The following is a 111,714-nucleotide window of genomic DNA, read 5'->3' as shown; positions in this document are numbered from 1 at the left end:
ATCGGCGCATTCAATGTCGGGGTCCGCACCCAGCGCATCTCGACCGATCCCAAGCTGATCATCGGGATGCTGCTGAACGCGACCGACCGTGTCACGCATTGGGCGTTCGACATGCAGCCGGCCGATGTGCTGGTGATTCCGCCGTCGGTCGAGCATGACGGGGTCTTTCACAGCGCTTCGTCCTACGCGGCCATCCGCTTCGACCTCGCCGATCTGCCCGACATATTCGGCGGCGAGCCGCGGCTCGCCGACGCCGAAACCTGGCAGGCGAAGAACCACTTTCGCGCCGACCCCACGATCGGCATGGGCGCGGCGGACAAACTGCCACGGATCGTCGCGCACCTTGCGCGCTATCCGGACGCCTTGACGGACGCGTCGGCCGCCTTCTGGAAGCGCGCGATCATCGACTGCGTGACCGCGACCGTCGTGACCTCGCTGCCGCCCGACGGAACGAGCTATCTGCCGTCGGCGATGCGCCTGGTGCGCCATGTCGAGGACTATCTGCACGCCGCGGGCACGCGCCCGGTCCATGTCTCGGAAATCTGCACCGAGCTTCGGCTGTCGCGACGCAGCCTGCACCGCGCCTTCCACGAGGTGTTCGGGGTCGGCCCGGTAACATTCCTGCGCTACAAGCGGCTCTGCATGATCCGTTCGATCTTGCGCGAAAGCACCCCGGACCAGACCACCGTCTCCAAGGTTGCGATCGAACAGGGCTTCATCGAGCTCGGGCGCTTCTCGCAATATTACCGCACGATGTTCGGGGAATATCCGTCGCAGACGCTTGGCTACGCCGGGTAGAGCGTTTTCGAGCGAAGTGGATACCGGTTCGCGTGAAGAAAACGCGTCAAAATGAGAATCTAGAGCCCCGTTCCGATTCAATCGGAACGGAAAGGGCTCTAGCGCGATCCAGCCGCTGCGCGCGCAAGCTCATTTCGATCGCCCCGGATCGCCATTGCCCGACAGCACCTGCGCGGCGCCGCCGATGCCGCGGCGGAAGGCTTCATCGAAGGTGACGCCGCGAAACTGCCATTTGTAATCCTTGCCGTGCCAGGCCATCCGCCATTGCGTGGCCCAGCCGAGATCCTTGTCGTCCCAGACCAGCCGACCGAGCAGGGTGGCCTCGCCGCCTTGCGGCGCGACGATCGAACTCAGCTTCGCCGGCGGCGTCTTCAACAGTTCGGCAGCGGTGAGGTTGGCGCTCGTCAAGTCGGTTGTCTCAGGCAGCACGAAGCGCATGCCGCGCTTGCCGGCCGCAGCCGCAAGCGCGTCGCGTTGCAGGTCGGACTGCGTCCCGTCGGATGTGACAATGTAATCCTTCGGGCCGTGCTGCATCTCGGCGAAGACGCCGAGCACCGGTCGCTGCGACCGCCACGGCTTGAGACCGAGCCTGGCGAGAATGCCGTCGATCTTCTTCTCGTCGAAATTCACCGTCAGGTCGTAGGGCCGGTCGCGGGTGCCCTGCTCGTCATGATGCGGCTTGCCGGCATATTGATCGTGATAGTCGAAACTGCTGACGAACGCCTTGGCCTTCGATTTGTACGCGGCAAGCCGGTGGTCGCCTGCCAGCATTGGCTGACCGGAAACCTTGATCAGGACGTCCTCCAGACACGCCCCGAAGCCAATGATGCGGTTCGGCTCGCCCTGGCCGGTGACGACGGTCTGCGCGCGATAGAGGCTGTCGTCTGCCGCGGCCATCGCACCACCGCAAGCGATCCATGCAGCGGCAAGCAGCACGCGAACCGCGCCGCGTGCGAGCGTGGCGAGCAGATCGCGCTTCGTCTCAAGCAAGGCAGCCATGGTCACCTCCGCTCGGTCACTTCATTGACGGCTCAGATTGGCGGTATTTCCCGGTCGCGCGCCAGCGCGTTCGGGCATGGGCGCCATTCCATCAACCCCACTGCGCGCTATGGCCACGCGCGGCAGGCCTGACATATGCTCAGCGCATGCGTGGCAGCGCCGCGAGCGCAGCCCAAGACAAGAGCACCGAGCAGGAGACGTTCCGTGAAATGCTATGAGTTGCAAGGCCCCGGCGGCGTCGACGCGCTGGCGCTGGTCGACAAGCCGGTTCCGCAAGCCGGCCCGGGCGAGGTCCTGGTGCGGCTGAAGGCGGCGACGCTGAACTATCGCGACCTGCTCACGGTCAAGGGCGGTTACGGCTCGCGCCAGAAATTTCCGCTGGTGCCGGTCTCCGACGGCGCCGGCGTGGTCGAGGCGGTCGGCGCCGGCGTCAGGACCTTCGCACCCGGCGATCGCGTGATCGGCAGCTTCTTCGAAAGCTGGCTCGCCGGCGAGCCGAGCGAGGCGCGGATGCGCGCGGCGCTCGGCGGCAGCGTCGACGGTGTGCTGACCGAGTACCGGGTCTTCCCCGCGCATGCGCTGGTGCGCACGCCGGATCATCTGAACGATATCGAGGCCGCGGCACTGCCATGCGCCGGCCTCACGGCGTGGAGCGCGGTGGTCAAGCTCGGCGACCTCAAGCCGGGGCAGACGGTGCTGACCCAGGGCACCGGCGGCGTCTCGCTGTTCGCGCTGCAATTCGCCAAGATGTGCGGCGCCCGCGTCATCGCGACATCCTCCAGCGACGCCAAAATCGCGCGGCTGAAGCAGCTCGGCGCCGATGTCACGCTTAACTACAAGTCCACGCCCGATTGGGGCAAGAAGGCGCGCGAACTCACCGGACGCGGTGTCGATCTCGTCGTCGAGGTCGGCGGCGTCGGCACGCTGAACGAGTCGATCCGCGCCACCAGGATCGGCGGCACCATCGCCTTTATCGGCGTGCTCGCGGGTCCCGCCTCCTCCGACACGCGGCTGCCGCTGATGGTGATGCAGCAGCAGCGGTTGCAAGGCGTCACCGTCGGCTCGATCGAGGATCTGCAGGCGCTGTGCGACGGCATCAGCCTGCACGGCGTCAAGCCTGTCATCGACAAGGTGTTCGCGTTTGACCAGGCCAAGGCAGCGTTCGCCCACATGGCGAGTGGCGCGCATTTCGGCAAGATCGCGATTGCGATCGGCTAGCACGCGCACGATCAAGGCCTGGAGCATCCTGAGATTGCGCCGAACAGCGACGGCGCTGCGCTCCCTCGCCCCGTTCTTACGGGGAGAGGGTTGGGGTGAGGGGCTGCCTCCGCATATGTCTGGTGATAGCTGTATTCGCGGAGACTCCCCCTCACCCGGAACGCATCGAACGATGCGTTCCGACCTCTCCCCGCACGCGGGGCGAGGTGAAGCGGAGCCGCCGCTCGATTTAGGTAAGCTCATCCCGCTCTAGCGTCCCGTGAACTGAGCCTTGCGTTTCTCGACGAAGGCCTGGCGGCCTTCCTTCGCGTCGGCGCTCTCGCGGATCACCTGCTGGAGCTCGATCTCGCGGCGAAACTGATCGGCGTAGCTGGCGTGCTCGCTCTCCTCGAGGAGCTGCCGCGTCGCGACCAGCGCGCGCGTCGGTCCGTCCGCAAGGCGGCCGGCAAGCGCCTTCGCCTCGTCGAGCAGCCTTGCATCATCGACCACGTCACGCACCAACCCCCACTCCTTGGCCCGCTCGGCCGGCAGCGGCTCGTTCAGCAGCATCAGGTCGAGCGCGCGTTGGCGGCCGATCAGGCGCGGCAACAGCCAGGTCGAGCCGAGATCGGGCACCAGGCCGATCCGGCTGAACACCTGGATGAAGCTCGCCGAGCGCGCCGCCAGGATGATGTCGCCGGACATCGCGAGGCTGAAGCCGCCGCCGGCCGCGACGCCGTTGACCGCGACCACCACCGGCACGCGGCATTCGCGCAAGGCCTGCATCGCCGGCCAATAATGCCTCATCACGCCGGTGTAGATATTGTCGCCGAGCGACTGGAACGCCTTGAGGTTCTGCCCGGAGCAGAAGCCGCGTCCCTCCCCGGTCAGGACCAGCGCGCGGATGTCCGGGTCGAGGCTCATCTCGCCGACGGCGCGCGCGAGATCGCCGAGCAGTTCCGGCGTCATGGCGTTCAGGCTCGCGGGATCGTTGAGCGTCAGGATGCCGACCTTGCCGTCCCGTTCACGCTTCACACCAGTCATTTTCCGCTCCCTGAAATTGGTTCTTGTTGTTGCACTGACAGTGCCATGCTTGGCATGCTACGCCAACGTGTCCCACCCGCAACAAGAACAGCGAAAGCAACGCCATGTCCGACCAGTTCTCCAACTCGCAAGTGATCCGCAAGCCGGCCGTCAGCGCCAAGGGCGGCATCGTCGCCGCACAGTCGCGCCGGGCGGCCGAGGTCGGCGCGGAGGTATTGGCTGATGGCGGCGATTGCGTCGACGCCGTGATCGCAACCACCTTCGCGCTTGGCGTCGTGGAGCCGTGGATGAGCGGCGCCGGCGGCGGCGGCGCGATGGTGCTCTATCGCGCCAAGGAGAACCGCGTCGAGGTGATCGACTACGGCATGCGCGCACCCGACGGCCTGCGCATCGAGGATTATCCGCTGACTGGCGGTGCGGCCTCCGACCTGTTCCCCTGGGCGCGGGTCAAGGACGACCGCAACCTGCACGGCCCCGGCTCGATCGCTGTGCCCGGCGTCGTTGCCGGCATGGAGGAAGCGCATCGCCGCCACGCCAAAATGGCGTGGAAGGATCTGCTGGCACCGAGCGTCAAGCTCGCCGGCGACGGCCTTTTGGTCGATTGGTGGACCACCGCGATGATCGCAAGCTCCGCGGCCGATCTGCGGCGCTATCCCGCCAGCGCGGCGGCGTATCTGCAAGATGGCCTGCCGCCGAATGCGCAATGGGGCATCAGGTCGGTGGTCCGCATGCCGCAGGACAGGCTGAAGGCCACGATGGCGCAGCTCGCCGCGGCCGGCCCGCGCGATTTCTACGAGGGCGATCTGGCGCGCAGCATCGCCGACGACATCCAGGCCGCCGGCGGCGCGCTGTCGGTGCGCGACCTCGCCGCCTTCCGCGCCCATCTGCGCGAGCCGTTGAAAATTCCGTATCGCGGCGGCACGGTCTATGCGACGCCGGAGCTGACCGCGGGTCCGACCATGGCGCGCACGCTCGGCCTTTTGCAAAAGGCGCTGGCGCCCGCGCAGGGCGGTCCGGATGCGGCGGCCTACGCAGCCTATGCCGAGGCGCTGCAAGCCGCCTATCGCGAGCGCCTGAAGGACATGGGCGACGTCGATGGCCGGCGCGCGCTCGGCGCCGAAGCAATCGCGCCAAGCTGCACCACGCATTTCTCCGCGGTCGACCGCGACGGCAACATGGCCGCGGTGACGCAGACGCTTCTGTCGACCTTCGGCTCCAAATTCGTGACGCCGAACACCGGGCTGACCATGAACAACGGCATCATGTGGTTCGATCCGACGCAAGGCAATCCGAACTCGCTCGCGCCCGGCAAGCGCTGCCTGACCAACTACACGCCGGTCGTGGCGCAGGCCGCCGACGGCCGCACGCTTGCCGCCGGCGCATCGGGCGGCCGCCGCATCCTGCCGGCCGTGTCGCAACTGCTCTCCTTCGTGATGGATTTCGGCATGGATCTCGACGCCGCGATCCACCAGCCCCGGATCGACGCCAGCGAAGGCGCCGTGGTGATCGGCGACAAGCGCCTGCCCGCGAGCGTGCGCGAGGCGCTGCGCGGCCGCTTCGACTTCGAGGAAGCCCGCATCCAGACCCTGCCGATGAAGTTCGCCTGCCCGAGCGTCGTGCTGCGCGACGGCGCCACCAACAGCGGCGTCACCGAGCCGTTCCAGCCCTGGGGCGATGCGGTCGCGGAGGGGTGACGGCAAGTCGCGCGGTTCATTGAGGTCGTCGTCCCTGCTCCCGTGCGCAATTGCGCACTAGGCAGGGACGACACCGAGTTTATTGCATGAGCCAGACGGGCTGATACTTTTGGACCGACAACAATTGCGGTGACCGGCTTGAGTGAAGCAAGCGCAGACGTGCCGCCCGGCGCGCAACTTCTTGGGCGCGAGTGGCTGGGCTTCGACGGTGAAATCGCCACAGTCCGTTTCGAGGCGCAACCCTTGTTCACCAACCGCCATGGAACGATCCAGGGCGGTTTCCTTGCCGCGATGCTGGATTCAGCCACCGGTCTCGGCGCCCTCGCAGCGCTGCCCGCAACGCGGACCGTCGTGACGAGGACCCTCACCACGCGGTTTCTCAAACCGGCGCGCGTCGGCCCGATCACGGCCAAGGCGAAGGTCATCTCGCAGACCGACCGCGACATGATCGTCGAAGCCGATCTGATCGACGCCAGCGATGTGACGGTCGCCAGCGCCACGGCCGAGTTGCGGATTCTGGACAAGCGATAGTCCGCAGCCCGATCAGCAATCCCTACATCGCGCCAGCAGGGTGACTTCGTTCAGTCCGTAGCCGTCGACGGTCTCGACGGTGCAGCCAAGCTCGCGTTCGCAATAATCGATCCACGCCTCGGGGCTGGTGCAATAGAGCTGCACCGGCGACGCATCGGCGGCCGCCGTGCCTTCCGTCCCGCCGGTAACGAAGTTGACGCTGAAGCCGCGCAGGCTGGCGCGGCGCAGGTCGGCCAGCATCCCGGCGACAAATGCCTCCCAGGATCGGCGGCAGCCGCCGACATCGACATTCATGATGCCGCTCGCGACCGAATAGGTCGCGCGACGCAGGCCGCCCTTGCCGACCTTGAAGCGGCGCCCCGGCGCCGAGAAACGGCGGCGCGCGCGGCTGACCATGGCGAGCGACAGGTCGATCCCGAGATAGTCGATCTCCGCTTGCGGATGGCGCCTTGCGAGATAGGCGCACAGCGCGCCGTATCCGCAGCCGATGTCGTTCAGGCTGAACGGTGCGGAGAAGTCGCAGAGCTTCAGCAACTGGACGAAGCGCAGGTCCTGGGTGGCCTGGCAGGACCAGTCCACTCCGCGCGGGGTGGCGCCGTATTTGGCGACCCGCGCGCTGTAGTAGGATTCGACATCGGCATAGAGGTCGGAGAACCGCGCCCGGTCGCCTTCGGCGCCGACACCTGCGGTCTCCGCTGCGATGCTCACGTCTTGCTCATTTCTTGGCTTTGGCCCGCCGCTGCTTCGCCATCGCAGCAAGCTCCTTGCGGGCGACCTGGCTTGGCTTGGTCGGGATCGACAGAACCCGATACGACTGGGTCGAGTAGATCAGCGGCGTATGGCCATCGGCTGCAAACGTCACCTTCGGATTTTCCTTCATGGCGTGAACGCTAACCAGCACCGGCAGATACGGACCCTGCGTGAGCGCCTGTCGGAACGCCTGGACCACCCGCTTGTATCCGCTCACATTGGGCTGATCGGAAGGATAGTCCTTCAGCGTGCCGAGGAAAGTATACCAGCGCTTCCGCTCGACCCGGTCGGCCGGCTCGATCCCGATCAACCGGAACGACTGTTCGAGGGGATGATTGGGAGAGAAGATGTCGAACTCCTTTTGCAGCTCCACCATCTCCATGATCCCGCTGGGACCAAACCGCTTGTTCAGCAGATCAAGGACATCGCGCGTCGTATCGTCTTGAATCATCCGTCCCATTAAAACCCCCTCAGTACCTTGTTTCCAGAAATGAAAAATCGTCGCGTCTAGCGTCGCTCAAGATGCAATCGAAGCTGATCGAGTTGTGGTGTGAAATAGACTGCCCCCGAGACATCGAGCAGATTCTGAGCGCCGCCGACAATCTCGTCAAGCTCCTCATGTGACGTGCTGCCCAAGGCGCAAATGATCAGGCCGCGCAGCACGGTCGCGTGCAACTCGGCGACGCGATCGGTCCTTCGCCGCGCGACCATTAGCGCCTCGTCCACCGCTTGCAGGGCCGCATGGTGGTCGGCGGCGCGATAGAGCGCCTCGGCCAGATCCGCCAGCATGCGCGCCTCGAATTCGAGGCCGGCTCGCGCAGAGCGCGCAAAGTCGATCGCTTCCTGAAGCTGGGCGGCGGCAACCTTGAAATCGCCCGCGGCGCCGCTGGCGAGGCCGGCGCTGGCGAGCGCCGCGACCCGCAGATAGGGCGTGCCGGACTGCTCGGCCAGTTCGGCGATCCTCGCCGCATGCGGCTTGGCCAGTTCCGGCCGGCCGCGGCTCCAGCCCATCTCCACCATCGCAAAATGCGGAATGAACTGCACGACGGCGGCGAAGCGCTCCGGCTCGGCCCGCAGCACCTCGGCGATCCGCCGTTCGGCTTCGTCGAACCGGCCGAGCCGCACCAGAATTCTGGTGCCGAGACACCTGATCCAGTGCTCGACGTCGAAGCCGAGAATCTGGTTCGGGTTGAGGCCGAGTGTGACGTTGTTGTGAAAACCGCCCTGCTCGGCAATCGCGGCAACCGCCACCTGCCCGGCGTCGAGCGCCTCGGCAAGACGACCCGACAGGAAGAACGCCTGGCTCAGCATCGCATTGACCGTCGCAAACCGTCCGACGTCCCCGGTGCCGGAAGTGAGCTTCAAGGCGTCCTGCACGAGATTGACATAATCGTCGGCGGCCGCGGTCGCGGCCAGGATCCTGCCGTAGGCGCCGAGCAGGATCGGCTCGTGCACCGGGTCCGCCGCGCGTGCGTATTTGATAGCCTCTTCGGCGTAGGGCTTGACCTCTTCGGCGGACATCCCCTCACGCCAGCCGAAGTTGAGGATCTGGCCGCTCGACATCGCCCGCAGCCGGTCGACATATTCGGACGGGGGCTGGTCCTGCAGCAGGGCGCGAACCTTTTTCCAGCTTTTCATTGCCTCGGCGGAGTTGGTCTTGCCGATCCAGCGCGCCGCACGCTGCAAATGGGTGACCGCCTCCAGCGGCTGGCCCGCGGCCTCGTAGTGATAGGCGAGCAGCCCGGCAAACTCGTCGAGCTTGCCCCAGTCGAAGCCCTCGATGGCCTTGGCGACAGTCGCATGCAGCGTGGTCAGCCGCGACCGCAACTGGGTTGCGTAGGCGACCTCCTGGATCAATGGATGGCGAAACGCCAGCAGTCCCTTGTCGTAGGGCGGCAGGTCGTACAGCAGTTCAGCCTGGCGCAGCTGCGCGATGGCGTTCTGCAAATCGTCGTTCGGCAGCGCCGCGACCGGGCGCAGCACCGACATCGCGACCAGCCGGCCGATCACGGCCGCCGTCTCCAGCACCTGCTTGGCGATATCCTCGAGGTGATCGATGCGGGCGGCCACGACGGCCTGCACCGTCGCGGGCAGCGGCACCGCATCGACGCCATGCTTGAGCCGGTAGTTGCCGCGTTCGCCCTCGACATTGCCGCGCTCCACGACGGTGTTGGCAAGCTCCTCGATGAAGAACGGATTGCCCTGCGCGCGTTCGATGACGTTGCTGCTCAGCGAGGCGAGCGAGGGATGCCTGCCGAAATGCTCGCGGAGCAGCTCGTTCGAATCGGACCACGGCAGCGGCGGTATTGCGATCTGACGGTAGTGCGAACGCTGCATGAAAGGTGCCGTGAAGCCCGGCCTGAAATTGACCACCAGCAACGTCGCGGTGCCGACGATGGCATCGACCAGCGTCTCGACGAACTCTTCGCTCGCGGCATCGATCCAGTGCAGGTCCTCGATCATGACGACCGCCGGCGTGTCGCCGGGGCGCGCATGCACCAAGGTTCGAACGAGATCGAGCAGTTGCAGCCGCAGCGCGCGCGGATCGAGCTTCGGGGCCGGATACGCCGGATCAGCCAATCCGAGGAATTCGAGCAGCACCAGCAATTCCTGCTCCGACGCGGCCATCTCGGCGAAGCGGTCGATGACGCGACGCCGGGATGTCTCGATCGGCTCCTTGGCGCGGATGCCGAAGATGTCGCGCAACAGCTCGAGCACGGGCTGGAACGGTGTTGCGCGGCCATGCGCCAGCACGCGGGCCTCGTAGACGCGAATGCCCTTGCGGCGGCAGTTTTCGGCGAACTCGAAGCAGAGCCGGCTCTTGCCGATGCCGGCGTCGCCGACCATGCCGACGACCCGGCCGTCGCCGCCAACTGCACGCGACAGCTCATGCTCCAACGCCGCCATCTGCTCGGTCCGGTTGACCATCGAGGTCAGGCGGCGGCCGCTGCGGAAAACGTCGCTGGCGGGCGCGCTGAGCAGCCCGGTCAGCCGAAAGACCTCCACCGGCATGGAGATGCCGCGAATGGTCTGCATGCCGAGCGGCATGACCTCGACGAATTGCCTGGCGCCGAGATAGGTGTCCCGCGTGATGAGGATCGCCCCCTCATCGGCCATCTGCTCCATCCGGTTGGCGATATGGACGTTGGCGCCGGCGGCGTCGTAGGTCTGATAGATTGTGTTTTCCACCGTTTGAACGACGACTTCGCCGGTGTGCAGCCCGACCCGGATCTGCATGCCGGGATCGGCGAGCCTGGCCACCGAATCCTGCATGGCGAGCGCGGCGAGACAGCCGCGGACCGCATGATCTTCATGCGGGCGCGGCGGCGCGCCGAACAGCGCCATGACGCCGTCACCCTGGATCTTGTTGACGATGCCGTCGTAGCGGTGGACGGCTTCCTTCATCAGGTCGAGCACCGGCTCCAGCCGCCGCATTCCGAGTTCGGGATCGCCGAGGCTGTCGATCAGATTGGTCGAGTTGCGGATATCGGCAAACAGCAGAGTGAGGTTCTTGCGTTCGCCGCCCTTGGTGCTCAGCGAACGCAGCAGCCGCTGCGAGGGCGCGTCGGGACGGACGCTGCCCGCGGCGAGCGCGGTGCCGCAGCGGCCGCAGAAGCGGCTGGAGGGCCCGTTCACATGCTGACAGGAGTCACATTTGAGGCCTAATGGCGCACCGCAATCTTCACAATAATCGTTGCCAGCCCGGTTTGCGCGGCCGCATCGCTCGCACTGCATGAACAGCCTTTCAGTAAAGACTGCGAATATATCCGACGCGCGAGATTAGCCCAGCACATTCTGTAATTGTGTTAAATGCCTCACACACCAAGGCGGTCCCGCACCCGGCCGGTCAGCACGGCCGTGATGACGCCGACCCGCCAGAAGGCGTGCATCGGGATCGGCTTGATGCCGGTCACGGGCATGTCGATCTCGGCCTTGGGGCCGCCGATCAGCCGGCGCGCCAGCTGTGCGCCCATCGCGGTCGAGAGCGCGACGCCGCGGCCGTTGCAGCCGAGCGAGATCAGCAAATTCTCCGCGGGCTCATGGACATGCGGGTAGTGATCGGCAGTGATGGCAAGACGGCTGTTCCAGCCGTGGGTCCAGCTGACGCCCTTGAGCTGCGGCCATAGCCGCTCGGCGTAACGGATCAGATAGGCGACGTCGGTCGGCTTGCTGATCCAGCGCGTCGGGCCGCGGCCGCCCATCAAGAGCCGGTTGTGCTGGTCGATGCGGTAATAGACCGTGATGTGGCCGCTTTCGTAGAGCACCGGCCGGGTCGGCATGATCGCGCGCGCGATCGCCTCGGACAGCGGCGCGGTCGCCGCGATCGACGAGAACACCGGCACGATGCTGCGGCGAAGCGCCGGCCAGAGATCATCGGTAAAGCCGTTGGTCGCGAGCAGCACCTTGTCGGCGAGCACGACCGCGCGCGGCGTCTCGATCCGCCAGCGGCCGCCGTCGCGGCGCAGCCGCAGCGCCGGGGTCTCGCCATGGACGGCGACGCCGGCCCCGATCGCGGCGCGCGCAAGCCCGCGGGCATAGCTCAGCGGATGCAGGTCGCCGCCGCGCGCGTCCAGCATGGCGCAGAGGTAACGGTCGCTGCCGGTCATCTGGCGCATCTCGGCGGCGTCGAGCAGCTTCACCGGCATGCCACGCCGGATGCACTGCTTTGCGGTGGTCGCGATCGCCGCTGCGCTGGCTTCGTTGTAGGCGGCGCGCAGCGTGCCGTTCTGCCTGGCCTCGCAGGGGATCTGGTAGCGGCGGATCAAGTCATGCGTGAAGTTGGTGGTGCCGTAGGAGAATTCGATCATGCGGCGGCCGAGATCGGTGCCGAAATCCTGCTCGATCTGGTCGGGGTCGTGCTTCAGTCCCGGATTGGTCTGCCCGCCATTGTTGCCGGAGGCGCCCCAGCCCGGCTCCTGCGCTTCGAGCACGGTCGCCAGCACGCCCTGCTCGGCGAGGTGCAGCGCGGTCGACAGGCCGGTGAAGCCGCCGCCGATGATCGCGACCGGTACGCTCTTGTCCGACGTCAGCGGAGGCGTCGGCGTCGCCTGCACCGCGGCGTCGGCATAGAGGCTCGGTGGCAGCGGCAGGCGGATTGGCGCGTTCATTTCAAGTGACCTGATCACAGCGGATGCAGCACGCGGCGCAGGAAATCCTGGGTGCGCGGGTGCTGGGGTTGGTTGAGGACGGATTTGGCGGCGCCCTGCTCGACGATGACGCCGCCGTCGATGAACAGCACGCGGTCGGCGACGTCGCGGGCAAAACCCATCTCGTGGGTGACGACGACCATGGTCATGCCGTCGTCGGCGAGCTTGCGCATCACCGACAGCACCTCGCCGACCAGCTCCGGATCGAGCGCGGAGGTCGGCTCGTCGAACAGGATCGCCTTCGGCTGCATCGCCAGCGCCCGCGCGATCGCGACGCGCTGCTGCTGACCGCCGGAGAGTTTTGGCGGGTGCACCTCGGCCTTGTCGGCGAGCCCGACCTGCGCGAGCAGCGCGCGGCCGCGGGCAATCGCCTGCTCGTGCGGCTCCTTCTTCACATAAAGCGGCCCCTCGATGACGTTCTCGAGGGCGGTGCGATGCGGGAACAGGTTGAAGCGCTGGAACACCATCGAGACCTGGGTGCGGATCGCCACGATCGAGCGGTCATTGCTGTCGACGCGCGCACCCTCGACGCTGATCTCGCCGCGATCGTAGCTCTCGAGCCCGTTGATGCAACGCAGGATGGTCGACTTGCCGGAGCCGGACGGGCCGATGATGCAGACCACCTCGCTCCTGGCGACGGAGGCGGTGATGCCCTTCAGCACCTCGACCTTGCCAAAGCTCTTGTGGACGTCGCGGAGCTCGATCATTTGCGGTTCGCCTTGTTCTCGAAGTGCCGAACCAGCAGGATGAGCGGGATGCTCATGGTGAGGTACATCAGCGCCACCAGCGTGAACACGCTGGTGTTCTTGAAGGTCGAGGATGCGATCAGCTTGCCCTGCAGCGCCAGCTCGGCCACCGTGATGGTGGACGCCTGCGAGGAATCCTTCAGCATCATGATCATGATGTTGCCGTAGGGCGGCAGGATGATCCTGACCGCCTGCGGCAGCACCACGCGGCGCATGGTGAGCCACCAGCCCATCCCGATGGTCTGCGCCGCCTCGATCTGCCCCTTGTCGATCGCCTCGATGCCGGCGCGGAAATTTTCCGCCTGATAGGCCGAATAGGCGATGCCGAGCCCGATGATCGCGGCCTGCAGCGCCGACAGCGCGATGCCGAAATCTGGCATCACGAAGTAGATGTAGAACAGCAACACGATGATCGGGATGCCGCGGATCACGTTGATCAACGAGGCGCTGAGCCCGACCAGGACGCCGATGCCGGACACCCGCATCAAGGCCCACACCAGCCCGAGCACGGTCGAAAGGACGAGCGAGCCGACGGTGACGACGATGGTCAGCCAGACACCCTGCAGCAGGATCGGCACGAACTCGACGGCGTCATGAAAGAATTTTTGCATCGGCTCAAACGTATCCAGTCCCGACACTATTCGAACGTTACCTCCGTCATCCTGAGGAGCGGCGTCTTCGGCGCGTCTCGAAGGATGTACGGCCCGGCTGGTGGCCGTCGACCCTTCGAGGCTCGCTTCGCTCGCACCTCAGGGTGACGGATCACTTCGGGACATGAATACTCACGATGCGTTGGCCTTCTGGCTCCACTTTTCTAAGATCTTGGCGATCGTGCCGTTCGCCTTCAGCTTGGCGAGCGAGGCATTGATCTTCGCGAGCAGCTCCGTGTCGCTCTTGCGGACGCCGATCGCGACCGTGCCGACGGTGACTGGCTTGTAACCGTCGACCAGCCGAACGTCGGCGAAATTGCCCTGCTGCAGATTGTAGGCGAGGATCGGATAATCGGCGAAGCCGGCCTTGAGACGGCCCGCATTCACGTCGCGCAGGATGTCGGGAATGGTGTCGTAGACCTTGACCTCGCTGAACAGCCCGGTCTTCTTCAGCGCGTCGACAAAGGCAGTACCGACCTGGGCGCCGACCACGGTGCCCTTCAGATCCTCCTGCGAGGCATAGGCCTTGGTGTCGGCCTTCGGCACCACCAAACCTTCACCGTAGGTGTAGACCGGCTCGGAGAAGTCGATCACCTCCTTGCGCGCGGCGGTGGCGAACATCGCGGCCGCAATGATGTCGATCTTGTTCGCGGTCAGCGAGGGAATCAGCGCCGAGAACTGCATCGGCTCGATCTGCACGGTAAAGCCGGCGTCCTTGCCGATCTCGGTGGCGAGATCGACCATGATGCCCTGGATCGAGTTGGACTTGGTGTCGAGGAAGGTGAAGGGAATGCCGGTCGGGGTCGAGCCGACCTTCAGCACCTGCTGCGCCCCTGACGGCGCGATCAAGGCAAGGGCAAGCGCCGCCACCGCGGCCTGGACGAGACGCTGAAACGACATCGCAACACCTCCCGAAGCTGGCCTTGGCGCCGCATCGCCCGCGCGTTTCGGGCTTTTGGTTGCGGTCGACGCCGTTCCGGCCTATTTTCACCAATATGAAATTGTGGTCACGAAACCGCGGCCAATGCAAGCGGTTTTCATGCACATGAAGGAAGCGGACTGACGTGAGCGGCGGCAAGAGAATGCGTAAAGGCGCGGCAGCGAAGCCCGCAACGGCACGCCGCGCGGCCAAGAAACCGGCCGGCAAGCCGGCGGAGCCGGCGATGGATCTCGCGGTCGGACGCCGCATCCGCGACCTGCGCCGCAGCAAGGAAATGTCGCTGGAGGTGGTCGCCGCGCGCACCGATTTGTCGATCGGCTTCATAAGCCAGATCGAGCGCGGCCTGTCGTCGCCCTCGCTGCGCGTGCTGGCGACATTGGCCGACGTACTCGGCGTCGGCATCGCCGCGCTGTTCGGCGCGACGCCCAGGGATGACGGCGCCGGCGGCATCGTGACCCGCGAGGTGCAGCGCGCCGAGTTGAAGCTGTGGCGCACGGGAATTTCAAAGCAGCTGCTGAGCCCGGCCGGCAGCGAGAGCCGGCTCAACCTGTTCCTGGTGCATCTCGAGCCCGGCGGCAACACCGGCGACGAGTTCTATACCCATGACGGCGAAGAGGCCGGCCTCGTGCTCCAGGGCGAGATGACGCTGACGGTGGACACGGAGACCTGGACTCTGAAGCAAGGCGACAGCTTCAGATTCGCGAGCCGGAGGCCGCACCGGTTCTCCAATCCCGCGCGCGATGCGAAGGCCGTGGTGCTGTGGGTGAATTGCGTGACGGCGGCGGGGTGACGGCCCATCTCCCTCCGCCGTCGTCCCGGCGAAAACCATCCAGCGTCGTCCCGGCCTAGTGCGCAATTGCGCACGGGGGCCGGGACCCATTACCACCAATCTTGATTGTCGAAGGGGAAGCGGCCCCAGCGTCCTACCATAACTCACATTCGTGGTTATGGGTCCCGGCTTTCGCCGGGACGACACCTGTTATTATGGAGCCCTCACGTCGAGCCGCATCACCTCAACCCCATCACCACTTCCTCGATCTTGATCGGGAAATTCCGCACGCGGATGCCGGTGGCGTGGAAGACGGCGTTGGCGACGGCGCCGGCGCTGCCGGTGATGCCGATCTCGCCGACGCCCTTGATGCCGAGCGGGTTCACATGGGGATCGTGCTCGTCGACCGTGATCACCTCCATCGGCGGCACGTCGGCATTCACGGGCACATGATACTCGGCAAGGTTCGCATTCAGGATGCGGCCGGACCTCTTGTCCATCACCGCCTCCTCGTGCAGCGCGAACGAGAGGCCCCAGATCATGCCGCCGCGCAGCTGGCTCTGCACCATCAACGGATTGATGATGCGCCCTGCAGCGAACGCGCCGACCAGCCGCGTGGCGCGGATCTGGCCGAGCTCCGGATCGACCTTCACCTCAGCAAAGACAGCGCCATGCGCGTGCATCGCATATTGCGATTGCGCCGCCGGATCGGCCGCACCCGTGCCGGAGGCCTCGACCTCGGCAACGCCAGCGCGCGCCAAGATCTCGGCGTAGCTTTCGCTGCGCGCGTCATCGTCGCGGCGATGGAGCCGCCCGGCCCGCGCCACCACGCCGGCATTGCCGGCGCCGAACAGCGGCGAGCGCTCATCGGAGGTCGCAAGCTCGGCGAGTTTTGCGATCACCGCCGCACCGGCATTGTGGATCGCGGCACCGACCGTTGCGGTGTGCGCGGAGCCGCCGGCGATGCCGGCATCCGGCAGGTCCGACGTGCCCGACAGGAACGAGATCTGCCCGAGATCGAGCGCGAGCGCATCGGCCGAGATTTGCGTGAGCGCGGTCCAGGCGCCCTGCCCCATGTCATGCGCGCCGCTCTCCATCACGCCGCGTCCGTCGGCGCGGATCACGGCCCGGGCATTGCCCTGGAACATCAGCGCCGGGAAGGTCGCGGTGCCCATGCCCCAGCCGACCAGAAAGCCGTTCTCGTCGCGCATCTGCCGCGGCTGCAGCGGACGCCGCGCCCAGCCGAAACGGTCGGCGGCCTTGGCGTAGCACTGCCGCAGCGCCTTGGAGGAAAACGGCTTGCCGGTGGTCGGCTCGACCTCGGCATAATTCTTCAGCCGGAATTCCAGGGGATCGATGCCGCAGGCGAACGCCGCCTCGTCGATCGCGCTTTCCAGCGCGATCGATCCGGTAGCCTCGCCCGGCGCGCGCATGAACAGCGGCGTGCCGGTGTCGACGCGCACCGCCTCATGCGCGGTGCGGATCGCCGGGCTGGCATAGAGCGTGTGCGAGGCGTCCGCCGCCGGCTCATAGAAATCGTCGAAGCTCGACGTCGTGACGCGCGCCTCGTGATCGAGCGCGGTCAGCAGGCCGTCGTCACCGGTGCCGATCCGGATGCGCTGGCGGGTCTGCGGACGATGGCCGACCGGGCCGTACATCTGGCTCCGCCGCAGCACCAGCTTAACCGGACGCCCGACAAGCTTCGCCGCCATGATGCCAAGCACCTGCGGCCCGGAGACCAGGCCCTTGGAGCCGAAGCCGCCGCCCAGGAACGGGCTGTTGATGTGGATGTTGCCGGGCGGAACGCCGAACAGGCCGCCGATCCGCATCTGCGCCATCGCCATGCCCTGGCTCGGCGTGTCGAGGAACAGGCGGTCGCCGTCCCACACCGCGACGATCGCGTGCGGCTCCATCGCGTTGTGGTACTGCGCGGGCGTCTCGTAAGTTGCGTCGATCCGCTTCGACGCAGCGGCAAGGCCAGCATCGATATCGCCGTGCCGGACTTCGGCGGGATTACCGATGCCGACCACCGGCGGCGCGTAGGCTTCGCCGGCGTCGAGACCGACACGCGCGATCTCGACCTGATAGCGCGGCGACAGCAGCGCGGCGCCTTCGGTGGCGGCCTCCAGCGTCTCGGCGATCACGACCGCGATCGCCTGGTTGGCGTAGCGCACCTCGTCGCTCTGCAAGAGCTCCATGCGGAAGGCGAACGGATTGCCCTTGGCGTCGGGGTCTTCGGCGAGCTCCGGCTTGTGCGCCGGCGTCATCACGTCGATGACGCCGGGGTGGCGCTTGGCGGCGGCGACGTCGAGCGCGGTGACGCGGCCGCGCGCGATGCAGCTGGTCGCGATCACGGCATAGACCATGCCGGGCGGATGATTGTCGGCGGCATAGCGGGCCTTGCCGGTCACCTTCAGCGTGCCGTCGGTGCGGGTCAGCGGCTGGCCGATATTCGAGCCGTGCCTGAGATGGGCGGGGTCGCGGGTCAGATTGAGTTCAGCCGTCATGCGTTACGCTCCTGCAACGGATGAGAAGGGAGAGCCCGGCAGCGCGGGAATGCGATCCGGCGTGCCTGCAGCAGCAAGGGTGAGCGCGCGCACGACGATGCGCTGCGCGAGCTCGATCTTGAAGGCGTTGTCGCCGGACGGTTTTGCGCCCGCGAGCGCGGCGCGCGCCGCCTCGCGATAGGTCGCCGCATCCGGCGCGGCGCCCGCGAGCACCTGCTCGGCCTCGCGCGCTCGCCACGGCTTTGCCGCGACGCCGCCGAGCGCCAGCCGCGCCTCGCGGATCTTTCCATCCTCGATGCGCAAGCCGGCCGCGGCCGAGACCACCGCGAACGCGTAGGACGTGCGCTCGCGCACCTTGATGTAGCGGGCATGCCCGGAGAAGCCTTGCGCTTCGGCCGGTAGCCGCAGCGCGACGATCAGGTCGCCGCGCTCCAGCGCGGTCTCGCGCTCCGGCGTCTCGCCCGGCAGACGGTGCAGCGCCTCGAGCGGCAGCTCGCGCCGGCCGGTCTTGCCCTCGATCTCGACGACGGCGTCGAACGCGACCAGCGGCACGCAGAAATCCGACGGATGGGTTGCGATGCAGCCCTCGCTCCAGCCGAGCACCGCGTGCAGGCGGTTCTCGCCCTTCAGCGCGTCGCAGCCGGCGCCCGGCCAGCGCCGGTTGCAGGCGCTGCCGGCGTCGTAGAAATAGGCGCAGCGCGTTCGCTGCATCAGGTTGCCGCCGACGGTCGCGGCATTGCGCAGCTGGGCCGACGCGCCCGACAGCAACGCCTCGGCGACCGCCGGATAGTCGCGCGCAAACTCCGCGTCATGCGCGAGATCGGCATTGCGCACTAGCGCGCCGATCCGCAAGCTGCCGTCGGCCAGATGCTCGATGCGGTCGAGCCCCGGCAGACGCGTGACGTCGACGAGAAGGCTCGGCCGGCTGACGCCGCCCTTCATCAGGTCGAGCAGATTGGTGCCGGAGGCGAAATAGCTCGCGCCCTTCTCGGATGCCGCCGCGATCGCGTCCGCGACGCTGGCCGGCCTGACATAATCGAAGTTCATCATGCGGAGCGCCTCTGCTTGGTCGCGTTGATGTCGGCCTGCGCCTCGAGCACGGCCTCGGTGATTCCTTGATAGGCCCCGCAGCGGCACAGATTGCCGCTCATGCATTCGCGCACGCGCTCCGGATCGTCGCCCGCCTGGCCTTCCTGGATCAGGCCGATGCCGCTCATGATCTGGCCCGGCGTGCAGAAGCCGCACTGGAAGCCGTCATGGGCGATGAAGGCGGCCTGCACCGGATGCAGCTGGTCGCCGCGCGCGACGCCTTCGATGGTTGTGATCTCGGCGCCGTCATGGCTGACGGCAAGCGCGAGGCAGGAATTGATGCGGCGGCCGTCGACCAGGACGGTGCACGCGCCGCACTGGCCGCGGTCGCATCCCTTCTTGGTACCGGTGAGGTCGAGCCGCTCGCGCAACAGGTCGAGCAGGGTTACGCGGGGGTCGTCGAGGGCAATTTCCCGGCGGACACCGTTGATAGTGAGGCTGAGTGGGAGATTCATGCAGGGCTCCGATCCGTGTATGGTCGGTTTGAATCGAGGCAACGGAAGCCCGTGGCCGCCGATGCAGGATCGGCGCGCCTTGTCAGGCCCGTTGCTGGTCGCCATATACGGAGGCATCCTCCGTTTACAAGGGAGGGTGAAAAGAAAAAGCGATGGCCGCTCGATCACCAGAAATTGCACGCAAGCCCCGCGCCGACGCCGTGCGCAATCGCGAGCGCGTGCTGGAAGCGGCCAAGGCCGTGTTCTCGGCCGGCGGCAGCGAGGCGAGTCTCGAGGCGGTGGCGCGCCATGCCGGCGTCGGCATCGGCACGCTCTATCGCCACTTCCCGACGCGCGAAGCGCTCTATGAGGCGGTCTACCGCCGCGAGGTCGAGCAGCTCGGCGATCTGGCCGAGCAACTGCAATGCGCGCCCGAGCCGGTCGAGGCGCTGCGGCGCTGGCTGCGCGCTAACGTGGAATTCGTCGCCACCAAGAAGGGCATGGTCGCAGCACTGGCGCTGGTCGCTCACGGCTCGACCGAGCTGCACGCCTATTCGTTCGACCGCCTGACCAAGGCGATCGGCACCCTGCTCGCGCGCGCGGTCGCGGCCGGTGCGATCCGTGGCGACATCAGCGCCGAGGACGTGCTGCGGGCGCTGATCGGCATGTGCTACATGCACGACCAGCCCGGCTGGCAGACCACTGCGCTCCGGCTGTTGGACGTATTCGTGGACGGCTTGCGGGTGCAGCCGGTCGGCACAACGGCAAAGCCTGCGAAGAAAGCCAACCCAAAGCCGTCGCGCTGACCTTACCCATCGTAGCCCGCATGCGCGCAGCGACATGCGGGACCGACTGCCCCGGATGTCGCGGAGCCTGTCATCGGCGGGCCATCACGCGACCCGTTGGCTCAACGGGCTATGCTTGTTCAGGCCTCCATGTTGAAGAGGATGCCGAGCGGCAGCCGGGGTCCTGCCGGATTGACATGAAGCACCGCATCGATGGTGCGCGCGGCGGGGGATGACGGCTTCATCCAGTCAAGATGACCGGCGAGCCAGGATCGCGGTTCCGCAGCCAGCACGATCGCCGCCCCCCAGTCATCCAGCGGATTGTCGCGGGCCAGCGCCTGCTCGCGGCCGGGAATGGTTGTGCCGGCGGCGCCCATCAGATGATGCAGCACCGCCTTGGCAAGCAGGTCGTCGAAACGTCCGTCATCGACCCGTTCGCTCCCGACCGCATCGATTGCGAACAGCGCGTCGGCTTCGGCGCGACTGACCGAATGTCCGGCGCGACCGGCGGCACAGAGGATGCGCGCACATAGCGCGGCGTCGGCGGCGTCGATCGTTCGCGAGAAATGCGCCCGGCCGGCCACCGTGGGTCCCTCGCCCGCGATGATGTCGCAATACACCAGCGCGAGCGCCGCGGCGCTGCGGGCCGCAGCGTCGGACGTTGACCTCGCGATTTCGGCAACAAGATCCTCCGCGCCGCGAGGCGCATGCGGGGGCAGCTCAAACTCATGGGCACGCATCGATCGCTCTGCTGTTGATTGCCGCCCGCCCCACGATGGCGGCGGCCACCGCTCAAGGACGTCCGGTGCGTGGCCGCAGCCACCGCATGATGATTTCATGCGGTGTTCGACGGCTGCTGCGCGGCAGGTCGTGCCGCTGCAGCGACGCCGTTGCAAAGGCGGCCGCCTGCTCGCTGGATTGCCGTTTCTCGCGCGCCAGCAACATCCATTCGCGGATCACGGCGCGTCGCACCTTGGACATGGTGATTTCCCCTCGCGATAAGCCGCGTTCAGCGCGTCAGGCCGCAAGCTGCAGCGGATGGGCTTGCGACCTCCGTGCCGACAGCGCGCAGCCGTACTGATGCACGATGCCCTGCTCGACGACGAAGCCGCGCCGCTCCAGCGACGCCCGCAGGCTTTGGTTGGCCGAGGGCTTCTGGGCATCGACCCACACCACCAGCACCGCACGGGCGCTAAGGACATTCGTCAACCAGTCCAGCGCCGGCTCGAGCGAGAGAAGCGTGCGCCGCCGCCAATCGACCAGCGCAACGTCGTACTGACCGGCGGGGCGGCCGCAATTGCCCGACGCCGCCGCGCGCGCGTAGCCGCGCCGCTGCAGCTCGAACATCAATTCCATGCTCCTCGTGCCGGCCACGACGATGCGCTGTTGCGTCGTGCAGCCGGCAAGCGCGATCATCGGCTCGATGATCCGGTCGCCGATAGCAATCTGAAGCGAAGACATGACATCACCTTTCGGTTCGCTGCCGCGCTCGCGGCCGAACCTCAACGGTCTGGCCTGCACGCGAGAGCGTCTGCGTCGGGCTCAATATCTTCAGGGCGGGATATGAATTCGAGAGCGCCGCGGGCTCTACGGCATATGAGCCGCATAAGCCCGCGCCGGATGCGATGGCTGCGGTCGCTGAGCACGGTGGCCGCGCAAGTGTGCTAAAGTGCACAGACGATCAGGTTGGCATTCGGTTAGATCGTCGCATTGCCAAGCCTGGTACATACATATCTGTTCATATTCGCGATCCAGCCCGGCCATCGCGCCGGGCTCTTTCGTCGCCGAACGCGACCGTAATGAAAAACCCCGCGCTGAGGCGAGGCTTTCGCGATCATCGCGGATTGGTCCGCGTTCCGCTGTTGTTGCCGGGAAGGTTTGAGGTCCCGGTCCCGGTCGCGGAATTGTTGTTTGGGTCGGTCCAGTAGTTCGGCGTCGAGGTGCCTGGGTTGTTCATGTTCCCGGTCGTGCTGCCGGGCGGATTGCTCATTCCCGAGCCGGTTCCCATCCCGGTGGTGCCGCCGGTGCCGGTTCCTGTGCCGGAGCTTCCGGTCCCCGCGCCTGCACTCGCACCGCCGGCCGATCCGCCACCGGCGCCGCCCCCACCGCCGCCGCCACCCTGCGCGAAGGCGAGCGATGTCGACAGCATCACGGCCGCAGCCAATCCGATCGTTGCCAGTTTCTTCATGTGAGGTCCTTTCCTGGTTCGACCGGAAGCAACGTGGACCGCAAGGCGCACGTTCCTGCACGGCGGGACACACATCCGGCGCGGGCTCGCGAGGAACATGATGCTGGCTGTCCTGTTGAGCGGAATAGCGTTCCCGGAGGTGCGCGATGAAGACGCTTCAAATGCAGCACGAGATCACGGCCGAGCTGGAAAGACGATCCGGTGTCACTGGCCTGAAGCTGATCCGGCTCAAGGGCTATACGCCGAGCTGGGATCTCGGCGGCACCCGCGAGACCGCCCTGGACGAGGCGAAGGAAAAGGAACTTCGCGACATCGTGACCAGGATGCAGGACGAGTTCGACATCGCCTAGGACCGCTGCACGAGCAAGTTGCATTGGACAAGCCGCGGCTGAACAATCATAACGCCCCCTCGTGGCGTCGAACCAACCGCGCGCGCAATAATATGTCGTCCCACGACATATTCTGCGCCAGCGACATTTTTGACGCTTCCCAAACGGCGATAACGGCACGCGAATTCCGGCCATTGAACGAACGTCGAATGTGCGATCCGACGTTTCCATTCGCGCGGCATGCCCCGGAATGATTATGCTGGCAAAAAACAGGTAGACGCGGAGGCAGCTCCGCGATCTGCCGATTGGCCATGGCGAGGAAAACGCGCGTTCGCGCTCGAGCTTTCGAGGACGACTCCCGACCTTCGGGAAAAGATGCGCCTGCCGTTCATTTGGATCGCAGAAATGAACGAGAGCATCTCATCTCGGTTTATCCGCTACCCGATCGGCACCTCGCTGCTGATGGCCGGCATTCTGTTCGTCGGAATGGTCGCCTATCCCCTGTTGCCGGTCGCGCCGCTGCCGCAAGTCGACTTTCCGACCATCCAGATCTCCGCAAGTCTGCCCGGCGCCAGCCCGGAGACCATGGCCTCCTCGGTTGCGCAGCCGCTGGAGCGGCAATTCGCGCAGATTCCGGGCATTGCCCAGATGACCTCGACGAGTTCGCTCGGGTCGACCGCAGTCACCATTCAGTTCGATCTGAACCGCAGCATCGACGGCGCCGCCAATGACATCCAGGCGGCGATGAATGCCGCAGGTGGCCAGTTGCCCAAGAACCTGCCGACGCCGCCGACCTATCGCAAGGTCAACCCGGCGGACTCGCCGATCCTGCTGCTGTCGGCGACCTCGGACACCCTGCCCCTCATCACCGTGAGCGACGCGGTCGACGCCCAGCTCGGGCAGCAGATCAGTCAGATCTCGGGCGTCGCCCAGGTGTTCATCGGCGGGCAGCAGAAGCCTTCGATCCGCGTGCAGATCGATCCCGCCAAGCTGGTCGCCAAGGGGCTCTCGCTGGAAGATATCCGCGGCCAGATCGCGATCACGACGGTCGACAGTCCGAAGGGCAACATCGACGGCACGAGCCGTGCCTACACGATCTACGCCAACGATCAGTTGCTGGATGCCAAGGACTGGAATGACGTGATCATCGCCTACCGCAACGGCGGCCCGTTGCGGATTCGCGACATCGGCCAGGCCGTCGCCGGGTCGGAGGACATGAAGCGGGTCGCCTGGGCGGACGGCAAACGCGGCGCGTTCCTCGTCATCTTCAAGCAACCCGGCGCCAACGTCATCGGAACGGTCGACAGGATCAAGGAGCAGCTTCCAAGGCTCGTCGCCGCGATTCCGCCCGCCATCAAGATCAAGATCATCAGCGACCGGACATTGACGATCCGTGCCGCGGTCGAGGACGTGCAGATCACGCTGCTCATCACCATCGTTCTGGTCGTCATGGTAATCTTCCTGTTCCTGCGCAGCTTCTGGGCGACGGTGATTCCCGCCGTGACCGTGCCGCTCGCGCTGCTCGGTGCCTGCGCGCTGATGTGGGTGTTCGGCTACACGACGACAACCTTTCGCTGATGGCACTGACGATCGCCGTCGGCTTCGTGGTCGACGATGCCATCGTGATGCTGGAAAACATCACGCGATACGTCGAGCAGGGCGCGCTGCCGCTCGCCGCGGCATTGCAGGGCGCCGGCGAGATCGGGTTTACCATCCTGTCCATCAGTATCTCGTTGATCGCGGTGCTGATCCCGCTGCTGCTGATGGGTGGCGTGATCGGCCGACTGTTCCGCGAATTCGCGGTGACCCTGGCGATGGCGATCTTCGTCTCCCTGGTGGTGTCGCTGACGCTGACGCCGATGATGGCATCGCGCTTCCTGCGCGCGCATGGCGAAACCAGGCACGGCCGGCTCTACCAATGGAGCGAGGCGGCATTCGACAGGATGCTGCATGCCTATGAGCGAGGGCTTGATCGGGCGCTGAGCTGGAGCCGGACCACGCTCTGCATCTTCTTCGCGACGGTCGCACTGTCGGTCTATCTGTTCCTGATCATTCCGAAGGGATTCTTCCCGCAACAGGACAATGGCTTCCTGAACGCGGTGTCGGAGATGGCCCAGGATATCTCTTTCGCCGACATGGAGCAGCACCAGGAAGAACTCAGCAGGATCGTTCGGGCCGATCCCGCGGTGGAGAGCATGGCCGAGTTCATCGGCGGCGGCGGCACCGCGCTGAATTCGGGTCGCATGTACATCACGCTGAAGCCGCGCGAGGAGCGCGACGCGAATGCGCAGCAGATCATCGCGCGGCTGCGGCCGAAGCTCGAGGCGGTCGAGGGAGCACGTCTCTACATGCAGGCGTCCCAGGACGTCCGGCTGGGCGGCCGCGCCACGCGGACGCAGTTCGAATACACGCTGCAGGATGCAAAGCTCGACGAGCTGAACGAATGGGCGCCGAAGATTCTGGCCAGGATGAAGACGCTACCGGAACTGCGCGACGTCGCCACCGACCAGCAGACCGAGGGAACGACGCTGACGCTGACCATCGATCGCGACACCGCGTCGCGCTTCGGTATCCAGCCGCAATTGATCGACGACACGCTGTACGACGCGTTCGGCCAGCGCCAGGTGACCCAATACTTCACCCAGCTCAACAGCTATCACGTCATCCTGGAGATCCTCCCCGAATTGCAGGGCAAGCTCGACACGCTCAACAAGCTCTACATCAAGTCGCCGACCACGGGGGACGAGGTGCCGCTCTCCGTGTTCTGCAAGTGGACCACTATTCCGGTGCGCCCGCTCGCGATCGCGCACCAGGGACAGTTTCCTGCGACCACGATCAGCTTCAACCTCGCGCAAGGGGTGGCGCTCGGCCAGGCCACCGATGCGATCCAGAACGCCGTCGCCGATCTCGGTGCTCCAGCCACGCTCGGCTCGAGTTTCCAGGGCACCGCGCAGGCCTTCCAGCAGTCACTGAGCTCGGTGCCGCTGCTGATCCTGGCCGCGCTGGTCGTGGTCTACCTGATCCTCGGCGTGCTCTATGAGAGCTACATCCATCCGCTCACGATCCTGTCCACGCTGCCATCGGCCGGGGGTCGGCGCGCTGGCGATCCTGATGGCGTTCGGGTTCGATTTCAGCCTGATCGCGCTGATCGGCATCATCCTCCTGATCGGGATCGTGAAGAAGAACGGCATCATGATGGTCGACTTCGCGATCGCCGCCGAACGCGAGGAGCATCGGTCGCCGCGTGAATCGATCCGGAAAGCGGCCCTGCTGCGCTTCCGCCCGATCGTGATGACGACGATGGCGACGCTGCTCGGCGGCGTCCCGCTGATGCTGGGCACCGGAACGGGATCGCAAATCCGTCAGCCGCTCGGCTATGCGATGGTCGGCGGCCTGATCGTGAGCCAGGCGCTCACGCTGTTCACGACGCCGGTCGTGTATCTCTATCTCGACCGATTCTCGAATGCGCTGTCGAGCTGGACGGCAACGAAGCGCGACGACGATGTCGAACCGTCCGTGACCAGGAACCCCGCCGAATAGTGGCTCGCGTGCGGCAATGGGGCTTACCCGAACCTGACATCGTAGCGCTTGATCGACAGCTCCTTGGTGTCGATCTCGGGCTTCTTCCCCGAGAGCATGTCCGCCAGCACCCGGCCCGAGCCGCAGGCCATGGTCCAGCCGAGCGTGCCATGACCGGTGTTGAGGTGCAGATTGGCAAAGCGCGTGGCCCCGATCACCGGCGGGCCGTCCGGCGTCATCGGGCGCAGCCCGCACCAGAAGGTGGCCCTGGGAAGGTCGCCGCCGCGCGGAAACAGGTCGGTCAGCGAATGATCCAGCGTCGCGCGCCGCGCGGCGTAGAGCTTGGTCGAATAGCCCGAGATCTCGGCGGTGCCGCCGACCCGGATGCGATCGCCGAGCCGGGTGATCGCGACCTTGTAGCTCTCGTCCATCACGGTCGATTCAGGCGCGCCGGACGCGTCCCTGATCGGCACGGTGATCGAGTAGCCCTTAACCGGATAGACCGGCAGCGAGATGCCGAGCGGCCGCAGCAGGATCGGCGAATAGCTGCCGAGCGCCAGCACATAGGCGTCCGCCGTCATCATCCCGGCGCTGGTCGCGACGCCGGTGATCCGGGTCGCGTCCGCATTCAGTCCGTCGATGCCGACATTGAAGTTGAAGCGAACGCCGAGCTTCTCGGCTTCCAGCGCCAGGGCCTGCGTGAACATGTGGCAGTCGCCGGTCTCATCATGCGGCAGCCGCAGCCCGCCGGCGAACTTTTCCTTCACGCCGGCCAGCGCGGGCTCGGCGGCGATGCAGCCCTCGCGGCCGAGCACCTCGAACGGCACGCCGTACTGCTTCAGCACCGCGATGTCGTCGCCGGTGTGATCGAGCTGGGCCTGCTCGCGAAACAGCTGCAGCGTGCCGCGCGCACGCTCGTCATAGCGGATGCCGATCTCGGTGCGCAGCGCCTGCAGGCAGTCGCGGCTGTATTCCGCGATCGGGATCATCCGGCTCTTGTTCACCGCGTAGCGCGCAGTCGTGCAGTTGCGCAGCATCTTCAAGAGCCAGAGCCACATCACAGGATCGAGCTTGGGGCGGATCACCAGCGGGCCGTGCTTCATCAACAGCCACTTCACCGCCTTGACCGGCACGCCGGGGCCGGCCCACGGCGATGAGTATCCGGGCGACACTTCGCCGGCATTGGCAAAGGAGGTTTCCAGCGCGGGCTTCGGCTGACGGTCGATCACCGTCACCTCGTGGCCTGCGCGTGCAAGGTAATAGGCAGAGGTGACGCCGATCACGCCACTGCCGAGAACAAGGACCTTCACTTTTCCTCACATCCTGCAGCGAAAACGCAATCGCCGCTGCGAAACCAGTCTGCTTCGCAACGGCGACAGCAATTTGTGGAGCTAGCTAATATCTAGCTAGCAATTATCAGGCCACGCGCTTGATGGAGTCGCCGAGGATCGAGACGATGTCGTCGATGTGCGACTTCTCAACGATCAAAGGCGGCGACAACGCCAGCGAGTCGCCGCTCATGCGGAAGTAGAGGCCGCGGTTGAAGCAATCGACCATGATGTCGTAGCCGCGCGCGCCGACGACACCATCGCGCGGCGCGACTTCGACCGCACCCATCAGGCCCTGGTTGCGGATGTCGACCACGTTCGGCAGGCCCTTCAGCGAATGCAGGGCATCGCGCCAGTAGTCGGCGAGCGAGGCGCCGCGGGTCAGCAGAGCTTCGTCCTTGTAGATGTCGAGCGTGGCAAGACCCGCCGCGCAGGCCACCGGATGCGCCGAATAGGTGTAGCCGTGGAACAGCTCCATGGCGTTGTCCGGGCCGACCATCAGCCCGTCGTGGATCTGACGGCTGGTGAACACCGCGCCGCACGGCACGGTGCCGTTGGTGATACCCTTCGCGGTCGTCATCATGTCGGGCGTCACGCCGTAGAAGTTGGCGGCGAACGGGGTGCCGAGGCGGCCGAAGCCGGTGATGACCTCGTCGAAGATCAGCAGGATGCCGTGCTTGGTGCAGAGCTCGCGCAGGCGCTGCAGATAGCCCTTCGGCGCCGGCAGCACCGCGGTCGAACCCGGCACCGGCTCGACGATCACCGCCGCGATGGTGTCGGCGCCATGCAGCGCCACCATCCGCTCGACATCGTCGGCGAGCTCGGCGCCGTGCTCCGGCTGATCCTTGGCGAAGGCGTTGCGGGCGAGATCGTGGGTATGACGGATGTGGTCGACGCCGGGCAGATGGGTCGCGAACTGGCGGCGGTTGGCGACCATGCCGCCGACCGACATGCCGCCAAAGCCGACGCCGTGATAGCCGCGCTCGCGGCCGATCAAGCGGGTGCGGCTCGGCTGGCCGGCGGCACGATGATAGGCCAGCGCGATCTTCAGCGCGGTATCGACCGATTCAGAGCCCGAATTGGTGAAGAAGACGCGATCCAGCCCCTTCGGGGCGATCTCGGCGAGCCGCTCGGCGAAATCGAACGCCAGCGGGTGGCCCATGTTGAACGAGGGCGCGAAATCCAGCGTCGACAACTGCCGCTCGACCGCGGCCGCGATCTGCGGGCGGCCGTGGCCGGCGTTGACGCACCACAGGCCGGCTGAGCCGTCGATCACCTGCCGGCCGTCGACCGAGGTGTAGTACATGCCCTTGGCGGAGGAGAACAGCCGCGGCGCCTTCTTGAACTGCCGGTTGGCCGTGAACGGCATCCAAAACGAGTCGGTCTTGATGGTGTTCGGAATCTGATGAACGGTCACGGCGGCGCTCCATTGCTGACTGATGCTAGTCGGACCACTCTTCCAGGCACTCAACAAGTCCTTTTCTGCCGCAGCGCAAGCCATTGATCTTGTTGAGGCGGTCTGCCAAGATTTGTTCGATCCGCAACACCTGCAACAAAGATTTGCCAAGGGGACTGCCATGAGCGTCGACATCGGCGGTCGGCTTCGATTCATCCGCGCGCGGCACAAGCTGTCGCAGCGCGAGCTCGCCAAGCGCTCCGGCGTGACCAATTCGACGATTTCGCTGATCGAATCCAACCAGATGAACCCGTCGGTCGGCGCCCTCAAGCGCATCCTCGACGGGATCCCGATGGGGCTTGCCGAATTCTTCGCGATCGAGCCGGAGCGGCCGCGCAAGGCGTTCTATCGCGCCGACGAGCTGACCGAGATCGGCAAGAAGCCGATCTCCTATCTGCAAATCGGCGACAGCCTGTTCGGCCGGGCGTTGCAAATCCTGAAAGAGCGCTACGAGCCCGGCAGCGACACCGGCCGGGTGCCGCTGGTGCATGAGGGCGAGGAAGGCGGCATCGTGGTCTCGGGCCGGCTCGAGGTCACGGTCGACGACGAGCGGCGGGTGCTCAACGCCGGCGACGCCTATTACTTCGAAAGCCGCCGCCCGCACCGCTTCCGCTGCATCGGCGCCAAGCCATGCGAGGTGATCTCGGCCTGCACGCCGCCGACATTTTGAACCCGGCGCGCGCGGCGGGCGACCCAAGCCGCAGGGGCCGCATGGCGCGGCCGTGCGGGTGACGTCGATGCCTTGCTCTCCACGGTTTGCGGCCGCCGTCGCGGCCATCGCGGTCCTTGCATCCGGCCCGTCCGTTGCGTTGGACGATGATCTGCGGGCATCAAGCAGCGGGCCGACCGCGATCAGGCTGTGCGGCGATAGCGGCGACAGCACGATCAAGACGGCGGACTGCAGGAAGGCCGGCACCGACAGGCTGGTGACGCAGATCGACAGGGCGTTCGACGTGGCGCTCGGCAAGATGCCGGCGAACGTCAAGCCGCTCTTGAAGCGCGACCAGGCCTGGTTCAACGAGATGATCATCGACGCCGCCGAGGTGCTGGCCGATAGCGACGCGGACGAATTGAAGGAGAGCTTTGCGCAAGCCCTGCGCCGCCGCGCCGCCGCGCTTGAGGGAATGGCATCCGGCCGTCCCGGCTTCGCCGGCAACTGGGTCAACGCTTTCGGCAACATCACGCTGACGCCTGCCGACGGCGGCGCCTATCGCCTCGCCGCCGATCTGCGCGGCGACTATGGCGGCGACCGCAGGCGAAGCTGCAAGCTCACCGCCGACCTGAAGCCTGCGGGGAGTGGCTGGCTCGCCGGCACCGTGGTGATCAATACGGACACGGCGGCCGACAAGCCGAAAGCCGACGCTGCGGCCGCTCCCGCCAGGCCGCCGTCACTCAAACTCCGCCGCCAGGGCGAGACCTTGCGGATCGTCGGCAGCATCGACGACGAGGAGTGGGACGGCTTCGCCGACTGCTCGTCGATGTGGCAGGTCACCGGCAGCTATTTTGCCGCCGGCAAGGATACGGCATCCGACCGGGCGGACACCGCCTTCGTCGTCCCGACCTTCGACTGCACCAGGCCGGAGACGGCGACCGACGAGGAAATCTGCGCCGACCCTGATCTGGCCGACAACGACCGGCGGCTGAACCGCGCCTGGAAGGCGTTGCAGCCGCACCTCGACGAAGCGACGCGGCGCGCGCTGATCGACGACCAGCGCAACTGGGTGAAGAGCCAGGCGCAGCAATATCCCGAATTCCTGCACCCGGCCTGGAACAAGCAGAGCTCCCAGGTTCACTTCACCGTCGATGGGCGCGACCACGTCGACGAATTGCAGCGCGAACGCCTTGCGCTGCTCGAAGGCTTTGACGACAAGCGCAGCGGGCTTGCCGGCATCTGGCTCGCTCATAACGCCATCATCAAGATCACCACCGAGAGCAACGGTACCTTGAAGGCGACCGGATGGAAGTGGGACCAGGGCGACTGGAAGGCCGGCTGCGACTACGAGATGACGGGCAAGATCGTCGGCGGCACGTTCCGCTCCGACGAGCAGCGCAAGAACCCCGACACGCTCGAGCGCGACCACGCCATGCTGATCGTCAACCGGCAGGACGATCTGTTCGCGAAGAAGCGCTACTCGAACAAGGACGGCACCGAGAGCAAGGACGCCGACGAAGCGAAATGCAAGCGCCGGCTCGACAACTCCTCGACCGCGCGGCTGTTTCCCGCCCGCCCCTCGCCGGACATCGATAATTTCAAGGGCTCGATCAGATAGAGCGTCTTCAGGCGAAGTGGATACCGGTTCGCGTGACGAAAACGCGTCAAGACAACGATCCAGAGACCCGTTCCGATTCAATCGGACCTGAATGGCTCTGATCACACGACAGTATCACAGATCGCGCGTCTGCCGGTCGCCCCACGCAATAACGGCGGCAATGGTGGCGAACATCGCGGTGACCGCGATCATGACGAGGATGGTGTCGAGAGGCATGGGTCGTCTCCTGCATGTGATGGAGAGACCTAGCGCGCCTGCGCGCGCATCGCCTTGTGCTGGATCAAAAGCCGACGCCGCAGCGTCAGCTCGCGCCGCTCAGCTTGAGCCGTTCGAGGTCGAGCAGCCGCACGCCATCGGGCACGATCAACACCACCTTCTCGCGCGCAAGGCGGGTCAGCGTGCGGCTCACCGTCTCGATGGTGAGACCGAGATAGTCGGCGATGTCCTGCCGGCTCATCGGCAGCGGCACGGTGACGGACACGCTTCCGATCCGGGCGTATCGCGTCTGCATGTTGAGCAAGAATGCAGCGATCTTTTCCTCGGCACTGCGCCGTCCGAGCAGCAACATCTGGTCCTGCGCCAGGCTCAACTCGTGCCCCGCGAACTCATGCAGGCGGCGCAACAGATGCGGCTTGCCGTCGACATAGGCGAGGAACGCCGATCGCACGAAACGGCAAACCGCGACGTCGTTGACCGCCTCCGCGGTGACGCCGTAGCGGTCCTGCAGCGCAAGTCCGAGGAAGTCGCCCGGCAGCGCGAAACCCACGATCTGACGGCGGCCGTCGGGCAATGATTTGTAGAGCCGCACGACGCCGTCGGTGACATTGAACACGCTGCCCGCCAGCGCACTCTGCTCGAACAGCGTTGTTCGTGCCGGAACCTGCTTTGCCTGGCTGATCCGGTCGAGCTCCTCGAGCTCGGACGGCTCCAGCGCAGCGCAGACGCTGAACAGCCTGACCTTGCAGTCCTCGCAACCATTCGTGGCGCGGCCGTGCCTGCAGTCGGAACGCGTCGCGCCTGCACAGGAATCCTGCAGTGGCTCGGCAATGCTCATGGCTTCGGGTGTCCGCTTGGTTGGGTGCTTGACACTATCAACCCCGATTTGATCTGGATCAACCGCCGGCGGCATTGATGCAGATCAATGCTGCGCCGCGCTTTCCCCAGCAGTTTCGCCATCATCGGGGAATCCGGCGATGAACGAGCAATTCCAGGCACTTCCGATCGACCATCAGCATGCGATCGTGGCCTATCCGCTGGTGTTCATGCATGATGCCAGTATTACCACGGATCAGTGGCTGCGGTTCGTGCGCCGGCGCTGCCGCGGCAGCTCGCCCGAGACCGGGCTGATCGCGATCCGCGATCGCCGCGGCGTAATCCATGCCCTGTTCAGTTACCGCATCGACAACGACCTGCGCGTCCGCAAGCGGCTCAGCATCGGCGACCTGATCGTCGCGCATCTGCCCGGCTCGCGGATCGACGACGCGGTATCGAACGTCATCGCCGAGGTTTCGGCGCAATACGGTTGCCAGATCGTCACCATCGAGCAGCCATTCGCAACGCGTCATGCGCGGCACGCCGGATGCCCGACTGCCGAGGCGCTGCGGCACCATCGGCGCGTCAACTGACATCGCGCTGCGTGGCCGTTCGGAGCCAGCCGCCGAATGCGCCTGCTCCGTTGCCGCCGCGGTCGTGCGGGAGTAGCCTTGCGGCGGCTGGAAGGTCGACTGTCGACGGTGCCACCGCATGCGCATCATCCTGATGTTCGTCGCTATTCTGCTCGGCTCGCTCGCTGCCGCAGCGGCCGACGACGTCGGCGCCGCGCAGGCCGTGATCCGCGCGCAGGAGCAGGCGTTCGGCCGCGACGACGCCGCGGCGGCCTATTCGCATGCCGCGCCGGCGATCCGGCAGATCTTTCCGCAAGCCGACATCTTCATGTCGATGGTGCAGAACCAATACGCGCCGGTCTATCGGCACAGGAGCTTCGAGTTCGGCGAGGCGCGCAGCGACGGCGGCCGGATCGCACAGCGCGTCCATATCGTCGACGCCAATGGCGAGGCGTGGGAGGCGCTCTACACGCTGGAGCGGCAGGCCGACGGCAGCCTGAAGATCACCGGCTGCTCATTGCTCAGGGCCGGCCAGGCGGTGTGATCGAGAATTACGCCAGCGCCACCCGCTGCCGCGAGCGCATCATGAGCAGCAGGATGATGCTGACATTGAGCAGGTTCCAGGCGAGGCCGTTGGCGAAGGCGGCGGCATAGGAGCCGGTGGCGTCGAAGATCACGCCCGAAATCCAGCCGCCAAAGGACATACCGAACACCGAGGCGAAGATCACGATGCCGATCCGCGTCGCGGCCTCCGACGCCGGCATCGCCTCGCGCACGATGATCGCGTAGCTCGGCACGATGCCGCCCTGGAACAGGCCGAACATCGCCGAGATGATGTAGAGCGAGGTCAGGCTGTCGAAGAACAGATAGAACAACAGCGCCGCGCCTTGCGCGATCGAGCCGATCAGCAGGGTGCGGATGCCGCCGATCCGGTCGGCGAGGAAGCCGGAGCCGATCCGGCTGATGATGCCGAAGCCGAGCATCAGCGACAGCATCTCGGCGCCGCGCGCCACGCCGTAGCCGAGATCGCCGCAATAGGCGACGATATGGACCTGCGGCATCGACATCGCCACGCAGCAGGAAATCGACGCGAGCGACAGTATCGCGGTCAGCGCGTTGGTGGAAAGCTTGAGGTCGACCCGGGGTGGCGCCGCGTTGCCATGGCTGCGCCTGGTCGCCGCGCCCATCAACACGCGCAGCACCATGAGTGCCAGCAACATCGCGATCGCGGTGAAGATGCCGATTGCAATATGGGTGGTGCGCCAGCCGACACTCTGCATGCCGAAATTGACCAGCGGCGGCCACACCGTACCGCCGACGTAATTGCCGCTCGCGGCGATCGCGACCGCGAGGCCGCGGTAGCGCTCGAACCAGTGCGACGCCTCCGCCATCAACGGGCCGAAGGTCGCCGCCGACGACAGGCCGATGGCAAAATGCAGCAGGATGAAGGCCCAGATCGACGGCGCGTAGCCGGCGCCGACATAGCCGAGGCCGAGGATGCCGATCCCGGCGCCGATCGCCGCGACGATGCCGTAGCGGTCGCTGATCTTGCCGGTCACGACCTGGCCGAGGCCGAAGCCGAGCATCACCATGGTGAAGGCGAGCGAGGCCGTTCCGCGGGTCGCGCCGAAGTCGGTCTGCACCACCGGCAACGCCACCACGACCGACCACATGCCGACGCTGCCGAGCGAGCCGATCACCACGGCCACGACAAGGCGCAGCCATGCCCGGCGCGAGTCGGGAATGAACGTAGCGACTTCAGGGGAAAATTCAGAAGAAATTACCACGGCAGGCGGAACTTCGTCGGCATTCGCCTCCGGGTCAAGCCACATTGCCGAGAGATTAGGCATGCGCCAGCAAGGGGACGCCGCCCCTTGAAACGGCACGCTCCGCGGCGGATTCGCGCGCGGCTAGCGTCGCATCAATTCCCGAAGTTCGGGTCCTGCGACTGGAACGGGCCGCATTTGGCGCGTTTCGCAAACCGCTGATCGAAATCGACCGTGCCCCCGCCCACCGGAATCTGTGTCGGCGGCAGTCCCCTTGTGTACTGGTCGACGGTCACCGTCTTCTTGTCCGCGCTCATCGTGACGCGAACCGGCTCAAGCGGCTTGCCCTTGTTGGCCTCGGTCAGGTCGAGCGCGTAGTAGCCGATCACCGTCTGGCCGGCGCGCAGGCCTTGGCCTGCCAATGCAACCGATAGCGGTAGATAGACCTCCATCCTGACGCCTTCGCCGTCGCACGCCAGCATGCGCATCATGGCGGCGTCCTGGCCCGGAGGCTTTGCGGCAGCGCCCGTCGCGACGGAAAGGGTGACAGCCGCGACAGCCCCGAAACCACCAATCCAGGGTTTGCCGGTCGTTGCCGCCGCACGGTCTCCTTGGCTTGTCATGGATCCCCCGACACGAAGCGACTTGCTCGGTATTTCGTCTGACGTCGAGGCTTGGACGGTCGAGTAGAGGCGTCGATTGCTCGACGCCCCCCTCACAGATCCGGACGTGCAGCTTTCCCGCATCCGGCTCCTCTGACGAGTAGCTTGATCAGACCATTTGGTGACGCCAGTCGCGTACATGCCCGATCGGTATCGGGAAGACCTTCAGGATCGCGTTGAACCGCTCCCACGACAGCTTCGGCCGTTGGCTTCGCCGTAGTAGGACCCGCCGCCACGCCTTCATTACCTGAAGACGGAAGCGACCAAGGCAGGTGCTGTTGCCAGGGATGCCGAAGTAGGCGTAGTACCCACGCAGCACCGCAGCCAGCCACCTGTGCTGGTCGCGGAGCCGTTGGTGCATCCGTTGCCTCATCTCCTGGCGCAGTTCCTTCAGCTTGCGGATCATCCGCTTCCTTTGGGTCTTCTGGCAGAGGAGAAAGCGTCCGTCCCTGGTCTCGCCGCAGTAATGCGTGAAGCCCAGGAAGTCGAACACCTCCGGCCGCGCCCTGCCCTTGCGCCGACGGTTTTCTTCAGCAAACCGTCCGAACTCGATCAGCCGCGTCTTGTCCTCATGAAGATGAAGACCGAACTTGGCCAGTCGCTCCGCCAAGGCCGCCATCATCGTCTCTGCATCCTGCCGTCGCTGGAATAGGAGCAAGTAGTCGTCGGCATACCGGACCAGCCGTACCTGACCGGTCGCATGCCTCCGCTTCCATTGCTCCACCCAGAGATCGAGCACATAATGCAGGAAGATGTTGGCGAGCAGCGGGCTGATGCCCGCGCCCTGGGGCGTTCCTTCCACCGTATCGGCGTACACGCCATCCTCCAGGATGCCGGCACGGAGCCATTGGCCAATCAGCCGCAGGACTCTCGGGTCGGCAATCCTGTGCGCCAGCATCCGCAGCAGCCAGGCGTGGTCAACGCTGTCAAAGTATCTGCGGATGTCGGCATCGAGTACCCAGTTCACCGGCTCCGTCGTAATGGCCTCGCGCACCACCCGCAGCGCCTGATGAGCACTGCGTCTGGGTCGGAAGCCAAAGGAGCAATCGAGGAAGTCGGCTTCATAGATGGCGCTCAAGACCTCCGCCACCGCGCCCTGGACGATTTTATCTTCCAGCGCGAGGATGCCGAGAGGCCGCTGACCGCCGTCAGCCTTAGGGATGTACGTCCGGCGAACCGGCAACGGCCGATAGCGGCCGCCATGGACCCTGTCGGCTAGATCGCGAAGATTACCCTCGAGGTCTTGCCCGTAGGAGTCCACTGTCACCCCGTCTACCCCGGGCGCCGCCTGCCGCCGCAGCCGTCGATACGCCCTTTCGAGCGCAGCGACGTCAACGTGGTGCAGCAGCGCCGTGAACCTAGTCTGGCGCGACCGTTTGGCCGCCTCATTCACCCTGGTGAGATTGGCTGACAGGATGACCCGGCTCTGTGTCCGGTCCCGTGCCTGCTCACCGGAGTTTCCCATCAGTCGGGGCCTTCCCTCCGGTCGACTCGTTGCCTTCGCCGCCATCGACAGTACTACGCCCCGATCCGCCACCCTGCCGTGCCTGAGGAACGGCCTCTGCTTTTCGCTCGGCCAATTCCCCCTCCGGTGACGAGCCGAAGCACATGACAGGGTTTCTCAGGTTCCCATGATTTCTGTGCGCGCGTGATGTGGTCTCCGACCCCGGCGGCCCAGAACCTGCTCGCCTTTAGCGCAGATCCCGGTATTGCCTTCGACTTTTGAAGCAGCCTCGGCGACCGCGACGATCCGATTACGTGGCCCAATACACACCCTGCACGCTTGCTGTCTACGCTTGGTCCTGCCGTTACCGGTTCGGACCCAAGACTCGCTACGAGGCGTCTGGCTAAGACTTACCTCGGCAGAACTTTCATCCGCTAGACATCATGAGCTTCTCCTGACGCACTTCAAATCCCGGTCCGTCCTCCCTCCCCGATCGGCGCCCCCGTGCGCCGCCGCGGCGATGTTTGGGCGATCGGGCGTCAGCGCTTCCTGTACCGCCGGACCGGTTGCTGCTATGATCCCGGCCTACTTGAACTGATCCGGTTTTTTTGAAGCGGAAAGCATTCTGAAGCGCCTGCATTGATCACCGACAGTCATATGGAGGTTTGCCATGGCTTCTGACTGGCGTCTCGAAGGCGAATGGATCAAGAACTGCAATTGTGCATTTGGCTGCCCCTGCGATTTCAATGCGCTGCCGACGCATGGTTCCTGCAAAGGCATGGTCGGCATGCGGATCACCAAGGGGCATTTCGGCAGCACCAAGCTCGACGGCCTGGTGTTCGCGGCAACCGTCGACTTTCCCGGCGCGCTTCACGAGGGCAACGGGCAGATGCAGCCGATCATCGACGAGCGCGCCACGGCGGAACAGCGCGAAGCGCTGTTCAACATCCTGTCCGGCAAGAATTCGGCCGAAGGCACGCTGTTCCAGATCTTCAGCCTGATCGTGACCAAGATCCATGATCCGGTGTTCGTGCCGATCGAGTTCTCCTTCGACAAGAACGGGCGCGTCGCCAAGCTCGTCGCTAAGGGCGTGCTGGAGACCGAGGTCGAGCCGATCAAGAATCCTGTCACCGGCACGCCGCATCGCATCCAGGTCGTGATGCCGGAGGGGTTCGAGCATAGGGGGGCTGAGGTGGCCTCCTCCAACATCCGCTCGACGGGGGCGATCAAGTACGAGACCAAGGGCTCGCACAGTTCGCTCGCCAACGTCGTGCAGACGCCGGACGGCGTCGCGGCCTGACACAGCCGGGCGCGGTTCGGCCGTTCGGCTGCTGGGATCCCAACATGAGCGAGACATCGGCGCTCGAAAACGTCCTGCGGCATGACCGCCTGATCTTTGCAGGCGGCATCGCCGCGGTGATGGCGCTGGCCTGGGCCTATCTCCTGGCCGGCGCCGGCATCGACATGAGCATGGCTGATATGCCGATGGATCCGACGCCATGGACGCCTTCCTATGCCGTGCTGGTGTTCGTCATGTGGTTGACGATGATGGTCGCCATGATGATCTCGAGCGTCGCGCCGATGGTGCTGCTGTTCGCCGCCCTGAAGCGCAAGCAATCGGCAACGCCCTCTCCCTTCGCTGAGGCCTGGATCTTCCTGTGCGGCTATCTCGTGATCTGGGCCGGCTTTAGCCTCGCCGCGACGCTGGCGCAATGGCAACTCGACCTCGCCGGCCTCTTGTCGATGGCGATGGCTGCTACCAGCGCGACGCTCGCCAGCGGCGTCCTGCTGCTGGCCGGGCTCTACCAGTTCACGCCGCTCAAGCGCGCCTGCCTGCGCTACTGCCAGAGCCCGGTGCTGTTCCTGAGCCGGCACTGGCGACCGGGCACGGCCGGTGCGCTGCGCATGGGGCTGCGGCACGGCCTTTATTGCCTCGGCTGCTGCTGGTTCCTGATGGCATTGCTGTTCGTCGGCGGCGTGATGAACCTGCTCTGGATCGTCGGCATCACCGTCTACGTCGCCTGCGAGAAGCTGCTCCCGGTCGGCCACCGCCTCAGCTATGCCGCCGGCGCCGCGTTGATTGTGGCGGGACTGATCGTGCTCGTGCATACGACTTGAGAAAGTGTCCGGACGTGTAGGAATATCGATCGCGCGACGGCGATCATCCTGTCGAAGAAGATTGAAAGCAGTGCGAGCTGGTTCACACTTGCCAATCGTCATCCGTGCCAAGATCGTTCGGACGGTGGATTGTGCGTCGCAGGCCGGCAGCGCTGCTTGTGACGGAACTGACGAGCGACAGACGCTCGCGTGCTGGCGTCAAGCCAGATGCCCCACGCCCCTGGCCGTCGCACCGAGAGAACCGCATGCATTTCATCGGAGGTACATCATGCATACCTTGCCCGCAGAATGGCTACCCGTTTCAACTGCGCCAGCAGACCGGGATCTCGAAGTCTGTGTCCTGGACTATGATGGAATGGTCCATGCGCTCGTGTTCCCCTGCCACAAGGACGGCGCCGACTGGGTCGTTGGTTCAAATGACCACGTCCATGTTCAACCGACGCATTGGCGCAGTTGGACTGAGCCCGCCTAAAGCGGGCCTCTGCACCGCCGGGCGGACCCGGCGCAGGGCCGCCGGGGACGCTCCATGGCGCCCGGACGAGTTACCGCCATCGCGCCGCACGGGCACGAGCCCCGGTGCGGCGTCAATCTCGCGCCAGCCCATGAAATCGGCTAGACTTGTCGCGTGAGGTTCAAGGGTGGGCCAGGAGGCTCGTCATGGAATCACACGTGATCCCCTTTGAAAATCGCTGGACCAACGGCAAGCATGCCTGGGAGTGGCACTGCGAGCTCGAGCGGCTGGGCGTGCCGACGGTCCGGACGATGTACTGCGAGCATGAAACGCACCGTCGCAACAAGTCGGCGGTGGTGTTCGACATCCCCGCGGGCTTTGTCCACGACTGGCTGGCCTTTCATGACCGGCGCGCCGCCCGGCAGCAGTTCTTGTGGCGCGCCAGTGTCATCACGCTCGGCATCATCGCCGCATCGGGCGTCGTGCTCGGTGCGCTCAGATAGAGGCCGCAAGGCCGGCGGCCTCATCCGTGGCCATCCTTCGAGACGCCCGCCTTTGGCGGGCTCCTCATCAGGATGACGCGTTGTTGCGGGGCAAAATCCTGGTCTGGACCCTCATGGTGAGGGCGGCGCATCTCGACCACGAGGCCCTCTCACCCCTGCTTCCGGCCGCGAATCCCCCTGCCGGCGCCTGCGACGACCCGTGCGGTCGCGCGAAAGCCCTTATTAACCCTTTGCTAACCATACACCCGGCAAGAATTGCCGAGTGAAGTCGAGTGTCGTCGAACGCGTCTAACGGGCGGAGACCCCCGTGAACGCCAGCGCGGTGCCTCACTTTCGGAACGGCGGCCCTGCGGCCGTCGCGCAGACGCTTGGCGGCCGCAGCCGCCAGTCGCGGGGGAGAGCGGCTACCATGGTCGACGTCACGGCGGGTCAGGGCACGGCAGGCAAGAGCGGATTGCCGAGCCTCGGCGAGATCGGCGACATCCTGAAGCGCGGCGATATCGCGCTGGCGATCGGCGTCCTCACCATCCTGGTGGTGCTGATCCTGCCGCTGCCCTCGATCGTGCTCGACCTTTTCCTGGCGGTCTCGATCACGGTCTCGATCCTGATCCTGATGACCTCGCTGTTCATCCAGGCGCCGCTGGAATTCTCGTCGTTTCCGACCATCCTGCTGATCTCGACCATGCTGCGGCTGTCGCTGAACATGGCCTCGACCCGGCTGATCCTGAGCCACGGCCATGAGGGCACGGCGGCCGCCGGCCACGTCATCGAGGCGTTCGGCAACTTCGTGATGGGCGGCAACTTCGTGATCGGCATCATCGTGTTCGCGATCCTGGTGATCGTGAACTTCGTGGTCATCACCAAAGGTTCGGGCCGCATCGCCGAAGTCGCCGCACGCTTCCAGCTGGACTCGATGCCCGGCAAGCAGATGGCGATCGACGCCGACCTCTCCGCCGGCCTGATCGACGAGAAGGCCGCCAAGGAGCGCCGCAAGGCGCTGGAAGACGAGAGCGGTTTCTTCGGCGCCATGGACGGTGCCTCGAAATTCGTCCGCGGCGATGCCATCGCCGGTCTTTTGATCGTCGGCATCAACATCGTCGGCGGCATCATCATCGGCGTCGCCCAGCAGGGCCTCTCCTTCAGCGAAGCCGCCCGCACCTACACCGTGCTGACGGTCGGCGACGGCCTCGTCACCCAGGTGCCCGCGCTGATCGTGTCGACCGCCGCCGGCCTCCTGGTCTCCAAGGCCGGCATCACCGGCGCCGCCGACAAGGCGCTGATGCGCCAGCTCTCCGGCTATCCGCAGGCGCTCGGCATGTCGGCCGGCGTGATGCTGGTGCTGGCGCTGCTGCCGGGCATTCCGACGCTGCCGTTCCTGGCGCTGGGCTCCGGCGCCGCGGTGCTAGCCTGGAACGCACGCAAGCAGAAGCGGGCTGCGAAGGCGGCCGAAACGGCAGCCGCCGCCGCCCCTGCTGCAGCCGCGGCCGCCGCCGCTGCGGCCGCGGAGGAGCCGATCGCCGCCGCGCTCAAGATCGACGACCTCAAGATCGAGCTCGGCTACGCGCTGCTGCCGCTGGTCAACGGCCCCGACGGCACCGACCGCCTGACCGAGCAGATCAAGGCGCTGCGCCGCTCACTGGCCATCGAGATGGGTTTCGTGATGCCGGCGGTGCGCATCCTCGACAACGTCCAGCTCGAAGCCAACAGCTACGTCATCAAGATCAAGGAAGTCGACGCCGGCACCGGCAAGATCTGGCCGAGCCAGTTCATGGTCATGGACCCGGCCGGCAACCAGGTGCAACTGCCCGGCATCCACACCATCGAGCCGACCTTCGGCCTGCCGGCGACCTGGGTCGACGCCGGCCTGAAGGAAGAGGCCGCGCTGAAGGGCTACACCGTGGTCGACGCCGCCACGGTGCTGTCGACGCATCTGACCGAGCTGCTCAAGACCAACATGGCGGACCTGTTGTCCTACGGCGAGGTGCAGAAGCTCTTGAAGGACCTGCCGAAGGAGCAAGGCGAGCTGATCAAGGACATCGTGCCGGGCCAGGTCACGGTGTCGGGCATCCAGCGCGTACTGCAATTGCTGCTCGCCGAGCGCATCTCGATCCGCGATCTCTCGACCATCCTCGAAGGCATCGCCGATGCGCTGGCGTTCTCGCGCAATCCGGCCACCATGGTCGAGCACGTCCGTGCCCGGCTGGCCCGTCAGATCTGCGCGCAAAACACCTCGCCGAACGGCTATTTGCCGCTGATCGCGCTGTCGGCGCGCTGGGAGCAGGCGTTTGCGGAATCGATCGTAGGCACCGGCGACGACCGCAACCTGGCGATGCAGCCCTCGAAACTGTCGGAGTTCATGACCGCCGTGCGCAACGCCTTCGAGCAGGCGGCGCGCGAGGGCGAGGCGCCGGTCCTGGTGACGTCGGCCGCGATCCGGCCGTTCGTTCGCTCACTGGTGGAACGGTTCCGCTCGCAGACCACCGTCCTGTCGCAAGCCGAGATCCATCCCAGGGCCCGGCTGAAGACGGTCGGCAGCGTCTAGAGCCTGTTGTTCCGGAGCGTTTTCTGCACGCGGGACGGGCGTCCAGCTCGCGCGAAAACGCGCTAGCGGCCGCAAATCACTTGGGTTTTCGTCTGTGCTTTCTCGCCACAGGCAACTGATTTATGCAGACAGGTCCGGAACGGCCCTATCTGGGATGCAGCATCCCAGCACAATCCCAAGACACTGATATTAAATCGCTTTAATGCGCTTTGGATTACCAAAGGGTCATTTTTGATCGCGCACGATCACGTCTCATCACGGCCTTGTGATGGCCTCTAGGGAACGGAATCGGCAAATCCTACGTTAGCGGGGTACGAGACTTGAACCGGACAACAGACCGAACCGACAGATTTACTGAGAGCAGGAAGGCGGCAGGAGACTTCCATGAACCACTCGATCTACAGCGCCGATCGTATGACGCACCTGAAGATTGTGGTCGTGGCGTTGTTCGCCGGTATCCTGGTCGCGGGTTTCGGCATCGCGGCACATAATTCGTCGGATGAGGGATACACGCAGACGGCGCGGGTCATGAAGGCCGGCAAGCCCGTCGCGATCACCAGCTCCAGCAACTCGCTGGTCCGCTAACAGGAGAGTTTCACGAATTCACGTAGTGTTCTTTACAGCCCCCCAAAGTCGCTGCGTGGATATTTAAGACCCCCAACTACCCCCAAGTTGACTATCGAAAACGCCCGCTCCCCACGGGCGTTTTCTTTTTTGTGCGGGTGGCCGACGCGACGTCTTATCCACGTCATTGCGAGCGAAGCGAAGCAATCCACTGTCACCGCTCGCTCGGAAGCATGGATTGCTTCGCTGCGCTCGCAATGACGGACGGCCACCATCGGCAACCTCTGACGATGGGCGGCTGGCCTATCGCGGCGGCGAAGCCGACGCGCCCGGCACGGTCTCGATCAGCTTGCCGGTGAAGATCGGCGCCGAGGTCGGCTGGCCGTTCGGTGAACCGCCGGCCTGCTCGACGGTCACCGCATAGGTGGCGCCGTTGATCACGTCGGAATCGTAGCCCGACAGCACCGGCCGCGCGGTGAAATCATCGGCGCCGATCACGCCGAGCGAGCGCGGCTGCGGCAGCTTGTCGGAGATCAGCCAGAGCTCGAAACTCTTGCCGGGCTCCGACGGGGCGCCGACCTTGCGGACGGTAAAATTCTTGGTGGCGCCGTCGATGGTCATGATGAAGGCCGGCCCGCCATTCTGCCCCTGCAGCAGCGCGACATACTGCGCGGACGGCGTCAATGCCGGCGCCGGCGTCTTCACTTCGACGGTCTGGATGCGCGGCTTCGGCCGGATCGCATTCGGCAGAGCGTCGGGCTTGTAGATCTGCAGGCCGAGCGTCACCAGCAGCGCGGCCGCGATCGCGGTCGCGGCCGACGCGATACCGCGCCAGCGCTTCACGCGGCCCGTCAGCGCGGTCACGTTGCGCTCGTCGAAGATGACCCGCGGCGGTCGGGCCTCGGGCAGCCTCCGGGGCTCGGGCGACTGCGCAGGCTCCGGATCGAACGCCGAGCCGAATTCGGGATCGTCCGTGATTGGCGAAGGCGGCGGCGTCTCCGTCGTGGCCGGCGTCTCGGGCAGCACCAGCGGCGCCTGCGGCGCGCTCGTGGGGCCGATCGCCGCCTTGATGTTGTCCCAGACCACCGGACGCGGCTCGACCAGGCCGACCATCTGATTCAGCGGCCCGAGCCTGAACTGCCAGCCCTGCACCAGCGCTGCGAACTCGCTGTCGACGGCCATCATGGTCTCGACCTGCGCGCGCTCCTCAGCATCGAGCGTACCGAGCGCATATTCCGCGGCGAGCGCGATATGGTCTTCGCTATAGGCCATCAATCAGAGTCCAAGACACTCCCGGATATCCATCAGGCTGCGGCGCAGCCAGGTCTTCACCGTGTTCACCGGCGTCTCGAACTTTGCGGCGAGTTGCTCGCGGCTCCAGCCGTTGTAATAGGCGAGCAGCACGAGCTTCTGACGATCCGGCTCCAGACGACCGACGCACTCCAGCAATCGCTTCAACTCTTCCGTCATCTCCCGTCGCGCCAGCGGATCGGGCTGGTCGGCTGCGACCTCCATCGCCGCCGGCTCTTCCTCCAGCGAGGCCTCGCCGCGCTTGCGCACCACGTCGATGGCGCGGTTGCGCGCGATCGACGTCATCCACGTGATCGGGGACGACAGGGCTGGGTTGAACTGCCCGGCGCTGTTCCAGATCTTGACGTAAGCCTCCTGAATGACCTCCTCGGCGAGGTCCTGTCGCCGCAAGATACGGAGCACGACGCCGAAGAGTTTCGCGCGGGTCGCGGCGTACAGCCGCTCGAAGGCTGCCTCATCCCCCTTGGCGACGGCGGCGATCAGCCAGACCAGCTCAGCCGGCGTCAGCATCTTGCGCCCTCCAAGCCCCGATCCCCCATCGCGTCATTGCCACCGTGCTGCCGATCATCCGTCCTGACCGGTGGTAGCATATTTTGGGACACCACGATCCGCCAAGGGGCTAACAAGTGGCCGGCAAGTCGGCGGCTTGTGGACAGCGCCCAGCAAAAAGCCCGGGCGATCGGCCCGGGCTCTCAATCTGGTCAGCGGAGGGAGCGAGGGTTCAGGCGATGACGCCGAGACGGGCCCGCATCAGGCCGATCGAATCCATGTCGGCTTGTTCGCGAGCGCTCTCCTCCGCGCGTTCGCGCGCCTGGTCGCGCTCGTCGAGCAGTTCGACCTTCTTCAATTCCTCGAATGCCTCCGACAGCAGCGCCTTGGCGTCGTCGAGCTGGGCGCGCAGTTCGTCGGCCGAACGGGTCAGGTTCTCGCGGCGCTGGATCGCGGCCTTGGCATAGGTCGGATAGGCGAAGTGCGTGGGGTCGTTGATCCCGGCGCGCTCCTGCTCGGTCTGGATCTCGCGCTCGAGCTCGACCGACATGCGCTGGAAGTCGGCGATCATGCCTTCGATCTGGGTAACCCGACGGCGCTTTTCGTCGACCTGAAATTTCTTCAGGCGGATCAGCGTTTCACGTGACTTCATCGACTCATACTCCCCAGAAGTCCCAAATCTGAACGCGGGACAGAGCCGGCTCCCCGCTGGGCCCCGCCGGCATAGCTATGGTGTGCCGGCGATGATGGCCTGACAAAGTTAGCGTTCCGTTTCCAAACCCGACAGGATTTGAGCCAGTTGCCGGTAGCCGTCGGGAAGGCTGGTGGACTCGTCCTTGGCCTGGCGCAGGTAGGCCTCGAGCGGCTCATGCAGCCGGATCGCCTCGTCGACCTCCGCGCTGGAACCCGGCCGGTAGGCCCCGAGCCGGATCAATTCCTCCATGTCGGCATAGGTCGCCATCACCTGCCGCGCCTTGTTGATGTAAGGCAGGAAGTTGGGGTCGGCCGACCGCGGCATGGTGCGCGACACCGACTTGAGGATGTTGACCGCGGGATAGCGGCCGCGCTCGGCGATCGCCCGCTGCATCACGATATGACCGTCGAGAATGCCGCGCACCGCATCCGCGATCGGCTCGTTGTGATCGTCGCCGTCGACCAGCACCGTGAAAATCGCGGTGATGGTGCCGTCGCCGGTGCCCGGCCCTGCCCGCTCGAGCAGCTTCGGCAATTCGGTGAACACGGTCGGCGTGTAGCCCTTGGCGGTCGGCGGCTCGCCCGCCGAGAGGCCGATCTCGCGCTGCGCCATCGCAAAGCGCGTCACCGAATCCATCAGGCACAGCACATCCTGGTCCTCGTCGCGGAAATATTCCGCGATGGCGAGCGTCAGATACGCCGCCTGGCGCCGCATCAGCGCCGGCTCGTCCGAGGTCGCGACCACCACGACCGAGCGCGCCAGCCCCTCCTCGCCGAGATCCTCCTGGAGGAATTCCTGCACCTCGCGGCCGCGTTCGCCGATCAGCCCGATCACCGAGATCGCGGCATCGACGTTGCGCGCCAGCATCGACAGCAGCACCGACTTGCCGACGCCGGAGCCGGCGAAGATGCCGAGCCGCTGGCCGCGGCAGCAGGTCAGGAACGTATTGAGACCGCGCACGCCGAGATCGAGCGGCGGGCCGACCCGCTTGCGCGAATGCGCCGGCGGCGGCGAGTTGCGGTAGGACATCGGCGAGGCGCCCTGCACCAGCGGGCCCTTGCCGTCGATCGGCTCGCCCATCGCGTTGACGACGCGGCCGAGCCAGGCCGGCGACGGCCGCACCTGGCTCGCCGCATTGGCGATCACCGCGCGGCAACCGCGCCTCACGCCATCGAGCCCGCCGAACGGCATCACCACCGCGTTCTCGCCGGAGAAGCCGATCACCTCGGCGGGGATGAAGCGGCCCGCGCCGACGTCGATCACGATGCGGGCGCCGACCGACATCGCGTGAATGGGGCCCGCGATCTCGACCATCAGCCCGCGGACGCCGACCACGCGGCCATAAATATTGACGCCGTCGATGTCGCCGATCTGCTCAGCGAGCGCCTTCATTGCGAAAACCTTAAGTTTCTGCTTTTTTGCTCCGGCCGCTTAACTTCGTGTTTACCCGCATCATTAATCATTGCGTCACTGTCTTTGGTGACTGAGGTCGCTTGCCCATCAGAAGAAGGGCGAGTCGCGAGAGTCGGTTAGGCCCGTCTCTTAATGTGGAAACTGAACGGACGCGGTTAGGAAAAGCTTCTTCTACGCAATATCTTAGGGCGATTCGACAAAAATTGCACGGTTAGAGCTTGCGCGGAGGAATCAGTTTTTGTTAACCATATCTCGTCAGGATCCGAATCAGTTGTTCAAAGGCGTTTTGTGAGTGCCGCAAGTGCGGCCGACCTGACGCCCGGAGCGGCGACTATAGGGGACTGGCATGCGCGTTTTGCTGATTGAAGATGACAGCGCCGTCGCGCAGTCGATCGAATTGATGCTCAAGTCCGAGAGTTTCAACGTCTACACGACGGACCTCGGCGAAGAGGGCGTCGATCTCGGCAAGCTTTACGACTACGACATCATCCTTCTCGACCTCAACCTGCCCGACATGTCCGGCTACGACGTGCTCAAGCAGCTGCGGGTGTCGAAGATCAAAACTCCCATTCTGATCCTCTCCGGCCTCGCCGGCATCGAGGATAAGGTCAAGGGTCTCGGCGTCGGCGCCGACGACTACATGACCAAGCCCTTCCACAAGGACGAGCTGGTCGCCCGCATCCACGCGATCGTGCGCCGCTCCAAGGGTCACGCCCAGTCGGTCATCCAGACCGGCGATCTCGTGGTCAATCTCGACACCAAGACGGTCGAGGTCGGCGGCCAGCGCGTGCACCTGACCGGCAAGGAATACCAGATGCTGGAGCTGCTCTCGCTCCGCAAGGGCACCACCCTCACCAAGGAAATGTTCCTCAACCATCTCTACGGCGGCATGGACGAGCCGGAGCTGAAGATCATCGACGTCTTCATCTGCAAGCTCCGCAAGAAGCTCGCCAACGCCTCCGAAGGCCGCAACTTCATCGAGACCGTGTGGGGCCGCGGCTACGTGCTGCGCGAGCCGCACGAGGCCGACGAGCGCATTCCCGCCTGACCTTCTGGGCCCGCAGAGAACCGCAAGGTTCGCTCCTTTCGACCTGAACCCCGCCGCAAATGGCGGGGTTTTTGTTTGGGATTGAACCGGCTGTCGGCATGCGCCGACCAAGGGAACGTGCAATCCTGCCTCGCGCGAATCCCGACGAACTCCCGGACCGCCCCGACATGATCCTGCAATCCCTCGCCGGCCTGCCGGCGTTCCTGGTCTATTTCTGCACGGCGCTGATCGCCGTGGTCGCCTACCTCTTCGTCTACACACGCGTCACGCCGCATGACGAATTCCAGCTGATCCGCGACAACGATCCGGCGGCGGCGATTGCGCTGGGCTTAAGCCTGCTCGGCTTCGTGCTGCCGGTGGTCAGCGCGATCGCCCACTCCGCCAATGTGGTGGACTGCCTGATCTGGAGCATCATCGCGCTGATCGTGCAGATCATCGTCTATTACATCGTGAAGATCCCGGTGCCGAACCTGTCGGGGCGGATCGCCTCCGGCGAAATGGCGCCGGCGATCTGGCTCGGGCTGTCCTCGCTGGCCGCAGGCGCGCTGAACGCGGCCTGCATGATCTACTGAGCCGTTGAGCCACCATGGCGCGCAAACCGAACCCGGACTTCGGCAAACGGCGACCGGTCGTGCCGGCGGTGCCGACGCCGCCGCGGCCGGATGCGCCATCCAAGCGCTCCAACCACGTCGCGCTGCTCTTGATGGGAACGCTCGCGGTCGGCGGCAGCGCCTACGCGCTGATGCCGCGGCCGAATTGCCAGCCGGTGCCGCCGACCCCGCCGGGCGTCACCGCACCGGGCGTCGTCACACCGGTCCCGCCACAACCCGGCGTCGACTGCACAACGCGCAGCTCATCGTCCGGATCGGGCGGCAGCAGCGGCTCGTCGCGCAGCAGCTTCTACAGCGGCAGCTCGTCGTCGAGCGGCACCTCCTCTTCCTCGAGCTCGTCGTCTAGCTCGTCGGTGAGCCGCGGCGGCTTCGGTTCATTCGCGCATGCTTTCGGCTTCAGCGGCAGCTGATGCATGTTGCCGTGTCATCGCCGTGTCATCGCGCTTTCGCTTGCCCGGCGAACGCAGCTGATGGAAACTCGCCATGGCTCCGCAGACGGCAAGGCAGGGATTGCGTTCATGAAACGCTCGCGCCGGGTATGGCTGAAATTGATGGGAAGTATCGCGATCGGCGCGGCGTCGATCGGCCGGACGCCAAGCCATGCCCGCAGCCACCACCATGCAGGACACGGAACGAAGGGAAAATCGGCGGAACGGTCGCCCTCCGGCGGCTTCGGCGGCGCGCCGCGCACCATCGCCCGCTACGGCGACGACGATCCGTTGCATGGCGGAAGCTGACACCAGGCTGACGAGCGAACGCGGTTTCCCCTCATGCAACGCATCGCATGTCCCGAACGCGACGATTGGCGGACGACTGCCGAGAACGCCGGCTTCACCTTCCACACCATCGACGGCGAACGGTACTGGGACGAGCGCGCCTATTACGCCTTCACGCTGGACGAGATCGAGCGCGCGATCGAGGCGCCGACCGGCGAGATCGACGCGATGTGTCTCGAGCTCGCCGGACGCGCGGTCAGGGATGAACGCTATCTGCGCCGGCTGAAGATACCGGAGGCGTACTGGGATCTGATCGCGGCAAGCTGGCGCCGCAGGAATCCGAGCCTGTACGGCCGGCTCGATCTCACCTTCGACGGCCGCGGCCCGGCCAGGCTGCTCGAATACAATGCCGATACGCCGACCTCGATCTTCGAGGCCGCGGTGTTTCAATGGACCTGGCTCGAACAGGCGATCCAACGCAACATCATCCCGAAGCGCGCCGACCAGTTCAACTCGATCCACGACCGGCTGATCGAGGCCTGGAAGAGGATCGGCGCGACCCACCCGCTGCATCTCACCGGACTGACCGGAAATCCCGAGGACGCCGGCACGCTCGCCTATCTCGAGGACACCGCGGCGCAGGCCGGGCTGAAGACCACGCTGCTCGACATCGAGGAGATCGGACTGCGCGACGACGGTCAGTTCGTCGACCTCGACGAACGCCCGATCGCGCTCGCGTTCAAGCTCTATCCGTGGGAGTGGATGTTCCACGACGCTTTCGGCAAGAACCTCTCGACGGCGCCGACGCAATGGATCGAGCCGCCGTGGAAGGCGATCCTCTCCAACAAGGGCATCCTGCCGCTGCTCTGGGAGATGTTCCCGAACCACCCCAATCTGCTGCCGGCCTATTTCGAGGACGACCCGCAGGCCGCCCAGCTCGGCACCTCGTTCGTGCGCAAGCCGATCTATTCACGCGAGGGCGCCAATGTCGAGCTGGTCAGCGCCGGCGTCACGCTGGTCGCCGAGCAAGGCCCCTACGGCGCCGAAGGTTTCATCCGCCAGGCGCTGGCGCCGCTGCCGAATTTTTCCGGGCAGTATCCGGTGCTCGGCAGCTGGCTGGTGGACGGCACGCCCTGCGGACTCTCGATTCGGGAAGACGAGAATCCGATCACCGGCAACACCTCGCGCTTCCTGCCGCACGCGATTTTGTAGTTCATGAACGTTGAAAGAACGCGGCTCTGTCGCCGTCATCCTGAGGTGCGAGCGCTTGCGAGCCTCGAAGGATGCACGGCCCCGCTGGTGGCCGTCGACCCTTTGAGACGCCGCTTCGCGGCTCCTCAGGGTGACGGGGTTAAAGCGAGATGTCTCGTCTCACCGCGCAGCGGACGCAACCGCCTTCAGCACATGCAGCGCGGCGCCGGCGCGCGCGACTGGCGCGGTGTTTGGCTGATAGAGCCCGCGCCGGTCGGGATATGGCCTGAACAGGTTGGTGATGCCGACCACGGATTCCGCCGCGCCAAGCGCCAGCACGCCGTCGGGCTCGAGCATCCGGGACACCTTGCCGAAGATACCGGCCTTGGTCTGCTGATCGAAATAGATCAGCACGTTGCGGCAGAAGATCACGTCGAAGGTGCCGAGATGCGACAGGTCCTGCAACAGATTGAGCTGGCGGTGCTGCACCATGCCGCGGATATCGGCGTTGAGCTGCCAGAGCTCGCCCTTCTGCACGAAATACTTGACCAGCAGCTGGATCGGCAGGCCGCGCTGCACCTCGAACTGGCTGAACAAGCCGGCCTTCGCCTTTTCGAGCACCGCCTGCGACAGGTCGGTGGCGATGATCTCGATCCGCCAGCCGGCAAACAGCGCAGTCATCTCCTTCAGCAGCATCGCGATCGAATACGGCTCCTGCCCGGTCGACGACGCCGCGCACCAGATGCGCAAGCTGCGGCGCGCCGCGCGCGCCTGCGCGAGCGCGGGCAGCACCGCTTCCTTCAGATGGTCGAATGGGATCTTGTCGCGAAAGAAGAAGGTCTCGTTGGTGGTCATCGCTTCGACCACCTCGGATGTCAGCAGCTCCGCGCCACCCTTCATCCGCTGCACCAGCTCGGGAATCCCGGCGAGGTTCGACCGGCGCGCCAAGGGCAACAGGCGGCTCTCGACGAGATATTGCTTGTCGGCGGAGAGATCGAGGCCGGAACGCTCTTTCAGCAGCTTACGCAGATACTCGTAGTCCAGCGGCGTCACGAACGGTCTCCCGCAAATACCCGAACAAGCTTCGGTGCGATCTGATTGAGCGGCAGCACCGCGGCGCAGATGCCGGCATTGACCGCAGCACCGGGCATGCCCCACACCACGCTGGTCGCTTCGTCCTGCGCGATCACGCTGCCGCCGGCGGCGACGATGTCCTTGCCGCCGCGCATGCCGTCGGAGCCCATGCCGGTCAGGATCACCGACATGATGCTGCCCTGCCAGACATCGATCGCGGAGGTGAACATCGGATCCACCGCGGGCTTGCAGAAATTGACCGGCGGCCCGTCATCGAGCGCGATCGTGGCATCGACGCCGTGGCGGGCGACGCGCATGTGGCGCCCGCCGGGTGCCAGATAGATCTGGCCCGGCTTGATGCTCTCGCCGTCGATCCCCTCATGCGCCGGCCGCTTGCTGGTGCGCGCCAGATGCTCGGCGAGAATGGTGGTGAAGGTCGGCGGCATGTGCTGGGTGATCAGCACCGGGAAGCGATCGATCACCGGGCCGATCTCGGCGACCAGCGTCATCAGCGCCTGCGGGCCGCCGGTCGACGAGCCGATCAGCAGCACCTTGGGCGGCAGCAGGCCGAACGAACGGCGCGTGGCCTGGGCCGGCGCTGTGTGCGCAGCAGCGGGCGCCAGCGGACGCGGCCTGTCATGACCGGGCGCAAGCGGCGGGCTTGCCATCGAGTGCAGCGGGTTGCGCCGCGCCTTGGCGCCGAGATGACGGATCTTCTGGATCAGGTCGTGGCGGAAGGTTTCCGCGGCGGTGGCCTCGCGCGTGCTTTCCGGTTTCGGAATGTAGTCGGACGCACCGAGCGAGAGAGCCTTCAGGCTGATCTCCGCGTTGCGGCGGGTCAGCGTGGAGGCCATGATGACGACGAGATCGCGCTTCTTCGCCAGCAGCTGCGGCAGCGCCGAGATGCCGTCGAGGTCGGGCATCTCGATATCGAGCACCGCGACATCGGGGTTGATGCGTTCGAGCTGGTTGACGGCGTCGAGGCCGGTGCGCAGCGAGGCGACGACTTCCATGTCGGGCTCGGCGCCGATCCAGCGCGAGATCATCCCGCGGATCACCACGGAATCGTCGACCACCATCACCCGCACCTTGTCGGAACGGGTCGATGTCGGGACCGCAGTACTTGTCAACGCAACACTCATGACTTCACCAGCGACGCAACACGACGCACAACAACCGTTGAGCCGAAGGCTTCTGCCGCCGGATCGAACGAAGAATCTAAGTCAGCATGATCTTCTCGGAAAACCGGTTCCCACTTTTCCGGATCATGCTCTAAATGAGTCCGACTTCCTGGAACTTCGCGGTGACGATGTCCCGGTCGAACGGCTTCATGATGTATTCGTTGGCACCGGCATGCAGCGCGCGTGCGATATGCGCGACGTCATTCTCGGTGGTGCAGAACACGACCTTGGGCTGATCGCCGCCGGGCATGCGGCGGAGATTGCCGAGAAACTCGTAGCCGTCCATGACCGGCATGTTCCAGTCGAGCAGCACCGCTTCCGGCATCGCGCGCTTGCAGGCCTCGAGCGCCTTGGCGCCGTCCTCGGCCTCGACGATCTGGAAATCGAGCCCTTCCAGGATGCGACGGGCGACCTTGCGAATGACGCTTGAGTCATCGACAACAAGACAGGTTCTCATCTGCGACCTCTACTTCCTCATCCCCGGTGGGATGTTTCAGTTCTTCAGTTCGGGCGGCCCTGTTCACGCCGCTTTGGCGTCGGGCACCAGTTCGAGCACGCGATCGATATCGAGGACGACCATGAGCTGGCCGTCGAGGCGGTGGACGCCGCCGGCGAGCTTGGCCATGCGGGGATCGAGGTTGACCGGATTGTCCTCGCGGCTGTTTTCGGAGAGCCGCAGCACTTCGCCGATCTGGTCGATCAACAGGCCGTAGGATTCGCCGCGCTGGTCGACGCCGACCGCCATCGGAGGCTTACCGTCGTCGGCCTTCGGCAGCCCGAGCCGGGCGCGCATGTCGACCACGGTGACGATACGTCCGCGCAGATTGAGCACGCCGGCGATCTCGCTGGAGGCCAGCGGCACCCGCGTCAGCCGCTCCGGCATGAACACGTCCTGCACCCGCGAGATCGGCAGGCCGAACAGCTGCCCGCCGATCACGGCGGTGACGTATTCGGCCATCGCGCCTTCGCTTGTCTCGGTCTTGCTGGTCATCGATCCCTGTCCTTATCCCGTGTCAGGCCGCGCGGCGCAGTTCGGCGGTCTGCTCTTTCAGCGCCGCGATCAGCCCGGGACGATCAAACTTGGCGACATAGTCGTGGAAGCCAGCCTGCCGGCCGCGCTCGATCGCCGCCGGCGACACCATCGCCGACAGCGCGATGATCGGCAGCTGGTTCAGATTGTGGTCGCTTCGGATGTTCTCGGCGAACTCAAAGCCGTTCATCTCGGGCATCTCGATGTCGGTCAGCACGACGTCGAAGCTCTGTCCCGAACGCAGCGCGGCGAGCCCTTCCTGCGCGCCGCCCGCGGTCCTGACCTTGTAGCCGGCGGCCTTCAAGACCGGCGCCAGCATGTTGCGGAAGAAGGCACTGTCATCGACCAGCAGCACCGACTGCGCCGAGGCCGACGGCCGCATCTCCTTGCGCGAGAACCAGTCGGCGAACGCCATCGGCAGGAAGTGGCCGACGTCGATCACCTCGGTGGCCTGGCCCTTGATCACGGCCGAGCCCAAAATGCCGTCCTGCGAACCCGCGACCTCGATGTTGAGCCGCTCCTCGACGATGTCGATGATCTCGTCGACCACGAGCCCCATCGAGCGGCCGTCGTCGGCGAACACCAGGATCGGCTGCGAGCCCTGCGACTGCACCTCGACCCCGGCCATCTGCACCAGCGGCATCAGCTGCTCGCGGTACTGCACCATGTAGCGGCCGTTCGAGAGCTCGATCTTATCGATTGCGATCTCCTCCAGCCGGGTGACGAGGCCGAGCGGCACCGCCTTGGGCTGCGAGGAGCCGGCGCGGAACACCAAGAGCGAGGTCAGCTGCTCGCCGCTTGCGGCGTGGGCGTTCGCATTGTCGTCGGCGAGGTCATGGGCCGAGGAGCCGGACGCGCCGAGGGCTTTTGCAATCCCGTTGGGGTCGATGATCATGATGACGGCGCCATCGCCCAAAATGGTGTTGCCGGAGAACATGTCGATGTGCCGCAGTTTTGTGGACATCGGCTTGACCACGATCTCCTCGGTGTGGAACACGCCGTCAACCACGATGCCGAAGGTCTGGCTGCCCACCTGAGTGACCACGATGAAGCCATTCTCGGCATCGGTGGTCGTCGCGCCGTCGTCGATCTTCAAGAGCTTCTTGAGGTGGATCAGCGGCAGCAGCTTGTTGCGCAGGCGCAAGACTGCGGTGTCCTTGATGCGCTCGATGCGGTGCTCGGAGTTGGCGCGGGCCCGCACCAGCTCGACCACGGACAATTGGGGAATCGCAAAACGGTCGCCGCCGGCTTCCACGATCAGGGCGGAGACGATCGCCAAGGTCAGCGGGATCTTGATGGTGACCGAGGCGCCCTCGCCGGCCACGCTCTTGATGTCGATGGTGCCGCCGATCTGGTCGATATTGGTGCGCACCACGTCCATGCCGACGCCGCGGCCGGACACCGAGGTGACTTGGGCCGCGGTCGAGAAGCCCGGCGCGAAGATGAATTTGTGGATCTGGGCTTCGGTCATCTTCTCCAGTTCGGCCTCGGTGACGAGACCGTTCTGGAGCGCCTTGGCCTTGATCCGCTCGGTGTTGAGCCCGCGGCCATTGTCGGCGATGCAGATGATGATGTGGCCGCCCTCGTGATAGGCGGACAGACGAATGGTGCCCTGTTCCGGCTTGCCGGCGGCGACCCGCTCGGCGGTGGTCTCGAGCCCGTGATCGGCGGAGTTGCGCACCATATGCGTCAGCGGATCCTTGATCAGGTCGAGCACCTGGCGGTCGAGCTCGGTGTCGGCACCGTGCATCTCGAGCTCGATCTGCTTGCCGAGCTCGCCGGAGAGATCGCGGACGATGCGCGGCAGCTTCTGCCAGGCATTGCCGATCGGCTGCATGCGCGTCTTCATGACGCCTTCCTGCAGCTCGGCGGTGACGTTGGAGAGCCGCTGCAAGGGCACCTTGAACTCGGTGTCCTCGTTGCGGCGGGAGATCTCCAGCAGCTGGTTGCGGGTCAGCACCAGCTCGGAGACCATGGTCATGAGGTGTTCGAGGGTGTCGACATTGACCCGGATCGACTGGTTGGCGATCTTGTCGCCTTCCTGGACGTCCTCAGCGGCCGCCTTGCGGGCCGGCTTCTTCACAGCCTCGGCCGGCTCGGCGGCGGGAGCCGCAGCGGCAGGCTTCGCGGCCGGCGCCGGTGCGGCGACTTCGGTCTCGGTCTCGCGGAAGGCGCGCTCGAGCTCGTCGAGCGAGACCTCGCCCGGACGCAGCGGACGCTCCAGCGTCTGCACCACCAGTGTGCCTTCGGTCATGTTAGCCTGCACGGACGGAGCTTCGACGACAGGCACGTCCTCTTCAGCGGCAACCGGCATCGACTGCGTCGAATCGGACATCGCCGCCATGCCGTGCTCGACCATCGCTTCCAGCTGATCGATCAGGTCACGGTCGTTGCCCTCGGGCTCGGCCTCGGTTGCCTCGAGCCCTGCAAGGATCTCCTTGATGCGGTCGATCGAGGACAGGATCAGCGTCACGGCTTCCGCCTTCACCGGCATGCCGTCGCGGAATTTGCCCATCAAGGTCTCGCCGGCATGCGCCAGCGCCTCGAGCCGCGGCAGCCCGAGGAAGCCGCAGGTGCCCTTGATGGTGTGCACCAGCCGGAAGATGTTATCCAGGATCTTCGCGTTGTTCGGATCCTGCTCGAACTGCACCAGCTGGTTGTCGACCGTATCCAGGCTCTCGCTGCTCTCCGTCAGGAACTCGCGCAACAGATCGTCCATGAAACCAACCTTCGAAAAACGCCGAAAACGCAGCGGCGCGCAACATCGACGCGCCTGACGGAACTCAAGTCAGCTTCTCCGCAAAGCGTTTAAGTTTGGTTGAGCAAATGGAAAGGAACGGGATCAACAAAGAGATAAGGCCGCGCGATCGAATCGCGCGGTCGGTCGTAACCTTTGATTAATGATATCGGCGCGGCCGCGGTCAGGACGCGGCAATGATGACCTTGTCGCCGTCGAGCGCGAGCGTCACTTTCAGCCCGCAGGCTTCCGCCAGCAGGCGGGTGTAGTGCGGTTGCACCGCATGCGCATCGACCGTGTTCGACGAGGTCGCATTCAGGAGATCGACGATGTTCTGCGGCACGCGCGCATTGAGGCCCGCAGCCGTGATGCGGAAGCTCATGGTCTCACCCTCGCCGACCGGGTCGATGGTGAGCGTGCCGCCGCGCGGAATGGTCTGCTGCGCGATGACCAGCATGTTCAAGAGCAGCTTGACCCGGTTCTTGGGCAACAGCAGCCGCGGCAAATTCCAGGTCAGCGTCACCTTGCCGTCCTCGATATGCCCCTTCGCCATGTTCTGGGCATCGCCGAGGTCGATCTGCGCGCCGGAGGAACCGGCCGCACCGAACGCCAACCGGCAGAACTGCAGCCGCGCCGAAGCGGTCTTGGCGCTCTTGCGAATCAAATCGAGCGCGAAGTCGCGGTCTTCGGGCTTGGGATTGTCGTCAAGGACCTCAAGCCCATTGACGATCGCGCCGACCGGACTGATGAGATCGTGACAGACCCGCGAGCACAAGAGCGCCGCGAGTTCGAGCGCGTCGGGAGCGGGACCGGGAGACGAAGTGCCAGACATCAATTGTTTCCTGGAAAGCCGCACGCCGACCGAGGAGTGCGAATCACGCATGCCTGTGGGCTTGATACACCGCGCAGACGGATGCTGCCAGCTTGCGGCAAGGCTGATAAAGCATGATCCGGAAAAGTGGAAACCGGTTTTCCGAAAAGATCATGCTCAAACAAGGAGATGAGATCATGATGCGATGCTCCGTCATCGCATCATGATCTCAGGGAACACAAACAGGATATGCGACCCGCTGACATGAGACCCGCACATGAATAAGGCAAAGCCGTCCCTGATCGGCTGCGAGGCCGCCGCGACGCTGCTCGAATCACTGACCGAACTGGTGATCCGCGCCGGCGACGCGATTCTTGCGGTCAATCGTTCGACGATGAATGTTGCCGGCAAGGACGATGGGTCGCCGGTCACCGAGGCCGATCTCGCCGCCGACCACATCATCGTCGAAGGGCTGACGCGGCTCGCGCCGCAGGTGTCGCTGCTGTCCGAGGAGCGCGTCCATCTGGCGACGCCGCCCTATAAAGACAGTTTCTTCCTGATCGATCCGCTCGACGGCACCAAGGAGTTCGTTGCCGGCCGCAATGAATTCACCGTCAATGTGGCGCTGGTCACGCAAGGCGTGCCGCTGCTCGGCATCGTCGGCGCACCGGCGCTCGGGCTGATCTGGCGCGGCATCGTCGGCAAGGGCGCGGAGCGGTTGACGCTGCAGGGCGGCGCGGTTTCGCAGGCGGTGCCGATCAAGACCCGTCCCTGCCCGCCGCGCGGCGCGCCATGGACGGTGGCAGTGAGCCGCTCGCATGGCGATGCGCGCACCGAAGCCTTCATCGACGCGCGCGGCAACGCGGTCCGCGCCGTGCTGGGCTCGGCGGTCAAATTCGGCCGTGTCGCCGAGGGCGAAGTCGATATCTATCCCCGCCTGTCGCCGACATCGGAGTGGGATGTTGCGGCAGGTCACGCGGTCGTCGTAGCGGCCGGCGGCAAGGTCACCGATTCGAACGGCAGCCCGTTGCATTTCGGGCTCGGCCGCGAAGACTTCCTGGTGCCGGAATTCATTGCCTCGGGCGATCCGGCCGCGGCGCCGTGATCACTGCGCGAGATTGTCTTCCAGCTCCGGCCAACGCGCCGCGGCTTCCTTCAAAAAGCGCGCGGGATCGGCGGCGAACACGTCACGGCTGCGTTCCCGGTTGAACAGGTAAAGCCTGTTCCCGACGACGGCCCAGAATCGCGGATTGCCCGCGCAGGTGACGCCCCGCACCAGATCGGTCGGATCGTAACCGCCGAATTGCGGGCCATAGATTTCGGGATGCGCCACGAACGAAGCGCGGTTGCCCTCGTTGCGGAAACGCCAGACCACGCCGTTCTCCGCCGCCTCGAATTCCGGCCGCCCCCGGGTGGCGGCGGCGTCGGTGAAATAGGCGACGGGATCGAATCCCTCGATCGCCAATCCGGAGTAGCGGTTCGTCACCACGCGCTCGGTTGTGGTGGCCTGAACAGGCAAGGACGGCCAGATGGCCGCCAAAATGCCCGCCAACAGGCCGAAAAACGCCATCCCCCGGCACGATCCATATCTTTCCTGCCGTTGTGCCGTCATAGTTGATACCGATAACATCCGAGTCGAGGGGACACCGGGCGCAACCTAGAGCCGTGCCTGTTGGCATCAGGTTAAAGGGCAGCGCCCGGATTTCGATAGCAGGGGTTCTTAATGACTTTCGCATCACGCCTTGCCGCGGTCGCGTTTGCCGCGCTGATGTGCTGGAGCGCAGGGGCGTCCGCGCAGCAGGGCCCGCCACCGCAATATCCGCCGCCACAGCGTGAGCCGACCCCGTATACTTACGGGCCCGACGAATTGGTCAATGCCGGACACAAGTTCTTCGGCAATGTCTCGCGCGGACTCGCCTCGGTCATCGAGCGCGCCGTCAGCCAGTGGGGCCTGCCCAATGGTTATGTGCTCGGCGAGGAAGGCTCCGGCGCCTTCGTGGCCGGGCTGCGCTATGGCGAAGGCACGCTCTACACCAAGAACGCCGGCGACCTCAGGGTCTACTGGCAGGGTCCCTCGGTCGGCTTCGACTGGGGCGGCGACGGCGCGAGGACCATGACGCTGGTCTACAACCTGCCTTCGACCCAGGCGATCTATCAGCGCTTCGTCGGCATCGACGGCTCGGCCTATATCGTCGGCGGCTTCGGCATGACGGCGCTGACCGCCAACAACATCGTGCTGGTCCCGATTCGCTCGGGCATCGGCTTGCGGCTCGGCGCCAGCGTCGGCTATCTCAAATTCACCCCGCGCGCGACCTGGAACCCGTTCTAGAGCGTTTCCAGCCAAGCGGACGCCGGTTCGCATCAAGAAAACGCGTCAGGACAGAATCCAGAGCCTCGTTCCGATTCAATCGGAACGAAGCACGAGGTCGCAGCCCTGATCGGGCGATGAGGCCGGCGCTCCGGCACGGTTAGCAATTCAGGTTAACGCGGCAATCGGGCTGGCCTTTGGCCGGCCCGCCGTGGCATTGTGATTAACAAATTCCTTCTTTTCTTGGAGTGACCCTTCATGATCGAGCCGATCATGTACGCGGCGATCGGTTTCCTGATCTCGATGCTGTGCGGCCTGATGATCGTTCCGCTGGTGCACAACCGGGCGGTGCGGCTGACCACGCGCCGCATGGAGGCGGCCACCCCGCTGTCGATGGCCGAGATCCAGGCCGACAAGGACCAGCTCCGCGCCGAATTCGCCATGTCGGCTCGCCGGCTCGAGATGAGCGTCGACCAGCTCAAGAGCAAGACCACGAGCCAGCTCGCCGAACTCGGCAAGAAGACCGATGCGATCAACCGCATGAAGATCGAGCTCGGCGAGAAGAACGCCGCGATCTTCGCGCTGGAAGCGCGCGAAAAGGCGATGAAGGATCAGCTTCGCGCCACCGAGGAAGAGTTCTCGGCCAAGACCGAGCTGTTGCGCAACGCCGAGCAGGCGCTGACCGACAAGCAGGGCGAGCTCGGCAAGATCAACGCCGAGCTCAACGACCGCGCGATGACCGCCGACAGCCGCCAGATCGAACTGGTCGCGGTGCGGACCCAGGTCGAGGAGCTGAAGAACCGGGTCGGCGATGCCGCCAGGGAATTCGCGGCAACCGAAGCCCGCCTCGCCCAGGAGCGCAGCCAGTCGGAAACCGCGACGCGCGACCTCACCGACGCGCGCGGCCGGGTCGAAAATCTGAGCCAGCGCGTCACCGATCTCGACCGCCAGCTCGTCGCCCAGGTCAAGGAAGCCGAGATGCTCGGCAACCGGGTCAACGACCTTGAGACGCGGCTTGCGACCCAGGGCAAGCTGCTTGCCGAGCGCGAATTCGAGAACGGCCAGTTGAAGCAGGCCAACGCCGCCGCCGAGCGGACCGTGCAGGAGCTGCGCGAGGAGATCGCGGCAGCGGGCGGCGGCAAATCCTCCGCGCTCGACAAGCTGCGGCAGGAGAAGGCTCAAGTCGAGGAGCAGCTGCGCACCGTCAGCGACGAGCGCGGCAAGCTGCAGCGCGACATCAACGCGATCCAGCAGCAGGCCGAGAGCTCCTGGGCGACCGAGCGTATGGAGAATGCGCTGTTGCGCGAGCGCATCAACGACATTGCCGCCGAGGTGGCCAAGCTCGCGATCCAACTCGAGGGCCCGAATTCGGCGATCGAGGCCATGCTGGCGGCGGAGCCGACGGTGCCGGCCAAGGCGGCTGCCAAGCCCGCCAACGGCGTCTCGCCGGGCAGCGGGTTACCCGAGGGCGGCGGCACGCTCGCCGAGCGCATCCGGGCGCTGCAGTCACACGCCTCCCGCGCCCGCCAGCAAGGCGCCTGATTCCCGCAGGGTTTGGCTTGACACCCCTACCCGGCACTTCGTAAATCGCACGCTCTGACGAAGCGCCTTAATCGACCGGCCGCCGACCAGCGGCCTTTGGCACGTCACATCCCGGACGCATAGCTCAGCGGGAGAGCGTTCCCTTCACACGGGAGAGGTCCAAGGTTCGATCCCTTGTGCGTCCACCATCCTGCCTCCTGAACTCTGCCAGGTGCGAACGATTGTCGACATTCTGCTGTCCTCCGGGACCGCCTCACAAAAATGTCGAAAACAACCCCATGCAAAGTAGCCGAGGCGAGCCGGATCAACGGGTTACGCCATTTCCGAATTTTGATTAACTCGTCGCGCAAAACACCGGCAGGCCAGCGGCGCCGATCTCGGCGATGCGGCCCGGCATTCCGGCTCACTGCCGGCGGCGCTGCGGTGCGGATGACGGCTTGGCGTTGCGCCGGCTGAGCTCGCCGAGCAGGTCGCGAACGGCGCCGTCGAGTTCGTCGGGTGGCGGGATGGCGTGATCGGCGTGCTGCGTGCCGGCCCGCCGATACCAGCCGGAGGCGGAGCTGTCGTCATTCGCGGCGCGAACCTGCGGCGCGCGAACGTGAGCGCGCGAGGCGGATCCCCGCCGCCGGCGCGAGATCAGCTCGCGTGCGCCGTACCCCGAGATGAAACCGATCCCGGCGACGAGAGCGACAATCAGAAGCTCAAGCATCGTGTTGCCCCCAATCACCGTGCCGCAATGCAATATGCGCGACAATGCGGCGGCGGCTTGACCGGGCCGGTTCCTTTTCACTGTATCGAGCACAACCCTGCCCCTCGGAATCGTACGGGGTTTTGTTTGCAGGCCTCCTCGGCTACCTTCCCGGAACTCGCGGGAGCCGGAGTCTGGATGCGCAAGGGCAACGACTACATTTTGAAGCTGCGGCCTTGGTCGTTGTCGACATTCGTCGTCGCCCTGCTTGCGGTGGTGCTGGCCACCGCGACCCAGGAGATGTTCTCGAGCTTCGGCATGCAGTTCTATTTCGCGGGCTTCGTGCCGGCGATCCTGATCGCCGGCCTGATGGGCGGCGCGCCCGCCGGCGCGTTTGCGACCATCATCACGGTACCGATCGTCTGGTGGGCGTTCATGCCGCCCTATTTCGAGTTCGGCTGGCCGACGGCCGGCGACTATGACAGCCTGGCGATGTTCCTGCTGTCGAGCGCGCTCTTGGTCTGTTTCTCGCAGCTCTATCGGGAAGCGCTGGCAATTCTGCGGAAATAGCGGACGACCCAGGCCGTGGCCCGGCCGCCGGCGATAGCGCACCGGTTGCCTTGTCGTGGATCGTTCGCTCTCAGATCCCGAACATCCAGATCGCGACGATGGTGGCCAGCGTTGCCACGCCGCTGATGGTCCAGCCCGCCGCGTAGAAGGTGTCCTCGGGGGCGGTGTCGAGCACCGTATTGGTGGTTTCCGTCATTGACCGCCAGCGCATGGCGTCTCTCCTCGGAACTCCTGCCCGGCCAGATAACGCGGCGCCCGGTTCCCGGTTCCGCGGCGGCCATACCGTTCACGCAGAGCTCACGGATTGCTGATCGGTGCCGCGGAACCCTGCGACATTCTGTCCCGTTGAGGCTCGCCGGAAACCAACTTGGGAGAACATCCGATGCGAACACTGATCCTCGCCGCCACCGCCCTTGCCTTCGTCTCGTCCACCGCGCTCGCGCAGGACAAGGCGGGCGGGAGCCCGGCCCCCGCTGCGCAAAGCGGCGACACCGCGACCAAGGGCGAGGCGGCCAAGGCGCCGAAGAAAGCGAAGAAGACCGCCAAGAAATCGAGCGCCAAGACCGGTGCCAAGACCGGCGCCGCCACGACCGGCAGCGATGCCACCAAGCAATAAACAGAAACAATCGCGCTCGGTGATCCACTTGGCGATCACGTACTTGGCGATCGCGGACTTGGCGATCACGGAAAAGGCCGCCCGAAGGCGGCCTTTTTTACTGTGTCGGTGCGGGTGCTGCTTCGGCCCGTCGCGTCGCAATCAAGTGCGCCGACCACCTCGGGTAGTGGAAGTTGGGGCGTTGGAAGCTGGGGCAGTGGAAGTTTGATCAGGGCAAGCTGGACCAGCGAAAGTCGGACCAACGAATTCAAGTGCGGGAGGGGGAGCGAAAGAGTTGCGGAGCTGATAATCCGCACCGCCATCGGATCGTTCTGAAAATTGACCACCAGCTCCAGGAATTGCTCCACCTCCCGCACCTTCTGTTGTGCCGCGCGTGCAGGGGCGACGCATGATCCAAACGGGCTATCACTGCAAACGCGAGGAAAGATTCACCGATAGACTTAATGCGGAGCGCCATCGTCGCCCCTGTTCGCGAGCCCGCTCTCGCGTAGCCGCTCGGCAAACCAGAGCGAAGTCGCGCTATCGATGGCTCCGCCGGCATAGACCTCGGTAAAGCTCACCCCGCTTTGTCCGACGATCACCAGCACGCCCATCGCATAGGCAAACCAGACATTCGGATCGGTCAGCGCCTGCAGCTTGCGCTGATCGTGCTCGATCGGCTGGTGATTGCTGTCCTTGCGCAGTTCGATGGCCAGGAGATTGTTCGGGATGTCGCGCTGATGCACGACGATATCGGGATAGATCGACTTGCCAAGATGGTCGTCGGTCGAGCTCCCCGAGCCGCGCGGCAGCCGCAGCGTGCGCTCGCCGAGCCGGTCGTAGTTGCAATCGACCTGCCAGCCGGAAAATTGCCGCTCGACATAGACCGCCAGCCGGTGAGTGAGCGTTCGCTCGCCAAGATCGCGCTCCAGCAGGAACATCTCCTGCGCATAGAATTCCTCCACGGCGGCGATCACCTTGTTCAGCTCGGTCTGCATCGACGCCTCCGACTGGACTGGGCCGCCGCCGCGGCCCTTCAGCTACGCCCCTACATCTGCACTTCGATCAGCCGCGGTCCCGGTTCGGCGACGGCTTCCGCGAGCGCCTTGTTGAACTCGTCGGCCGTCGTCACCGCCCTGCCCGGTACCCCCATGCCCCTGGCGAGCGCGACGAAGTCGAGCGTCGGCCGGTCGATCTTCAGCATGTCCTGAGCCCGCTTGCCCGGCTCGCCGGCGCCGACGCCGTCGAACTCGCCGCGCAGGATCTGATAGATGCGGTTGGCGAACACAATGGTCACGACGTTGAGCCCTTCGCGCGCCTGGGTCCACAGCGACTGGATCGTGTACATCGCGCTGCCGTCGCCGACCATGCAGATCACCTTGCGGTCCGGACAGGCGACCGCCGCGCCGGTTGCCACCGGCGTCGAGAAGCCGATCGAGCCGCCCATGTTCTGCAGCCAGTCATGCGGCGCGGCCGCCGCGGTCGGCGGGAAGAAGCCGCGGCCCGTGGTGACGGATTCATCGACCATGATGGCGTGCTCGGGGATCGCGCACGCAATCGCCTGCGCGATCGTGGCGTGGTCGAGCGCACCGGTCGGCTTGACCAGTTCCTGCAATTGCTGCGGCTTGACGTCCTGCGCGGTCGCATGCAGCGCGCCCGCGAGCGCCTCGAGCGCCGCGACCGAATTCTCGCCCCAGGCGGTCATGCGATGCACCTCGCAGCCTTCCGCCTTCAGCATGCTCGGCTTGTTCGGATAGGCGAAGAACGCCACGGGATCGTTGGCCTCGACCAGCACGATGTGACGGAATTTCTTCAGGATCGGCAACGCCTGCTCGATCACATAGGGAATGCGGTTGATCGAGAAGCGGCCGCGGCCGCGCGCCATGCGCGGGTGATAGGTCTGGCCCATCACCGTGCAGCCGGTCTTGCCGGCGATGCGCTCGGCGAGCGCCAGCCCGTGCTCGGTCAGCGCGCTGCCGGTGACGAGCAGCAGCGTATGCGCGGCATCGCCGTGCAGGATCTTCGCCGCGGTGTCGACCGCCTGCGGCGAATAGCTCGGGCGCTGCGTGTCCACGGGCACCTCGGCGATGCCGTCGGCTTCGTTCCAGGCGGTGTCGGCCGGCAGGATCAGGGTTGCGATCTGCGGCGGCGCGCTCCTGGCGGCGGCGATCGCGGCCGCGCCGTCGGCCGCAACCGACTTGGCATCCGGCGAGGTGCGCACCCAGGACGACATCGGCCGCGCCAGGCCCTCGATGTCTGACGTCAGCGGCGCATTGTAACCGATGTGGTAGGTGGCATGCTGACCGACGATGTTGACGATCCCGGAATGCGCCTTCTTGGCGTTGTGCAGATTGGCAAGGCCGTTGGCGAGGCCGGGCCCGAGATGCAGCAGCGTCGAGGCCGGCGTTCCCTTCATGCGGAAATAACCGTCGGCCGCACCGGTCACCACGCCTTCGAACAGACCGAGCACGCAGCGCATGCCCGGGACCTTGTCCAGCGCCGCGACGAAATGCATCTCCGAGGTGCCGGGATTGGTAAAGCAGACATCCACGCCGCCTGCGACCAATGTCCGCACCAGACTTTCCGCACCATTCATGCTCTCGCTCCCGTTTCGAGATGTTCTTGAGGTCGCTCAGAGTATGATCCGATCCGATTGAATCGGATCATGCTCGTATCCTTTTGTTTGGTCGCATTTTCTTCACGCGACCCGGTGCCCACTTCGCTTGAAAACGCTCCAGCTTTTGTTTGGTCGCGCCTTCTTGACGCGAACCGGTACCCACTTCGCTCGAAAACGCTCCAGATCAACCATTCTTCAGCCGCTTCGTCAAAGGCTTGGCCGGACAATGCAGGTATCGCTTCCGATCTGTTGCCTTTTTAAACCGTGTTGTTCGAAAATGCCTGAGGTCACGGCTTCGTCGCTTGCGAAACGCCGGCAATTGTGGCCTCTCTGACTGCATATTTGATTGTTCGCGAGGACGACGACCATGCGCCCGATTGCCTTGATGTTTGCCGCGCTCACGATCCTGGCAGGTGCCGGCCAGGCCCACGCCCAGTTCTTCGACTCTCGCGGCTATCAGTCCGAAGCCCCGAGCTTCTTCGGCGGCGGCGGCGCAAGCCCGATCCCGCGCACCACCGTCAACTACCCGACCAACTACGCCCCCGGCACCATCGTGGTGAACACCGCCGAGCGCCGGCTCTATCTGGTGCTGGCGAACGGCCAGGCGCTGCGCTACGGCATCGGCGTCGGCCGCGACGGCTTCCGCTGGAGCGGTGTCCACCGCATCTCCGCAAAGAAGGAATGGCCGTCGTGGACGCCGCCGTCGCAGATGCTGCGCCGCCGCCCCGATCTGCCGCGCCACATGAACGGCGGCATCGAGAATCCACTCGGCGCGCGCGCGATGTATCTCGGCTCGACGCTCTACCGCATCCACGGCTCGAACGAGCCGGAGACGATCGGCCAGGCCGTCTCGTCGGGCTGCTTCCGCATGACCAACGACGACGTCACCGATCTCTATGGTCGGGTCTCGGTCGGCACCACCGTGGTGGTGAAGAACAACTGATCGCGTCGATTTCAACGGAACCAGGCGCCGCCATTCGGCAAGATCGCTGATCCCGCCGCCTTGATCCCTCCTTGCGCTGCCGCAAACCTTGCGGCAGCGTTGTCACAATGCCCCAGCACCGTCCTTCGATCCTCGTCCTTCTCGCCGCAACGCTCGCCGCTTGCCTCGCAGATGCCGCGCTGCCCGCGGCCGCCACCGAGGTACCGGCGGCGATCGCCGCGCGCCAGCGCAACGAGAAGAAGGTCTTCACCGACGCCGAGATCGTCGAGGGCTTTCTGAAAACCGCGTTCGGCGCCGAATATCATCTCGCCGGGCGGGTCGACCGGATCCGCAAGTACGACAGTCCGGTGCGCGTGTTCGCCGACGGCAGCCGCGCCGACCGCAAGGCCCAGCTCGCCAGGGTCGTCGCCGACATCCGCAGCAAGGTGCAGCATCTCGACATCGCGATGACCGAGAACAACGAAGCGGCCAATGTCGTGGTCAAGCTGGTGCGCGACCGCGAGCTGTACCGCACGATCGCGACTTTCTACGGCCAGGAGCGCGCCAGGGAGATCCGCTCCTCGCTCGACCCGCAATGCCTGTCCGGCTTCCGCAAGAACGAGAACTACGAAATCGAGCATTCCGACGTGATCCTCACCGTGGACAACGGCGATTTCGTCTTCCTCGACTGCGCCTATGAGGAGCTGTTGCAGTCGCTCGGCCCGATCAACGACACCGCCACCGTGCCCTGGACCATGTTCAACGACAACGTCTCGATGGGCTATTTCGACGTCTACGACCAATATCTGCTCAACCTGCTCTACGACCCCCGCATCAAGCCCGGCATGACCGTGCAGGAGGTCAAGGCCGTGCTGCCCGCCGTCCTCGCCGACGTCCGCGCCTGGGTGGCGAAGGTGAACCATCTGGAGTGAGGGTGGCGGCCTCCGTCGATCGGCGCACACGCTCGCGGCATTCACAGCCGTCGTCCCGGCGAAGGCCGGGACCCATACGCCGCAGCGGGTGTTGTGGATGGGACTCGTCGTTCCGACATCGCGCAACAATGAACTTCGGTGGTAATGGGTCCCGGCCTTCGCCTGGCCTTCGCCGGGACGACGATGAAGTCGGAGAGCAGTCGGGTCCCGTCATGAGGCGCACTGGGCGCATCTCGAAGGATACACGGCCACAGTCGGGCCGTCGTGCTTCGAGACGGCCGCTGCGCGGCCTCCTCAGCATGACGGTGATTGAATGGGCGTACGGTCTCCCCAATCGTCGTCCTGGCGAAAGCCATAACCACCGCACTTGATGATGAACGAGATCGCGGCCACAGCATCGCGCAACAATTGACATTTGGGGTAATGGGTCCTGGCTTTCTCCAGGACGACGAGGATGGTTCTCGCGCGACGTAACGTAGCGTCATTGCGTAATCCTCGCCCGGCTTTGACCGGGCGATCCAGTATTCCAGAGACAGTCATTGTTGAACCGCGCGCACGAAGGCATGGTTGCGTGGCGGCGGTCCTGACTTCTCGCATTGGTTGTATTATAATCGCATGACAATGCACGACGCAGGTCGGATGCGCGCAAAAAAAGTGTGCTATAAGCAGGTGCGATGATCGAGCTTCCCCGTACCCAGGCCTTGCGTTGCTTCACCACGGTTGCCCGTGAAGGCACGGTATCGCGCGCAGCGGCGATGCTGAAGCTGACCCAGCCCGCGGTCAGCCTGCAGCTGAAGGCACTCGAGGAAAGCACCGGGCTGCAGCTGTTCAACCGCACACCTGCCGGATTCACCCTGACCGAGGCCGGCGCCGCGCTGCTGCCGCTGGCGCACCGGGCGGTGGCGGCCGCGTCCGACTTCAAGGCGATGGCGGACTCGCTGAACGAGGCACAGCGCGGCACGCTGCGCGTCGGCACCATCCTCGACCCCGAATTCACTCGGCTCGGGCCGTTCGTGCGCAGCCTTGCGATGTCCTCGCAGCGCACCGAAGTCTTCCTGCGTCATGGCGTGAGCGACGACGTGCTGGCGCAGATCGGCCGCGGCGAACTCGACGTCGGCTACTATGTCGACGCCACGCCGCAGGACCAGCTCGTCCATCACAGCTTCACCGAACGGACCATCGTCGACGGCCGCTACCAGCTCGCCCCGCTGCTTTGCTACGACTACCGGGTGATCGCACCGATCGCCTGGCGCGATCGGGTGATGGGCAAGGGCTGGGCCGAGCTCGCCGAGCTGCCCTGGCTCGCGACACCGCCGCACTCCGGCCACCGGCGGCTGCTCGACGACATCTTCCGTCCGCTCGGCGCATTGCCGAAGCGGATCGGCTACACCGACCAGGAAGAGGCGATGATCGACTTCGTCGAATCCGGCCTCTGCCTCAGCCTCGCACGCGACAACGTGCTGGCGCCGCGGATGGCGCGGCCGCATCAGTTCGTGGTCGCCGACAAGGTGAAGCTGACCTGCGATCTCTCCTTCGCCAGCCTCGCCGCCCGCCGCCAGGAGCCGGTGATCGCCCACGCCTTCGCAAGCGTGCGCGCGGTATGGAATATCAAGCCGACGATCGCCGGCGCCGGACCGACGCGGACACGAAAGGTCGCGAAGAACGTGTGACGCAGACGCTCGGCTTAGGCCGCGGCGACCAGCGGCCTCGTCATCTCAGCCATTGTCGGCACCAGCGACGGCGCTTCACAGTCCTGCAGAGCGAGCTCGTTGACCAGCTCGCGCAGCCTTGGCGGCAGATCGGCGTAATCGCCACGCAGGGCGTGGCGCAGCCGTTCGCCAATCTCTTCGCAGATGGCGCGCGCGTGCTCGGACGCAATCGGATGAGTCTCAATCATGGATGTGGACCGCTGGCGATGACTGCGCGCCGTCCCACTGCACTTCCGCAACCACGGATCCCGCATGTGCACATGCGATCAAGACGAGGATCCGAACAATACTGGACATGTTCGTACTCCCTTTTCTGATCCTTCAATAACAGCGAGGCGTTGCCGCCCGATTAGGGAAACTGGTTCCCGCGGCCTTTAAGGGAGTGGTAAACGCGAAGTTTCAGGACCGAACCGAAGCTGGGTCAGAAATTTGGCCGGGCGCCGTCGACCCAACCGATCGCGGACAATTTGAGGCCTCGGGCCGCAGAGCGCGCGAACCTTGCCCGAGCGCAGTCCGGTGTCCCCAATCAGGGGGACAGACGGATCGGGCGGAATCAATATGATGCGCGACCGGACGGCGGTCGGCTATCATCGGCCGCAGATAAAAAGAACCTGCTGGGAGGAGTTGCAATGAAGCTGGCCATGGCCGGACTGTTGACATTTGCGAGCGCGATCCTGATTGCGCCGGGCGCGCGTGCCGACATCAAGGTCGGCGTCGTGGTGTCCGGATCCGGACCGGGATCGGCGCTCGGCCAGCCGCAGATGCGCACCATCGCCGCGCTGCCGAAGGAGATCGGCGGCGAGAAGGTCACCTATATCGCGCTCGACGACGAGTCCGACCCGACCAAGGGCACGCAGAATGCGCGGCGCCTCGTGATCCAGGACGGCGTCGATATCCTGATCGGCTCCTCGCTCACCCCGGTGACCATGCCGATGCTCGACGTCGCCGTGGAGAGCAAGACGCCGATCATCTCGCTCGCGGCGGCGACCGCGATTGTGCAGCCGATGGACGACCGCCGCCGCTGGGCATTCAAGGTGGTGCCCAATGACGACCTGATGGCGGCGGCGATCCTGAAATACATCGCCAAGTCCGGCATCAAGACGCTCGGCTATATCGGCGTCTCCGACGGCTATGGCGAAGGCTACTACAAGGAGGTGTCGCGGCTCGCCCCGCAGCTCGGCCTCACCGTGACGACGCATGAGGTCTATGCGCGGGCCGACACCAGCGCGATGGGCCAGGCGCTCAAGGTGATCGCGACCAATCCGGAAGCGGTGTTCATCGCCTCCGCCGGCACGCCCGCCGTACTGCCGCAGGAGGCGCTGCGCAGCCGCGGCTATGCCGGCAAGATCTTCCAGACCCATGGCGTGGCCTCGGAGGAGTTCATCAAGCTCGGCGGCGCCAATGTCGAGGGCGCGATCTTCACCGGCGAAGCCTTCACCATCGCCGACGATCTGCCGGCGAACGATCCGTTCCGCCAGGTGCGTGACGAGTTCGTGTCGTCCTACGAGAAGGCCAACGGCTCGAGGCCGAACATCTTCGGCGCGCATCTGTGGGACGCCGTCACGCTGTTCAAGCGGGCGGCGGCGAATGCGCTCAAGACCGCAAAGCCCGGCACGGCGGAATTCCGCGCCGCGCTGCGCGACGAGCTCGAGCGCGGCAAGGACGTCTACCTGAACAACGGCCTCTCGACCATGAGCCCGACCGATCACAACGGCTATGACGAGCGTTCGGCGTTCTTGATCAAGGTCGAGGGCGGCAAGTTCCGGCTGGTGAAGTAGAGAGCGACCGTCGGCGGCTGCGCCGTCACACCTTGCCGGCGCCGCTGCAGATGCCCTTCAGCGCCTGCCATTCGGCCGATGACAGCAGCGGCGGACCATCGGGGCGGCTGGCGGCATCGGCCTTGTCCATGCGCGCGAGGCGGTCCTCGGTCAAGGGATGGCTGGAGACGAGCGAGAGCCCCTTGCCGCCCTCCTTGCCGGTGACGCGGAACATCAGTTCGCCCATCGGCTTGGCCGGACGGCCGAGCTTGTGCATGGTCTCGATCGCGAAGCTGTCGGCGTTGGTCTCGGCGTCGCGCGAATAGGATGACGTCACCAGCGAGCGCGAGGCGAAGATCAGCGCGCCGGAGCCGGTGACGTCACCGAACAACAGCCCGATCAGGAACGAGGTGCCGCCGTTGTGGATCAATTCGCGCATGCTGTCGCGGTGCCGGAGATGGCCGAGCTCATGCGCCAGCACGCCGGCGATCTCGTCGGGGTTCTCGGCTTTCTCCAGCAACCCGTCGAACAGATAGACCTTGCCGCCGGGCAGCGCGAAGGCGTTCGGCACCGACGTCGCCAGCACGCCCGACTGCACCGACGTATCGAAGCCTGCGGACTGCCGCAACTTGCCGACCAGCTTCGCGAAGGCCGCCTGGCCGGCCGGATTGCTGCAGGGCTTGCCGTCGAACAGAACCTTGACCTGCGCCTCCGCGACATCGCCGATGCGGCGCTCGAACGAGTCGGGCACCAGCGGCGTCAGCCGCTCGGCGGCCAGAGGCACGCCGAACAGCACCACCAGCACGATCGACACCGCGGCCGCGAGCGACCAGCCGACGATCGCGGCGACGCCCCTGCGGTTCGGCAAATCCGCCTCGAGCGTTTCGCAGCGCGCGACCAGCGCGGCGATCAGCCCGGCGTCGCGGATGTCGAGCCGCGCCAGAGGCGGTGCGGTCAGGCAGCTCAGCCGCAACAGGCCGGACGGGCTGTCGGCGCGGCGGATGTCGTGAAACACCCAGCGCGCGAGCAGTGCGCCGTCTTCGCGGATCTCCAGTGCGTCGGACAGTCTGAGTGCGACGATGCGCCGCCGGTTCGACAGGCCGTCGAAGAAGACGCCGCCGGGAGCCGGCGCCGCGGAATTGGTCTGACCGGAATCGGATTCCATGGAGCTAGAAGCCCCCGACGTCGAGGCCATCGGCAAAGCCTTCGCCGAGCGCGTTGGCGAGCTCGCCGCGCGCGGTGACGTTGGCGGCCGCCTGGATGTTGTGCACGATGGTCGAGGACAGCACCCGAACCCAGAGATCGCGCATCAGATAGACGCGCAACACCACGTTCAGCGCCAGCGCAAAGGCGAGGTAGCCGATGCCGAGCAGCACGATCAGCGGAATGCTCTTGGCGAACGCCTCGGTCCTGAAGAAGTCCGAGATCGAGGAGCCGTCCATGCTGGCGACCAGCAAGGTGCAGAGCGCGAGATAGGCCGCGAACACCACGCCGAGCAGCACGACCCAGCCGATCATCTTCCAGTACAGGCCGATCAGCGCGCCGCGGCGGAGGGTGGATTCCAGCCTCACTTCGCCGAAGCGGATTCCCGACAGCCACCAGCGCCACTCGACCGCCTTGAACGCGGCATAGGCGAACGGGGCGAAGATCGTGCTGTAGAGCGCGAACGGCATCAGGACCCAGAGCCACCAGCCCCGCGCGAAGAACTCCCAGCCGCGGCCGTCGAACGAGCCTTGAAGGTCGCCGTAATAGGAGTGCCGCATCTTGTAGCGTTCGAGCGCCGCCTCGCGCCACGGCAGCGCGAGGCCGAGCGTGATCACGACCAGCACGCCCCAGAGCGAGGCCTTGAGCGCATAGACCCAGCCCGAGCCGCTCATCCAGAAGCGGACGCCGCGCCACACCGTGCGGGTCAGGCGGTAACGCCGCGCGCGATAGATCGCGAACTGGCCGAACAAATAGAAGAAGGCGACCAGCGGCAGCGAGGCGAACGCCTTGAAATGCTCCGCCTCGATGCCGATCAGGAAATAGCCGAGATAGATCGGCACCAGGATCGCGAGCGCGACCAGGAAGCCGATCAGGAGCTCCTTGCCGCGGCCAGTATATTCCGGCGCGTCGCCATCGATCTGGCTGTTCGACCACAGATGACGGCGGATGTCGGTGGTGAGCCAGAACCGGTAGAAGCCGACCGTGACCAGTTCGAGCCCGGCGCCGCGCGCGACCAGGCGAAAGAACTCCTTCCGGTTCCCTGAAAACGCCACCGGCATCGGCGGCGGGGCCGGTTGCGGAGGCGGCTGCGGCGGACCCAGCGGGGTCCAGCTCATGTCGTTCACGGGATGGCTCCTGGCGGGACAATCTCTGGGTATCAAAAGCACAGATTTGTCGTCACGAGTGTGATCCAGGTTTCACACAAGGTCGAGATCGTCGGCCGATTTTTGGCGGGATGCGGTTGGCCATGCCTTAACGGCAATGCCGGAAAGCGCGCAGTCCTCGATCAACGGCCGGCGTCGAACCCCAGGGCGGCAATGACATACTTAACGATCAGGCGATGGAGGCGAAGCCGCCGCCGCAAAGCGAGGAAACCGCAGCGATGAACAGATGGATCCTGTCAGCATGCCTCCTGACGCTCACGGCAGCTCCGGCCGCTGCCGTCGACGTGCGGCTCGATTCCTATCGCAATCCAAAGAGTGAGAATTTGCGCATCTTCAATCACATGTACCTCGACGGCGTCAGGGGCGGCCTGATGGCGTCCAATGCCTGGCTGAAACGGCATGGCGGCCAATTGTTGTTCTGCATGCCCGACGACCTCGCACTGAGCAGCGAGCAGACCGAAGAGATCATGCTCAAGTCCGCCGACAAGCGGTCGGCGAAAGGTGAGATGGTGATCGCTCTCCTGCTGCTGTGGGGGATGCAGGACACCTACCCCTGCGAAAAGCCCGCCGGCGAGAAGACCGGCAGTCAATAAACGGCGCCGGCACCGTTCGCAGGCCGCCGCCCGACCAGATCAAACGCCGTTTCAAACGGGCGTGGTCGCGGCCGCGGTCCCTTCCCCACCGGAAAAGCCCGGATTCGGCCGCTTTGGCCTGACATCAATGCGGCCAAATGCGCGTCGAGAGCCCTTGCGCAAACCGCGGAATGAGAATGTAATTCGGTAAAACATGCCGCGCCGGCCATGCCCCGGCAGCTCAAACGGTTGAGGAGCCGCCCATGCACGGGACCATCGATCTCGTCGACAACACGAATCTGGACGCCGCACGCGAACGCGCCAATTCGCTTGCGCTTTCGGACTACGATCCCGGCAATCCCGAGCTGTTCAAGACCGATACCTTCTGGCCGTATTTCGACCGGCTGCGCCGCGAGGATCCGGTGCACTACTGCAAGGACTCGATGTTCGGTCCGTACTGGTCGATCACCCGCTACAACGACATCATGGACATCGAGACCAACCACTCGGTGTTCTCCTCGGCCGCCTCGCTCGGCGGCATCACCATCCGCGACGTACCGCCGGATCTGCGCCGCGAAAGCTTCATCGCGATGGACCAGCCGCGCCATTCGGCGCAGCGCAAGACCGTGGCGCCGATGTTCACGCCGACGCACCTCGACGAGCTCGCCACCAACATCCGCAAGCGCTCGACCGAGTGCCTCGACAATCTGCCGCGCGGCGAGGTGTTCGACTGGGTCGACAAGGTCTCGATCGAGCTCACGACCCAGATGCTCGCGGTGCTGTTCGACTTCCCCTGGGAAGACCGCCGCAAGCTGACGCGCTGGTCCGACGTCGCGACCACTCTGCCCGGCGCCGGCGGCCTCGTCGCCACCGAAGACGAGCGGCAAGTCGAACTGATGGAATGCGCGAGCTATTTCGCAAGGCTGTGGAAGGAGCGCGCGAGCCAGCCGCCGAAGAGCGATCTGCTCTCGATGATGGCGCACAGCGACGCCACGCGGAACATGGACCCGAAGAACTTCCTCGGCAATCTGATCCTGCTGATCGTCGGCGGCAACGATACCACGCGCAACACGCTGTCCGGCAGCATCTATGCGCTGAGCAAGCATCCGGAGCAGTACCGCAAGCTGCGGGAGAACCCGGCGCTGATCGACAGCTTCGTGCCCGAGGTGATCCGCTGGCAGACGCCGCTCGCCCATATGCGGCGCACCGCGCTCGCCGACTACGAGTTCCGCGGACGCCAGATCAAGAAGGGCGACAAGGTGGTGATGTGGTACGTCTCGGGCAACCGCGACGAGGAAGCGATCGAGAAGCCCTACGAGTTCCTGATCGACCGCGCCCGGCCGCGCACCCATATCTCGTTCGGCTTCGGCATCCACCGCTGCGTCGGCCTGCGGCTTGCCGAGTTGCAGCTCAAGATCATCTGGGAGGAGATCCTCAAGCGCTTCGACACCATCGAGGTGGTGGAGGAGCCGCAGCGGGTGTATTCCAGCTTCATCAAGGGCTACGAGACGCTGCCAGTGCGCATCGCCGCCTGACGCGTCGCGAGCCAACCGGGATCAAGGAACATGAACGTCCAGACCGCCATCCGTGCCGACCGGGCCGAGCTGCTGCGCCAGGCCCGCGAGGAAGCGCATTCGACACCGCTCAAGGATTTTCATCCCGGCGCGCCAAAGCTGTTCCAGAACGACACGTTGTGGCCGTGGTTCGAGCGGCTGCGCAAGGAAGAGCCGGTGCACTACTGCACCAATGCGCCGATCGAACCGTATTGGTCGGTGGTGAAGTACAACGACATCATGCATGTCGACACCAGCCACGGCATCTTCTCCTCGGACTCCACGCTCGGCGGCATCTCGATCCGCGATGTGCCGCCCAGCTACGACTATCCGAGCTTCATCGCGATGGACCAGCCGAGGCACGCCCATCAGCGCAAGACCGTGTCGCCGATGTTCACACCCACGCATCTCGACGAGCTGGCAAAGCTGATCCGGCAGCGCTCGGCCAGCGTGCTCGACAATCTGCCGCGCAACGAGACCTTCAACTTCGTCGAGCGCGTCTCGATCGAATTGACCACCCAGATGCTGGCGACGCTGTTCGACTTCCCCTGGGAGGAGCGGCGCAAGCTGACGCGCTGGTCCGACGTCTCCACCGCGCTGCCGAAGAGCGGCGTCGTCAACTCGCCGGAGGAGCGGCGGCAGGAGATGGACGAGTGCTACGCCTATTTCTCGAAGCTCTGGAACGAGCGCGTCAACGCCCCGCCGCGCAACGACCTTTTGTCGATGATGGCGCATAGCGACGCCACGCGGCACATGGACCCCGACAATCTGATGGGCAACATCATCCTGCTCATCGTCGGCGGCAACGACACCACGCGCAACACCATGAGCGGCTCGGTGCTGGCGCTGCACGAGCATCCCGACCAGTTCAGGAAGCTGAAGGAGAATCCCGCACTGATCGACACCATGGTGCCGGAGGTGATCCGCTGGCAGACGCCGCTGGCGCATATGCGGCGCACCGCGCTTGTCGACACCGAGATCGGCGGCAAGACGATCAGGAAGGGCGACCGCGTCGTGATGTGGTATGTCTCCGGCAACCGCGACGACGAGGTGATCGATCGTCCGAACGAGTTCATCATCGACCGCCCGCGGCCGCGCATCCACCTGTCGTTCGGCTTCGGCATCCACCGCTGCGTCGGCATGCGGCTCGCCGAGCTGCAGCTTCGGATCGTCTGGGAAGAGATGCTGAAGCGCTTCGACCGCATCGAGGTGGTCGGTGAGCCGAAGCGGGTCTATTCCAGCTTCGTCCGCGGCATCGAGAACCTGCCGGTGCGGATCCCGGGCTGAAGCCAGATTGTCCTTGGCCACAAAGACGATCGGCCCTATGTCTTCCCGGGCGTGGTAATTGATGCACCGCGTCTTGCAGCTTGGGCCAGTTGACGGAACATGAACCGAAAAGAGCGGCGTGCGGCCGGGAAGCAACGGGACGCGTCCAGCAAAAACGCACCTGCCTTCGGTTCCACGGGTGTCAGCATTGACGGCCTCGCCGCCGAGGCCAGCCGCTTCTACGCGATGCGCCGCTTCAACGAAGCGCAGGAGATCTGCCGGCAGCTTCTCGCGCGCGAGCCTGGCCATGTGCAGAGCCTCAATCTTCTCGGCCTGATGGCGCAGGCTGCCGGCGATCACCGGGCTGCGGCAAAGATGTTCACCAAGGCGATTGCCTCGGACGAGGTCAATGCCGCCTGCCATTACAACGCCGGCAACTCCTACCAGGCACTGGGCAATCGCAGCAAGGCGGCCGCGCATTTCAGCAAGGCGCTGGCGCTCGGCATGGACGCGAAGGCGGTCGGCTTCATCCTGCAGAGCCCGACCGTCACCACCTATGCCGGGCGGATTGCAAGCAAGTGGCCGCTACCGGTCACAAGCGTCGAATTGTTCGGCAGCGAGGGTGTCGCCCCGCTCGCGAACGACCTGTTCCTGCGCTGCGCGATGGAAACCACCACGCTGGCGAGCATGCAGCTTGAGGTGCTGTTCGGATATGCGCGGGCCGAGCTGTTGCGGCTCGCGAGCAAGCCGGATCAGGATGACGTCGACGACGATATCGTAGCCTTTGCCTGCGCGCTCGCCCGGCAGTGCTTCATCAACGAATATGTCTATGCGCAGACCGCAGCGGAAAGCGAAGGCGCGGGCGCGCTGCGCGACCGGTTGCTGCAGGACCTGGCATCAGGCGCTGCGATCGCGCCGCTCACGCTCGCCGCTGTCGCCGCTTACTTCCCGCTTCATGCCTTGCCGACGGCGGACGCGCTGCTGCGCCGGGATTGGCCCGCGGCCGTCGCCGGCCTGTTGCGGGTGCAGCTTCGCGAGCCGCGCGAGGAGATCGAAGAGCGCAGCACTATTGCAGCGCTCACTCCGATCAGGAACGACATATCCGTCGAGGTGATGCGCCAATACGAGGAAAATCCCTATCCGCGCTGGACCGTCAACCCGTTGACGGCCTTCGCGGCCGATCGGGCGCGGGGAAGGACCGTCGCAACCGCGGACCAGCGAGCCGAACGGGATATCCTGATTGCCGGCTGCGGCACCGGCTCGCACGCGATCCAGATCGCGCAGGTCTATCCCAACGCCCGCCTGCTCGCGGTCGACATCAGCAGGACCAGCCTTGCCTATGCGCGCCGCAAGACGCGGGAGCTCGGCTTGCGCAACATCGAGTATGCGCAGGCGGACATCCTGGAGTTGGCCTCGATCGATCGCAGCTTCGACAGCATCGAGTCGGTCGGCGTGCTGCATCATCTTGCCGAGCCCTTGGCCGGCTGGCGCGTGCTGGTCTCGCTGCTGCGGCCCGGCGGCACGATGCGCATCGGGCTCTACAGCGATCTGGCGCGCCGCGTCATCGTCGAGGCTCGCGATCGCATCGCGGCGCGCAATTATCGCGCCACCGCCGGCGACATCAGACGTTGCCGGCAGGACATCTTCCGCGAAGCCGACAAATGGAAGCCGCTGATCGGCGCCAAGGATTTCTACAGCATGAGCGGCTGCCGCGATCTGCTGTTCAACGTCATGGAACACCGCCTGACGATTCCGGCGATCGCGGCATTCCTGAACGAGCATGGCCTGTCGTTCGAGGGGTTCGAGCCGTTTGACGATCCGGCGGTCCTCGACCGATTCCGCAAGCAGTTTCAGGGCACGGCCGACGAGACCAATCTCGATCAGTGGCACCGCTTCGAGGTCGATCATCCCGAGACTTTCTGGGACATGTACGTGTTCATGGCGGGCAAGAACGCGCGCTGACGGCAAGCTGCTGGAGCGTGAGGAGATGAGATCGAATAGCGGCCGCGATGGCACCGCGCTCCCTCTCCCCGTTCTTACGGGGAGAGCGTTGGGGTGAGGGGCACCTCCGCATAAGCGGTGATAGCTGTGTTTGCGGAAACTCCCCCTCACCCGGAACGCATCTAGCGATGCGTTCCGACCTCTCCCGCACGCGGGGCGAGGTGAGCGGAGTTGGCCGCTCGATTCAAAGTAACCTCTCTAGCGCGCGTGCTGACCCTTGCTGGTCGGCAACGGGCAATTGGTGCAGACCCGGTCGTCGCACATCCGGCAGATCGTGAAGCGATCCATCTCGGATGTGTCCTGCCTTGCCAGCAGCTCGCGGATCAGCGTTGCGAGCTGCTTCCGCTCAGCGACCGACAGCACGTCGAGCAGCGACGTCACGGCTGAAATCCGCGACGCCAGCAGTTCATTCCGGGACGCAGCGCCCGATGCCGTCAGGTGCAAGGCGACTTCGCGGCCGTCCTTGCCCGCCCGGCGTTCGACAAGCCGATCCGAAACCAGCCGATCGACCAGGCGGACCGTTCCGGAGTGCGACAGGCCAAGAATCCGCCTCAGCTTGTCGTTGGTCATGCCCTGGCCATAGCCGATGACGATCAGCGCCGCGGGCGTTTCGCCGCCACGGCCGACGACCTCGCGCGCGCCTTGCTCGATCCGATCCATGACAGCGAGCGACAGCGCGCCCAGCAGATTAGCGATTCCGTTTTCCATGCCGGGAACAATATGTGCGCTGCGCACAAAAAACAACTTGACCAGATATGTGCGCTACGCACATATTTGCCCGGGAGCGCAACGACGACACAAATGGAGAGCAGCGATGACGACCCGAAGCACCGCACCGGCAACGCCTGACGCCGCCGGCAGCGCACCCGCCCTGAAATACGTGCAGGCCAACGGCGTGCGATTTGCCTATCTCGAACAGGGCAGCGGACCGCTCGTCATGTTCATGCATGGCTTTCCCGACAATGCCTGGTCGTACCGAAAGCAGCTGCAGGTGTTCGCGGATTCCGGCTATCGCGCGGTCGCGCCGTTCCTGCGCGGCTATGCGCCGACCGAGATTCCGGCCGACGGTATTTTCGATCCGATCGCGCTGGGCCAGGATCTCGAAGCGTTGATCGCGGCGCTGAGCGACGACGGACAGGCCTACGTCGTCGGCATGGATTGGGGCGGTACGTCAACCTTCCAGGCGCTGGCCACGGCGCCGTCGGCGATCAAGGCCGCGGTGGTCATGAACACCGCGCACCCGATCACAATCCCAAGCCTCCGGAGCGACCCCGATGCCGTTCGATCGGTTTTCCATGTCTATTTCTTCACGGTGCCTGGCGCTCACTCGGCGGTCAACATCGAGGGACTTCCCTTCGTCGACTACCTTTGGAAGCTGTGGTCGCCAACCCTGCAGAACGACGAGCATCTCCGCTCGGTCAAGGAGACGCTCAGCTCTCCCGGCACCATGAAGGCGGCGCTGAAATACTACAATGGCCTGGTCGATGCGGGAGTTGCGGGCCGGCTACCGATCAACGACATGCATACACCGACTCTGACAATCTATGGCGGCAACGATCCGACGGCGCGGTATTCGATCAAGGAAGAGCCGCTCTTCAAGGGACCACATCGGCGCATCGTCCTGCCCGATGTCGGACACTTCCCGCATCTCGAGCGCGAGGCCGAGGTCACCGGTCTGATCATGGACTGGTTCACAACGCATGCTGCCGACTGAACTGACGCCGCCACCTGCGGCCGCGTCGGCCACACCATCTTTCCAATTCTCTGACCAGGAGTGCGCGCAATGGACGCCACGACACAGCAGCACTACGCCGAGGCATTTCACGCTCTGCACAGGACGGGCGATCCGCTCGTCCTGTTCAACGCCTGGGACGTCGCCACCGCCAAAGCGATCGCGAAGGCCTCGCCAGCAGTGGCGACCAGCAGCGGCGCGGTCGCATCCGCACTCGGCTACGCCGACGGCGAAAATGCCCCGCTCGACATCGTGGAAGGCCTGGTCTCGCGGATGTCCGCGTCGGTGCCGGTTCCGGTGTCGATCGATCTGGAGGCGGGATATGGCAACACTCCGGATGCCGCCGCGCATTCGGCGGCAAGGATCCTGAAGGCCGGCGCGATCGGCATCAATATCGAGGACGGGCTTGTTGGCGGAAAGCGGCAGCTCGTCGCTCCGGAGCAGCATGCCGCGAAGATCAGGGCGGTGCGGGACGCCGCGCAAGAACTCGGCGTTCACCTCTTCATCAATGCGCGAACCGATCCGTTTCTGCTGAAGTTCGGCTCGCCGGAGCAATGCCTGAATGAGGCGGCAAGGCGGGCGGAAGCTTATGCCGATGCCGGCGCTGACGGAATTTTCGTGCCGGGGCTCACCGACCTTGCGCTGATCGAGAGGTTAGTTCAACTGACGCCGCTGCCCGTCAACATCATGGTGACGCAAGGCGTGCCCGAAATCGGCGAGCTCGCCCGTGCCGGTGTTCGCAGGGTGAGCCTTGGACCGTGGCCGATGATGGCGGCAATGCGTGTCATCGGACAGGCGGCCGCCGCGGTCGCCACGAGCAAGCAATACGGCGCGTTTCTACAGCCCAACAGTTGAGCCCGTGAGCGCACGCGATGCCACGGTCCGGCCGGACCGCTCAGTCCGCGCCGGCCGGACTACCAGGTTCATGAACGAATTAGTCACTCGATCACTTCGTCTGCGCCGCTGACGACTGAAGGAGAGAACTCGTGGCCGAGCAGTTTGGCGGTCTTCAGGTTGATGACGAACTCGACCTTGGTGACCAGCTGGACCGGAAGATCAGCAGGCTTCTCACCCTTCAGAACCCGGCCGGCGTAGACGCCCGCGCGTCGATGCGACTGCACGAAATCTCCGCCATAGCTCATCAAGCCTCCGGCTGTCGGGAAATCCCGGGTTTGCGTGATTGCGGGAACACGATACTTCAGTGCGAGATCGGCCAATCGGCGGCTGCGAAATGCAAAATAGGGATCGGAGGTGAAAACAAGCGCGCTTGTCGACTCTCTCGCTACGGAAGCGAATACGGCTTCGAACTCCTCCTCCTTGCTTGCCCTCGATATCTGCAGATGGACCCCCAAAGTTTCGGCAGCGGCCTGAAGCCTTTGCAGTTGCGAGCTGGCGGTTGGACTTGTCGGGTTGGTCACGACCCCCAGCGTTTTCGCCGCCGGCAGAAGTTCGTGCATCAACTCGAGCCGCTTCGGCGACACGTCGACGCTCAGGCTCGAGATTCCCGTGATGTTGCCTCCCGGCCGCGACAGGCTGTCCACCACACCCAGCTGAACCGGGTCGCCGCCCATCTCGAAAACGATTGTCTTGGTGACGCCGGCAGCCTTGGCCGCAAGCGCGACGGGCGCGCCGCCGGGCGCGACCACCACATCGACGTCGCGCGCGATCAATTCGCCGGCCAGTGCAGGTAACTGGGCATATTCCCCATTGGCCCATCGATATTCGATCGCAACGTCGCGGCCCTCGACAAAACCGGCTTCACGAAGTCCCTGGTGAAAAGCCTTCAGCCGGCTGCCAAACAACTCCGGCGATTCCGGACAAAGATAGCCGATCACAGGCATCGACGGCTTCTGCGCCCGCGAGGATGTGGTCCAGGCCGCGGCGGCGGCCATCAACAACAGGACCTCACGCCGGCTGCCGCGTCCGTGGGATGTTGCTGCACGAGAGTGAGCGCAACTCATGCTCTATCGACCCGCTGGCGTTCGCCGTCGGCGGAAGTATATCCCACGATCCGAAACCAGTCGCCAATGGACTGCACCGAACCGCTCCGGCCGGCATCGGCCAACACACATCAAAAAGATATTCCGAACACCGGAATGGCGTCATCGAAGCCCTTGATTTGGCGACTCCCGATATCCTCCAGGGAGCGCTTGCCTCTGACGCTTGCGGCGGTCCCTGCGTCCATCAGGATTTCCCGATCTGCGGCAGATGCGCACAGGCGGGCGGCGAGATTCACGACACTGCCGATCGCCGTGTAATCGAGCCGGTCTTCGTAGCCGATCCGCCCAACCGTCGCCGATCCACTGGCAAGCCCTATTCCAAAGCCAACCTGGTAACCCCGCGACCGCCAGCCGCCGATCAAGCCCTGCACGCGCTTCTGCATTTCGGTCGCAAGGTCGACGGCTCTCAGCGCCGGCTCCTCGACCGGCACGGGTGCGTTCACCAGCACCATCAACCCGTCTCCCGAGAAGCTGATGAGGGTTGCTTCGAACCGCGCAATGACCCTGCCCAGAACCTCATAATATTCGGACAGCACGCTCATGACTTCCTCGGGAGCGACGCCCGCGGAAAACGCGGTGAACCCGCGCAAGTCACAGAACACAACGACGACGTCGGTGCGGCGGCCATCCAGCACGCTGTCATCGCCGGCACGATCGACGAGATCGGCGACTTGAGGCGCGAGAAACCGCTTGAGCTTCGCGATCCGCTCCTGGTGCTGCTGCGCCAGCGCGAGCTCGCCGGCCATCCTGTTGAAGCTGCTTGCCAGACGCTGAAATTCGTCCCCGGTCTGGATCGAAATGCGGTGCTCGAACGATCCGGCGCCGATCCGCTCCGTCCCCTCCTCGAGCAGCCTGATCGGCTCGGTCATCCGGTGCGCGAATGCATAGGCGAGCAGCCCCGCAAATACGGTGCTGCCTGCGAGAAGCACTGTGGTCCGTCGCAACGCGGCATAGATCGGGGCGTAAGCTTCGGAGAGCGGCTGCGCCACCACGACGGTCCAATCGGGACCCGCCACCGGAGCCGCGCGGGCAGCAACCGGACGTCCCTGTCCGTCGCGGCCCGTTGCAAAGCCCGCTCCCGGGCCGATCGCGTCGCGTATGGTGCGAAACGGCTGGGAGGTTGTTTCTTCCAGCCCGCGGAGGACGAGGCTGATGTCGGGATGGGCAATGAGACGGCCCGGCCGGTCCAGCACGAAGGCGAGGCCGGTCTCTCCCACCTTGATCGCCGATACGACATCCCAGATCAGCTTGAGATTGACTTCGGCGATGACTGCGCCGACCGCGGATCGGTTACCCACGAGCGCAATAGTCAAATACGGCTCTGAGCCTCTGTTGTAGCTGACATCGCTGAACCAAACCTGGCGTGCGTGGGCGCCGACCAGCGCAGGTTCAGCCGATCGGTCGATACGACTTTCAATTCGATTGAGGCCGACCCGTGAGACGTAGAGACGCTCCAACCCATTGTTGTCGATGAGTGTCAGGCTGACGACGGCCGGCGCTTGACGAAACAGACGCAACGCATCGGTTCGGCGTCCCTCATCGACCTCGTCGGTCCAGGGAAGCTGGACCAGCCAGCCGAGCTGGCTTGCAATGTCGGAGATGAAGTTATGAATTTCAGCGGCCGCGGAAGCCGCCTGAACACCGAGCAACTGGTCCAGCCTTGCGCGCTGATCGCGGTAACCGAACCAGGCTTCGATCGACCCGTTGATCACGAGCGGAAGCGCGACGGCCAGAAACAGTGCGAGAAAATACTTTGGGAAGAGGCCGCGAAACCGATCTCGGACAATCATGCCCTGATCCCTGAAAATGCGACGGATATATCGATATGTCGAAATGAAGCCTTGAAAATGAAGCCTGGCGCTGCCGCCAACCGGCGTCTTCTAGCATAGAGCGTCGTTTTAGGCCGTAATGGGGCTGTCGTTCGACCCGACCAAAGGACGCAGCCGGCTCCGGCCGCCATTTCGCTTGCGTCGGCCCTGCAAAACCTTGGGCCCTATAAAATTCCGGCATAGCTGGGCGAGCCAGATGCGAAGAGAATAAACCCCTGACCTGGCTTAAAGCCAGCGGTGTGAGGACGCGCCCATGCGCGTCCCTTGTATTGACGCGTTTTTCTTCGCGAACCGGTACCCGGTTCGTTCGAAAACGCCACCGCCGAGGCCATGATGGACCAGATTGCCGTTCACCAGGACAGCGCGACCAGCCGGGACTGGCCGGTTGCGATCTACCGCACGCTGAAGAGCTTTGGCGTGGCACAGGTGTCCTACGTTCCCGATGCGGGACATTCCAACCTGATCAAGCTGTCGCACGCCGATGCCGACATCAAGACCACGGTGCTGACGACAGAGGAAGAGGGCGTGGCGCTTTCGGCCGGCGCCTGGCTCGGCGGCGATCGCGCCGTGCTGTTGATGCAATCGAGCGGCGTCGGCAATTGCGTCAACATGCTGTCGCTGATGGCGAGCTGCCGTTTCCCGCTGCTCACCTTGGTGACGATGCGCGGCGAATGGGCCGAATTCAATCCCTGGCAGATCCCGATGGGCCGGGCGACGCCGCAGGCGTTCGAGATCATGGGCACCACCGTGCTGCGGCTGGAGAACCCCGATGATGCCGAGGAGGTGATCTCGGCCGCCGCCTCGCTCGCCTATGACGGCGACCAGCAGGTCGCGGTGCTGATCTCGCAGCGGATGATCGGCCGCAAGAAGTGGACCAGGGAGACGCACTGATGTCGGCATCAACAGGCACTCTCGATCGCCGCGCCGCCGTGAAGGCGCTGCTTGCCGACCGCGGCGAGCTGCTCGTGATCTCCGGGCTCGGCTCCTCCTCCTACGACGTGTTCGACGCCGGCGAGCATCCCGGCAATTTCTATCTGTGGGGCGCGATGGGCGGCGCGGCGATGGTCGGGCTCGGCCTCGCGCTGGCGCAGCCGAAGCGCCCGGTGCTCGTGATCACCGGCGACGGCGAGCAGCTGATGGGGATCGGCAGCCTGCTGACGATCGCGACCAAGCAGCCCGGCAATCTCTCGATCGCGGTGCTCGACAACGGCCATTTCGGCGAGACCGGCATGCAGCCGAGTCACTCGGGCCTCGGCGCCAGGCTCGAGGTGATCGCTGATGGCGCGGGCATCGGCAATGTCTGTGAGATCGCCGAAATGGCCGGCATCGAGAAATTCCGCACCAGCCTGCGCGATCTCGGCGGCGGCCCGCGGCTGGCGCGCATCCGCATCGCCGCCGGCGAGGTCGAGCGCGCGCTGCCGCCGCGCGACGGCACCTACCTGAAGAACCGCTTCCGCGGCCATCTCGGCTTCAAGGTGAGCTGATGCGAAGCCGCGCTCAGGCGAGCTGGATATCCCAGAGCCCCTCGGCGCGCAGCGCGGCGACCTCGTCGCGCAACAGCTTCGCGATCAGCGTCATCGCGTTGGAGCCGGGATGCTCGACCGGCGAGGCCAGGGTCAGCTCGCGCCGCGGCGCCGGCCGCGCGATGGCGGCGGTCTCGAGCCGGCCCTCCGCCACCTCGGCGCGGACCGAGGACGGCGGCAGCAAGGTATATCCGAGCCCCTCCTCGACCAGGCTGGTCAGCACGCGAAACGAATCCGCCTCGAGCTTGACGTCGAGATCGATCTTCTTCTTGGCCGCGGCATGTTCGAGCAGCGCACGGAGGCCGTGCGAATGACTTGGCAGCACCAGGCGCTGGCGCATCAGCCAGCCGAAGTCGACTTGCTTCTTCGGCTTCAGCCCGCTGCCGCGCGGGCCGACCGCGACGATGCTGTCGCGGCCGAGGCTCTGCACCGCCAGATGCAGATCGACCGACGGGCCATAGATCACGGCAAGGTCCATCTCGCCGCGATGCAGCCACTCGATCAGATGGCCGCTGTAGCTCTCGACGATGCAGAGCGAGATGCCGGGATAGCGCTCCACCGTGCGCCGCGCCAGCCGCGCCGACAGCACGCAACTCACCGTCGGCACCAGCCCGAGCACGACGCGCCCGGACGGTGCACCGCCGGCGGACTGGATGTCGTCGCGGATCTGGTCGATCTGCCGCACGATACCGCTGGTGCGCGCCAGCAGCAGCCGGCCGGCATCGGTCAGCACCATGCCGCGACCGTTGCGCGTGAACAATTCGGTGCGCAGTTCGTGTTCCAGCAGCTTGATCTGCCGGCTCAGCGCCGGCTGCGCGACCCGCAAGGTATCGGATGCCTTGCTCAGGCTCCCGAGTTCCGCGACGCACGCAAAGGTCCTAAGCTGGCGGAAATCCATACTTGCCAATCCTGGAAGGCAGGTTCATACGCTATAACAAAACAGCATAGGGAGTTTACCGGGGCCCCACAACAGCGGGCGTTTTCTTCACGCGAACCGATTTCCACCTCGCTCGAAAACGCTCTGGCGCAACCTCTCGGCAAGACGAAACAATGACCGCACACGATCAACACATCGACGACCATTCCGACATCCGCGACGCGGTGGCAAAACTCTGCGCGCAGTTTCCAGGCGAATACTGGCGCAAGCTCGATCGCCAGATGGCCTATCCGAAGGAATTCGTCGATGCGCTGACGGAGGCCGGCTATCTCTCGGTCTTGATCCCCGAGGAATATGGCGGCGCCGGCCTGAAGCTGTCGGCGGCGGCGGCGATCCTGGAAGAGATCCAGCGCGCCGGCTGCAATGGTGGCGGCTGCCACGCTCAGATGTACACGATGGGCACCGTGCTGCGGCACGGCAATGACGCGCAAAAGGCGAAGTATCTGCCGAAGGTCGCGACCGGCGAGTTGCGGCTGCAGGCGTTCGGCGTCACCGAGCCGACCAGCGGCACCGATACCTCGTCGCTGAAAACCTTCGCGCGCCGCGAGGGCGACCATTACGTCGTCAACGGCCAGAAGATCTGGACCAGCCGCGCCGAATATTCCGACCTGATGGTCCTGCTGGCGCGCACCACGCCGAAGGAGCAGTCGAAGAAGCGCACCGACGGTCTCTCGGTGTTCATCGTCGATATGCGCGAGGTGAAGGGCAAGGGGCTGGAGATCCGCCCGATCCGCACCATGATGAACCACGCCACGACCGAAGTGTTCTTCACCGACATGAAGGTGCCGGCGGAGAATCTGATCGGCGAGGAAGGCAAGGGTTTTCGCTACATCCTGTCCGGCATGAATGCCGAGCGCATCCTGATCGCCGCCGAATGCGTCGGTGACGCCAAGTGGTTCATCGCCAAGGCGACCAACTACGCCAAGGAGCGCAGCGTGTTCGGGCGGCCGATCGGCCAGAACCAGGGAATCCAGTTCCCGGTCGCCAAGGCCTATGCCTCGATGCGCGCCGCCGAATTGATGGTGAAGGAAGCCACCCGCAAATATGAAGCCGGCCTCGACTGCGGCGCCGAGGCCAACATGGCCAAGATGCTGGCGGCCGATGCCTCCTGGGAAGCGGCCAATGCCTGCGTGCAGACCCATGGCGGCTTCGGCTTCGCCGAGGAATACGACGTCGAGCGCAAGTTCCGCGAGACCCGGCTCTATCAGGTGGCGCCGATCTCGACCAACCTGATCCTGTCCTACGTCGCCGAGCATGTGCTCGGCATGCCCCGCTCCTACTGAGTTGCTTGATCATGCTGCCGCTTGAGGGATTGACCGTCATCGCCGTCGAACAGGCGGTTGCCGCGCCGTTCTGCTCGTCACGCCTCGCCGACGCCGGCGCCCATGTCATCAAGATCGAGCGACCCGAGGGCGATTTCGCCCGCGGCTACGACGCCGCGGCGAAGGGCCAGAGCAGCTACTTCGTCTGGCTGAACCGCGGCAAGGATTCCGCCGTGGTCGACCTTGCCACCAAGCATGGCCGCGCGCAGCTCGAGGAGCTCATTGCGGGCGCCGACGTGCTGCTGCAGAACCTCAAGCCCGGCTCGATGGACAAGCTCGGCTTCGCGCGCGAGCGGCTGCGCAAGGATTACCCGAAGCTGATCATGTGCACGATCACGGGTTATGGCGACACCGGTCCCTATGCCGACCGCAAGGCCTATGACCTGTTGATCCAGGCCGAAAGCGGCCTTGCCTCGATCACCGGCGGCCCGGAAGGCGCCTCGCGCGTCGGCATGTCGATCGTCGATGTCGCAACCGGCGCCACCGCGCATGCCGCGATCCTCGAGGCGCTGATCGGCCGCGGTCGCACCGGAGACGGTGCCGACATCCGGATCTCGATGTTCGACGTGATGGCCGACTGGCTCACCGTGCCGCTGCTCAATGCCGAGGACGGCAAGTCGCCGAAGCGGATCGGCCTCGCCCATCCCTCGATCGCGCCCTACGGCGTGTTCCGCTCGAAGGACGGCAAGGAGATCCTGATCTCGATCCAGAGCGAGCGCGAGTGGAAGACGCTGTGCGCCAAGGTGCTGGACCAGCCCGGCCTGCCCGACGATCCGCGCTTTGCCAACATGGTCGAGCGCGTGCGCAACCGGGTGCTGACCGACGGAATCGTCAACGACAGCTTCGACAAATTGACGCGCGAGGAATTGCTGGCGAAGCTCGCCGAGGCCGACATCGCCTTTGCCGAGGTCAACAGCATGGACGACCTCGCGAAACATCCGCATCTGCGCCGCATCGAGGTCGACACGCCGAACGGCAAGGTCAGCTATCCGGCGCCGGCCGCGATCGTGGTCGGCGAGGACAGGCACTACGGCAAGGTGCCCGCAATCGGCGAGCGCACCAGACGTTCCTGAAATCCCTCCTGCCCGGGCAACACAATCATGAGCGACAAACTCGACCTCGATCATCTCCGCCAATGGATTGGCAAGACCACGGAGGCCTCTGACGTCGTCACCAAATATCTCGTGATGGGGCTGCGCGCGACGCTGTTCCAGGAGATCGGCGAGCCGAAGGCCGGTGATGCCGCGCCGTGGACCACGCACTGGTGCCTGGCGCAGCCGGTGTTTCCGATGTCGCAGCTCGGCCCCGACGGCCACCCGACCCGCGGCGGCTTCCTGCCGCCGGTGCCGCTGCCGCGGCGGATGTGGGCCGGCGGCGAGCTCGAATTCTTCGACAGCTTGCGCATCGGCGATGAGGCCAAACGCACCTCGAAGATCGTCGACGTCACGGTCAAATCGGGCTCGACCGGCACGCTGTGCTTCGTCTCGGTCAATCACGAGGTAACGACCTCGCGCGGGCTTGCGGTGCGCGAGCGGCAGGACATCGTCTATCGCGAGATGACGAGCACGCAGGGCGCAGCGCCCGCCAAGGCGCCGCCGCCTCCCCCGGTCGCGCAGCATCGCGAAAGCCACGTCTCCGACCCGGTGCTCTTGTTCCGCTACTCGGCGCTGACTTTCAACGGCCATCGCATCCACTACGACCGCGACTACGTCACCAAGGTCGAGGGCTATCCTGGCCTGATCTTCCACGGCCCGCTGCAGGCTTCCTTCATCGTCGAGTTCGCCGCCAAGCTGCGCGGCGGCAAGCCGCCGAAGAAGCTCGCCTATCGCGGCGTGCAGCCGCTGTTCGAGGGCAGCGAGTTCTCGATCAATGCCAGCGACAAGGACGGCGGCTTGGAGCTGTGGACCGCGAATGCCGAGGGCCAGCCGACCATGAAGGGCACGGCGACCTGGTAACGCGCGAGCACGACGCGCGTCATGATGCGAGGGAATAAAGAGGCGCTTTCATCAGCGCCTCGTATTCCTTATTGTGATCGCTTTCAATCCTGGGTCGCAGATCATGAGTCGCTTCTGGAGTTCGGTCGTCCACAATCTGTCGCCATACGTGCCCGGCGAGCAGCCGAAGATCGACGGCCTCATCAAGCTCAATACCAACGAAAATCCCTACCCGCCGTCGCCACGCGCGGTGGCGGCGATCACGGCGACCACGGATCGCCTGCGGCTCTACCCTGATCCGCGCGCAACCGCGCTGCGCGAGGCGATCGCGAGACGCTACGGCGTCACGGCGGGCGAGGTGTTCGTCGGCAATGGCTCGGACGAGGTGCTGGCCCACGCTTTCCCGGCGCTGCTGAAGCACGACGCGCCGCTGCTGTTTCCCGACATCACCTACAGCTTCTACCCGGTCTATTGCCGCCTCTATGGCGTCAGCTGCGAGCAAGTGCCGCTCGACGCCGCGATGCGCGTGCAGCTTGCCGACTACCGGCGGCCCGGCAGCGCAATCCTGCTGTGCAACCCCAACGCACCGACCGGCACCGCGCTGCCGCGCGCCGCGATCGAGGCGCTGCTCGCCGAGCATCCCGACCGGCTCGTGGTGGTCGACGAGGCCTATGTCGACTTCGGCGCCGAGAGCGCCGTGCCGCTGGTCGCGCGCCGCGACAATCTGCTCGTCATCCAGACGCTCTCCAAATCGCGCGCGCTGGCCGGCTTGCGCGTCGGCTTCGCCATCGGCCAACGCCCGCTGATCGAGGCGCTGGAGCGCGTCAAGGACAGCTTCAACTCCTATCCGCTGGACTGCTTCGCGATCGCCGGCGCGGTCGCCGCCATCGAGGACGAGGCGTGGTTCGAGGAGACGCGGCAACGCATCATCAGGAGCAGAGAGGCGCTGGTCCGCAGCCTCATTGAGCTGGGGTTCGAGGTGCTGCCGTCGCAGGCGAATTTCGTGTTCGCCCGCCATCCCAGCCATCGCGGCGCCGATCTCGCCGCGAGGTTGCGCGAGCGCGGCGTGCTGGTGCGGCATTTTCAAAAGCCGCGGATCGAGGACTTTTTGCGCATCACGGTCGGCACCGACGATGAGTGCGGCCGCCTGATCGGCCTGCTGCGCGGCATGGTCTGATAGCCGTTCACCAACTTGCGATCGACGGCGCCACCCTGCATAGTGACCGCGCGTTGGGATGCACGGTTCTCCGGGAAGGAGCGGTCATGCGATTTGCGATCGGCGACGCAACCGTCGACGTCATCGTCGACGACGACGATTTCGGCCTTCCGCTCGCCGAATTCCTGCCCGGATACGATCGCGGCTTGATCGAAGCGCATCGTGCCACGCTGGAGCCGGTGTTCATCGACCTCGCCCGCGGGCTCGCGAAACACGCGATCCAGAGTTTTGTGGTGCGAACCGGCGGCCGAACGCTGCTGATCGACGCTTGCATCGGCGAGCAGAAGGACATCCCCGAGATTCCGGCCTGGCATCGGCGGCGCGGCAGCGGCTTCCTTGATCGGCTGCGCGCGAGCGGCATCGACCCGGCCGGCATCGACGTCGTATTCTGCACCCATCTGCATGTCGATCACGTCGGCTGGAATACGCGCCAGGACAACGGCCGCTGGCAGCCGACCTTTCCTAACGCGCGGTATCTGTTCGGCCGCCGCGAGCTTGCCGACTGGATGACACAGCATAATGCCGGGCGTGCCCCGCCGATCCACGCCCGCGCCCTGGAGCAGAGCGTCATCCCGATCGTCGAGGCAGGCCGTGTCGATCTGGTCGACGATGGCCATCAGTTGGGACCGGGCCTGCGGCTGGTCCCGCTGCCGGGCCACACCAGCGGCCAGATGGGGCTGATGGTAGACTACGCACAACATCGCGCGATCTTTTGCGGCGATGCCGTGCACAATCCGGTGCAGATCTTCCAGCCCGATCTGTCGACATCATCCTGTGCCAACCCGCAGCTCGCGCGCGAGACGAGGACGAAGATCCTGGAAGAGGCTGCGGACAGCGGCCGCCTCGTCATACCCGCCCACTTCCGCGGCCCACGCTGTGCTCATGTTCGTCGGGACGGTGGTGGCTACGCACCGGTACTCGACGCGCGGCATGGGTAAGATGCAACACCCGGAGCCACAGCTCACCGGGTGAAAGCCGGGTGTATCATCCGGCCCCTTGGAACCGAATGCCGGCTTGCGCGTTCCCCGCCCTGACGGAGGACGCCATGCTTAGAGACGAACAGGTCGCGGTTCTCTGCGACATCGCCCAATCCATTGCCTTCGCCGACGACGTGCAAGGCGAAGTCGACCGGCTCATCAGGGAGGGATACGTCGCCAAGGACGGCGACCTCTACGAGCTGACGCCGAAGGCCGAGAAGGTTTTGTCCGAGCGCGGCGCCTGCCTCAAGGCGTAACGCCGCTCGCGGCAGCTCCCTAGGCGGCAGGCGTGCACCGCGTCGCTGATATCTTGATGCCGAGCCCTGCGCTCTCCTCGCGAAACTGCGCGATCGACCGCGCATTGCGGTGCGCCTCGAACGCGGCGTCATCCTGATAGACCTCGTAGATCAAGAGCTTGGCGGCATCCTCGCGCGGCACCAGGATCTCAAAATTCAGTGTGCCCGGTTCATCCCTGAGCGACCGGGCGCCATGCGCTGACAGCAGCGACAGCGCGTGATCGCGCTTCTCCGGCGCTACCTCGACGGTGGCGATCAGTGCAAGTTTCGACATGACGAATCCGCCTTCGGTTCTTTTGCACGTCAGATCAGCTGCGGAGCGGCCGAAACGCGTCGCGAATTTCCCTGCTGAAGATGTCGGGCTGCTCCCATGCGGCGAAGTGGCCGCCGGCTTCAGCCTGATGGAAGTAGATCAGCTTGTGATAGGCCTTCTCCGCCCAGCTCCGCGGCGCCACGAAGCTCTCGCCGGGAAATGCGGTCACCGCGGCGGGGATCGCGACATTGGCAGGCAGATAAAGGTTGGTCTTGTTTTCCCAGTACAGGCGGCCCGAAGAGATCGCCGTGTTGGTCAGCCAGTAGAGCGTGATGTTGTCGAGCACGTCGTCGCGGGTCAGTGCGCCGGCGGAATGCCCGTTGACCTCGCGCCCGAGCACAGCTGATTGCATCGCGGAGGCCGGCTGGGCATAGCCGTCGCCGTGATCGAGCAGCCAGGCGGCGAGGCCGGCCGGCGAATCCGCAAAGGCCGCAAGCGTCTGCGGGCGCGTGCCCATGATCTGCGCGTAGGCCCGCCGTTTCGCGAATTGAAGCTTGATCTGGTCGAAGGCGTGCTGCTCCTCCGCCGACATATTGTCCGGCGCAGGGCCGCCGGTGATGACCGCCTTGAAGACCTCGGGCGGAACGACACCGGGCAGATTGACGTGGATGCCGAGCAGCTCCGGCGCACCAAGCTTGGCCATCTCATTGGAGACCGGCGAACCCCAGTCACCGCCCTGCGCCACGAACTTGCTGTAACCGAGCCGTTTCATCAATTGCACCCAGGCCCGTGCGATGCGCTGGGGATCCCAGCCGACCGTGGTCGGCTTGCCGGAGAAGCCGTAGCCCGGCATCGACGGGATCACGAGATGGAACGCGTCCGACGCACTGCCGCCATGCGCGGTGGGATTGGTCAGCGGGTCGATGATCTTCATCTGCTCGATGACCGAACCCGGCCAGCCATGCGTGACGATCAGCGGCAGCGCATTGTCATGTTTCGAGCGGACGTGAATGAAGTGAATGTTCACCCCGTCGATTTCGGTGATGAACTGCGGCAGGGCGTTGAGCCGCGCCTCCACCTTCCGCCAGTCGTAGTCGGTCTGCCAGTAGCGGACGAGATCGCGCAGCATCGCCTGCGGGACGCCCTGGGAGTCGTCATTGACGGTTTCCTTGTCGGACCATCGGGTTGCGGCCAAACGGCGGCGAAGATCGACAAGGTCTTCCTCGGGAATGTCGACGCGGAACGGGCGGATCGCATCGCTGGTGGCCGCTGCGGCGGGATGCGCGGGGAACAGGCTGGCAGCACCGGCAGCAGCCAGGCCCAACGCCGCGCCCGTCAGCAGCCTGCGCCGGTCCTGGTCGATCGCTTCCTGGGTCGATTGGCTTATCGCAATTGCAACGGGCGTCTTCGATGGCGCGCTCATTTGACAGTCTCCTTGGAATGAGAGGCCGCCGGCAACGCCGCGATCACCTCCTTGGTTGTCAGGATGGAATGGGCGTAGGTCGGGCCATTCAGCTCGTGAGCGGCGTGCATCATGTCGTGCGAGAAGGCGGCGGTGGCATCGCGCACCAGCGTCACGTGGTAGCCGAGCTCCATCGCGAAGCGGGCGGTCGATTCGATGCAGGTGTTGGCCAGCAGCCCGACCACGATCACATGCGTGACGCCCTTCTGCTCCAGCAGGAAATCGAGATTGGTGTTGGCGAACCCGCTCTGCCCCCAATGCTCTTGGGCGATCACGTCGCCAGGCTTGGGCGCAAGGTCCGGATGCCATTCCCCGCCCCATTCACCGCGCGCAAAGCTATGGCGCTGCATGATCAAGCGTTGAGTCGGATTGGGATGATCCCAATCCTCATAATCGCCCGGCTCCCAGCGACGGTGCGGGACGATCACCACCTGGATGCCGGCGGCCCGGACCGCGCCGTCGAGCTGGCGCAGATTGTCGAGCAGCCCGACCTCGTCGGCGATAGGCTTGATGCGCGGAAAGACCATGCCGCCCTCGGAGAGGAAATCATTGTAAGGATCGACGAGGAGCAGCGCGGTCCGCTCGCGTGGATAGGTGATCTGGGACATCGATCGCTCCTTGGCTATCAGGCGGCCGGTTGGATTTGCTTCAATGACGAGCTCCGTTCACTCGGGCAGCGGCTTGCCGGCCTGTTCGCGGACCATGTACTCGGCGTACCAATCGGGCCAGTTCGCATCGTGGCCGCCGGTTCGCTTCTCGTGCTCGCCATGGGCCATAGCGGCGCGGCGCAGCGCGGCAGCAAGATCAGCCGATGAGGAGAAATTCGTACTGTTGCCGTCGAATCGCCCGGGCAGGCGTTGCGTCACCTGCTGCAGCAGCCAGACGTTTCCGTCGGGATCATTGAACGTGGCGAGCGACCCGTAACTCGGCCGCTCCGGGTCCGGCCCCTTGATGCGGCCTTCCGCGCCGCGGTGAAACACCTCGCTGACATCGGCGCCACGCGCGATCAGCTCGGCGCGCGCCGCTTCGATATCATTGACGATCAGGAAGCGCGGCAGCGCGGGTCCCGAGCCGAGATGGATCGACGTCGGCGAACCCGGCGGCGTTAGCTGCACGGCGCGCGAGCCGTCGGGCCTGACGAAGTCGGCATCAAGCCGCCAGCCCAGGTCCTGATAGAAGCGCTTGGCGCGATCGACATCCGAGACGGGGATGACGACGACCTCGAGCTTCAAATCGACTTTGGCCGCTGTCGGCCCCGGTTCGGTGGTCATGGCTCACTCCTTGGCGATGACAGATCGGGCCATCGACGGCCCATTGCATTTGCGATGATGTCGGGTCATATTACTATGAAAATCATAGTCTCAAGCCTGATGAAGAAAACGTGATGACGAAAATGAAGGACAACACGGCTGACCAAACGCTCTGTCCTGTCGCTCGCGCCGAAACCGTCGTGGGCGACCGCTGGACAGTACTGGTTCTGCGCGAACTGTTCGCGCGCAATCATCGCTTCGAGGAGATTCAGGCGCAGTCCGGCGGCACGCCGCAGATGATCACGGCACGGCTGAAAAAGCTGGAAGCGGACGGCCTGGTGACGCGGCGCGTCTACAACAAACGCCCGTTGCGCCACGAATATCACCTCACCGAGAAGGGCGACGCGTTCTTTCCGGTGCTGATGGCGCTGCGCGCCTGGGGCGAGACCTGGTGCAAGTCACCGCGGGAAGGCCGCGCAATGAACTACACCCATCGCGTCTGCGGCAAGCCGGCCGGGCTCGGTCCGGTCTGCGAGTCCTGCGGCGAGCCGGTTCATCGCGCCGACATGGTGGGCGAGCGAACTCCCAAATACCAAAGAGAGCGAGATGCGCGCTGGGAGGCCTTCAAGGCGACCCGCTGAATTCCCCGACGCCGCCGGCGCAAGCGGACGACGCGAGAGCCTTCGCACCGCCGCAGCGTCTCGATCACACGGGGCCGATCCGGCCGAGCCTCGCACAACACAGGAGACCACCATGCCATTCGTTCGCATCGACCTGAAGCGCGGCAAGTCCGCCGAATATCGCAAGACGCTGGGCGAGATCGTCTACAAGGCGATGCGCGAGGTGATCAACGTGCCCGAGAATGACAAGTTTCAGGTCATCACCGAGCACGACCGTGGCGACCTGAACTACGCCGACAACTATCTCGGCAATACCTACAGCGACGATCTCATCTTCATCCAGATCACCATGAATGCCGGGCGTACCGTCGAGATGAAGAAGGCGTTCTACAAGCAGATCGTGGACGACTATCAGAGCCAGCTGCAGGGACGGCCGGACGATGTTGTCATCAACCTCGTCGAGGTCGCCAAGGAGAACTGGTCGTTCGGTCACGGCATCGCCCAATACGCAAGCTGAACGCAGAACAGGAATGCGCCGGACGGACGGCCGTCAGCCCTGCGGCTTGCCGTCCGCAGCTTGCGGCCGGCGTCGCCAGCACGCATAGTGCCGCCCGTGCACGAACAACAACAAACAGGGAGGCAACCATGAGGACGATCGCAGCCGCGCTGTGCGCGCTCACGCTGATCGCAACCGGTGCGCAGGCACAGACGCTCAAGGACTTCATGGCTGTTGTCATGAAGAAATGGACCGCGCCGTTCGAGCCGTTCCAGCTCATCGACAATATCTACTACGTGGGCACTGACGGGATCGCGGTCTACATCATCAAGACGTCGCAAGGGCTGATCCTGATGGACACGGCGATGCAGCAGTCGACCGGCATGATCAAGGACAACATCGCCAAGCTCGGCTTCAAGGAGGGCGACATCAAGATCATCCTCAACACCCACGCCCATCTCGACCACACCGGCGGCTTTGCCGAGATCAAGAAGGAGACCGGCGCGCAACTGATCGCCGGCGAGCGCGACAAGCCCCTGCTCGAGGGCGGCTATTATCCGGGCGACGAGAACAACGCCGATCTCGCCTTTACGCCGGTGAAGGTCGACCGCACCGTCAAGGAAGGCGACAAGGTGACGCTCGGCGATGTCACGCTGACAGCGCACACCACCCCCGGCCATTCGCCCGGCTGCACCAGCTGGGAGATCACGGTCAAGGATGGCAGCCAGGCGCGCAACGTGCTGTTCTTCTGCAGCGGAACGGTGGCGCTGAACCGGCTGGTCGGCCGTCCGACCTATCCCGGCATCGTCGACGACTACCGCTCGACCTTCACCAAGGTCAAGGCGATGAAGGTCGACGTGCTGCTCGGGCCGCATCCGGAGGTCTACGCCATGCAGGCCAAGCGGGCGCAGATGAAGGACGGCGCGCCGAACCCGTTCGTCAAGCCGGGCGAAAATGCCACCTACGTGGCCGGGCTGGAGCAGGATTTCGACAAGCAGCTCGCCAAGCAGACCGCTGCGCTGCAGAAGGCCAATTAGGTAGTCACCCCGTCATCCTGAGGAGCGCGTAGCGCGTCTCGAAGGATGAACGGCCCCGCCATGGCCGTCGATCCTTCGAGACGCGCGCAAGCGCGCTCCTCAGGATGACGGGATAGCCGCCTACGCAAATTTGCAGCCGTTGCCGCGGCAACTATGCGCGCAGCGGCTTGACATCGTCAGGCAATCCATCGACAGGTGGATTGCCTTTCCGCTTTTGCCGCCCGCAATGACGGAACGTAACAAGACAGAAATGGGAGCCGCCCGATGTCCTCGCGCAAACCCGCCGCCAGCAAAGGCAAGACTGTCACCGTCAAGGATGCCACCTTCGGCCTGCTTCGCGCATGGGGCATCAAGAAGGTGTTCGGCAATCCCGGCTCGACCGAGCTGCCGTTCCTGAGCGACTGGCCCGACGACATCGACTACGTGCTCGGCCTGCAGGAGGCATCCGTCGTCGGCATGGCCGACGGCTACGCGCTGGCGACGCGCAATGCCGGTTTCGTCAATCTGCATTCGGCGGCCGGCGTCGGCAACGCGCTCGGCAACATCTACAACGCCTATCGCAACCAGACCCCGCTGGTGATCACCGCGGGCCAGCAGGCACGCTCGATCATTCCGCTGCAGGCCTTCCTCTATGCCGAGCGGGCCTCCGAATTCCCACGGCCTTACGTGAAATTCGCGGTCGAGCCGGCGCGCGCCGAGGACGTGCCTGCCGCGATCGCGCGCGCCTATTATGTCGCGATGCAGCCGCCCTGCGGGCCGACCTTCGTCTCGGTGCCGATCGACGACTGGGCGCATGCGACGCAGCCGCTCGACGCGCGCCAGGTCAGCCGCGAGATCGGCCCCGACCTGTCGGCGATGCAGGCATTGGCGGCCGCGCTCGGCGAGGCCAAGCGCCCTGCCCTCGTCGTCGGCCCGGCCGTCGATCGGGCCGAGGCAGTCGATCTCATGGTGAAGGTCGCCGAGAAATCAAAAGCCGCGGTCTGGGCCAGCCCGTTCTCGGCGCGCTGCTCGTTCCCCGAACGGCATCCGCAGTTTGCAGGCTTCCTGCATGCCGCGCCGGGCCAGCTCTCCGATGCGCTGCGCGATCACGATCTCGTCGTCGTGGTCGGCGCGCCGGTCTTCACCTTCCATGTCGAGGGCCATGCCGCGATCTTCGACGGTTCGACCACGATCTTCCAGATCACCGACGATCCGGACGCCGCCGCGATGACGCCGACCGGCCACAGCATCGTCGCGACCATGAAGCCCGCGCTGACAGCGCTGCTCGAGATGCTGCTTGAGACGAAACGCACCGCGCCGGCTGGCCGTGTCCTGCCGCCGGCTCCGGCCGCCGGCGACCCGATCCCTGCCGAATACGCGCTGCATGCGCTCTCGGCCGCGATGGGGCCGTATGATGCGCTGGTCGAGGAAATACCGTCGCATCGCCCGCTGATGCAGAAGGCGATGCCGATGCACGGCCAGGACAGCTTCTACACCATGGCGAGCGGCGGCCTCGGCTACAGCCTGCCGGCAGCGGTCGGCATGGCGCTCGGTCGACGTCAGGGACGCACGGTTTGCCTGATCGGCGACGGCTCGGCGATGTATTCGATCCAGGCGCTGTGGACATCGGCGCAGCGCAAGCTGCCGCTGACGGTCGTCGTGCTGAACAATTCCGGCTACGGCGCGATGCGCTCGTTCAGCCAGGTGATGCAGGTGCGCAACGTGCCGGGCCTCGATCTGCCCGGCATCGATTTCGTCAAGCTCGCCGAAGGCCTGGGCTGCGACGCCGTGCGAGTGACGAAATCAGCCGAGCTCGCCGGCGCCTACCAGCGCGCGCTGTCGCATCAAGGCACCAGCCTGATCGAGGTGATGGTCGATTCCGCGGTGCCGCTGCTCTACACGCAAAAGAGCTGAGCGGCAATCTCGCCACGTCATTGCGAGCGAAGCGAAGCAATCCATCTTTCGGCAAGTGGAGATATGGATTGCTTCGTCGCTGCCGCTCCTCGCAATGACGGCTGGACATATATTCGCAACCTTATTACGAGGGCATTGGATCGCCGAGCATGGGCGCCGCTGACGGCGTCGGCACCTCGCAGCCGGAGGCGCAGCAGCGTCCGGGCTGCTTCGACACCCGTTGTCCCTTGTCGACGAGGTCGCGGCCGAGCAAATTCTCGACCAGCTCGGCCTTCTCCATCACCGGATAGTTGCGCCAGATCTCGCGCTTCATCGCCTCCGGCGAGCCGCCGCCGTGCAACGAGATCACTGAATACCAGCCGGCTTCGTGCGAGACGGTGAGGTCCTCGATCAGCCGCGCCACCTCGGCGCGCTGCTCGGCCGGGATATCGGGACGTCCGCCCATGACAGCGGCAAGCGAGGCGCGCGTTTCCGGATTGTGATCCTCGTCGGGACCCGGCAGCGCGACGATCAGCCCGCCGGAGACGTAATGCGCGACGCGGTGCATGTCGTAGATCTTGGTCGCCAGCAGCAGCTTGCCGATGTTGGAGAACACCGCATCCGGCATCACCGAGCCCGCCGGATCCTTCGTGCAGTAGACCGAGGAGGCGACGCCGCAGGCATAGAAACTCTCGGTGATGGTGATCAGCTCGACCATCGCCTCGCGGATATGCGCATGCTTCTCGGCATCGAGCCCGTTGGCCTCGATCATCAGCGCGCCGGCGCCGATCAGGAGATCGCCGAAGCCGGCGCGGGCGCCGATGCAGGAATGCCGGTGATGCGTCGCGTAGGAGGTGGTGAGGAAGCCGCCCTCCTCGGTCTCGCCGGCGAGGAACACGCGGTCATGCGGCACGAACACGTCGTCGAACATCACGACGCCGACCGACTGACCGTACTTCGCCGAGAATTTCGCCGCGGCATCGCCGGGCCGGCCGGCCGGACGCGCGACGATGGTGACGCCGGGCGCATCGACCGGCACGGCGCAACAGACGGCAAAATCCTTGTCGACAGGCACATGGGTGCGGCACGGCATGACAAGGAATTCGTGCATGTAAGGCGCGCCGGTCACGATCGCCTTGGTGCCGCGGATCACGATGCCGTCGGGCCGGCGCTCCTTGATATGGACGTAGACGTCCGCATTGGCCTGCAGGCCGGGACGCTTGGAGCGGTCGCCCTTCGCATCGGTCATGGCGATGCCGAGCGTCAGATCCTGGTCCTGAACCTCGTGCAGATAGTTGAGGAAGCGCTGGCTGTAATCGGTGCCGTGGCGATCGTCGGTCAGCCTGGTCGCCTGAAAGAGACCGTTCAGCGCATCATGGGTCAGGTAGCGCTGCGCGCAGCCCGACGTCCTGCACACCAGCCGCACCGCCTCGAGCTTGTCGAGCAGGTCCTGCGAGCTCCGATCGATGTGGAGCATGCGGTTGACGGTCTTGCCCGAGGTACCCTGCCGCGCCGTCATGATCGGCACATGCTCGGGCTGTAGCGCGAAATCATAGGTCACGCCGACGCCTGCCACGCCGGGCGCCAGCAACGGCTCGTCCGCGACGCTCGCAACGGCCGCGCCGTTGATGAACACACGCGGTTTGTAGCGGCGCAGGGATTCCCGGTAGTCCGCAGCCGTCATCAGCATGGCGCTTCTCCCTTGCTCATTTATTCTAACACTGTTAAATTATCTAACGCTGTTAGAATTGAGTCAAGAACGGATTTGCCGGGCCATGCAGATGCGCGAGAGCAGGAAGGAAGCGGTCAGCCGCCACAAGCGGGAGCTGATCCTCGACGCGGCGCGCAGCGTGTTCGCGGAGGAAGGCCTCGAGGGCGCGAGCCTGCGGGCGATCGCGACGCGGGCCGGCTACACGCCGGCGGCGCTGTATTTCCATTTCGATTCCAAGGAGGCGATCTACGCCGAGGTGCTGCGGCAATCGCTGGCCTCGCTCGGCGAAGCCGTCAGTGCGGCGGTCGCGACGACGCGCGGCGCCAAGCAGAAGCTGCACGCAGCAGGCATGGGCTTCTTCCGCTATTACGCGGAGAACCCGCGCGACCTCGATCTCGGCTTCTACTTGTTCCGCGGCGGCATGAAGCCGGCCGGGCTCGGCCATGACCGCGATCACGCGCTGAACGCCGCGCTGGAGGCGGCGCTGCATCCGATTGCCGAAGCCGCAGAGGCGCTCGGCGCCTCCAGGTCGAAGGCGAACACGGTGATGGTGGACTGCTTCGCGCATGCGACCGGCCTCCTGCTGCTATTGCACACCGGCCGCATCAGGATGTTCGGCGCCTCGGCACCCGATTTGATGGATGCCTATCTGCGCGACAGGATCGCACAGATCGCAAAGGAGTGAGGCGCCTCAGTTGCGCGGCCGATATCGTAGCTCGGATGAAGCGCAGCGAAATCCGGGATTCACGCGCGCACGTTCGACCCGGATTACGTTTCGCACCATCCGGGCTACAGGTCTCACTTCCCGTGCGCTTCCCGCATCTTGGCCTGGATCTTGGCCATGCCGCCGATCCAGCGGTCGTAATTCTCGGTCTTCTTGCGCATGTAGCCGAGCACCTGCGGATGCGGCAGGATCAGGAAGGTCTCCTGCTCGATGCCCTTGAGTGCATCCTGCGCGACCTGCTCGGCGGAAAGATCGCCGTCGCCGGATTGCGGGCCCTTCGGGATCGAGCGCAGCATGTTGGTGTCGACGCCCTGCGGGCAGAGGATCGAGACCTTGATGTTGTCGGCGCGGTGCGAGATCGCGAGGTTTTCCGCAAAGCCGACCGCGGCGTGCTTGGTGGTCGAATAGGCCGGGCTGCCGACCTGCGACAAGAGGCCCGCGGCCGAGATCGTGTTGAGGAAATAGCCGCCGCCGCGCGTCTTCATGCGCGGCACCAGATGCCGCGCGGCATAGACATGCGCCATCACATGGATCGCCCAGCTCCGCGACCACGGCTCGTCCGAGGTGCCGCCGGCGTTCACCGACAGTGGATCGAAGCCGCCGCCGATGCCGGCATTGGAGCAGAACAGCGCGATCGGGCCGAACATGCGCTCGGTCTCGTCGATCACATGCAGGATGTTCTTCTCCTGCCCGACGTCGCATTTGAAGGCGGCACCACCGACCGTGGCCGCGACCTTCTCGGCCGCGCCATGATCGAGGTCGACGACCACGACCTTCGATGCGCCCGCGGCATGGAACGCCTCGCACAGCGCCTTGCCGATGCCATTGCCACCGCCGGTGACCACCACAACCTTACCTGCCACCTGCATGGCCATCCTCCCGATATCTTGATTTCAGCGCATGATCCGGAGAGCCGGTCTCATGTTCAAACAGAGGGATCATGATATCCCATCTTTTGCCGATGCATGATCTTTTCGCGAGGCCGGCCCGGCCCTGTGCGTAACGCTGGCGGACCCCTCAGCTCGCCAACACGACGTCGAACACGGCCGTGTAGTGGCAGGCGGCCCCGAGCAGCACGAAGCAGTGCCAGATCGCGTTCTGGAAGCGCAGCCGCCGCCAGGAGTGGAAGATCACGCCCAGGCTGTAGAGGATGCCGCCGGCCAGCACGAAGCCGAGCGCCATCGCCGGCAGTGCCTTCACGACGCGGTCGTAGAGCATGATGCCGCTCCAGCCCATCGCGAGATAAAGCCCGATCGAGAGTCGGTCGAAGCGGCCGGGATAGCGCAGCTTGAGCCAGATCCCGACGATCGCCACGCACCACACCCCGACCAGCAGCGCGATCGCGAAGGTGCTGTCCTTCAGTTCCACGATGAACGGCGTGTAAGTCGCGGCGATCAGCAGATAGATCGCGGAATGATCGAAGCGCCGCAGCACCCATTTGGCGCGCGACACCGGCCACAGATTATAGGTCGCCGACAGCACCAGCATCGCGAGCAGGCCGGCGACATAGACCGACACCACGGCGATGTCGAACGGGCCGGCATAGACCGCGGTCAGCACGATCAGCGCGGTGGCGGCGACCAGCCCGAAAGCGACGCCGACGAGATGGACGACGCCGTCGGCGATCAGCTCGGCACGGTCGTAGTTCCACAGCGCGGCGCCGGCCGCGTGGATCGAGGTCGAGGCAAGTTGCTTCAGGCGGAAGACCGTCATGCAGGCTTTCCCGTGGGCCGATGGACGATGGGTAGCGCGGGTGGTCTGACGCGTTCAATTCCCCTGCCCCCCGACAACCCCTCGCCTGCAAAGGCGCCGGAAATGTGAAGCTTGATTTTGGCCCGATAATCGCCACCTTGCGGGTGATCGCCCGCCCCTTTTGGTCCCTCCTGCCGGGTTTTCGTTAACCCTCCATGCCCCCCAGCTTCACTGATATCGTCGAGGAAGCCCGTCTCTCGGCGCGGGCGCTGCTCGACTATGGCGAGGGCTTCTTCAACCCGACGGTGCGGCTCGGCGTCACCGGCCTGTCGCGCGCCGGCAAGACCGTGTTCATCACCGCGCTGGTGCACGGCCTGACCCGCGGCGGCCGCTTCCCGGTGTTCGAGGCCTATGCCTCGGGGCGGATCGCGCGCGCCTATCTCGCCCCGCAGCCCGACGATGCGGTGCCGCGCTTCGCCTATGAGAACCATGTCCGGACATTGGTCGAGGAGCGACGCTGGCCGAGCTCGACCACCGACATCTCCGAGCTCCGTCTCGTGATCGAGTATCAGCGGCAAAATGGCGCGGACCGCACGCTGACCCTCGATATCGTCGACTATCCCGGCGAGTGGCTGCTCGACCTGCCGCTGCTCAACAAGAGCTACGAGCAATGGTCGGCGGAGAGCCTTGCGCTGTCGCGCGAGCCGCTGCGCGCAAAACTCGCGACGTCCTGGCACGCGCATCTCGCGACGCTGAAGCCCGAAGCCAAAGAGGACGAGCAGGCCGCGCTCACCGAAGCACGCCTGTTCACCGACTATCTGCGCGCCTGCCGCGACGAGCGCTTCGCGATGAGCCTGTTGCCGCCCGGCCGCTTCCTGATGCCCGGCAATCTCGCCGACACGCCGGCACTCACCTTTGCGCCGCTCGACGTGCCCGCAGGCGGCAGCGCGGGTGACGGCTCGCTATGGGCGATGATGCGGCGGCGCTTTGAAGCCTACAAGGACGTCGTGGTGCGGCCGTTCTTCCGCGACCATTTCGCGCGGCTCGACCGCCAGATCGTGCTGGCCGATGCGCTCGCCGCATTCAATGCCGGCCCCGAGGCGCTGCACGATCTCGAGGCCGCACTCGCCGGCATTCTCGACTGCTTCCGGATCGGCCGCAGCACGATCCTGAGCGCGCTGTTCCGGCCGCGCATCGACCGCATCCTGTTCGCGGCCACCAAGGCCGACCATCTGCACCACCAGAGCCACGACCGGCTGGAGGCCGTGCTGCGGCGGATCGTGGCCAAGGCCGCCGAGCGCGCCGAATATGCCGGCGCCGATATCGACGTCGTCGCGCTCGCCGCGGTGCGCGCCACGCGCGAGGCGCAGGTCCAGCGCGGGCGCGACCGGCTGCCGTCGATCCTCGGCACGCCGGCGCCGGGCGAGGTCGCCAATGGCGAGCGGCTCGACGGCGAGACGGAAGTTGCGACCTTTCCGGGCGACCTGCCCGATAATCCGGAGGAGCTGTTCAACGGCGGTTTCCGCGGCCTCTCAAGCTCGGACACCGAGGCCGTAGACTACCGCTTCCTGCGCTTCCGTCCGCCAAAGCTGGAACGAAACGGCGATGCAGAGCCGGTGCTGCCTCACATCCGCCTTGACCGCGCCCTCCAGTTCCTGATCGGAGACAAACTGCAATGAACGAGAAGACGCCCCCGCGGCGGCCGGCGACGTTCAAGCTCGACGATCCCGGCGTGGTCGTGATGGATCCGGATGACGGCAGCCGCCTCACCCGCGGCACGATCCAGATCGTGCCCGAGGCCGAGCCCGCGCAGCTCCCGGTCCCGGTCGATACGCCGCTGGTGCCGGCGCGCCGCGGCTTCCGCTGGGGCACGCTGTTCTGGAGCGCGGTCGCGGGCCTCGTGGTGCTCGGCACCGGGCTTGGCGTCCTCAACCTGGTCGAGGACCTGTTCGCACGCAATGAAGGCCTCGGCGTCCTCGGGCTGGGACTCGCCGTCATCGCCGCGGTTGCGCTCGCCGTCGTGACCACGCGCGAGCTCGTCGGCCTGGCAAGGCTTGCGACGATCGAGAAGCTGCATCTGCGCGCCGCCGAGGTGCTGATCAGCGACGACCGGGCCGCGAGCCGCGCGATCGTTGCCGATTTGCTCAAGCTCGCGCACCAGACCCCGCAGCTCGCTCGCGCCCGCAGCGCGCTGCAGAGCCACACCGACGACATCATCGACGGCGCCGACATGATCCGCCTCGCCGAGCGCGAGTTGATGACACCGCTCGATGAGGAAGCGCGACGGCTCGTATCGACCGCCGCGCAGCGCGTCTCGGTCGTCACCGCGGTCAGCCCGCGCGCGCTGTTCGACGTGCTGTTCGTGTTCGTGGCGAGCTTGCGGATGATCCGGCAGCTGGCGCGGCTCTATGGCGGCCGGCCCGGCGCGCTCGGCATGATCCGCCTGCTGCGCCACGTCATCGCGCATCTCGCGATCACCGGCGGCATGGCGGCCAGCGACAGCCTGATCCAGCAGATGCTCGGTCACGGCATCGCTGCAAAACTGTCACAACGCCTCGGCGAAGGCATGCTCAACGGCCTGTTGACCGCCCGGCTCGGCCTCGCCGCGATCGACGTCACCCGCCCGCTTCCCTTCAACGCCCTGCCGCGCCCGGCGCTGACGGATCTCGCGAAAGACCTGATCCGCAAGCGCGAGGAAGAGGAATGAGGTGCTTGCCTCGCCCCGCTTGCGGGGAGAGGCCGGAATTTTCGCGAAGCGCAAATTTCGGGTGAGGGGGAGTCTCCGCGAGACCAACTCTCGCCGTCCCCGTGGAGACTCCCCCTCATCCCGACCTTCGCAGAGCGAGCTCTGATCGTCTCGTCCCCGCAAGCGGGGAGAAGGAGGAGGCCAGCACGCGCCAGCGGAAGAAGGTGGTGTCCGGCGGCGGCGACAGATCGGGGGTCCAGCCGCTGATCTTCTCCAGCGCATAGGTGTCCATCACCATGCCGCGCCAGCTGCGCGTCACGCGCTCCAGCGGCTGGCGCACCGCTGATGTCTCGCTCCACAGCGGCAGATTGTTCTCGGGCTCGCGCCCGACATAAATGCCGGCGTGATCGCGGATCTTGCTCACGCCGGGATCGGCAAAGCCCTGGAAGCGGCCGCGTTCGTTGATTTCGATGACCGTCACCTTCCCGCGCAGCAACCAGCGCAGCATCGCATAGGTGCGATAATCCGTGGTCGCGACCCAGGTCGCGCCGGTCGCCTCAACCTGCGCCAGCGTGCGCGCAGCCACCACATCGTAGCCCGCCTCGGTGCCGATCGGATCGGTGCGGCCGATCAGATTCCACGGCGCGAACATGTAGTAGAGGAAGACGCAGACGACGAACACGATGCCTGATGTGATCGCGGTCCGCGCCCAATACACCGTCGATTTGATGAGCCCGACCGACCAGCCCTCGAACGGCATCCGCGTGACGTTGATCGCGACCGCCGCAAATCCGGCTGGCCACAAAAACATCGGCCAGGTGTCGCCGACCCGCAGCGTCAAGGACTTCCAGAGGAAGTAGATGAACGGCACCAAGACTGCGGTCGCCAGCAGGATCGCAACCGGCTCGCGCTTGCGATAGCCGCGCCATGCCGTCAGCGCGGTGCCGAACAGCGTCACCGGCAGCAGCACGAAGCCGACGAGGCCGAACTGCATGCCGACGAATTCGCCGACGGTGCGCAGCGTGAAGGCGCGCTCGGCGGTGGCGCGCACCGCCTGGAAGCGGAACGAGGCCCAGTCGTGCTCGGCATTCCAGATCAGCACCGGCGAGAACACAACGATCGCGATCAGCGCGGCAAGATACGGATACGGGCTGCGCAGCCAGCGCCAGCGCCAATCCGGCACCAGCGCAAAGGCGAGCACCGCCGGCGCGAACATGATCGCGGTGAATTTCGACAGCAGCGCCAGCCCGGCAAACAACCCCGCGGCGAGCCACCAGCGCCCGTCACCGCTTTGCGCAAGCCGTACCAGCGACCACAGCATCGCCACCGAAAACGGGATCAGCGCCGTATCCGGCGCGACCTTTGCCATCAAGAGGCCGTAATACAGCGCCGCCTCCGGCAGCAGCAACGCCAGCATCACGGCGCGGACGTTGTTGTCCGTCACGCGGCGGACGATGTCGGCGAGCAGGAGCTGGGTGGCCAGCATCGCGACGATGCCGCCGAGGCGGACGCCGAGATTGGTGTCGCCGAGGATCGCGGTGCCGAAGCGGATGAACCAGGCGACCATCGGGGGATGGTCGAGGAACGACAGCACGTTTTCCTTCGACCAAGTCCAGTAATAGGCCTCGTCGGTGCGCAGATCGAGCGCATGGGCGTAGACCAACCGCATCGCGGTCATGGCAACGATCACGGCGATGACGCCCCGCCAGTCCGGCGCGCGCGAACGGGCCGGCTTAACGCTGTTGTTATCGGCTCCGGGTTCGGCTTGGGCTATCGTCACGGCGCGCTTTTTGTTCGACTCTTAACGGAGTGTCAACGTGCCGCACGGCCCGCTCTCACGGCTGGTCCGGACCCGCGGTGGTGTTCAGCGCGGGAATTAACCACTAGACTTGCCGATCATGAATCACATGGCCTCCCCCTCGCGCGAGCACTTGCAGGACATGGCCCGCGGTATCGGCCTGCGGCAGGTCCGCATCGTCACGGGGGCGATCATGTTCGCCTACCTGACCAGCCATTTCCTCAACCACGCGCTCGGCAATATCTCGACGGAGGCGCTGGCGATCGGGGTCTACTACCACACCGAGTTCTGGCAGTTCCTGCCGGTCGCGATCGTGTTCTACAGCGCCTGCCTGGTGCATACTGGGCTCGGCATCTGGGCGCTCTATCAGCGCCGCGAGTTCCACTGGAAGGCGATCGAGCCGCTGCAGCTGACGCTCGGCCTCAGCATCCCGATGCTGATCGTCGCACACGTCGTCGGCGTACGGCTCGGCCAGACCCTGTACGGGCAAGAGAAGCTCTACCCACAGGAGCTGTACACCTTCTTCATCGCCTCGCCGAACCGGCTGTGGCAGATGCTGGCGGTGCTGGTGATCGCCTGGGTACATGGCTGCATCGGCCTGTATCTCTGGCTGCGGCTGCGTCCGTTCTTCAAGCGCGCCGCGCCGTTCCTGCTCGCTGGAGCGGTGCTGATCCCGACCCTGGCGATGCTCGGCATCTACCAGGGCGGCCGCGCCACGATGGCGGATTATCAGGATCCCGACTGGCGGCGCGAGGAGCTGTCGGTGCAGAAGCTCGGCACGGCGGCGCAGGGGACCACGCTCGAGAAGATCACCGACGGCCTGACCATCGGCTATCTCGGCCTGCTCGGCCTCGTGCTGCTGGCGCGCGGCGCGCGGGCCCTGCTGGAGCGCCGCGGCGGCATGATCGCGCTGTCCTACGGCAACGGCCGCACGCTGCGGGTACCGAAGGGATTGAGCGTGCTGGAAGCAAGTTTGCGCTACAACGTGCCGCATGCGAGCGTCTGCGGCGGCCGCGCACGCTGCTCGACCTGCCGCATTCGCATCATCGGCGACCACGCCGGATTGCCCGAGCCCTCGCCGCGCGAAGCCTTCGTGCTGCACCGGGTCGGCAATGACGATCCGTCGATCCGGCTGGCCTGCCAGTTGCGGCCGACCGCCGACCTGAACTTCTTCCAGCTGTTCCTGCCGAGCACGACATCGGCCAACGCCCACGCCGCCAATCCGGCACGGGTCGGCCAGGAGCGCTATCTGGTCAGCATGTTCGTCGACATGCGCGGCTCGACCCAGCTTGCCGAGAAGCGGCTGCCGTTCGACACCGTGTTCATCGTCAACCGCTTCCTCGGCGCGGTGTCGCAGGCGGTGCTGGAGGCCGGCGGGCGGCCCAACCAGTTCATCGGCGACGGCATGCTGGCGCTGTTCGGGCTTGCCACAGACCGGCAGGTGGCCTGCCGCCAGGCGTTGCGCGCGGCGGCGCTGATCGCAACCCATATCGACGAGCTGAATCAATTCCTGAGCCACGATCTGCGCGAGCCGATCCGCTTCGGCATTGGCATCCATGGCGGCGAGGTGATCGTCGGCGATATCGGCTATCGCGACCACATGGTGTTCACCGCGCTCGGCGATGCCGTCAACGTCGCGGCACGGCTGCAGGACATGACCAAGGCGCTGGCCTGCGAGGCGATCATCTCGGACGAGGTGCGCGTCACCGCCGGGCTGGCCGACGATGCCCTGCCGGCGCAGGAGGTCGCGATCCGCGGCCGCAACGAGCCGATGACCGTGCGCACGGTCGAAAAGACGCAGCTCCTGTCGACGCTGGTCGACGACCGGCGTGCCGTCGCGGCCTGACCTGGTTCATCTCCGCTCCAACCCAATGTGACCTGCCGCACATCCGACGGTGCGTTCAGCAGAGATGCTCGAACGTGCCCGGTGCCGGATGCGACTGACTGGCGATGGGTAACACTGCAACCGCGCCGCGACAGAGCTCAACGCGCACCCGAAGGAGAAGACCATGTTTCGCAAAGTCACGCTCGCTCTCGCCACTGCCGCAACCCTCGGTGTCGCCGCGCTGGCGCCGACCGCAGCTTCCGCCAAGCCGTTCTTCTGGCATCCGCATCACCATCACTTCTGGGGTGGCCCGGGCATTGCCGTCGGCTTCGTCGACTCCGGCTGCTACGCCACCCGCCTGGTGCTGACGCCCTACGGCTATCGCTATCGCACCGTGAACGTCTGCTACTGATCGAACGTTCTACTTGGATGGAAACGCCCCGGTCGTCCACGCGACCGGGGCTTTTCGTTGTTGCGACGCAACGCTGCGAAAGCTCAATTGACTTGCCGTTCCCCGGTGCGACATTTGGACAGCGCGCATTCCGCGATGCGAAGGCGCGCAAGGCAATCTGGGCCTGGTGATGACCGGCTCACGACAGAACAGCTTCGGAGGAAGCGGAATGCTCGATCGACGAGACTTGATGAAGCGCGCCGGATTGGCCGCTTTGGTGACGGGGCTGGGATCAAGGGGTGCATTCGCCCTCGACACCGTGACGCTGCCCTTTGGCAATGGCGAGCGCCCGCTGGTGCGCTACCCGCAAAAGCGCCCGATGATCGGCCTGACCGCCCGCCCGCCGCAGCTGGAAACGCCGTTTGCGGTCTTCAACGACGGCCCGATCACGCCGAACAATGCGTTCTTCGTGCGCTATCATCTGGCAGACCTCCCCTACAATCTCGATCCGGACAAGTTCACGCTGGAGATCAAGGGCAAGGTCGACAAGCCGCTGAAGCTGTCGCTGAAGGACATCAGGAAGCTGAAGGCGACCGATATCGTTGCCGTCAACCAGTGCTCCGGCAACAGCCGCGGCTTCTTCAGTCCGCGCGTCGCCGGCGGCCAGCTCGGCAACGGCGCGATGGGCTGCGCGCGCTGGCACGGCGTGCCGCTGAAGACCGTGCTCGACATGGCCGGCGTGCAGGCCGGAGCCAAGCAGGTCACCTTCAACGGCATGGATGGTCCGGTCAGCGACAAGACGCCGGATTTCGTCAAGGCACTCGACATCGACCACGCACGCGACGGCGAGGTGATGCTGGCCTGGGGCATGAACGGCGAGGACCTGCCCTTCCTCAACGGCTTCCCGCTCCGCCTCGTGGTGCCCGGCTATTACGGCACCTATTGGGTGAAGCACCTCAACGAGATCACCGTGATCGACAACGTGTTCGAGGGCTTCTGGATGAAGTCCGCCTACCGGATACCGGATACGCCGAACAATGCGGTCGAGCCCGGCACCGCACCGAAGGCGACGATCCCGATCAATCGCTTCACGGTGCGCTCGTTCATCACCAGCGTTGCCGACGGCGCCAAGCTGAAGGCCGGCCGCACCATGCTGCGCGGCATTGCCTTCGACGGCGGTAAAGGCATCAAGGAGGTGATGGTCTCGACCGACGGCGGCAAGAGCTGGACGCCGGCCAAGCTCGGCAAGGACCTCGGCAAATACGCCTTCCGCGAATGGAAGTTGCCGGTGAAGCTCGCGGCCGGTCCCGCAGAGCTGAAGGTGCGCGCCACCAACAATGCCGGCGACACCCAGCCGATGGATCCGTTGTGGAATCCGGCCGGCTATCTGCGCAACGTCGTCGAAACCGTGCGCGTCACCGCAGCGTGAGGAGAAGCATCATGACCAGCAAGCTGCTTCCATCCCTCGCCGCGATCGCCGCGCTGTCGATCGGCGCCGCCATCGCCGCGCCCGTGAACTACACGGTCCCCGAGGAAACCGCGGCCTTCAAGTCAGGTCCCAACCTCGAGGTGGTGCAAAACAACTGCACCGCCTGCCACT

At 65.3% G+C, this 111,714-nt stretch carries 108 protein-coding genes, 1 tRNA gene and 1 pseudogene (2 of these 110 running past the window's edge); 57 read left to right on the top strand and 53 right to left on the bottom strand.

Features of this window, described 5'->3' with window-relative positions; all coding sequences use genetic code 11:
• On the top strand, positions 1 to 798 hold the 3' portion of the coding sequence (locus tag J2R80_RS17010) for a helix-turn-helix domain-containing protein (RefSeq protein ID WP_253638946.1). It extends 156 nt beyond the left edge of the window; the window shows 798 of its 954 coding nt (coding positions 157-954); its start codon lies off the left edge, out of view; the stop codon is at positions 796 to 798.
• Positions 799 to 927: 129 nt separating this feature from the next.
• On the opposite strand, the gene J2R80_RS17005 is transcribed toward J2R80_RS17010, so the two are convergent.
• Complete coding sequence (locus J2R80_RS17005) at positions 928 to 1,797, bottom strand: DUF2066 domain-containing protein (protein ID WP_253638945.1); 870 nt, start codon at positions 1,795 to 1,797, stop codon at positions 928 to 930.
• Between the two features lie 204 nt (positions 1,798 to 2,001).
• Here J2R80_RS17005 and J2R80_RS17000 point away from each other — a divergent pair, with 204 nt between their 5' ends.
• Complete coding sequence (locus tag J2R80_RS17000) at positions 2,002 to 3,015, top strand: zinc-binding dehydrogenase (protein WP_253638944.1); 1,014 nt, start codon at positions 2,002 to 2,004, stop codon at positions 3,013 to 3,015.
• 249 nt (positions 3,016 to 3,264) lie between these two features.
• Here the strand turns inward: J2R80_RS17000 and J2R80_RS16995 are convergent, their stop codons facing one another.
• On the bottom strand, positions 3,265 to 4,038 hold the full coding sequence (locus tag J2R80_RS16995; RefSeq protein ID WP_225164430.1) for an enoyl-CoA hydratase-related protein: 774 nt from the start codon (positions 4,036 to 4,038) through the stop codon (positions 3,265 to 3,267).
• Positions 4,039 to 4,142: 104 nt separating this feature from the next.
• Here J2R80_RS16995 and J2R80_RS16990 point away from each other — a divergent pair, with 104 nt between their 5' ends.
• Complete coding sequence (locus tag J2R80_RS16990) at positions 4,143 to 5,732, top strand: gamma-glutamyltransferase (RefSeq protein ID WP_253638943.1); 1,590 nt, start codon at positions 4,143 to 4,145, stop codon at positions 5,730 to 5,732.
• A 129-nt stretch (positions 5,733 to 5,861) separates the two neighbouring features.
• The gene (locus J2R80_RS16985; protein WP_244558637.1) at positions 5,862 to 6,263 is read left to right on the top strand and encodes a PaaI family thioesterase; all 402 of its coding nucleotides are present in this window, start codon (positions 5,862 to 5,864) and stop codon (positions 6,261 to 6,263) included.
• A gap of 12 nt (positions 6,264 to 6,275) precedes the next feature.
• Here J2R80_RS16985 and J2R80_RS16980 read toward each other — a convergent pair whose 3' ends face one another.
• The 7 genes from J2R80_RS16980 to J2R80_RS16950 form a co-directional block, all read right to left on the bottom strand.
• Positions 6,276 to 6,971 (bottom strand): class I SAM-dependent methyltransferase, encoded by a 696-nt coding sequence (locus J2R80_RS16980; protein ID WP_253638942.1) that lies wholly within the window; start codon positions 6,969 to 6,971, stop codon positions 6,276 to 6,278.
• A 7-nt stretch (positions 6,972 to 6,978) separates the two neighbouring features.
• Positions 6,979 to 7,473, bottom strand: a complete 495-nt coding sequence (locus J2R80_RS16975; RefSeq protein WP_253638941.1) for a hypothetical protein — start codon at positions 7,471 to 7,473, stop codon at positions 6,979 to 6,981.
• A 47-nt stretch (positions 7,474 to 7,520) separates the two neighbouring features.
• A complete protein-coding gene (locus J2R80_RS16970) occupies positions 7,521 to 10,748 on the bottom strand; it encodes an adenylate/guanylate cyclase domain-containing protein (RefSeq protein ID WP_076823719.1) in 3,228 nt (1,075 codons plus the stop codon).
• An 80-nt stretch (positions 10,749 to 10,828) separates the two neighbouring features.
• Positions 10,829 to 12,121, bottom strand: coding sequence for an FAD-binding oxidoreductase (locus tag J2R80_RS16965; RefSeq protein ID WP_253638940.1), 1,293 nt, complete (start codon positions 12,119 to 12,121; stop codon positions 10,829 to 10,831).
• Positions 12,122 to 12,135: 14 nt separating this feature from the next.
• Positions 12,136 to 12,867 (bottom strand): amino acid ABC transporter ATP-binding protein, encoded by a 732-nt coding sequence (locus tag J2R80_RS16960; protein WP_168856247.1) that lies wholly within the window; start codon positions 12,865 to 12,867, stop codon positions 12,136 to 12,138.
• Positions 12,864 to 13,517 (bottom strand): amino acid ABC transporter permease, encoded by a 654-nt coding sequence (locus tag J2R80_RS16955; protein ID WP_057015170.1) that lies wholly within the window; start codon positions 13,515 to 13,517, stop codon positions 12,864 to 12,866. Before J2R80_RS16955 ends, J2R80_RS16960 begins: the two co-directional genes overlap by 4 nt.
• A 171-nt stretch (positions 13,518 to 13,688) precedes the next feature.
• On the bottom strand, positions 13,689 to 14,456 hold the full coding sequence (locus J2R80_RS16950; RefSeq protein WP_253638939.1) for an ABC transporter substrate-binding protein: 768 nt from the start codon (positions 14,454 to 14,456) through the stop codon (positions 13,689 to 13,691).
• 182 nt (positions 14,457 to 14,638) lie between these two features.
• Here J2R80_RS16950 and J2R80_RS16945 point away from each other — a divergent pair, with 182 nt between their 5' ends.
• Positions 14,639 to 15,286: a cupin domain-containing protein gene (locus J2R80_RS16945; protein ID WP_253638938.1), complete on the top strand. Its 648-nt coding sequence runs from the start codon at positions 14,639 to 14,641 to the stop codon at positions 15,284 to 15,286.
• Between the two features lie 218 nt (positions 15,287 to 15,504).
• Here J2R80_RS16945 and J2R80_RS16940 read toward each other — a convergent pair whose 3' ends face one another.
• Genes J2R80_RS16940 through J2R80_RS16930 form a run of 3 tightly spaced genes read right to left on the bottom strand, consistent with a single transcriptional unit; the run spans position 15,505 to position 19,316 of the window.
• The gene (locus J2R80_RS16940) at positions 15,505 to 17,772 is read right to left on the bottom strand and encodes a xanthine dehydrogenase family protein molybdopterin-binding subunit (protein ID WP_253638937.1); all 2,268 of its coding nucleotides are present in this window, start codon (positions 17,770 to 17,772) and stop codon (positions 15,505 to 15,507) included.
• Positions 17,773 to 17,775: 3 nt separating this feature from the next.
• Positions 17,776 to 18,822 (bottom strand): xanthine dehydrogenase family protein subunit M, encoded by a 1,047-nt coding sequence (locus J2R80_RS16935; protein WP_253638936.1) that lies wholly within the window; start codon positions 18,820 to 18,822, stop codon positions 17,776 to 17,778.
• Positions 18,819 to 19,316 carry a (2Fe-2S)-binding protein gene (locus J2R80_RS16930; protein WP_057015174.1) on the bottom strand — a complete coding sequence of 166 codons (498 nt, stop codon included), beginning with the start codon at positions 19,314 to 19,316 and terminating at the stop codon, positions 18,819 to 18,821. The genes J2R80_RS16935 and J2R80_RS16930 overlap by 4 nt, the downstream gene beginning before the upstream one ends.
• Positions 19,317 to 19,468: 152 nt before the next feature.
• Here J2R80_RS16930 and J2R80_RS16925 point away from each other — a divergent pair, with 152 nt between their 5' ends.
• Entirely contained in the window at positions 19,469 to 20,101 is a 633-nt protein-coding gene (locus tag J2R80_RS16925) for a TetR/AcrR family transcriptional regulator (RefSeq protein ID WP_076824361.1), read from the top strand.
• 119 nt (positions 20,102 to 20,220) lie between these two features.
• On the opposite strand, the gene J2R80_RS16920 is transcribed toward J2R80_RS16925, so the two are convergent.
• The 4 genes from J2R80_RS16920 to J2R80_RS16905 form a co-directional block, all read right to left on the bottom strand.
• On the bottom strand, positions 20,221 to 20,820 hold the full coding sequence (locus tag J2R80_RS16920; protein ID WP_253625707.1) for a hypothetical protein: 600 nt from the start codon (positions 20,818 to 20,820) through the stop codon (positions 20,221 to 20,223).
• 52 nt (positions 20,821 to 20,872) lie between these two features.
• Positions 20,873 to 21,061, bottom strand: coding sequence for a hypothetical protein (locus tag J2R80_RS16915; RefSeq protein WP_057015177.1), 189 nt, complete (start codon positions 21,059 to 21,061; stop codon positions 20,873 to 20,875).
• A gap of 36 nt (positions 21,062 to 21,097) precedes the next feature.
• Positions 21,098 to 21,541 (bottom strand): hypothetical protein, encoded by a 444-nt coding sequence (locus J2R80_RS16910; RefSeq protein WP_253607315.1) that lies wholly within the window; start codon positions 21,539 to 21,541, stop codon positions 21,098 to 21,100.
• A 373-nt stretch (positions 21,542 to 21,914) separates the two neighbouring features.
• Positions 21,915 to 22,268, bottom strand: coding sequence for a hypothetical protein (locus J2R80_RS16905; protein ID WP_057015179.1), 354 nt, complete (start codon positions 22,266 to 22,268; stop codon positions 21,915 to 21,917).
• Positions 22,269 to 22,414: 146 nt separating this feature from the next.
• Between J2R80_RS16905 and J2R80_RS16900 the strand changes: the two genes are divergently transcribed.
• Together J2R80_RS16900 and J2R80_RS16895 are read left to right on the top strand one after the other, a co-directional pair.
• Positions 22,415 to 22,618 carry a hypothetical protein gene (locus J2R80_RS16900; RefSeq protein WP_016844551.1) on the top strand — a complete coding sequence of 68 codons (204 nt, stop codon included), beginning with the start codon at positions 22,415 to 22,417 and terminating at the stop codon, positions 22,616 to 22,618.
• A 384-nt stretch (positions 22,619 to 23,002) separates the two neighbouring features.
• A pseudogene (locus tag J2R80_RS16895) lies at positions 23,003 to 26,137 on the top strand (efflux RND transporter permease subunit).
• 23 nt (positions 26,138 to 26,160) lie between these two features.
• Here the strand turns inward: J2R80_RS16895 and J2R80_RS16890 are convergent.
• Both J2R80_RS16890 and J2R80_RS16885 read right to left on the bottom strand, forming a co-directional pair.
• Positions 26,161 to 27,426 (bottom strand): D-amino acid dehydrogenase, encoded by a 1,266-nt coding sequence (locus tag J2R80_RS16890; protein ID WP_253625705.1) that lies wholly within the window; start codon positions 27,424 to 27,426, stop codon positions 26,161 to 26,163.
• Positions 27,427 to 27,532: 106 nt separating this feature from the next.
• Positions 27,533 to 28,861, bottom strand: coding sequence for an aspartate aminotransferase family protein (locus tag J2R80_RS16885; RefSeq protein WP_035631725.1), 1,329 nt, complete (start codon positions 28,859 to 28,861; stop codon positions 27,533 to 27,535).
• A 160-nt stretch (positions 28,862 to 29,021) separates the two neighbouring features.
• Between J2R80_RS16885 and J2R80_RS16880 the strand changes: the two genes are divergently transcribed.
• Positions 29,022 to 29,570: a cupin domain-containing protein gene (locus tag J2R80_RS16880; protein WP_018273259.1), complete on the top strand. Its 549-nt coding sequence runs from the start codon at positions 29,022 to 29,024 to the stop codon at positions 29,568 to 29,570.
• A gap of 67 nt (positions 29,571 to 29,637) precedes the next feature.
• Positions 29,638 to 31,170: a lysozyme inhibitor LprI family protein gene (locus J2R80_RS16875; protein ID WP_253638935.1), complete on the top strand. Its 1,533-nt coding sequence runs from the start codon at positions 29,638 to 29,640 to the stop codon at positions 31,168 to 31,170.
• Positions 31,171 to 31,471: 301 nt separating this feature from the next.
• Here the strand turns inward: J2R80_RS16875 and J2R80_RS16870 are convergent, their stop codons facing one another.
• Complete coding sequence (locus J2R80_RS16870; protein WP_229191758.1) at positions 31,472 to 32,224, bottom strand: Crp/Fnr family transcriptional regulator; 753 nt, start codon at positions 32,222 to 32,224, stop codon at positions 31,472 to 31,474.
• A 139-nt stretch (positions 32,225 to 32,363) separates the two neighbouring features.
• On the opposite strand from J2R80_RS16870, the gene J2R80_RS16865 reads away from it, so the two are divergent.
• Positions 32,364 to 32,795: a hypothetical protein gene (locus J2R80_RS16865; protein ID WP_057015184.1), complete on the top strand. Its 432-nt coding sequence runs from the start codon at positions 32,364 to 32,366 to the stop codon at positions 32,793 to 32,795.
• 118 nt (positions 32,796 to 32,913) lie between these two features.
• Positions 32,914 to 33,318: a DUF4864 domain-containing protein gene (locus tag J2R80_RS16860; protein ID WP_253638934.1), complete on the top strand. Its 405-nt coding sequence runs from the start codon at positions 32,914 to 32,916 to the stop codon at positions 33,316 to 33,318.
• Between the two features lie 7 nt (positions 33,319 to 33,325).
• Here J2R80_RS16860 and J2R80_RS16855 read toward each other — a convergent pair whose 3' ends face one another.
• From J2R80_RS16855 to ltrA, 3 genes are all read right to left on the bottom strand, one after another.
• Entirely contained in the window at positions 33,326 to 34,483 is a 1,158-nt protein-coding gene (locus J2R80_RS16855) for an MFS transporter (RefSeq protein ID WP_375162585.1), read from the bottom strand.
• A gap of 212 nt (positions 34,484 to 34,695) precedes the next feature.
• Positions 34,696 to 35,031: a hypothetical protein gene (locus J2R80_RS16850; RefSeq protein WP_229191757.1), complete on the bottom strand. Its 336-nt coding sequence runs from the start codon at positions 35,029 to 35,031 to the stop codon at positions 34,696 to 34,698.
• Positions 35,032 to 35,311: 280 nt separating this feature from the next.
• Positions 35,312 to 36,667: a group II intron reverse transcriptase/maturase gene (ltrA, locus tag J2R80_RS16845; protein ID WP_253638933.1), complete on the bottom strand. Its 1,356-nt coding sequence runs from the start codon at positions 36,665 to 36,667 to the stop codon at positions 35,312 to 35,314.
• 649 nt (positions 36,668 to 37,316) lie between these two features.
• On the opposite strand from ltrA, the gene J2R80_RS16840 reads away from it, so the two are divergent.
• The 5 genes from J2R80_RS16840 (at position 37,317) to J2R80_RS16820 (ending at position 42,845) form a co-directional block, all read left to right on the top strand.
• The gene (locus J2R80_RS16840) at positions 37,317 to 37,946 is read left to right on the top strand and encodes a DUF1326 domain-containing protein (RefSeq protein WP_057015186.1); all 630 of its coding nucleotides are present in this window, start codon (positions 37,317 to 37,319) and stop codon (positions 37,944 to 37,946) included.
• A gap of 44 nt (positions 37,947 to 37,990) precedes the next feature.
• A complete protein-coding gene (locus J2R80_RS16835) occupies positions 37,991 to 38,764 on the top strand; it encodes a DUF2182 domain-containing protein (RefSeq protein ID WP_168856235.1) in 774 nt (257 codons plus the stop codon).
• A gap of 657 nt (positions 38,765 to 39,421) precedes the next feature.
• Positions 39,422 to 39,718: a hypothetical protein gene (locus tag J2R80_RS16830; RefSeq protein WP_028341258.1), complete on the top strand. Its 297-nt coding sequence runs from the start codon at positions 39,422 to 39,424 to the stop codon at positions 39,716 to 39,718.
• A gap of 409 nt (positions 39,719 to 40,127) precedes the next feature.
• On the top strand, positions 40,128 to 42,260 hold the full coding sequence (gene flhA / locus J2R80_RS16825; protein ID WP_253638932.1) for a flagellar biosynthesis protein FlhA: 2,133 nt from the start codon (positions 40,128 to 40,130) through the stop codon (positions 42,258 to 42,260).
• Between the two features lie 384 nt (positions 42,261 to 42,644).
• Positions 42,645 to 42,845, top strand: a complete 201-nt coding sequence (locus J2R80_RS16820) for a hypothetical protein (protein ID WP_016848568.1) — start codon at positions 42,645 to 42,647, stop codon at positions 42,843 to 42,845.
• Positions 42,846 to 43,127: 282 nt separating this feature from the next.
• Here J2R80_RS16820 and J2R80_RS16815 read toward each other — a convergent pair whose 3' ends face one another.
• The 4 genes from J2R80_RS16815 to fliI form a co-directional block, all read right to left on the bottom strand.
• The gene (locus J2R80_RS16815) at positions 43,128 to 44,096 is read right to left on the bottom strand and encodes an anti-sigma factor domain-containing protein (protein ID WP_253638931.1); all 969 of its coding nucleotides are present in this window, start codon (positions 44,094 to 44,096) and stop codon (positions 43,128 to 43,130) included.
• 3 nt (positions 44,097 to 44,099) lie between these two features.
• Positions 44,100 to 44,645: a sigma-70 family RNA polymerase sigma factor gene (locus J2R80_RS16810; protein WP_028335734.1), complete on the bottom strand. Its 546-nt coding sequence runs from the start codon at positions 44,643 to 44,645 to the stop codon at positions 44,100 to 44,102.
• A gap of 211 nt (positions 44,646 to 44,856) precedes the next feature.
• Positions 44,857 to 45,276, bottom strand: a complete 420-nt coding sequence (fliJ, locus tag J2R80_RS16805) for a flagellar export protein FliJ (RefSeq protein ID WP_016848565.1) — start codon at positions 45,274 to 45,276, stop codon at positions 44,857 to 44,859.
• Positions 45,277 to 45,384: 108 nt separating this feature from the next.
• Positions 45,385 to 46,710, bottom strand: a complete 1,326-nt coding sequence (gene fliI, locus J2R80_RS16800; protein WP_028335735.1) for a flagellar protein export ATPase FliI — start codon at positions 46,708 to 46,710, stop codon at positions 45,385 to 45,387.
• A 367-nt stretch (positions 46,711 to 47,077) separates the two neighbouring features.
• On the opposite strand from fliI, the gene ctrA reads away from it, so the two are divergent.
• The 5 genes from ctrA (at position 47,078) to J2R80_RS16775 (ending at position 50,318) form a co-directional block, all read left to right on the top strand.
• A complete protein-coding gene (ctrA, locus tag J2R80_RS16795) occupies positions 47,078 to 47,779 on the top strand; it encodes a response regulator transcription factor CtrA (protein WP_016848562.1) in 702 nt (233 codons plus the stop codon).
• Between the two features lie 167 nt (positions 47,780 to 47,946).
• Positions 47,947 to 48,351 carry a DUF350 domain-containing protein gene (locus J2R80_RS16790; protein WP_057015189.1) on the top strand — a complete coding sequence of 135 codons (405 nt, stop codon included), beginning with the start codon at positions 47,947 to 47,949 and terminating at the stop codon, positions 48,349 to 48,351.
• Positions 48,352 to 48,365: 14 nt separating this feature from the next.
• Positions 48,366 to 48,800: a hypothetical protein gene (locus J2R80_RS16785; protein WP_253625701.1), complete on the top strand. Its 435-nt coding sequence runs from the start codon at positions 48,366 to 48,368 to the stop codon at positions 48,798 to 48,800.
• A 108-nt stretch (positions 48,801 to 48,908) separates the two neighbouring features.
• Positions 48,909 to 49,127 carry a hypothetical protein gene (locus J2R80_RS16780; RefSeq protein WP_253638930.1) on the top strand — a complete coding sequence of 73 codons (219 nt, stop codon included), beginning with the start codon at positions 48,909 to 48,911 and terminating at the stop codon, positions 49,125 to 49,127.
• A 33-nt stretch (positions 49,128 to 49,160) separates the two neighbouring features.
• The gene (locus J2R80_RS16775; protein ID WP_253638929.1) at positions 49,161 to 50,318 is read left to right on the top strand and encodes a glutathionylspermidine synthase family protein; all 1,158 of its coding nucleotides are present in this window, start codon (positions 49,161 to 49,163) and stop codon (positions 50,316 to 50,318) included.
• Between the two features lie 159 nt (positions 50,319 to 50,477).
• Here the strand turns inward: J2R80_RS16775 and J2R80_RS16770 are convergent, their stop codons facing one another.
• The 6 genes from J2R80_RS16770 to chpT form a co-directional block, all read right to left on the bottom strand.
• Entirely contained in the window at positions 50,478 to 51,350 is an 873-nt protein-coding gene (locus J2R80_RS16770) for a protein-glutamate O-methyltransferase CheR (protein WP_253638928.1), read from the bottom strand.
• Positions 51,347 to 52,513: a chemotaxis response regulator protein-glutamate methylesterase gene (locus J2R80_RS16765; protein WP_057015193.1), complete on the bottom strand. Its 1,167-nt coding sequence runs from the start codon at positions 52,511 to 52,513 to the stop codon at positions 51,347 to 51,349. Before J2R80_RS16765 ends, J2R80_RS16770 begins: the two co-directional genes overlap by 4 nt.
• 130 nt (positions 52,514 to 52,643) lie before the next feature.
• Positions 52,644 to 53,009, bottom strand: a complete 366-nt coding sequence (locus J2R80_RS16760) for a PleD family two-component system response regulator (protein ID WP_018273268.1) — start codon at positions 53,007 to 53,009, stop codon at positions 52,644 to 52,646.
• Positions 53,010 to 53,072: 63 nt separating this feature from the next.
• The gene (locus J2R80_RS16755) at positions 53,073 to 53,543 is read right to left on the bottom strand and encodes a chemotaxis protein CheW (protein WP_076824388.1); all 471 of its coding nucleotides are present in this window, start codon (positions 53,541 to 53,543) and stop codon (positions 53,073 to 53,075) included.
• Between the two features lie 22 nt (positions 53,544 to 53,565).
• Positions 53,566 to 56,301, bottom strand: a complete 2,736-nt coding sequence (locus J2R80_RS16750) for a hybrid sensor histidine kinase/response regulator (protein ID WP_253638927.1) — start codon at positions 56,299 to 56,301, stop codon at positions 53,566 to 53,568.
• A 202-nt stretch (positions 56,302 to 56,503) separates the two neighbouring features.
• Positions 56,504 to 57,151: a histidine phosphotransferase ChpT gene (gene chpT / locus J2R80_RS16745; RefSeq protein WP_253638926.1), complete on the bottom strand. Its 648-nt coding sequence runs from the start codon at positions 57,149 to 57,151 to the stop codon at positions 56,504 to 56,506.
• A gap of 256 nt (positions 57,152 to 57,407) precedes the next feature.
• Here chpT and cysQ point away from each other — a divergent pair, with 256 nt between their 5' ends.
• Complete coding sequence (gene cysQ, locus J2R80_RS16740; protein ID WP_253638925.1) at positions 57,408 to 58,235, top strand: 3'(2'),5'-bisphosphate nucleotidase CysQ; 828 nt, start codon at positions 57,408 to 57,410, stop codon at positions 58,233 to 58,235.
• Here cysQ and J2R80_RS16735 read toward each other — a convergent pair whose 3' ends face one another.
• Positions 58,236 to 58,700, bottom strand: a complete 465-nt coding sequence (locus J2R80_RS16735; protein WP_253638924.1) for a YHS domain-containing (seleno)protein — start codon at positions 58,698 to 58,700, stop codon at positions 58,236 to 58,238. It lies immediately after the preceding gene.
• A 153-nt stretch (positions 58,701 to 58,853) separates the two neighbouring features.
• Between J2R80_RS16735 and J2R80_RS16730 the strand changes: the two genes are divergently transcribed.
• From J2R80_RS16730 to J2R80_RS16720, 3 genes are all read left to right on the top strand, one after another.
• Complete coding sequence (locus J2R80_RS16730; RefSeq protein WP_016843676.1) at positions 58,854 to 59,459, top strand: DUF1134 domain-containing protein; 606 nt, start codon at positions 58,854 to 58,856, stop codon at positions 59,457 to 59,459.
• A gap of 237 nt (positions 59,460 to 59,696) precedes the next feature.
• Positions 59,697 to 60,980, top strand: coding sequence for a hypothetical protein (locus tag J2R80_RS16725; protein WP_057019308.1), 1,284 nt, complete (start codon positions 59,697 to 59,699; stop codon positions 60,978 to 60,980).
• A gap of 113 nt (positions 60,981 to 61,093) precedes the next feature.
• A tRNA-Val gene (locus J2R80_RS16720) sits at positions 61,094 to 61,168 on the top strand.
• 215 nt (positions 61,169 to 61,383) lie between these two features.
• On the opposite strand, the gene J2R80_RS16715 is transcribed toward J2R80_RS16720, so the two are convergent.
• Positions 61,384 to 61,689, bottom strand: a complete 306-nt coding sequence (locus J2R80_RS16715; protein WP_057019307.1) for a hypothetical protein — start codon at positions 61,687 to 61,689, stop codon at positions 61,384 to 61,386.
• Positions 61,690 to 61,866: 177 nt separating this feature from the next.
• Between J2R80_RS16715 and J2R80_RS16710 the strand changes: the two genes are divergently transcribed.
• A complete protein-coding gene (locus J2R80_RS16710) occupies positions 61,867 to 62,238 on the top strand; it encodes a DUF4118 domain-containing protein (RefSeq protein WP_057019306.1) in 372 nt (123 codons plus the stop codon).
• A gap of 70 nt (positions 62,239 to 62,308) precedes the next feature.
• On the opposite strand, the gene J2R80_RS16705 is transcribed toward J2R80_RS16710, so the two are convergent.
• Positions 62,309 to 62,449, bottom strand: a complete 141-nt coding sequence (locus J2R80_RS16705; protein WP_168858519.1) for a hypothetical protein — start codon at positions 62,447 to 62,449, stop codon at positions 62,309 to 62,311.
• A 171-nt stretch (positions 62,450 to 62,620) separates the two neighbouring features.
• On the opposite strand from J2R80_RS16705, the gene J2R80_RS16700 reads away from it, so the two are divergent.
• Entirely contained in the window at positions 62,621 to 62,854 is a 234-nt protein-coding gene (locus tag J2R80_RS16700; protein ID WP_253607299.1) for a hypothetical protein, read from the top strand.
• Positions 62,855 to 62,919: 65 nt separating this feature from the next.
• Here J2R80_RS16700 and J2R80_RS16695 read toward each other — a convergent pair whose 3' ends face one another.
• The 3 genes from J2R80_RS16695 to J2R80_RS16685 all read right to left on the bottom strand — a co-directional run bounded on the left by J2R80_RS16695 (position 62,920) and on the right by J2R80_RS16685 (position 65,429).
• Complete coding sequence (locus J2R80_RS16695; protein WP_253638923.1) at positions 62,920 to 63,201, bottom strand: hypothetical protein; 282 nt, start codon at positions 63,199 to 63,201, stop codon at positions 62,920 to 62,922.
• A gap of 93 nt (positions 63,202 to 63,294) precedes the next feature.
• Positions 63,295 to 63,831, bottom strand: coding sequence for a hypothetical protein (locus tag J2R80_RS16690; protein WP_253638922.1), 537 nt, complete (start codon positions 63,829 to 63,831; stop codon positions 63,295 to 63,297).
• Between the two features lie 50 nt (positions 63,832 to 63,881).
• Positions 63,882 to 65,429 carry an acetolactate synthase large subunit gene (locus J2R80_RS16685; RefSeq protein WP_253638921.1) on the bottom strand — a complete coding sequence of 516 codons (1,548 nt, stop codon included), beginning with the start codon at positions 65,427 to 65,429 and terminating at the stop codon, positions 63,882 to 63,884.
• A gap of 388 nt (positions 65,430 to 65,817) precedes the next feature.
• Here J2R80_RS16685 and J2R80_RS16680 point away from each other — a divergent pair, with 388 nt between their 5' ends.
• The 3 genes from J2R80_RS16680 to J2R80_RS16670 all read left to right on the top strand — a co-directional run bounded on the left by J2R80_RS16680 (position 65,818) and on the right by J2R80_RS16670 (position 68,974).
• Positions 65,818 to 66,393, top strand: coding sequence for a L,D-transpeptidase (locus tag J2R80_RS16680; protein ID WP_038378145.1), 576 nt, complete (start codon positions 65,818 to 65,820; stop codon positions 66,391 to 66,393).
• A gap of 107 nt (positions 66,394 to 66,500) precedes the next feature.
• Positions 66,501 to 67,304: a DUF2927 domain-containing protein gene (locus J2R80_RS16675; protein ID WP_253638920.1), complete on the top strand. Its 804-nt coding sequence runs from the start codon at positions 66,501 to 66,503 to the stop codon at positions 67,302 to 67,304.
• A 674-nt stretch (positions 67,305 to 67,978) separates the two neighbouring features.
• Entirely contained in the window at positions 67,979 to 68,974 is a 996-nt protein-coding gene (locus tag J2R80_RS16670; RefSeq protein ID WP_253638919.1) for a LysR family transcriptional regulator, read from the top strand.
• Between the two features lie 14 nt (positions 68,975 to 68,988).
• On the opposite strand, the gene J2R80_RS16665 is transcribed toward J2R80_RS16670, so the two are convergent.
• Positions 68,989 to 69,201, bottom strand: a complete 213-nt coding sequence (locus tag J2R80_RS16665) for a hypothetical protein (RefSeq protein ID WP_253638918.1) — start codon at positions 69,199 to 69,201, stop codon at positions 68,989 to 68,991.
• A 441-nt stretch (positions 69,202 to 69,642) separates the two neighbouring features.
• On the opposite strand from J2R80_RS16665, the gene J2R80_RS16660 reads away from it, so the two are divergent.
• Positions 69,643 to 70,791 (top strand): ABC transporter substrate-binding protein, encoded by a 1,149-nt coding sequence (locus J2R80_RS16660; protein ID WP_253607293.1) that lies wholly within the window; start codon positions 69,643 to 69,645, stop codon positions 70,789 to 70,791.
• Positions 70,792 to 70,816: 25 nt separating this feature from the next.
• Here J2R80_RS16660 and J2R80_RS16655 read toward each other — a convergent pair whose 3' ends face one another.
• Together J2R80_RS16655 and J2R80_RS16650 are read right to left on the bottom strand one after the other, a co-directional pair.
• Positions 70,817 to 71,935: a M48 family metallopeptidase gene (locus J2R80_RS16655; protein WP_253638917.1), complete on the bottom strand. Its 1,119-nt coding sequence runs from the start codon at positions 71,933 to 71,935 to the stop codon at positions 70,817 to 70,819.
• Positions 71,936 to 71,939: 4 nt separating this feature from the next.
• On the bottom strand, positions 71,940 to 73,091 hold the full coding sequence (locus J2R80_RS16650; RefSeq protein WP_253640977.1) for a DUF898 family protein: 1,152 nt from the start codon (positions 73,089 to 73,091) through the stop codon (positions 71,940 to 71,942).
• 266 nt (positions 73,092 to 73,357) lie between these two features.
• Here J2R80_RS16650 and J2R80_RS16645 point away from each other — a divergent pair, with 266 nt between their 5' ends.
• The 4 genes from J2R80_RS16645 to J2R80_RS16630 all read left to right on the top strand — a co-directional run bounded on the left by J2R80_RS16645 (position 73,358) and on the right by J2R80_RS16630 (position 78,492).
• Positions 73,358 to 73,732 (top strand): hypothetical protein, encoded by a 375-nt coding sequence (locus J2R80_RS16645; protein WP_057019327.1) that lies wholly within the window; start codon positions 73,358 to 73,360, stop codon positions 73,730 to 73,732.
• Positions 73,733 to 73,974: 242 nt separating this feature from the next.
• Positions 73,975 to 75,246: a cytochrome P450 gene (locus tag J2R80_RS16640; RefSeq protein WP_057019295.1), complete on the top strand. Its 1,272-nt coding sequence runs from the start codon at positions 73,975 to 73,977 to the stop codon at positions 75,244 to 75,246.
• A 30-nt stretch (positions 75,247 to 75,276) separates the two neighbouring features.
• Positions 75,277 to 76,551 (top strand): cytochrome P450, encoded by a 1,275-nt coding sequence (locus J2R80_RS16635; RefSeq protein ID WP_253638916.1) that lies wholly within the window; start codon positions 75,277 to 75,279, stop codon positions 76,549 to 76,551.
• A gap of 99 nt (positions 76,552 to 76,650) precedes the next feature.
• On the top strand, positions 76,651 to 78,492 hold the full coding sequence (locus J2R80_RS16630) for a bifunctional 2-polyprenyl-6-hydroxyphenol methylase/3-demethylubiquinol 3-O-methyltransferase UbiG (RefSeq protein ID WP_253638915.1): 1,842 nt from the start codon (positions 76,651 to 76,653) through the stop codon (positions 78,490 to 78,492).
• A 237-nt stretch (positions 78,493 to 78,729) separates the two neighbouring features.
• Here J2R80_RS16630 and J2R80_RS16625 read toward each other — a convergent pair whose 3' ends face one another.
• Positions 78,730 to 79,239 carry a MarR family winged helix-turn-helix transcriptional regulator gene (locus tag J2R80_RS16625; protein WP_057019292.1) on the bottom strand — a complete coding sequence of 170 codons (510 nt, stop codon included), beginning with the start codon at positions 79,237 to 79,239 and terminating at the stop codon, positions 78,730 to 78,732.
• A 106-nt stretch (positions 79,240 to 79,345) separates the two neighbouring features.
• Between J2R80_RS16625 and J2R80_RS16620 the strand changes: the two genes are divergently transcribed.
• Entirely contained in the window at positions 79,346 to 80,245 is a 900-nt protein-coding gene (locus J2R80_RS16620; protein ID WP_253638914.1) for an alpha/beta fold hydrolase, read from the top strand.
• A 69-nt stretch (positions 80,246 to 80,314) separates the two neighbouring features.
• A complete protein-coding gene (locus tag J2R80_RS16615; protein WP_253638913.1) occupies positions 80,315 to 81,118 on the top strand; it encodes an isocitrate lyase/phosphoenolpyruvate mutase family protein in 804 nt (267 codons plus the stop codon).
• A gap of 83 nt (positions 81,119 to 81,201) precedes the next feature.
• On the opposite strand, the gene J2R80_RS16610 is transcribed toward J2R80_RS16615, so the two are convergent.
• Positions 81,202 to 82,155 carry an ABC transporter substrate-binding protein gene (locus J2R80_RS16610; RefSeq protein ID WP_253638912.1) on the bottom strand — a complete coding sequence of 318 codons (954 nt, stop codon included), beginning with the start codon at positions 82,153 to 82,155 and terminating at the stop codon, positions 81,202 to 81,204.
• A gap of 179 nt (positions 82,156 to 82,334) precedes the next feature.
• A complete protein-coding gene (locus J2R80_RS16605) occupies positions 82,335 to 84,053 on the bottom strand; it encodes an adenylate/guanylate cyclase domain-containing protein (RefSeq protein WP_057019289.1) in 1,719 nt (572 codons plus the stop codon).
• Positions 84,054 to 84,422: 369 nt separating this feature from the next.
• Between J2R80_RS16605 and J2R80_RS16600 the strand changes: the two genes are divergently transcribed.
• Entirely contained in the window at positions 84,423 to 84,983 is a 561-nt protein-coding gene (locus J2R80_RS16600) for a thiamine pyrophosphate-binding protein (RefSeq protein ID WP_253638911.1), read from the top strand.
• Complete coding sequence (locus J2R80_RS16595) at positions 84,983 to 85,576, top strand: thiamine pyrophosphate-dependent enzyme (protein ID WP_253638910.1); 594 nt, start codon at positions 84,983 to 84,985, stop codon at positions 85,574 to 85,576. The genes J2R80_RS16600 and J2R80_RS16595 overlap by 1 nt, the downstream gene beginning before the upstream one ends.
• A 13-nt stretch (positions 85,577 to 85,589) precedes the next feature.
• Here the strand turns inward: J2R80_RS16595 and J2R80_RS16590 are convergent, their stop codons facing one another.
• On the bottom strand, positions 85,590 to 86,513 hold the full coding sequence (locus J2R80_RS16590) for a LysR substrate-binding domain-containing protein (RefSeq protein WP_028334965.1): 924 nt from the start codon (positions 86,511 to 86,513) through the stop codon (positions 85,590 to 85,592).
• Positions 86,514 to 86,665: 152 nt separating this feature from the next.
• On the opposite strand from J2R80_RS16590, the gene J2R80_RS16585 reads away from it, so the two are divergent.
• From J2R80_RS16585 to J2R80_RS16560, 6 genes are all read left to right on the top strand, one after another.
• Complete coding sequence (locus J2R80_RS16585) at positions 86,666 to 87,835, top strand: acyl-CoA dehydrogenase family protein (protein WP_050386889.1); 1,170 nt, start codon at positions 86,666 to 86,668, stop codon at positions 87,833 to 87,835.
• A gap of 11 nt (positions 87,836 to 87,846) precedes the next feature.
• The gene (locus tag J2R80_RS16580; RefSeq protein ID WP_253638909.1) at positions 87,847 to 88,947 is read left to right on the top strand and encodes a CaiB/BaiF CoA-transferase family protein; all 1,101 of its coding nucleotides are present in this window, start codon (positions 87,847 to 87,849) and stop codon (positions 88,945 to 88,947) included.
• A 27-nt stretch (positions 88,948 to 88,974) separates the two neighbouring features.
• Positions 88,975 to 89,829, top strand: a complete 855-nt coding sequence (locus J2R80_RS16575) for a MaoC family dehydratase N-terminal domain-containing protein (protein WP_253638908.1) — start codon at positions 88,975 to 88,977, stop codon at positions 89,827 to 89,829.
• Positions 89,830 to 89,932: 103 nt separating this feature from the next.
• Positions 89,933 to 90,985, top strand: coding sequence for a histidinol-phosphate transaminase (gene hisC, locus J2R80_RS16570; RefSeq protein WP_253638907.1), 1,053 nt, complete (start codon positions 89,933 to 89,935; stop codon positions 90,983 to 90,985).
• An 86-nt stretch (positions 90,986 to 91,071) separates the two neighbouring features.
• The gene (locus J2R80_RS16565) at positions 91,072 to 91,962 is read left to right on the top strand and encodes an MBL fold metallo-hydrolase (protein WP_253638906.1); all 891 of its coding nucleotides are present in this window, start codon (positions 91,072 to 91,074) and stop codon (positions 91,960 to 91,962) included.
• Positions 91,963 to 92,069: 107 nt separating this feature from the next.
• Entirely contained in the window at positions 92,070 to 92,258 is a 189-nt protein-coding gene (locus J2R80_RS16560) for a hypothetical protein (RefSeq protein WP_038386258.1), read from the top strand.
• 19 nt (positions 92,259 to 92,277) lie between these two features.
• Here J2R80_RS16560 and J2R80_RS16555 read toward each other — a convergent pair whose 3' ends face one another.
• From J2R80_RS16555 to J2R80_RS16540, 4 genes are read right to left on the bottom strand one after another with little or no spacing between them, the layout of a single operon-like run.
• Entirely contained in the window at positions 92,278 to 92,571 is a 294-nt protein-coding gene (locus J2R80_RS16555) for a putative quinol monooxygenase (RefSeq protein WP_253638905.1), read from the bottom strand.
• A gap of 34 nt (positions 92,572 to 92,605) precedes the next feature.
• Positions 92,606 to 93,973 carry an epoxide hydrolase family protein gene (locus J2R80_RS16550; RefSeq protein WP_057019282.1) on the bottom strand — a complete coding sequence of 456 codons (1,368 nt, stop codon included), beginning with the start codon at positions 93,971 to 93,973 and terminating at the stop codon, positions 92,606 to 92,608.
• On the bottom strand, positions 93,970 to 94,620 hold the full coding sequence (locus tag J2R80_RS16545) for an isochorismatase family cysteine hydrolase (RefSeq protein ID WP_253638904.1): 651 nt from the start codon (positions 94,618 to 94,620) through the stop codon (positions 93,970 to 93,972). The genes J2R80_RS16550 and J2R80_RS16545 overlap by 4 nt, the downstream gene beginning before the upstream one ends.
• Positions 94,621 to 94,677: 57 nt before the next feature.
• The gene (locus tag J2R80_RS16540; RefSeq protein WP_076830743.1) at positions 94,678 to 95,283 is read right to left on the bottom strand and encodes a VOC family protein; all 606 of its coding nucleotides are present in this window, start codon (positions 95,281 to 95,283) and stop codon (positions 94,678 to 94,680) included.
• A 122-nt stretch (positions 95,284 to 95,405) separates the two neighbouring features.
• Between J2R80_RS16540 and J2R80_RS16535 the strand changes: the two genes are divergently transcribed.
• The 4 genes from J2R80_RS16535 to mdlC all read left to right on the top strand — a co-directional run bounded on the left by J2R80_RS16535 (position 95,406) and on the right by mdlC (position 99,308).
• A complete protein-coding gene (locus tag J2R80_RS16535) occupies positions 95,406 to 95,903 on the top strand; it encodes a helix-turn-helix domain-containing protein (protein WP_156436432.1) in 498 nt (165 codons plus the stop codon).
• Positions 95,904 to 96,015: 112 nt separating this feature from the next.
• On the top strand, positions 96,016 to 96,399 hold the full coding sequence (locus J2R80_RS16530; RefSeq protein WP_253638903.1) for a tautomerase family protein: 384 nt from the start codon (positions 96,016 to 96,018) through the stop codon (positions 96,397 to 96,399).
• A 128-nt stretch (positions 96,400 to 96,527) separates the two neighbouring features.
• Complete coding sequence (blaBJP, locus tag J2R80_RS16525; protein WP_225648158.1) at positions 96,528 to 97,415, top strand: BJP family subclass B3 metallo-beta-lactamase; 888 nt, start codon at positions 96,528 to 96,530, stop codon at positions 97,413 to 97,415.
• Between the two features lie 264 nt (positions 97,416 to 97,679).
• Positions 97,680 to 99,308 (top strand): benzoylformate decarboxylase, encoded by a 1,629-nt coding sequence (gene mdlC, locus J2R80_RS16520; RefSeq protein ID WP_253638902.1) that lies wholly within the window; start codon positions 97,680 to 97,682, stop codon positions 99,306 to 99,308.
• Positions 99,309 to 99,432: 124 nt separating this feature from the next.
• Here the strand turns inward: mdlC and J2R80_RS16515 are convergent, their stop codons facing one another.
• Positions 99,433 to 100,977: a 4-hydroxyphenylacetate 3-hydroxylase family protein gene (locus J2R80_RS16515; RefSeq protein WP_253638901.1), complete on the bottom strand. Its 1,545-nt coding sequence runs from the start codon at positions 100,975 to 100,977 to the stop codon at positions 99,433 to 99,435.
• Positions 100,978 to 101,068: 91 nt separating this feature from the next.
• Between J2R80_RS16515 and J2R80_RS16510 the strand changes: the two genes are divergently transcribed.
• Positions 101,069 to 101,683 (top strand): TetR/AcrR family transcriptional regulator, encoded by a 615-nt coding sequence (locus J2R80_RS16510; RefSeq protein ID WP_229190944.1) that lies wholly within the window; start codon positions 101,069 to 101,071, stop codon positions 101,681 to 101,683.
• Positions 101,684 to 101,796: 113 nt separating this feature from the next.
• Here J2R80_RS16510 and J2R80_RS16505 read toward each other — a convergent pair whose 3' ends face one another.
• Positions 101,797 to 102,591 carry an SDR family oxidoreductase gene (locus J2R80_RS16505; RefSeq protein ID WP_076830800.1) on the bottom strand — a complete coding sequence of 265 codons (795 nt, stop codon included), beginning with the start codon at positions 102,589 to 102,591 and terminating at the stop codon, positions 101,797 to 101,799.
• A 148-nt stretch (positions 102,592 to 102,739) separates the two neighbouring features.
• Positions 102,740 to 103,435 (bottom strand): hemolysin III family protein, encoded by a 696-nt coding sequence (locus J2R80_RS16500; protein ID WP_057019273.1) that lies wholly within the window; start codon positions 103,433 to 103,435, stop codon positions 102,740 to 102,742.
• 194 nt (positions 103,436 to 103,629) lie between these two features.
• Here J2R80_RS16500 and J2R80_RS16495 point away from each other — a divergent pair, with 194 nt between their 5' ends.
• Complete coding sequence (locus J2R80_RS16495; protein WP_253638900.1) at positions 103,630 to 105,093, top strand: YcjX family protein; 1,464 nt, start codon at positions 103,630 to 103,632, stop codon at positions 105,091 to 105,093.
• Positions 105,090 to 106,121 (top strand): YcjF family protein, encoded by a 1,032-nt coding sequence (locus tag J2R80_RS16490; RefSeq protein WP_057019271.1) that lies wholly within the window; start codon positions 105,090 to 105,092, stop codon positions 106,119 to 106,121. Before J2R80_RS16495 ends, J2R80_RS16490 begins: the two co-directional genes overlap by 4 nt.
• A gap of 115 nt (positions 106,122 to 106,236) precedes the next feature.
• Here J2R80_RS16490 and J2R80_RS16485 read toward each other — a convergent pair whose 3' ends face one another.
• Entirely contained in the window at positions 106,237 to 107,778 is a 1,542-nt protein-coding gene (locus J2R80_RS16485) for a glycosyltransferase family 39 protein (protein ID WP_253640976.1), read from the bottom strand.
• A gap of 220 nt (positions 107,779 to 107,998) precedes the next feature.
• Here J2R80_RS16485 and J2R80_RS16480 point away from each other — a divergent pair, with 220 nt between their 5' ends.
• The 4 genes from J2R80_RS16480 to J2R80_RS16465 all read left to right on the top strand — a co-directional run.
• Positions 107,999 to 109,744 carry an adenylate/guanylate cyclase domain-containing protein gene (locus tag J2R80_RS16480; protein ID WP_375162584.1) on the top strand — a complete coding sequence of 582 codons (1,746 nt, stop codon included), beginning with the start codon at positions 107,999 to 108,001 and terminating at the stop codon, positions 109,742 to 109,744.
• 163 nt (positions 109,745 to 109,907) lie between these two features.
• Complete coding sequence (locus J2R80_RS16475) at positions 109,908 to 110,135, top strand: hypothetical protein (protein ID WP_229192994.1); 228 nt, start codon at positions 109,908 to 109,910, stop codon at positions 110,133 to 110,135.
• A 208-nt stretch (positions 110,136 to 110,343) separates the two neighbouring features.
• Complete coding sequence (locus J2R80_RS16470; protein WP_253638899.1) at positions 110,344 to 111,543, top strand: molybdopterin-dependent oxidoreductase; 1,200 nt, start codon at positions 110,344 to 110,346, stop codon at positions 111,541 to 111,543.
• 11 nt (positions 111,544 to 111,554) lie between these two features.
• A protein-coding gene (locus tag J2R80_RS16465) for a cytochrome c (RefSeq protein ID WP_253638898.1) crosses the window boundary here: on the top strand, positions 111,555 to 111,714 show its 5' portion. Its footprint extends 152 nt past the window's final position; 160 of the gene's 312 nt are visible here — the first part of the coding sequence; the start codon lies at positions 111,555 to 111,557; its stop codon lies off the right edge, out of view.

The sequence above is a fragment of the Bradyrhizobium sp. USDA 4541 genome, from assembly GCF_024171085.1.
GTDB lineage: Bacteria > Pseudomonadota > Alphaproteobacteria > Rhizobiales > Xanthobacteraceae > Bradyrhizobium > Bradyrhizobium australafricanum.
This window is presented reverse-complemented; position numbering and strand designations above follow the sequence as displayed.

Bases quoted from the DNA above. Each gene is read 5' to 3' on its own strand.
- J2R80_RS16685 (WP_253638921.1), bottom strand. From the start codon at position 65,429: ATGAATGGTGCGGAAAGTCTGGTGCGGACATTGGTCGCAGGCGGCGTG.
- J2R80_RS16875 (WP_253638935.1), top strand. From the start codon at position 29,638: ATGCCTTGCTCTCCACGGTTTGCGGCCGCCGTCGCGGCCATCGCGGTC.
- J2R80_RS16535 (WP_156436432.1), top strand. From the start codon at position 95,406: ATGAAGGACAACACGGCTGACCAAACGCTCTGTCCTGTCGCTCGCGCC.
- J2R80_RS16925 (WP_076824361.1), top strand. From the start codon at position 19,469: ATGGCCGCTCGATCACCAGAAATTGCACGCAAGCCCCGCGCCGACGCC.
- J2R80_RS16765 (WP_057015193.1), bottom strand. From the start codon at position 52,513: ATGAGTGTTGCGTTGACAAGTACTGCGGTCCCGACATCGACCCGTTCC.
- J2R80_RS16810 (WP_028335734.1), bottom strand. From the start codon at position 44,645: ATGCTGACGCCGGCTGAGCTGGTCTGGCTGATCGCCGCCGTCGCCAAG.
- J2R80_RS16955 (WP_057015170.1), bottom strand. From the start codon at position 13,517: ATGCAAAAATTCTTTCATGACGCCGTCGAGTTCGTGCCGATCCTGCTG.
- J2R80_RS16705 (WP_168858519.1), bottom strand. From the start codon at position 62,449: ATGCGCTGGCGGTCAATGACGGAAACCACCAATACGGTGCTCGACACC.
- J2R80_RS16690 (WP_253638922.1), bottom strand. From the start codon at position 63,831: ATGCAGACCGAGCTGAACAAGGTGATCGCCGCCGTGGAGGAATTCTAT.
- J2R80_RS16565 (WP_253638906.1), top strand. From the start codon at position 91,072: ATGCGATTTGCGATCGGCGACGCAACCGTCGACGTCATCGTCGACGAC.
- J2R80_RS16830 (WP_028341258.1), top strand. From the start codon at position 39,422: ATGGAATCACACGTGATCCCCTTTGAAAATCGCTGGACCAACGGCAAG.
- chpT (WP_253638926.1), bottom strand. From the start codon at position 57,151: ATGTCTGGCACTTCGTCTCCCGGTCCCGCTCCCGACGCGCTCGAACTC.
- J2R80_RS16840 (WP_057015186.1), top strand. From the start codon at position 37,317: ATGGCTTCTGACTGGCGTCTCGAAGGCGAATGGATCAAGAACTGCAAT.
- J2R80_RS16595 (WP_253638910.1), top strand. From the start codon at position 84,983: ATGTCGGCATCAACAGGCACTCTCGATCGCCGCGCCGCCGTGAAGGCG.
- J2R80_RS16580 (WP_253638909.1), top strand. From the start codon at position 87,847: ATGCTGCCGCTTGAGGGATTGACCGTCATCGCCGTCGAACAGGCGGTT.
- J2R80_RS16760 (WP_018273268.1), bottom strand. From the start codon at position 53,009: ATGAGAACCTGTCTTGTTGTCGATGACTCAAGCGTCATTCGCAAGGTC.
- J2R80_RS16750 (WP_253638927.1), bottom strand. From the start codon at position 56,301: ATGGACGATCTGTTGCGCGAGTTCCTGACGGAGAGCAGCGAGAGCCTG.
- J2R80_RS16650 (WP_253640977.1), bottom strand. From the start codon at position 73,091: ATGAGCTGGACCCCGCTGGGTCCGCCGCAGCCGCCTCCGCAACCGGCC.
- J2R80_RS16640 (WP_057019295.1), top strand. From the start codon at position 73,975: ATGCACGGGACCATCGATCTCGTCGACAACACGAATCTGGACGCCGCA.
- J2R80_RS16715 (WP_057019307.1), bottom strand. From the start codon at position 61,689: ATGCTTGAGCTTCTGATTGTCGCTCTCGTCGCCGGGATCGGTTTCATC.
- J2R80_RS16495 (WP_253638900.1), top strand. From the start codon at position 103,630: ATGCCCCCCAGCTTCACTGATATCGTCGAGGAAGCCCGTCTCTCGGCG.
- J2R80_RS16725 (WP_057019308.1), top strand. From the start codon at position 59,697: ATGATCGAGCCGATCATGTACGCGGCGATCGGTTTCCTGATCTCGATG.
- J2R80_RS16850 (WP_229191757.1), bottom strand. From the start codon at position 35,031: ATGATGCGCATGCTGGCGTGCGACGGCGAAGGCGTCAGGATGGAGGTC.
- J2R80_RS16910 (WP_253607315.1), bottom strand. From the start codon at position 21,541: ATGTCTTCGCTTCAGATTGCTATCGGCGACCGGATCATCGAGCCGATG.
- J2R80_RS16470 (WP_253638899.1), top strand. From the start codon at position 110,344: ATGCTCGATCGACGAGACTTGATGAAGCGCGCCGGATTGGCCGCTTTG.
- flhA (WP_253638932.1), top strand. From the start codon at position 40,128: ATGGTCGACGTCACGGCGGGTCAGGGCACGGCAGGCAAGAGCGGATTG.
- J2R80_RS16590 (WP_028334965.1), bottom strand. From the start codon at position 86,513: ATGGATTTCCGCCAGCTTAGGACCTTTGCGTGCGTCGCGGAACTCGGG.
- J2R80_RS16620 (WP_253638914.1), top strand. From the start codon at position 79,346: ATGACGACCCGAAGCACCGCACCGGCAACGCCTGACGCCGCCGGCAGC.
- J2R80_RS16475 (WP_229192994.1), top strand. From the start codon at position 109,908: ATGTTTCGCAAAGTCACGCTCGCTCTCGCCACTGCCGCAACCCTCGGT.
- J2R80_RS16950 (WP_253638939.1), bottom strand. From the start codon at position 14,456: ATGTCGTTTCAGCGTCTCGTCCAGGCCGCGGTGGCGGCGCTTGCCCTT.
- J2R80_RS16860 (WP_253638934.1), top strand. From the start codon at position 32,914: ATGCGCATCATCCTGATGTTCGTCGCTATTCTGCTCGGCTCGCTCGCT.
- J2R80_RS16735 (WP_253638924.1), bottom strand. From the start codon at position 58,700: ATGGCGTTTTTCGGCCTGTTGGCGGGCATTTTGGCGGCCATCTGGCCG.
- J2R80_RS16940 (WP_253638937.1), bottom strand. From the start codon at position 17,772: ATGACGGCTGAACTCAATCTGACCCGCGACCCCGCCCATCTCAGGCAC.
- J2R80_RS16870 (WP_229191758.1), bottom strand. From the start codon at position 32,224: ATGAGCATTGCCGAGCCACTGCAGGATTCCTGTGCAGGCGCGACGCGT.
- J2R80_RS16675 (WP_253638920.1), top strand. From the start codon at position 66,501: ATGCCCCAGCACCGTCCTTCGATCCTCGTCCTTCTCGCCGCAACGCTC.
- J2R80_RS16945 (WP_253638938.1), top strand. From the start codon at position 14,639: ATGCGTAAAGGCGCGGCAGCGAAGCCCGCAACGGCACGCCGCGCGGCC.
- cysQ (WP_253638925.1), top strand. From the start codon at position 57,408: ATGAATAAGGCAAAGCCGTCCCTGATCGGCTGCGAGGCCGCCGCGACG.
- J2R80_RS16700 (WP_253607299.1), top strand. From the start codon at position 62,621: ATGCGAACACTGATCCTCGCCGCCACCGCCCTTGCCTTCGTCTCGTCC.
- J2R80_RS16645 (WP_057019327.1), top strand. From the start codon at position 73,358: ATGAACAGATGGATCCTGTCAGCATGCCTCCTGACGCTCACGGCAGCT.
- J2R80_RS16480 (WP_375162584.1), top strand. From the start codon at position 107,999: ATGAATCACATGGCCTCCCCCTCGCGCGAGCACTTGCAGGACATGGCC.
- J2R80_RS16665 (WP_253638918.1), bottom strand. From the start codon at position 69,201: ATGATTGAGACTCATCCGATTGCGTCCGAGCACGCGCGCGCCATCTGC.
- J2R80_RS16785 (WP_253625701.1), top strand. From the start codon at position 48,366: ATGGCGCGCAAACCGAACCCGGACTTCGGCAAACGGCGACCGGTCGTG.
- J2R80_RS16915 (WP_057015177.1), bottom strand. From the start codon at position 21,061: ATGTCCAAGGTGCGACGCGCCGTGATCCGCGAATGGATGTTGCTGGCG.
- J2R80_RS16510 (WP_229190944.1), top strand. From the start codon at position 101,069: ATGCGCGAGAGCAGGAAGGAAGCGGTCAGCCGCCACAAGCGGGAGCTG.
- J2R80_RS16635 (WP_253638916.1), top strand. From the start codon at position 75,277: ATGAACGTCCAGACCGCCATCCGTGCCGACCGGGCCGAGCTGCTGCGC.
- J2R80_RS16585 (WP_050386889.1), top strand. From the start codon at position 86,666: ATGACCGCACACGATCAACACATCGACGACCATTCCGACATCCGCGAC.
- J2R80_RS16790 (WP_057015189.1), top strand. From the start codon at position 47,947: ATGATCCTGCAATCCCTCGCCGGCCTGCCGGCGTTCCTGGTCTATTTC.
- J2R80_RS16670 (WP_253638919.1), top strand. From the start codon at position 67,979: ATGATCGAGCTTCCCCGTACCCAGGCCTTGCGTTGCTTCACCACGGTT.
- J2R80_RS16970 (WP_076823719.1), bottom strand. From the start codon at position 10,748: ATGCAGTGCGAGCGATGCGGCCGCGCAAACCGGGCTGGCAACGATTAT.
- J2R80_RS17005 (WP_253638945.1), bottom strand. From the start codon at position 1,797: ATGGCTGCCTTGCTTGAGACGAAGCGCGATCTGCTCGCCACGCTCGCA.
- J2R80_RS16905 (WP_057015179.1), bottom strand. From the start codon at position 22,268: ATGAAGAAACTGGCAACGATCGGATTGGCTGCGGCCGTGATGCTGTCG.
- J2R80_RS16900 (WP_016844551.1), top strand. From the start codon at position 22,415: ATGAAGACGCTTCAAATGCAGCACGAGATCACGGCCGAGCTGGAAAGA.
- fliJ (WP_016848565.1), bottom strand. From the start codon at position 45,276: ATGAAGTCACGTGAAACGCTGATCCGCCTGAAGAAATTTCAGGTCGAC.
- J2R80_RS16630 (WP_253638915.1), top strand. From the start codon at position 76,651: ATGAACCGAAAAGAGCGGCGTGCGGCCGGGAAGCAACGGGACGCGTCC.
- J2R80_RS16710 (WP_057019306.1), top strand. From the start codon at position 61,867: ATGCGCAAGGGCAACGACTACATTTTGAAGCTGCGGCCTTGGTCGTTG.
- J2R80_RS16540 (WP_076830743.1), bottom strand. From the start codon at position 95,283: ATGACCACCGAACCGGGGCCGACAGCGGCCAAAGTCGATTTGAAGCTC.
- J2R80_RS16920 (WP_253625707.1), bottom strand. From the start codon at position 20,820: ATGCGTGCCCATGAGTTTGAGCTGCCCCCGCATGCGCCTCGCGGCGCG.
- J2R80_RS16730 (WP_016843676.1), top strand. From the start codon at position 58,854: ATGACTTTCGCATCACGCCTTGCCGCGGTCGCGTTTGCCGCGCTGATG.
- J2R80_RS16605 (WP_057019289.1), bottom strand. From the start codon at position 84,053: ATGATTGTCCGAGATCGGTTTCGCGGCCTCTTCCCAAAGTATTTTCTC.
- J2R80_RS16655 (WP_253638917.1), bottom strand. From the start codon at position 71,935: ATGGAATCCGATTCCGGTCAGACCAATTCCGCGGCGCCGGCTCCCGGC.
- J2R80_RS16780 (WP_253638930.1), top strand. From the start codon at position 48,909: ATGAAACGCTCGCGCCGGGTATGGCTGAAATTGATGGGAAGTATCGCG.
- J2R80_RS16550 (WP_057019282.1), bottom strand. From the start codon at position 93,973: ATGAGCGCGCCATCGAAGACGCCCGTTGCAATTGCGATAAGCCAATCG.
- J2R80_RS16660 (WP_253607293.1), top strand. From the start codon at position 69,643: ATGAAGCTGGCCATGGCCGGACTGTTGACATTTGCGAGCGCGATCCTG.
- J2R80_RS16775 (WP_253638929.1), top strand. From the start codon at position 49,161: ATGCAACGCATCGCATGTCCCGAACGCGACGATTGGCGGACGACTGCC.
- J2R80_RS16960 (WP_168856247.1), bottom strand. From the start codon at position 12,867: ATGATCGAGCTCCGCGACGTCCACAAGAGCTTTGGCAAGGTCGAGGTG.
- J2R80_RS16975 (WP_253638941.1), bottom strand. From the start codon at position 7,473: ATGGGACGGATGATTCAAGACGATACGACGCGCGATGTCCTTGATCTG.
- J2R80_RS16835 (WP_168856235.1), top strand. From the start codon at position 37,991: ATGAGCGAGACATCGGCGCTCGAAAACGTCCTGCGGCATGACCGCCTG.
- J2R80_RS16530 (WP_253638903.1), top strand. From the start codon at position 96,016: ATGCCATTCGTTCGCATCGACCTGAAGCGCGGCAAGTCCGCCGAATAT.
- J2R80_RS16575 (WP_253638908.1), top strand. From the start codon at position 88,975: ATGAGCGACAAACTCGACCTCGATCATCTCCGCCAATGGATTGGCAAG.
- J2R80_RS16820 (WP_016848568.1), top strand. From the start codon at position 42,645: ATGAACCACTCGATCTACAGCGCCGATCGTATGACGCACCTGAAGATT.
- mdlC (WP_253638902.1), top strand. From the start codon at position 97,680: ATGTCCTCGCGCAAACCCGCCGCCAGCAAAGGCAAGACTGTCACCGTC.
- ctrA (WP_016848562.1), top strand. From the start codon at position 47,078: ATGCGCGTTTTGCTGATTGAAGATGACAGCGCCGTCGCGCAGTCGATC.
- J2R80_RS16815 (WP_253638931.1), bottom strand. From the start codon at position 44,096: ATGGCCTATAGCGAAGACCATATCGCGCTCGCCGCGGAATATGCGCTC.
- J2R80_RS16930 (WP_057015174.1), bottom strand. From the start codon at position 19,316: ATGAATCTCCCACTCAGCCTCACTATCAACGGTGTCCGCCGGGAAATT.
- J2R80_RS16610 (WP_253638912.1), bottom strand. From the start codon at position 82,155: ATGGCCGCCGCCGCGGCCTGGACCACATCCTCGCGGGCGCAGAAGCCG.
- J2R80_RS16625 (WP_057019292.1), bottom strand. From the start codon at position 79,239: ATGGAAAACGGAATCGCTAATCTGCTGGGCGCGCTGTCGCTCGCTGTC.
- J2R80_RS16965 (WP_253638940.1), bottom strand. From the start codon at position 12,121: ATGAACGCGCCAATCCGCCTGCCGCTGCCACCGAGCCTCTATGCCGAC.
- J2R80_RS16615 (WP_253638913.1), top strand. From the start codon at position 80,315: ATGGACGCCACGACACAGCAGCACTACGCCGAGGCATTTCACGCTCTG.
- blaBJP (WP_225648158.1), top strand. From the start codon at position 96,528: ATGAGGACGATCGCAGCCGCGCTGTGCGCGCTCACGCTGATCGCAACC.
- J2R80_RS16600 (WP_253638911.1), top strand. From the start codon at position 84,423: ATGATGGACCAGATTGCCGTTCACCAGGACAGCGCGACCAGCCGGGAC.
- J2R80_RS16500 (WP_057019273.1), bottom strand. From the start codon at position 103,435: ATGACGGTCTTCCGCCTGAAGCAACTTGCCTCGACCTCGATCCACGCG.
- hisC (WP_253638907.1), top strand. From the start codon at position 89,933: ATGAGTCGCTTCTGGAGTTCGGTCGTCCACAATCTGTCGCCATACGTG.
- J2R80_RS16505 (WP_076830800.1), bottom strand. From the start codon at position 102,591: ATGCAGGTGGCAGGTAAGGTTGTGGTGGTCACCGGCGGTGGCAATGGC.
- J2R80_RS16485 (WP_253640976.1), bottom strand. From the start codon at position 107,778: ATGACCGCGATGCGGTTGGTCTACGCCCATGCGCTCGATCTGCGCACC.
- J2R80_RS16680 (WP_038378145.1), top strand. From the start codon at position 65,818: ATGCGCCCGATTGCCTTGATGTTTGCCGCGCTCACGATCCTGGCAGGT.
- J2R80_RS16755 (WP_076824388.1), bottom strand. From the start codon at position 53,543: ATGACCAGCAAGACCGAGACAAGCGAAGGCGCGATGGCCGAATACGTC.
- J2R80_RS16560 (WP_038386258.1), top strand. From the start codon at position 92,070: ATGCTTAGAGACGAACAGGTCGCGGTTCTCTGCGACATCGCCCAATCC.
- J2R80_RS16555 (WP_253638905.1), bottom strand. From the start codon at position 92,571: ATGTCGAAACTTGCACTGATCGCCACCGTCGAGGTAGCGCCGGAGAAG.
- J2R80_RS16515 (WP_253638901.1), bottom strand. From the start codon at position 100,977: ATGCTGATGACGGCTGCGGACTACCGGGAATCCCTGCGCCGCTACAAA.
- J2R80_RS16865 (WP_057015184.1), top strand. From the start codon at position 32,364: ATGAACGAGCAATTCCAGGCACTTCCGATCGACCATCAGCATGCGATC.
- J2R80_RS16990 (WP_253638943.1), top strand. From the start codon at position 4,143: ATGTCCGACCAGTTCTCCAACTCGCAAGTGATCCGCAAGCCGGCCGTC.
- J2R80_RS16935 (WP_253638936.1), bottom strand. From the start codon at position 18,822: ATGATGAACTTCGATTATGTCAGGCCGGCCAGCGTCGCGGACGCGATC.
- ltrA (WP_253638933.1), bottom strand. From the start codon at position 36,667: ATGGGAAACTCCGGTGAGCAGGCACGGGACCGGACACAGAGCCGGGTC.
- J2R80_RS16995 (WP_225164430.1), bottom strand. From the start codon at position 4,038: ATGACTGGTGTGAAGCGTGAACGGGACGGCAAGGTCGGCATCCTGACG.
- J2R80_RS16545 (WP_253638904.1), bottom strand. From the start codon at position 94,620: ATGTCCCAGATCACCTATCCACGCGAGCGGACCGCGCTGCTCCTCGTC.
- J2R80_RS16490 (WP_057019271.1), top strand. From the start codon at position 105,090: ATGAACGAGAAGACGCCCCCGCGGCGGCCGGCGACGTTCAAGCTCGAC.
- fliI (WP_028335735.1), bottom strand. From the start codon at position 46,710: ATGAAGGCGCTCGCTGAGCAGATCGGCGACATCGACGGCGTCAATATT.
- J2R80_RS16880 (WP_018273259.1), top strand. From the start codon at position 29,022: ATGAGCGTCGACATCGGCGGTCGGCTTCGATTCATCCGCGCGCGGCAC.